The following is a 105,892-nucleotide window of genomic DNA, read 5'->3' as shown; positions in this document are numbered from 1 at the left end:
GTTCAGGAATCAAAAAACCGACCTTAGTAGATTGGTGCTTACGCTGATATTTGATATTTGTTAGTTACCAAGAGTAGCTGAATTCTTCTAAAGACTTAATATTACTGAAGTTGAGCACTTTATAATTTTTATTAACTGCTTTTCTTTGAGTTTGCGTGTTGGATACAGCTGTAAGCATTAAAAGTATATCATTTGAAGCGTTCTTAAATACAAGATCTAATATTTCTTCGCCTGTGTGTAAATCTTTATGAAATTGGTCTGCAAAGGATCTAGACATAAAAATAGTATCTGTGAAGTCAATTTCAATTATTGAATTACACTTACTTTCTTCTTTAATTACGTTGACTAACCTTGTCGCAGCTTCACGAGAATCTAATGTAGAAGGCAAAATTTCAGCGACTTTGATTTCTGATTTGATCATAGTTGTGTTCCTTTCTTACTGCAATAGAATTGTTTTCAATATAAAATCAGCTCCAATACAGTTTCTGCAACAGGCCAACACCAGACCCACGCAATAATTTACATTTAATTTCCAGATTTTAGTCACAATATCTAATAGCCATCCCTCAGGAATTAGCCCCTCAAAGAAAGGAAAAAGTCTATTTGTTACATATTTTTCTTTTCTTACTGGTAAAGAAAACGTGATCAGCCCATCAGGGTATTTAGCAACGTAATCCGCATAATATTCGAATTCATAATCCCCTTCATCAGTCTCAGTTAATTCCCCCGCGAGTATATTGTTATATAACACCAAGCCTTTTCTCATGATGCCTCCGTTTCTATTTCCCTTGTGCTGACAGGAGCAAGTACACTTCCGAACATGAGCAATACCTGATTTACGCTAGATAAGTTTAGCGTTTTCTTTCCTTGTTCAATCTTGCGGACAACCGTAAGCGCCACACCAGCACGCTCAGCAAATTCCTCCTGGGTTAATCCAGCAAGTTTTCTCTTTTCTTTCACAAATTGAGCTAAACCTTTCATTATATGCATTTACATCTGTTAATTTAAATATAGAAAAAATATACGCAAGTAGATATAAAACCGGACAGTTCATGATTTTTATATGCATATAAATATAATATATTTCAATGAGTTGACAAAATGGAAAAATAAAGCGTGCGATAACGCTTAAACGGTAAGCTGATATGAAAACACTAACGTGTCCATTTTTTCTAAAAAAATGAACATATGCGGGAAAAATGTTCACTTAGCCTTTGATTATCACCCAGAGAATTTGCAGTTACCGACAATATTCCGTAAATTGTGTAAAAATGTCGCATATGGAAGTACTTGAAAAAACATCCTCGTCTGAATTGACTGATCTCCTGGGAAATATGCTCTTGTTGGATGATTCCATTAAAAATTATTACGATCTTATTTTACTCTCCAGATCAGGTATATCTAAAGCCGCAGCAGAATCAGTAATTAGCTATACAGGAATGACGAAAAAGAATTTTGTAGAGGATATTTTGAATATCTCAATCAAAACTCTGGAAAGAAAAACCGGTGAAGACAAGCTTGATAAGAGAACATCTTCATTGGTTATAGAAGTTGCAAGAGTACTTGAACATACTTACCACGTGTTTATTGATCGTGAAAAAGTTCAAAGGTGGCTTTCAAAACCAAATAATGCCTTGCATGGCGAGAGTCCCTTATCTCTATTCTCCACTCCTACAGGAATAGGAATGGTCGAAGATGTCTTAACCAGAATTGAGGAAGGAGTGTACTCATAGATGTTTGTGTATAGAATTGTCAAATCTAAAAAGAAAACTGAAGATTTATCTGGCATGGGTGCTTTCCTCGCTGGCGGGAGATGGAATGACAAGGGAATCTACCTTCTGTACACATCAGAAAATTCATCCCTTGCCATGCTTGAAAACCTTGTCCACTTTGATGTCATGGAGACACCAGACGATTTATATATTTTAGAGATCAACATTGACAAAGAAGACCTGATCCTCGAAATTCCAGAATCAGAATACCCGCAGGATTGGCTAAAAACCGATAACTTATCTTGTAAAAGACTAGGATATAAACTAATATCAGATCACAAAATACTTGGGTTTAAAGTAAGGTCTGCAGTTAATCAATCCGAGTATAACATTTTGCTGGATCCATTATTCCCTGGCTATCACGATTTGGTAAAAATCACAAATGTCACTAAAATTTCTGTTGACACACGCCTAATCTGATAGTTGAAACAGATCATGATGTCGCAAGCTGCTATTTCTTGTTAAAACTAAACGATCCGAGATACCTGCAATTTGAAGCCCGTTTGCCATCCACGGATACAAGAAACATCCAGGCATGCACCTGCCCTTTCATGAAACTAACATATGCTGGCATCTCTATAAAACCATCAGCCCGCTTTGCCTGGGTATCGTAAAACATCTGCCTGCGACGCAGTTCATCGCTGTAAAAAACCAGGTGGACTACATCTTCATCATCAACATTCAACTTCTGATGCTGTGGGTTTGTCCATTTTACAGTGACTATATCCTCTTCACTGATATGCAGGGTGGGACGGTAAATATGATCAAGGGATCCTTTACTCAATTGTATCAGAGCATCGGCAACTTCAATATTTGGAAACTCTCCTACCAGTGCAGTATGATAGTTCTCTTTCACGGCAGCATTCATTGAGGTCATCTTCATTCTCTTTGAGGGAAAGCCGTCGCGAATCACCAAAGTGAATTTACTTAAATACCTAGATATGACTCCCAGCCTGGATCGTTGTGTTTGCTGGGACTCGCTACCTTTCTTTTTGCGTTTTTTCTTTGTGGGGCTTGATCGTCCAATTTTGAGGTGTCGCCATCTGTAAACAATGATGCCGCCCACCCCTCCACGAAATTCACCTAGTGGCCCTGGTTGATAATGTGCCATAAGCTAATATTCTAGTCTTCGTAAGCAGGTAAAATTAATTGTCCCAGGTAGACACTGTTAGAAACATTTTTTTGATTAGCCGACATGAAGGATACAAATATTTCCATTACGGTAGGTTTATCGTTTTTGGATATTTTAAACTGATATTTCCCCTCAGACCTCATGGTGGCATGGGTAAGATACTGTGCATCGAACTGCTTTGGAAAATAGGCCATAACCATCAACCAGTCATCCCTCCTTTGGCGATCTTTTGATGATGCTGTTGTATCCCAACTGAACTCTAGTCCAATGTCAATCAATTCGACTTTTAAGCCGGGAGCTTCTTTAATCGCGCCTTTACTAAAAATTAATTTACTAAAATTAATTTTGTGCTTGGGATATTCTCCTTCGATACTTTTCCTGGTGTAAGAAAGCATCAGATCATTTGGTATTTTTTTTAGCTTTTCTGCTTCAGCTTTTAATCCAAACTGAATGAATCCATTAATCGGAGAATTAAACTTGTTTGTGAAAGCGATTTTCTTTCGGTTATTTGTCTGGCCTTTTGTAGCCTTTTTTGTGATCTCACCAACAATACGTGTAATTACTACACCCTTTCTAATGTAGGTGACTGTATTCCCAACTTTCCCTATTACCCCGTTCCATGTTTTTAGGTTTGCTTTTCCCATAAAAAAAAGATTTACGTTAATAATAAATAATTGTAGAACTAATTTAAACATAAAAAGAATACGATGCAATAGCTAAATGCATTTTTTTTATACAATAAGTAGTACTAACTCGTACATTACTTGTGCTTTAGCTTATTTAAAACAGTCCTTTTGATGTATAAAAAAGAGCCTTTAAATATGATTAAAACGGGTTAACTAGGGGTTCTCTACGGGTTTGGTACGGGTTTGATATGGATTGAAGCCATATTAAACCCATAGAAAACCCATTTCAATGCCGTTTCAGGTATGTTTTAGACATATATTTAATATATCGCAATAACCCTGTAATATCGAGCATCCTCCGAGCGAGGTACTAGCCAGTACTTGTCCGTGACTAATCAAACTAAGATTAAATGGATGGGGAAATTATGGCAGAACGCCATGAATTATGATTTCACTACTAATATACGGAATGAAACTAGGATAAATAAAAAATATTTGTATTTAATTATTGGATAATTTAGTTTCAATATATTAGCTTTGTTTTCATCTTAAGTTATTTATGGGGAAACGCAGTTATACCGTCACTGAAGAACATTCAAAATTCAGACTCAGATTTGTATTTTTCAGTCATGGTCAAAAAAGCATCGTAAAGATAATTGACTATGATTATGTTGGTCAAATTAATGGCAGAGAGACTTTTAATCTTGCTCTTGGAGATTATGACGCAGATAGCGGGAAGATACACGATGACGCGAATACACTTAATGGCGATGCATATCTCGTTCTCAACACCGTTTTAAATACCATACCACTGTTTTTCAAACATTATCCTAATCACACACTAATGATTAGAGGTAGTGATAGCAGTAGTGAATTTCTTGAAAACTGTAAAAATTCATGTACTAAAAACTGTGACAGCATCGAATTGTGCAAAAATTATAACAGAAGAATAAAGATTTATAGTGGGTATGTAAGTGCTAATTATTACCAATTACAAGAAGATTTCGACTTTTTCGGTTCTCAAGATGGAATCGTCGAACCATTTGAAAGGTACAAAAGATATGATATTGTTTTTATCCAGAAAAAGAATTAATTTTATACTATGAAAAATAGAGGCTTAAATAAAGACAATCTATGGCAAATGCCAGAATCTGAATTAGCAGCTTTAGTTTTATCAGAACTCAGAGGAAGAACACTATTTCCTGAAAAACTTGCTGCTGCAAAAGAAGATCTTAAAATCATCAATCAAAAGTTAGCTGAAAAGGCTGCGAACAAGAGCTAAGGTCTCCCAAGATATTTTAATAATTATAGCAGAAAGCGCCCGCTTGTACGCTTTCTGCCGTAAGTATTATCATATCCACCCATTTAAAGAAAAATGTGTTCAACTAAACTTCATTTGACATATTTCCAATCCTAAGCTTTTTATAATCTTCTGCCTCTACCTCCAACCCAGCAATCTTATCCACACATAAAACCTCAGTCATTTCCAGGAAAGCAAAAACCTGGCTGTATAACTTTTCCGCATCGGACTGCGTTACAATAAAATCATCCATGTAACGCGCGGCAGAATAACTCCTCAGGATCAGTTCAAACAACCTCCTACCCTCTTCAGCTTCATTTAGAAAAACCCGGGAAAGTTCCGGAGAAAAGATATCACAAAGGTGAAGCAATCGTCTTAAATTATGGATATCTGCCTTGTAAGAGATATGAACACCAATTAAAGCGATACAGCATTGTTCAACCACCTGATGAAGCATGAATATGCATAGATGATACTTACTCGTTCTGAGGCACTCTTTTGCGCTTTCCTGAAAACCTGAAGCTAAGGTGAGATGATGGCTGAAATGTTTGCTTGCTTTTGCTGCAGCACGTGTAGGAACATAACCGGGCACCTGGAAAGACTTCAGCATACGGTCAGAGCAGTATAATAATTCACCACAATTGGAGACTGTGATAAAAAACCTGTTGTTCGCATTAATCTCTTCCCTGACCGCATCTTTCCCATGTACCAGGATAGTAATCATTCCATGACGGAAATGTTCATTGACATAATCCTGCACATGATGTTCAATTCTAGTTTCATTTTCTAAGATCATCAACAGGTAATACCTGCAATGTTGCTGCGCAGCACTATCAATGAAGCAGCCCTCTTTGCTGCTCGATTCAAAGATCTTTCCAAAACAGTAGATGTATAGCGGCTTAAACTTTTCAGCGAGTACTTTGATAAATGCAGAGAAATGTTCCTGAGGATGTTGATGATTTATTTGCAGTTCGGTATTCATGGTTTTAGATTTGGTCAAAGCGCGGCCATAACGAGTATTTTCATCGTTAAAGGCTATCAGAAATTAGATAATGGGAATACAATAAGAATGATCACCTGACAGGAAATCAAGCGGTCAGAAAAGGCAATAATCAATCAGGTGGCTTCAGGAAATAGAATTGCTGAACAGGAATGCTGAGGAAAGGAATTGGTATGGCGGTTATTTCTAAGTTCTTCTTCATTGGATGCTATTGATTTAAATATTCAATAGAACCATGTACAAGAACTGAAGATATAGATCCGGCGACAGTTCTCGTAGTCTAGACTTACCCGGTGGAAGCGGGGAATAGTAAACTATTCAGGACACTACAATAAGCTGCGCCGGACCTATATTTGCAAATATAGGAACCCGGTGCCCTACTTATTACCCGTGTCCTGAAATTTCCACATTTGCCTAGACTAGGTTCTTAAATAGAACACCTCAATATTTTTGAGATGTAATAATAAATTTATGTTGTTTAATAAATAATTACATATGCTTTAGTTTTACAAAACAAATGTAATCACAAAGATTTAATTAAACAATAGAGAAATTAAATTACATAAAGATCTCATGATAGAGAAGAAGTAATTACCTTCGTAAGGATGAGTTTTATTCTGAACGATGTGCAGATATTTAATTAAGATTCTTTGAAAACCCGGATATGCTCATCAGCAACACTCTCCCAATTGAATACAGTTAATGCGCGTTCCTGAGCAAGAACGGCCAGGCGCTGCATTTCAGGATAGTTCTGTTCTGCAAAATTGATCTCCTCGGTTAGCGAAGCAATATTCCCCTTTTTGAACTTACGGGCGGTCTCCAGCACAGCATATTCATTTTCTTCGATATCACTGACGATCAAAGGAACACCCAATCCCATAACGGTAAGCACCACTGGAGATAGCCCCTCTACATCAGAAGGCTGAATATAACAATATGCATTTTTGAAAAGTGTATTGGTCTCATCGCCATAAACAAATCCAGGGAAGATCACATTGCCATTAGACATATCAATCAGTTCCTGTTCATAAGGTGAAGGATTCGGAGAACCACCAATGAGCACTAATTTCTTATTGCTCAGCGAACCAGTAAAAGCTGGTAGCAAATAGTGTAATCCCTTATCTGGTATAAACCTGCCCACAAAAAGAAAATACTCTCCTTTTTTAAGATTCAGGCGGTCCAGAATATCAGTATTTTCTGGCCATGGCGCGATTTCGCTTCCAAAAGGAATAAAAGCAAACTTTTTATTGAAACGGTCTTCAAAGAGTTTCTTTGCGATCACGTTATCAAATATAACTTCGTTGGGAAAATAAGCAGTAATATATGCCGAGATCTGGAGATACAGCTTGGCGTACCATGTCCATTTATCACGTTTCCAGTCTACACCATCCTGACTGATAAAAACCTTCTTTCCAAACAGACGCAATGGCAAAGCCCAAATACTGTTGCCTCCATTTTGAATATGGACTACATCTGCTGTATTTCTGAAAATAATGTCGCAGGTAGCTTTAAAAGAATGTAAAAGCGTGTCAAATCCGCTGCGTTGGATAGTCTTGATGGTCTTAATCTGAACACCTTTGTATTCCTTTACATCTACAAAGACATCGGGATATCTTCTGTTGTAGGCAACAACGCTATGTCCCCTGGCAACCAGCCTGGGAAAAAGTTCCATAGCAAATTTGTCAGCTCCGGCAGCACCCTTTGCAGGCGGTATAGACCGGAAACCAAAAGCAGCAATACGCATGTTAAAAGATTAAGCGCTTTCCTGAATCAGGATATCATCTTTAGAAGGGAAGTTCTCTTTTACGAATTCTCCGAAATAATCAGAAATGTATTCATTGAGTGCCACTTTCCACTCGCGCATCATATTCAGGTTCCTGAGATCAAGCTTTTTATTGATCAAACGTTCCGATGGAGGACGCGGTGCGAAATAAGTGTCTTTGAAATAGTCTGAAGTTACTTCATGGAAGGTTACCTCATCCGTTAAACCAAGGATAGATACCAATTCTTCGGCAACTTCTCTCCTGCTAGTCTCTCCGTTGCATACCAGGTTGTATAATCCCCAATACTCATTTTCGAAAAGCGCTTTCACGTTTTTGGCGAAGTCAACAGTGAAGGTAGGTGTACCATCCTTATCGTTCACAATATGCAGGTTCCTGTTTCCTGCTGCAAGTTGTTTGATCAGTTTATTGATAAATTTCTTATCTTTTTTAGGACCACCTCCCATCATCCAACCGGCACGGCAGATGATAGATCTCTCCGCATTTTCACGAACATAACGTTCGCCCATGTATTTGGAGCGTGCATAATGACCAAGCGGATTAGGTTCATCCCAGTCATCATAAAAATCCTTTGTACCATCAAAAATTCCGGCAGTACTGATATATAAAATAGGTATTTGTAATTCATTGGCGATCATCACTGCATTTTCAACAGCTGTCGTATTGGTGAGATACGTTTCATCAATGTTGTTTTCGCAGAATTCCAGGTCGGTATAGGCACCGAGATGGAAAAGATAATCTGGCTTAAAAGCCGTTACATCGTCCTTGTAATGTTTAAAATCCCTGAAGTCAAGAAAACTTAACCAGTCTTCATTTACATCCTTATCTGTGCACTTGATGTCATACTCATTTTTGAAAACACGATAGAAAGCCTCACCAAGCATCCCACCAGCACCAGCGATATAAATTTTTTTCTTCATTCCGAGATTATACAATTCGAATCAATAATTATTAGATTTCAATATGAACCAACAATTTAATTTGATTAGTAGCCCCAAAAATAGCTTTTTTTTCTCCAATCAAAAATCTTTTTTGACTATTGATTTTATATAGCAAAGTATTTATATCTATTATTTCTATAATTAATTGATTAAATACAGGCATCTTTGCGGTATCAAATTAGTAAGATCACAAGCATAAAAATTATGCCATTTTATATTTTTTATTGAATCTTTGCCCTTTATGAATATTCTCGTAGCGAACTGGACATGGTATCCGAGTGGTGGCGACTGGACTTATGTGGATAATGTCACTACGCTTTACTCTGAGAAAGGTCATACCGTTATTCCATTTTCCATGAAAGATGACCGGAACTTTCCGACACCCTGGTCGCGCTTTTTTATCGAAAATATTGATTACAAAAAGGTTGATAAAACAAGTATAAGCGCTGGTTTGAAGGTGATCAAAAAAAGCATCTACAATACTGAAGCTCAGCAAAACCTTGAGCGACTGCTAGATGAAGTTCAGATAGATCTGGCCCACATTAACGTAATCCACCATTACATTACACCTATCATTCTAAAAACTTTAAAGGAACGCGGCATCCCTATTCTCTGGACGTTGCACGAATACACGCCTATTTGTCCTGAGAGTACCTTCATTAGTCATGGCAAAATCTGTGAGAAATGTAAAGGCGGATCTTTTTACCATTGTATTACCAATAAATGCAAAAAAGGTTCGCTCCCGGCAAGCATAGTAGCCGCCGCAGAAAACTATACGCACTCCTTTTTGAACTATTATCAGTACGTTGATTATTATCTTTGTCCTTCCGTTTTCCTGTACGAGAAATTTAAGTCTTTTAATTTCTTTCCGGAAAAACTGGTGCAACTCTATCATGGATATCAATACGAAGAAGTTGAGGCTATTCAAAATAAATCAGTCGCTGATAAAAAATATATCGTATTTGTAGGTCGGCTGGAGAAAATCAAAGGTGCCCATACATTGCTTAAAGCCATGAAAGACCATCCGGAAATTCATCTCAAACTGGTAGGAAATGGAACACAGGAAGAAGAACTCAAAGCTTTTGTGAGCAGCCATGAAATGGATAACATCACTTTCATGGGTAAACAAACCAAGCAAAAAACTCTGGAGATCATCAAGGGCTCCGAGTTTTTAATTTGTCCTTCAGAATGGTACGAAGTATTAGGCTTTACCGTTGTCGAGGCAATGGCGCTTAGCAAGCCTGTGATCGGGGCCGCCATCGGGGCTATACCAGAAATGGTGATCGACGGAGAAACAGGCATATTATTTGCTCAGGGCAATGCGCGCGATCTTTCTCAGAAGATCAAGGCGTTATATCATGATCAGGAAGCGATCAGCACTATGGGCAAACAAGCTAAAACACACATTCATCAATTAATAAATACAGAAAATCACTATACCGGTTTGCAAAAACTGGTGCCTTCACTATAGAATATGAAATACTTATACCGTATCGTCATCCTTTCCGGCCTTCTTTTGACCAGCTTTCTGGGTTCAGCACAGGTCGTGTATGAAAATCCAAACAACCCGGTTTACAAATACCTATCCCGACAGGCGCAAATGGGACACATTGAGTACAATGACCTTATTCAGCCTATCAGTCGACGAGATATTGTTAAATATCTGAATACTTTGCAAGGAATGTCCGACCAGCTTACCTCAAGGGAGCAAAAAGAACTCGCATTTTATCAGCAGGAATTCTCAGAATTTAATGATGATTTTAAAGACAGTACTACTTTCTTCAAAAAAGACCAGTATGACCGCTGGAGATTCCTATCTGTAAAAGACAAAGATTTCTTTTTAAGAGGTGATCCGGCGCTGACTTTCGAAACTTTTAATGGAGGCGGTAAAAGCGTATTCCGAACTGCTACAGGTCTTACTTTCTGGGGGCATGCCGGAAAACATTTTGGTTATCAGTTCTATTTTCAGGACATTACCGACAAAGGTGATGGTATAGACAGCACGAGAAGATTCACTCCTGAAACAGGTATTATCAGGACTGCGAATATTAACCCGAATGCTAAATCTGTCAATTATAGTAATTTCAGAGGTTCAATCAGCTATAGCTGGGATAATGGATCCATCAGCATTGGTCAGGATCAGATGTTATGGGGTTACGGGCAAAATGGAAGAGTTGTTTTATCTGATAAATCACCTGCTTATCCACAAATCAGATTTGATTATCAACCGTTAAAATGGTTGCGCTTCAATTATATGTATGCATTCCTGAATTCGGCTCTGATCGATTCTGCGCGTTCATATGATAAGGGGAATATTGTTTTGGGTACAGACAGGGAAATGTATATCAGCAAATATTTTGTATCACACTCCCTGACTTTCTTACCTGCCAAAGGGTTGACGCTGACTGTAGGGGAATCAATGGTGACCAGTGATAATTTCGATGCAGGATATCTGATTCCGGTGATGTTCTTCAAAGTTTACGATCAGCACCTGAGCCGGTACAAGGTTAATACGGGATCTAATGGTCAGTTTTTCTTTAACGTGAGTTCAAGGAACTTTATTCCGAAGACTCATTTGTATGGTACGCTGTTTATCGATGAGATCCGTACCGGAAGTATTTTTAACAAGGCCAAGAGCCGTAACCAGATTGGTTTCAACCTGGGAGCAACCAGAACAGATGTTATTATTCCTTACTTAACCTTAGGTGCGGAGTATACCAGAATCAATCCTTTTGTATATAACAACCTGGTGCCAGCGCAAACGTATACCAATCAGACTTATTCTTTGGGCGACTGGATCGGTCAGAATGCAGACCGTGTAACGGCATGGGCAACTTATAATCCAATGCCACGCTTAACCACTACTGTTCAGTTTGACTATATCCGCAAAGGTCGTGACGGCGATATCTTTGACCAATACTGGGCAGAGCCACAGCCACCTTTCCTGAGTGAGGGACCAGTGCAGACGCAGAAACAATTGCTGATCCAGGCTAATTACGAATTGATTCACAAATTATATCTAAAAGGTTCATACCAGCGTCAAAGCGGGGCAATTCGACCAGATTTGCAGACATCTGCGGTTCCGAATGAGTTCCGCCTGGCAGTTTCCTATGGATTTTAGTTAGGTTTATAATAATACTATATATTTGTTGCTTAAATATTGAAAGTCTCCATGCGTATCAAAATTTTATCTCTCCTAGTTTTTGTTATCCTGTTTGTAAGTTTTCATGATAGCAAAGCCCAGCAGGCCATTTCCATGAGTAATATTCAAAATATTAAGGTCAGCGAACTCACCGATGAGCAGATCACTCAGGCCTGGAAAAAAATTCAGGAAACTGGTGTTTCAGAAAAAGAGGCTTACAAGCTCATGGAGCAAAAAGGCTTGCCTGCAGGAGAAGTCGAAGAATTTAAAAATAGAGTTACGCTTCTTGGTTTGAATAAAAAAGCTGCAAAACCTGAGAGCAAAGCAGCAAAAGAAGGTACAGGAGTTTCAAGGGATACAACAGATGTAATGGCCAAGCCATTCCAGAAACCAACTCCCCCAGCAGCGGAGAAACCTGCCTTACAGGTTTACGGTATGGAATTCTTTAATCAGACTGTAGTAAAGTTTGAACCTAATTTTAATGCAGCTACCCCAAAAAGTTATGTAGTGGGCGTAGGTGACGAACTGATCTTATTAGTGACCGGAGAAAATGAAACATCGGTTACCGCAAAAGTAAGTCCCGATGGAAATGTTCAGATCCCTTATGCTGGTTTAGTATATGTGAATGGTTTTACGATCGAACAGGCTACTGCGCTGATCAGAAAATCTATGTTAAAGGTTTATCCAAGTTTAGGTAGCGGTCGCACAAAATTAGCTGTCAATCTCGGAAATACCAGGAGTATCAAGGTGACTATAGTGGGAGAAGTTAAAACGCCGGGATCTTACACTTTCTCTTCAGTTGCCACGCTTTTTAATGCGTTATATAATTCAGGTGGACCAACAATGAACGGTTCCTTAAGGAACATTGAACTGATCAGGAATAACAAAGTTTACAGAACTGTCGATTTCTATACTTTTTTGCAAAAAGGGCTGATGGATGGTAATGTGCGTTTAGAGGATCAGGATGTGATCAGGATTCCGGTTTACAAAAAACGTGTCGGTATTGATGGTGAAGTAAAAAGACCGGCTTTATATGAGTTGCGTATTAATGAGCAATTGAACGATCTTTTAACCTATGCAGGTGGCTTTACAGATATCGCTTACAGAGGCACGGCTAAAATTGAGCAGATCAATGAAACAGAACGTGAGGTAAAGGATGTTCCTTCAAGTCTGTTCAGCGATTTTACCCCAAGAAATGGTGATCTGGTACATATTGGAGCCATCACCAACAGGTTTGCCAACAGGATCATTTTGGAAGGCGCAGTGAACCGTCCAGGGGTTTATGAGCTCACCGCAGGTCTTAGTTTATCTGCGCTCCTTAAAAACGCTCAGGGATTAAAACCTGAAGCCTATATGGAACGTGGTTATATCAAAAGGACTCAACCTAATTTAGAAAAGGAATATATTTCATTCAGTCCTGCAGCGGTAATCGCCGGCAGTAATGATCTTCCGCTTTTACGTGAAGACTCTGTCATGATTCAGGACCGTGCGGAATTCCTGAGCAACCAGAACGTAACGATTAATGGAAATGTGCGCAAGCCGGCGGTATTTACCTATCGTAAGGGTATCAAATTGGCCGATGTGTTAACCATGTCGGGTGGCTTTACTGAAGTTGCTGCTACACATCATGTGGAGATTTCAAGAATTATAGAAAATAAAAATGACAGCGTTTCGAATAATGTTGTAGAGACTTTTGTAGTTAATCTTGATTCTGCGGCCAGCGCTGCTGCTAATATCGAACTGAAACCAATGGACTATATATTTGTACCTCGACTGGTCAATTACAGGGCGCTGGGCAATGTAAGTGTAATGGGTGAAGTATTATTTCCGGGCGACTATGCTACGCAGCGCCGCGATGAGACTGCACAGGATTTCTTAAAAAGAGCAGGTGGTCTTACTCCATACGGATCGCTGGAAAATGCCCAAACTTTCCGCCAGGGTGTAAGGGTTAATTTGGATCTAACCAATACCAGTACAACCTCACTGGTTAGAAAAAGCATGATCCTTTTACCGGGAGATAGTATATTTGTTCCGAGAGCAGTATCATTTGTAGAAGTTGCTGGAGCTGTAAATAATCCGCAGTTTGTAAGTTATCATGGCCGCAGCTTTAAATATTATTTGAATGCTGCAGCTGGAAAAACTGAAAACGCACGTTTAAGAGGTGCATATGTGAAGTATCCTAATGGCCTCAATAAACCGGTGACCAGCTTTTTATTCTTTAGAAACTATCCAGCTATAAAACCAGGCAGTAAGATCATTGTACCTGAAAAAGATGGTCGTTTGAGTACCTTACAGGCCGGGGTCGCACAAATTGGTGTGATTACAACTGCATTAACAGCTCTCATTACCTTAATTGCCATAATAGCGAAATAATGCTCAAAGAAGAAACCCAATATCCGTATGAACCTGAATTTTCGCTGAAACAGCTTTTGTTTGATAGAGTTGATGATTTGAGGTATGTGCTGCAATTTAAAAAATCACTGATTCTTGTTATTATTGTAGCTGCAGGTCTAGGCGCTGTCTTTGCATGGAAATGGCCAGTAACCTATACAGCAAGACTTACATTCGTTATTGATGATGCCAAGTCAGGAGGCGCAGGTGGTGGTCTTTCAAGTCTGGCAAGTCAATTTGGGTTTAATCTGGATGGGATTGGCGGAGCGAGTGGTGTACTGGCAGGCGATAACGTACAGGAGCTTTTAAAGAGCCAGAAACTAATTAAGAAGACATTGTTATCACCATATGATGAAGAGGGGAAAATTTCTCTTGCTGACCGCTATGTTAAAGCGAATAAGCTGGATAAGCAGTGGCAAAAGGTTGCACCAAACATATCTTTCCCGGTAAATTCTAAAAACTATACTAGATTACAGGATAGTTTATTGCATGACATCACAGAAAAGATCCTTGGAGGCCAGTTCGGTATCGCAAAGACAGATAAGAAACTGAGTTTTTTTGAAGTGAATACAACTATGCGGGATGAAAAGCTTGCACAATTGTTTTGTACCAGAATGATTAAACAAGGTACTGACTTTTTTATCCAGACAAAAACTGGACGGCTTCGCAATAATGTGCAACGCTTACAACACCGCGCTGATAGCATAGGTAAAATACTCAACCGCAAAACTTATGCTGCCTCATCAGCATCTCAAAATCTATTGGATCTGAACCCGGCATATGCATCAGTAAGCGCCTCTTCAGATATTAAGGAGCGTGACAAGTTAGTCTTAAGTTCAATCTTCACAGAAACAGTTAAGAATCTTGAGGCCAGCAAAACAATGCTTGCACAGGAAACTCCTACTGTACAGATCGTAGACGAACCGGAGCTGCCTTTGAAAAAGAATAAGCTGAAGTATCCAGCTACTATGCTTTTGTTTATTGTGGGTTTTACGGCACTGTATAGTCTTTACCTGATAGTATCCAGAAAACGATCAAATAACTAAAACGTTATAGAGGTTATGAGTATGGATACCTGAGCATCAATACTCATAACCTCTATAGACTTCAATAAGAAGACAGGACTACTTCCATAAAGAATTTGGGTATACACCACTTTCAATCAACTCTCCTATACTAGCTTTAACAATAGGTTTATCTTCTTTATAGGTTACACCAAACCATTGGCTATCAGTAGGAACCACTGTGAAGGTTGCATGACCCGAGTTTAACAGTGATTCAACGATCATTGGAATATAGAATTCTGATTTTGGATCCGTCTGGTGCGTTATCGCAAATTCTTTGAATAGTTTCTCAGCTAAAGTAAAGACACAAGGTTTGAATCCCCAAAAATTCATAGAAACCCTTGTATTATTTGATAGTGGATATTGTACTTCATTTTCTTCATATACAACATCATCCACTGATCGGAATACATTAGTTCTCTCAGTGATCTCTTCAAGATAGCCCTCGGCACTTACTTTACAGACTCCGCGTGATACAGAACCGAAGTCTGACAAGGTCTTTTCAATCTCATAACCTATCATTGAAAAATTGTTATCTGTAACCTCTGTTGTCAGGAAGTTAACCATTTTCTTGAAAGCATCAAATCCATAGAAGTCATCTGCGTTGATTACACAAAACGGTTCATTTATTGCGTGTCTGGCAGCCAGGATTGCATGACCCGTTCCCCAGGGCTTTGCCCTTTCTATTTCGACTTCAATATCAAATTGTTTAAGATCAAAATTTTGGAAAACATATTGTGTCTCAATTTTTCCATTTAGTTTCGGTTCAAACACAGTTTTAAAATTTTCGGCAAATTCTTCTTTGATGATAAATACAACTTTTCCAAAACCCGCCTTAATAGCATCATATATAGAATAATCGATTATTGTTTCCTGATTGGGGCCAAAGCCATCCATTTGTTTCATGCTGCCATAACGGCTAGCCATACCGGCTGCGAGAATTAATAATGTGGGTTTCATTTATGTGATTTAGATAATATTACTAAAGTTAGATTAAGGTAGACTACTTATTTTGAAATACTGGATTTTCAAGTACTGCCTTTCTATAGGCTATTTTTTTTGATATGTAGGATCTATGTTCAAGTTTCATAAACTTTTCAAACAGGTATTTAATATCGGAGTTCATCTGTTTATTGTACTGATCATAAAATTGACGGGCAGTACCAAATTGCAGTGATAGAAAGCTATCATCACCTTTAAGCGATGTTAACATTTCATTCCAAATCTGTCTATAACGATTATAGCGCTTTGTAGTGGATGTAAAACTGAGGTTACTTCCGTGTCGTCTATATTTAATGGTAGGTTCAGTGATCTCCCCTACTTGCCCAAATGTAAAAGCGGCGAGTGCTAACCAGGCATCGTGAAATTTAATATTGTCTGGTATTTCTGCAAAGAATTGACGGAGCAAAGGGTTCATAAGAATTGTGCATCCTGTCGCAAAATTGGCAAATAATAGTGTTTGCAGATTGTGTTGATAATTACTTTGCCGGCGCTCATTTTGGAAAGATGGATTAAGTATGTTCTGCTGCTCATCGACCCATATCAGATCAGTATGAACCATACATGGTAACAATGGATCCAATTTAGTTAATAGTTCCGCTGAGCGCATCAATTTATCCGCCAACCATATATCATCCTGATCGGATAGTGCTACAAAATTATCTTTTGCGGCTAAAGAGACAGCCTTTTTGTAGTTACGTATCAAGCCAAGCTGCTGCTCATTTACTACATAGCTGAATCCCTTAATGTGTTTGTATTGTTCAAGAATGGCTACAGTTCCATCTGATGAACGATCATCGCATACTATAATCTCATCAGGCTGCAATGTCTGTGATAAAATAGATTCCATCTGCTCACGGAGAAACCTCTCACCATTATAGGTGGTCATGACAACTGATATTTTCCTCATTTCTCCCCCATATTGATCTTCTGTTTAATAAATACCAGCATATCAAATATCACATGGTTTTTAAACAACAGCAACTGCATACCTAAATAACTGAGCCCACATCCCAGTATAGATGTGATCAGCATAAAAACTAATGGAAGGGAAAGATCGCGTATCAACCAAATGACCGGGATAAATACAAGAGCACTAACAAGAGCTTTGATTAATAAAGTCCATTCATATTCAAATTTAAAGTACTGCCTGATAAAATATATGTATAATACCGTCACCGCAACTTCAGCACAGACATTTGCTATAGAGGAGCCTAAATCCTGCAAGAAGGGAATCAATAGAACGTTTAGCAGCAAGCTTATCAGTACTCCACCAAGTACACAAAAAAACATCTCCCTGTTTTTACCTGCTGGTACAAGAATCATATACAAGAAAAAATGCCCAACACCAATGATGATAGGTAGAAGAGACAGCAATCGCATGCTATTAGTTGCAGCTAGAAATTCTTTGCCTGAAAACAAAGCGATAAATTCCGGCGCAAGCAACGCTAGTCCCAAACACATAGGAACAGCAAAAAACATAAGAAAACTGAATGATTGATTGATTGAATCCTGTACCTCATCCATATTTTGGTCAGCAAAACTTTTGGACACTTTCGGCATCAGAATGACAGTCATAGACGTTACAAAAGGTATAGTAATCTTACTAAGTTTGACAGCGGCCGTATATAGTCCTACAGTTCTGTCATTTGAAAGAAACCCCAAAAGTACCGTATCCATATCAGTGTACATACTTGAGGCAAGAGAAGTCCCTAAAATGAAGAATAGAGGCACCAGATGTTGTTTGAGATGCAATCCTGAAAAAATGAGCTTTACCTTTTCGCGGATTAGGAAAAAACTTAAAATGTTGTTTCCAAGAAATGAAAACATCATAATGTACAGATAGATTCTAAAATCGCCACGATCTTTGACAAAGATGTACAATAAAGCAAGTCCTATTATTTTAAAAAGTACTGCCCTTAAAGCTATAGACTGAAATTCTTCCATCCCTGTAAACAACCAGTCGATGTAAGAAAAGCCCAGGAGTACCATTGCAGAAGCAGCAAGATATATTTCAATGTTTGCGGCAAAATATGGTATTGTATAGATTACTCCAAGGTATACTAAAAAAAGACAAAGCGTAGACAATAGGTATATGGCGATTAATTCAGAAAACACCTTTGAACGACCTTCGAAATCATCTCTGTGCTTTGCAATCTGCTGCATTCCATAAACGGGTATGCCCAAGCTAGCAATAAGGGCAAAATACTGTGCAAAAGAAAAAACAAATTGAACCTGACCTATACCCTCGGGGCCGAGAACCCGTGATACATAAGGAAAACTTAAAACAGGAAATAAGAGATTGGCAAGAGTAAGTAGTAAATTATAAAAGTAGTTTTTAGCCATGATCAAAAAACAGCTGCTTTATAATTTTGCGTCTAATTCTTCGAAGATAGAGTTTTTACTTTTATATTCTTTGACTAGTTTTTTCATATGTGACACCACCTTTAGATCGTCGCTTCTTCTTGCATGATCTATCAATGCATAGATCTGCAGCTGAATTTCATCAAATGCATATTCTCGCACCTTTCCAATCATGATTTTTTCGTGATGAGTAGGCATAGTGTTCTCGTTGTCATTCAACAGCTCTTCAAACAGCTTCTCTCCTGGTCTTAAGCCAGAATACTCAATCAAGATATCTTGATTAGGGACCATCCCAGCCAATTGAATCATTTTCTTGGCTAAATCAACAATTTTGACAGATTTACCCATATCAAAAACATAGATCTCGCCCCCTTTACCCATACAGCCAGCTTCTAAAACTAGCCTGCAGGCTTCAGGGATAGTCATAAAATAGCGCGTGATCTCTGGATGAGTCACCGTAACAGGGCCACCTTTTTCAATCTGCTGTTTAAATCGTGGGATTACCGATCCATTAGACCCTAGGACATTACCAAACCGGGTGGTAATAAATTTGGTAATAGGTTTGACTTCTAATTCGTTAATGTAGCTCAATCCATTACTAAACACATGATCTCTATGATGCAGTGAATTATTTAATGACTGTACATAAATTTCTGCAATCCGTTTGGAAGCACCCATAACATTTGTAGGATTGACAGCTTTATCTGTAGAAATCATGACAAACTTCTGCACTCCATATTTTACAGCCTTATCTGCAATGGTTTTAGTACCCAAAACATTTGTTTTAATCGCTTCTGAAGGATTATCTTCCATCAAAGGTACATGTTTATAGGCTCCGGCATGATAAACGTAATGAGGCTTAAATGTGCTGAATAGATATTCCATCCTTTTCTCATCCCTTACATCACCAATGAAAGCATGAAAATTTCTGTTTTTAGTAGTCTCTGTAAGCTCCAGATAAAGTTCGTGCAATGCTGACTCAGATTGATCGCAAAGGATAATTAAGCCCACATCAAATTTAGCTAGCTGGCGTACAATCTCACTCCCGATAGACCCGGCAGCACCAGTAATTAAAATTCTTTTATCTTGTAATTGCTCCCCTATACCTTCGATGTCAATATGAATAGACTTACGGTCAAGTAAATCTTCGATATTTAATTTTTTGATCTGCGTAGTCTGCAATTTTCCATCTGTCCAGACATTTGGCGGTGGGATATTCAGAACTTTAATACCGTTTTCGAGACATACATCTACAATCTCACTTTTTCTTTCTTTTGGAATAGTGTAAGAGGCAAATATGATTTCATCCAGTTCATGTTTGGTAATATATTCAACAAGATTTTTAGCGTCAAATATTCTAATCCCGTCAATCGTTTTGCCCATTTTACGCTGATCATCATCAACGAATCCAATAATATTTTTATTCACAATGGGATCATGATCAAATGTTCTCTTTGTAGCAACGCCTGCTTCACCAGCCCCATAAATCATCACACGGACAGTATCAAGCTTTAAATTTTTAATATAGATAAAGAAGTATTTAACCAGAACCCTGTAAGTAATCAACATCAGAAAACTTGCCAATCCGTTGATTATTAATATACTATTAGCTATCAACTGAGTATACCCAGTTGCTACAAAACCCATATTAATTAGAAAAAAGGTGCTATTTGATACGATAATAGCATATAGAATCCGGAAGGTATCCTGTGCACTAGTGTAGCGAATAATTCCTGAATAGGTTCTGACATTCAGGAATACCAGAGTACTTACCACAGTAGTCACCAAAACATTCCGGCTAAACTCTACATAATCCAAATTTGATAAGTCAAAATTATATTTTATGAGGTAAGCTATCGTTAATGAGACAAAGCAGATCGTTAGATCAAGAGAAAAAATTATCCACCTGGGTACTATGTTGATTTGACTGAACAAGTTACTATATTTTAATATATGCCAAATCTAATCAAAAAACTATACCAAGTCCAAATGCTGATCTATGTATTATTAAAATATATTAAAATACCACCACTTAGAAATTACTAAACCATTAAATTCAGTTAAACAAACCTCATTAACCCATTTATGTATTTCATTATACTTAAAAAAGCTTTAAAATAATGGATCACGAGGATGTCCACAAAAAAACCGTTCAACTTAGATTTGTGACCTAAATGTTGAACGGTGTAAATTTCTTTTGTCTATTTTATTCGAAATTATTTAAGGTCTTAAAGCCACCTAATCTCAGGTATTCATCTTTTTTCATCAACTGTAAATCAGACTGTATCATATCTTTAACTAATAATGGAAGGTCGTATTTTGGTTCCCAGCCAAGTTTAGTTTTAGATTTTGTAGGATCACCTAGCAACAAATCAACTTCAGTAGGGCGGAAGTACGCAGGATCAACTTTTACAACCTCAGTTCCGACTTTAAGCTCAGCAAGATTCAATCCCAAATCTGTAGCAACTTTCTCATCTATACTGCTAATTGAACCAACTTCTTCAACACCTTCACCTGTGAAATTGATAGTTATTCCAAGTTCCGCAAAACTCATTCTTACAAAATCTCTTACGGTTGTTGTAACACCTGTGGCTATTACATAGTCTTCTGCTACGTCCTGTTGCAAAATTAACCACATCGCTTCAATATAATCTTTAGCATGACCCCAATCTCTTTGTGCTGATAAATTACCTAAGTATAAGCATTTTTGAAGTCCTAAAGCTATTTTAGACGCTGCACGGGTAATTTTACGAGTTACGAAGGTTTCACCTCGTAAAGGGCTTTCATGATTAAATAATATTCCATTACATGCAAACATATTGTAAGCTTCCCTGTAATTGACAGTGATCCAGTATCCATAAATCTTTGCAACAGCATATGGAGACCTTGGATAAAAAGGTGTAGTTTCGCTTTGAGGTACAGCTTGAACCAATCCGTAAAGTTCAGAGGTAGAAGCCTGATAAATTCTGGTTTTTTTCTCCAGCCCTAAGATACGAACTGCCTCAAGTAATCTTAATGTACCGATACCATCAGCATTTGCAGTGTATTCTGGAGTATCAAAACTCACTTTAACATGACTCATCGCAGCAAGATTGTAAATTTCATCAGGTTGCGTCTCCTGAATGATACGAATCAAATTAGTTGAATCAGTCAAATCCCCAAAATGCAGTTTAAAGTTTACCCCGTTTTCGTGCTGATCCTGATAGAGATGATCTACCCGTTCAGTATTGAACATTGATGATCTTCTTTTGAGACCGTGAACAAAATATCCTTTTTTTAATAAGAATTCTGCCAGATAGGCTCCATCCTGGCCTGTTACACCTGTAATAAGGGCGACTTTCATGTAATTTAGTTTTTTGAGTAGATAAATGATTGATTATTATTAATAAGGGTGCTTAAGCAAATTCCTGACCACAAGTGTTTACAATTGATTTTGATACTTCCTTGATTTCCTGTTCATGAGCTTTAGGATAAATAAGCAGAACTTTTCCGTCATCCACTACAATGTAGTTATCCAATCCCTTTACCACTGCAACTTTATCTTTAGGTATCTGAATCATGCAATTAGTGGTATCAGATAAATTAATGCTATGTCCTGAGAAAGCATTGTTAAATTCATCTTTTTCTACCACCTCATAAAGCGAGGCCCATGTTCCTAAATCTGACCAACCAAATTCCCCTGGAATTGTATATACATTGTCAGCTTTTTCCATGATCGCATAATCTATAGAAATATTATCTGAAAGAGGGTAATTTTCAAGGATGAAGGATTTCTCTGAATCTGTATTGTAACAACTTTTGCCTTTTTCAAATAAACCAAAAATTGCAGGAGAGTATTTAGCTAAGGCGCCCAGAATAGATTCTACACGCCATACAAATATCCCCCCATTCCAAAGATAATCTCCGCTTGCAACAAATTCCTGCGCTTTTTCAAGGTTTGGTTTCTCTAAAAAACGAAGTACCTGATGTACACCATCTTTTGGTTCTTTTTCATAATTGATATAACCATATCCAGTATCCGGTCTTGTTGGGGTTATACCCAGAGTAACCAATGCATCATTTGTGCTAACATATGATAAAGCCTGCTCAATTTTCTCAAGGAACACTTTTTCATTAAGGATCAAATGATCAGATGGGGCTACTACAATCTTTGCCAAGGGGTTTATTTGATTAATCTTGAACGAAGCATATGCAATGCATGGGGCAGTATTATTTCGACTTGGTTCAGAAATAATATTTTCAGTGGGAAGGTCAGGTAACTGTTGAGCTACCAAGCCTGAGTATTGTTCATTTGATAAAATGAAGATATTTTCCTGTGGGCATATCTTCTGAAACCTTTCGTGGGTCAACTGAAGTAGAGATTTTCCGATGCCAAGAATGTCAATAAACTGTTTTGGAAAGTTGTTCCTGCTCTTAGGCCAAAAGCGGCTGCCAACTCCTCCAGCCATAATTAAAACGTAGGTGTCCTTCATAGAAATTCTATTCATTTTTGTTTAGCGTTTATTCAAAAAGTAGATGCTTCAATACTAATATATGATATAATACAATAACAAATCATTAACTATGTTTTAATAAACATACGAAATTTACCTTGATAGTGTAAATTTTACACATATATACAAAGAACGATTGATTGTAACAATTTTGTATATTATATCTAAAATTTAAATTTTCTTCCCCTAAACGATCACATGACATTTTACAATGGCAGTTATTTTGCATAATTTAACTTAGAAAACAAGATTTTCTAATATATACATTTTCTCGTTTAATTAATACTGATAAATTATAATGACCCAAAACATCGGAACCAAGCTAAAAGCATTACGGCTAACTCATTGCCTTAGTCAAAAAGTAATTGCCGACCAACTAGGCATTTCAGTTCCCGCCTATTCAAAAATTGAAACAGGGCTAACCGACATATACTTCTCCAAATTAGAGCAAATCGCTGATATTTACAGTGTTTCGGTAATTGATTTATTAAAAATTGGCGAAAGAGATGCAAAAAATGAACAATATCCAGATATTAAAAGGCAACTTGATGAACTTACGACCAAGTACAACGAACAACAAAAAAAGATGATTCAATTGCATGAAATCATAAGAAATCAAAGAAATGAATCTGCTAAAATCTAAATGAAACTCCTAACTCCCCATGAAAGTTGAATACATCATTATGGGGAATATAGTTCTCACCTGGGGTATAATCTTTCATCCTCCATTGATAGTTTAAAGATTTAATACCCTGAAACTTGCCCGAGAAAATAAAATTTTTATAATCCCATATGCCTTGCGCTCCAATTGCGTAATCTACCCAACGTCTGCTTTGATTATTTAGGTCTCCGATTGCAAAATCGTAAAAATCTGCATTGTGTTCATAACGTTGGAAGTTTAATCCTAATTTTTTAAGGCCTCTCACCCAACTTACATCTGCGGACTGCAAATTCCCTCCTGAGCCTGATCCCGCTCCTAAGACCTGACCAAGGTGCGTATACCCTTGACTAACTTGGACGTGCTGATAAAAGCCACCTGCCGGCCTTACGAGTCGATCTGGCGACTCTGATAACTGATTAATTTCACCATTAATTTGTATGAATTCATCCTTCCTATTATTGAAGGGAACCATTTTGGTAACTCCAAAAACATATGCTCTGGAGTGATCAGGTGATCCAATGAAATCGCGATAATTATAAGAGTTGTCATTTAGGGCATATTCGAAGTATACTTCTGCATGAGCTTTTTGAAATATCCATCTAGCATACATACCTAAACGCTGATCACGATCAAATGGATCTCCCTGTGTTCCTGTAGTTTTCTTTTGTACCGGAAAGAAAAATGGAAAATAGTCTTTGAAACTATTTACATCTGATTCATACGATACAAAATTACGGGTAAAACCTAAAAATAATCCAGGAACCCATTTTGGCTGATAATTGATATTGAATCCGCTTAAATATCTGGTGTCTGGATTGTGCGGTATAAACAAATTATTTCCTGCAGATTGGCTTGTGGTTTCCAAGGGGGATAAACCAGAGTTTTCAAGCCTCCCAGCAATAATTTGAGCCTCAAAAGACCCAATAGGTGTTTTAATAGGCCTTAACGTATTTAGCGTAAGATGTTTAAAACCAGCAGCATTATTAGTGAATAACAGTGCATTTTGAATGCCTGGCCCCCACCAAATATTTTCGTTAGATAAACCAATTGACGCTGGGCCAAATGTAAGACGAATACTGCTTTGCCCCCAATTGACCTTATTGTAACTTGTATTACCAAATCTTTCGGGTACCTCGAGTAAATTATAAAAATTATAATACCCCTCCAGTTCTCTATCAGAGCGACCATTGTAATAAAATCCATCAAAAGATTTATTCTGTGCATAAACAAATTCTGGCCTCAATTGAATACTTAAAGGACCTAGTTTAACAAAAAAACCACCACTCAGCATCGTCTCATAGCCTCTTGAAGGAATCATAGCTCCATCATTCCAACCATATGGATATTTTGAGTTATATTGTTGTTGCCAAGAAAAAGGTAAGACCTGGAACTCTCCCTTGCCTTTCAGAAATCGTAAAGGACCGGAATGATTCAGATATCCATTAGTATTCAAAATACTGTCAGGATCGAAGACGTTATTAACGTTGAATGATGTTGCCGGAAACAAAGGTCTCACAGAGAACGATATGCTGGAATCCAATTCTCCAAGCAATTGTTTACGGCGATAGTATTCCTCCAATCCTACGGTACCTACTGGAAGTGATTGTGCCACTGCTTCCTTGTACAAAGTACATACAAAAATTATTACGAATATTTTAAAGTAGATCTTGATCATATATTACTTCTTAAAAACGATAAGTCAATCCAGCTTGCATTTGTACGTTAAATGCATCCTTTCCACTTATATTTACATCATCATTAGGTCCCTGGAATAGATACCATTGATAATTTAGGGAATTCACTCCCATCAACTTTGCATTGAAAATGAAATTTTTATAATTCCATTCACCATTGAATGCTAGACTAAGATCTGTCCAATGACGTCTAGAGTCTTTGTCATTTTCATAGGCATAAAAATAAAAATCGTTGTTATGCACATATCGCTCAAGCTGTATCCCCAGACGTTTAAGTCCTTTTACCCAACTAACATCCACAGTCTGCGAATTTCCACCTGGCCCTATGCCTGCTCCCAGGACTTCGCCTCTATTGGTATATCCCTGCCTCACATATTTATTGACATACCAGCTGTCAGCATTCCGGATATCCGCAGGATTAGTCTCCTGTAATTGAGTAGCTTCAATACTAATGAGCAAATTTTCATTTCTACTTTTATTAAAAGGAAGCATTTTTCTTAGACCAAAAATATATGCCCTATTGCGAGCTGCATCCAAGGCTTGATTACGCGCATTTCCGGTGCTATTATTCTTCCCATACTCAAAGTAAATTTCGGCCTGTTCTTCGGGCCATAACCATCGCATGAACACAGAACTTCTATTATCTCTTTTATTATCAAGTGCGTCATCAACACCAAGCTTATTTGATGAGGAGAAAAATGGCAGGTAATCACCAAATTTTGAGAGATCATTATGATAGAGCTGAGAACTTCGGGTCAGACCGAAGAAAAGTCCAGGTACCCATTTAGGTTGCCATGTCAAAGCCAAACCCGACAAATATCTCCAGTTATCAGGCTTTGGAACATACAAAGAACTTCCAAAGTAAAGCCACTCAGGTTGTAAGACACCATAACCTGAATTTTCAAGTTTACCGGCGATCAATTGTCCTTCAAAAGATCCGATAACAGTTTTGATAGGTTTTCTCGTATTTAATGTTAAATGTTTAAACCCCGGTGCAGAATTACTCATCAATAAGGAATTTCTCATGCCAGGCCCCCACCAGAGATTTTCAGTGGACAATCCGAAAGAAAGATCTTTATAATTCAAACGGATACTACTTTGTCCCCAATATGCTTTTCCAATTTCATTATTCCCGAACCTTGCAGGTAAGTCAACATTGTTGTAAAAATCATAATACCGGGCAACAATAATTCCGTATGTGTCAGGATGGAAGGTATCAAACTTGCCATTTACAGCCAGGTTAACTTCAGGTTTGAATTGCACACTCAACATACCATATTCCAGATATAGACCTCCACTAAGTAATGTCTGAAATCCTTTAGCAGGTATCATAGCTCCGTCATTCCAGCCATAGGGATGATGGGAATTAATTTGTGTTTGCACATTCACGGGTAGAAGACTTACAGTCAATTTGCCATCTTTTGATCTATAAACACTTTGTGTATTCAGCAGATCATATCTTTTTTCAGTACTATCTTGATAAAATACATCTTTAGCTCGAAAGCTTAGTTTTGGTAATATTGGTCGAATCATCAATGAAATTGATGAGTCCGCTTGTCCAAGAAGTTGCGCGCGGCGATAGTAATCTTCAAGCCCTACTGCGCCAACTGGGATTGTTTGCGCATTAAGTAGGCATTGAAATGAACCAACTAAAATGATTATGAGGAATATTTTTATTTTGTTCATTGATGCGTTCTTCATTATCTTATGTTAACGGCCTTAATTTGTAAATTATCAATAGACCAGCTTTCGTCACACTTAGGATCAGCCTGATATTTTTCCTTCAAAACATCTAAGCAATTCAATTCTAATTGTTTGCTAGAATGACTAATCTTTTTATGAATTTTGTATAATGTAGTGCCGTCAGATTTCTCAACCTGGCTGCAGAAACCCGGTAGGTCAGTGCGGGACGCCCCTGTTTTAGGATTATTACTTTGCGCAGGATAATCTGCGGGATAAGACTGAGGAGGGCAGAAATTTCCAGGTATGCAGTCAAAATTGGCAAAAGTTGTGTAGATATATAGTTTATCATCGATTGTCATTTGCCATATGTCTGGTCCATTGGTTTGATCATTCGCAGATTGTACCCCTTCCCAACTATCGTGAATATAGAGGTCAAAGGTGATCTCAACCACCTCGTGAGAAGGGAGGTTGTTGACTGTTAGGTTAAAGCCTTCATTATTGAAGTTACCTAAAACACTAGAACCATTAAACCTTGATATTTTACCATTCAGAATGTTTTGTAAATCTCCATTTTCAAAATCATTATTGTAAACCTCTACTTCAGTATTATTACTCTTAGCACACGAAAGTAGGAGCGAGATAACAAGGAACGCAGGTAGTAAAAATTTATTCATGAGCCGGATAATTAAAAAGGATTGTTAAAAGTATTTTTTATGACACGAATTACCCTATCCAGGTCAGCTCTCTCCAGATTTGATCCTGAGGGTAAGCATAGACCATTATTAAACAAATTTTCGGCAACTCCATCACCATAATAGGAATACTTTTCAAATACAGGCTGCAAGTGCATAGGTTTCCACAGCGGACGCGATTCAATATTCTCCGCAACCAATGCCAATCGCACATCCTCCCTAGTAATACCCATAGCAGGATCTATTACGATACAGGAAAGCCACCTATTGGAATAGAAATGTTCAGGCTCGGCTAGAAAACTTATTCCAGGAATGTCACCTAACTGCTCTAAATAATAATCGTAGTTTCCTCTACGCTGCGAAACTCTTTGAAGAAGTACTTCCATTTGTCCTCGTCCAATGCCTGCACAGATGTTACTCATCCTGTAATTGTATCCAATTTGAGTATGTTCATAATGCGGGGCGTTATCTCGCGCTTGAGTGGCCAAAAAGCGGGCTTGTTCTATAAATATTTTGTTTTCTGAAAGCAAAGCACCACCACCACTAGTAGTAATTATCTTATTTCCATTAAAAGATAAGACCCCAAATCCGCCAAAAGATCCTAAAGGCCTACCTTTGTAAGTAGAACCAAGTCCCTCGGCAGCATCTTCAACTACAGGAATATTATATTTGTTGGCTATTGCCAAAATCTCATCCATTTTAGCTGGCATTCCATATAGATGAACCGGAATTATTGCCTTAATCTTTTTACCTTGGCTTAAACGGTCTTGAATTGCCGATTCCAAATGTTTTGGACACATGTTCCAAGTATCAACTTCGCTATCAATAAATACAGGAGTGGCTCCGCAGTAGATAATTGGATTGGCGGAAGCAGAAAAAGTAAAACTTTGACAGAGTACATCGTCTCCTGTGGTAACGCCGAGGATTATTAAGGCAAGATGCAGTGCCGCTGTTCCCGAACTTAATGCTGCAGCATATCCTGATCCACAAAATGACTGCAAGTCTGCCTCAAAGCCGTCAACATTAGGGCCTAATGGAGCAATCCAATTGTTTGTAAATGCTTCTTCAACAAATCTTTGTTCTGTTCCACCCATATGCGGTGAAGAAAGCCATATCTTATTATTCATTTCTATATTTTCTAATTCTTCCTGGATTCCCAAATACAACACCATGGTCAGGAATATCTCTAACAATTACACTACCAGCGCCAATAACTACATTTTCGCCTATCGTGATCCCCTGGATCACTGCTGAACCTATTCCAATGTGTGTACCATTACCGACCTTCACATTGCCAGCTAAAGCAACATTGGGAGAAATATGTACAAAATCTCCAATTTGACAATCATGATCTATAGATGCATTTGTGTTTATGATCACGTGATTACCAATTGTACTTCCTACATTCACTGTACTATTCGCCATCGCAACAATTCCTGTTCCAAGTAAGCAAGACTTTGAGATGATTGATGCAGGATGTATAACATTCGCAAAAGAAAAAGGCATTAACCGCTTAGCAATAGCCTTTCTGGTAGTATTATCCCCAACAGCAATAATTATTTTTTCGGAAGTTTGCATTGAAGATAATTCATCAATAGTTCCCAATATAGGAATACCCAAGACACTTGCTTTTTCAATGCGATCATCCCAAAGCCCTGAAACTATTGAATTGCTCAATAGGAGCATATCCAAAATCACTTTAGCATGCCCACCAGAGCCAATAATAAACATTTTAGTTTCCTTTAAATTTCTCCATCGTACTTGATGTTGAAGAATTGATTCCTTCTCGAATAAAAACCTTTTTGATCGTCAGCAAAACAATTTTCAAATCCAATCCAAAGGTAAGATTATTTACATACTCTACATCCAAATTAAACTTTTCCGACCAAGACAAAGAATTTCTCCCATTCACCTGCGCCCATCCTGTTATGCCAGGTCTAACATCATGACGCTTCATTTGGATCTTATTATACAAGGGTAGATACTCTACCAGTAATGGTCTTGGACCAATCAGACTCATGTCTCCAATAATCACGTTAAATAGTTGTGGCAATTCATCCAAAGAAGTTGACCTGACAAACGATCCTATTTTTGTTAACCGTTCTGCATCTGGAAGCAGTAATCCATTTTCGTCTGATTTATCATTCATTGTTTTGAATTTTAAAATCTTGAAAATTTTACCATTCTTACCAGGGCGAGCTTGTACAAAAAAAGCCTTGCCATCATTTGCGATGAAAAGAAGTAAAAAGACTATTAGAATCACAGGACTTGCAAGAAATATAACGATCAGCGCTATTGAAAAATCTATAAACCTCTTTAAAAAATATTTGTACATATCAATTTGATAATCCGTTATAAAACGAAACTAATTGTGGAAAATAAAATGTTTGAGAATAAGCATTGACAACCTTGTTTCTACAATAGTCTTTATCAAATTCCTCGTAACTCACGTACATATTATTCAACGCAAGGGCCAAAGAGTTGATGTCTCTTTTTTTGATCACAATACCATTTCTTTTATCTATGACTTCAGCAGCCCCATGCACATCCGTTACAATGCAAGGCAGTCTCATAGCAGCAGCCTGCAAAATTACGTTTGGGAATCCTTCACGATAACTGGGTAATACCAGTGAATGGCTGATTGCCAGATAGGGCCTAATATCAGCTTGAAATCCAAGAGGTAAAATATTCTTATTATTAAAAATCTCGTCAACAACGCCTTGTTCCAGAGCGTCTAGTTTTTGTTCTGTTTCTCCCAATAGCAATAGTTTAAATTTATCATTATTAAGTCCAGAAAAAGCTTTAATAAGCTCGTTGACACCCTTATCACCAACTAATCGGCCTACGAAAATAAAGATAAAATGATCGGGTGATAAACCAAGTTCTTTTATTAACGCTGTGTTATTTAAAAATTGTGGTAAGTAAGGATTCCAGTACTCTTCATCAAGCCCATTGATATTGCCGTTGCCAATAATATACGAAGATTTGTTACTTAACTTATATTCAGCAATCATCATTTGTACACCTAAACTTTCTGCAACAACGTGCGTCGAAAAAAAACACGTTAATCTTTCCATTGCGATCAAAATACTTTTTTTGATCCCCTCTTCAGTCTCAAACCGAAGTCCTGTAACAGTATATATCCTGAAGGGTACTCCCGATAAATATGCTGCGACCATAGATAATAAGCTAGATTTGGGGGTGTTCGAATGAACAATATTAGGGCGTTCGAGTTTAAACAAGCGGAACAGTTTCCATAAAGAAATAATATCTTTAAACAACGAGATTTCCCGTTCCATCTTAACAACACTCACTTTAACTCCTTCTCGTTCCTTTACAATCTCTAATTTATCACCCGGAGATGAAACTGCCAGAACATCATAATATTGTGATAAGTACTTCAACTGCCCCTTCAATAATACCTCTAGGCTCAGTGGAATCGTTGTAATTCTTGCTAATTTGATCTTATTCATATATAACTACCACTTACAGATCAAGCGTGATTCGAGTTGTGTTAAGCTTATTTTGAGCCCTTACTCTCTCAGCGCCGGAATTTAAGTTTGCCTTCTTGAATTTCAAACTTTCGACGCCTATGAACGCATCACCAACCGGAACCGAATTAGAATAATTATTATAGAGAATTGGATACTTTAGTCTGTTAGCTTTTACAACTGAATATTTATTATTTTTTATCAGTAATTTATCAGCCTTTATATTGACGATTGTGTTAGAAAAATAATCATAATCTCCTGAAATTATAAAAGAATTATCCTGAATCAAACTACCACTTCTCGAACCATCTAATGCAACAAAATTCATCAGTGATCGATCACTAATAGCACTAATATCCCTGGTCCTTTTCAAAGTAGTTCCTTTTGGAAAGCCCGTATTAGATATTGTATTATTGGTAATTTTTACGGGCTTATTGTGACCAGCTATTGAAGTATTATATAGAACGATTCCCATATCAGAGCCTGAAATCGAATTTCCATTAATTAAATGCCCGCCATAATCAGCTTCCAGATGAATTCCTCTGTCATAGCCAAAAATCTGATTTTTTTCAATTATACAATCTTCAGCCATAAATTCGAGCACGATTCCACAACGTCCAAGCTGCTTTGTGGTTTTAAAATCGTTTCTTATAATATTGTTACGTAATACTGCAGATGCTACATTGGAAAGATAGATACCATCACCATAATCGTCAGCAGCTGGATTAAAGCCCCAACAATTTAGCACTTTTGAATTAGTAATACTTACTTGCTGCGCTCGGGCAGTTAGTGGTATATCAGTTTGTTGTGTCGAACTAATATAAATTCCCTGACCATAAAAATCTGATACTATAACATTATTTATAGTAATTTTCCTTTTATCAGTTATTGATAGACCAGTAAACCATTGTTTTTTATTAACATAAGGATTGTGGTCGCTATATGGGTATTTGGCAAATCCACCTTGTATTTTTAGGTTACTTATTTTTATCGTACCTAAGGCCTTAGGGTCGAAATAGCCTCTTATACTTAATGCCGAAACAGGACTTTTACAAATAATAGCTGGCAGAACTCCATTTGTAGTATTCCCTAATATTTCCAGGTTATTATTGATATAATGTGCAACTAAACCTTTAGATAAGCTGTATTTTCCTGAAGGAAATAACACTTTTGAATCATTAAGTTTAAGCGCATCATCAAAACACTTTTGGATAGCAGCATAATCATCAGTAATTCCATTACCCACTGCCCCATAATCCCGAACATTAAAGGTTTTAACTGCCCTATTTTGAGCACATGAATTGCTTAGAATAGAAACAAATAAGGTGAATATTACGATGGTTTTCTTATTAAAGATTTTCATAAATTTTGATTAATTGATCTACCATGGTTTCTATTTTAAATTTTTCTGCACGTGCAAAGCAATCCCTGGCGACCTGATTATATAGTGTTTCATTTTCTATCAGAGTCATCACTTTTTCTGATAATCCTTCCTCATCACCCTGCTGAAAAGTTAACCCCGCCCCTTCTGTAATTTCGTAAAGGCCAGGCACAGCTGAGGCTATCAATGGCTTTTCTGCAGCCATCCCCTCAACAGCAGCTAAGCCAAAACCTTCCCAAAAAGACGATTGGACAATAATATCACTTGCCTTTAGCAATTGCGGCACATCCATTCTAACCCCTAAAAACCTGACCCTTTCTTCTAATCCCAGATCATTTACCAAGGCTTTGCAAGCCACGATACTTTCACCATCACCCACCAATAATAGCTTGACATAGGAAGGCAAAATCCTCATCGCTCTGATTACAGTCTGCTGGTCTTTTTCTATACTAAAACGTGAAACCTGAATTAAAACTTTGGCGCCCTCATCCAAAAAAAAGGATTTTGGATCCAATGACTCAGCATTTCTTATCTGGTCAACATTGATGCCATTATAAACTACTACAACTTTATTTTGCAAACGAAGTGTTTCCTTCAACATTTGCATAACTTGAGGAGTAATGGCTGTAACTACATCGTATTGTTTATAGATAAATTTATCAAGGACTCTAAAAATTTTATTTTTAACTCTCCTATTATTAGTACTGTGCTCAGTAAAAATAAACTTTGCTTTGGTACGCGAAATAATTTTGGCAATAGCAACAAAGTAAAGTGATGGAAAAAGATGAACATGAACAATATCGTAACTTGCCAGGTACTTTGTTAGTTTCAGTATGTGTAAAGGATTATAGACACCACCTGTGCCCAATGAGATAACCTTGCCCTTGAAGTTCTTCTCGATCTGGATCTTAAATGGATACTCAGTACCATCTAGTAAAAGAAGGTCAACAATTATATTTTCATTACGAACTGTATATTGAGGTAGAGATTCAATGATTAATTTCTCAGCTCCTCCAGTGCCAAGACCATTAATTATATGCAGGACTTTAAGTCTCATTCCGATCAAATAGTTAGGGGTAAGTACTAAACTTTCTTTTTATCAGCTATCAAATAAATACCAGCAGCAATGGACCTAGCTAAATTTCTGGTGAATAAATTGTGCCTTGGAGATCTTATGAGTGCAGCAGTATACCTTTTAAACCTATAAAAATTGATCATTGCTTTAAAACTATCCTTAAAGGGGATCTCACTTTCAGCAAGTTCTAAATAGCAAATGCATGTGTTGATTGGACTGTCTTTTCTGATTTTGAAAATTTTTGCAGTCAACCCCTCTGGCAAGTATTCACAGAAATATAGATTTTCATTAAAATATCTCAACTTAAAATTCTTCAGTCTATTGAAAAACAGGGCTTCGGGACAAAACCTTTCATCCGGTGTATTTGGGAAAGGATACATCTTAAACACCGAAGTCCTTATTACTTCACACTTGTCACCCTTACCATTAAATTTATATCTAAAATCCAATGGACTACAATCAAGTGTGTTATAAGCGGGATCCCCGATAGCAACGCCAGAAAAGTTACATTTATTACCAGCTAAACCGGCAAATTCCGGGTCTGACTCTATTAAAAGCCATTCTCGTTTTAAAATTTCTAAGGCATCTTTACCAATGTAATCATCGCTATCCACTACAAAAAACAAATCTCCCTCGGCTTCGCTTACGCCCTTATTTATTGCGATATGCTTTCCTGAATTCCGCTGTTGAATGTATTTAATATTGAATAAATTGTTTTGGCTGATAAAACTGTTCATCACTTCAGCCGTATTATCACTGCTTCCATCATCAACGACAATCCATTCAAAATCGGTATAGGTTTGCTCCTTTAATGATTCAAAAAGCTTTGGCAATAAATGGGCTCTATTAAATGTGGCTGTGAAGATGGTAAATATCATAATCAATTAACGGCTTTTCTAGTTATCGTTTTCACCAGTAACAAGGTTACACTATTATACAGTTTAAAGCCATTTATAAAGATTATTTGTAACCTTTTCAATAACTTGCTTTTGGTGTACAGAAAATATTGTTGAAACAATATTTGTTGCGCAACTTCCAAATCGTTTTTATAACTATCATAAAATGACATGGTAGCATCTAAATGCAGTCTATCAATAACAGGAATATCACTTTTAAAAATTGAAATCACGCGATTGCTAATGCTGTAATTTATATTAGTTGTGGCCTTATTGGCATGGAACTGTCTGTATAACATTAAGGACTTGTCAAGATATTTCAACCTTCCAAAACTGATGGCACCGAGTGTGATAAAGTGATCATGCATCGCATTAATCTCTGGAATTGTATGCAATTTATTAAGTAATGCGCGATTAAACATTAAAGAACACCCTTGGATGCCAGCGTTTAAGAATAATTGTTCTTTTAAGTTATTGGGGAATGTTGAGGTAATCTTCTCGTTTATAATACCCAGATCTTCTGAATAAGCAAAGCCATTGCAAAATACAGCTAAAGGCTCATTCACAGCCCCTTCAAATTCGTTGGCAAGTAAGGCCAATTTGTTTTCAAACCAAATATCATCCTGATCACAAAATATGACCAATTCCGACTTGGCATAATTTAATAAATGCAAGAAATTATTTGCAGCTCCACCGCATTTCACCCCATCATTGATAATAGTGATACGGTTATCTTGCGACTCAAACGCTCTTAATATAGCGAGTGTGCCATCTGTAGAACCATCGTCATGAACGTGGAGATGCCAATCTTTAAAAGTTTGGGACAATAATGAAAGGAGCTGATTCTCCAGATATGCCTCACCATTGTATGTTGCTAATAATATATCAATCTGTGGCATAATGTCAATTAAAATAAGGCCTGATTAAAGTTGGCGCAATCAATTTTATACCGTAATACAGGAAAAAACAATTTACCAGAAAATGTAGCGCGACGAAATAATATCGATCTTTAAGTTTTAATAAGGAGGCTACAATGTTAGGAAATAGTATGATACTAAATTGAAAAAAAAGATAGGAAAATCTTTGGAATATAGAGGCCTGTATGAAGAGAACATTTAGTGCTGCACCCATGGATGTAAGACGGTAATATACTGGAAAATTAAATTCATTTTTTTGCATATGTTTATGATAAACAAGATACAAGCACATAATAATTAAGCCAATACCTGTTACTACCAGACCTCCCCCTCCTTCTGCATTTAAATAAATTTGCATATGTTCTGGAACTCCCCCTAAAGACAATAGAATAGGAAATGGATTTTTAAATAAACCAATCAAACCAACAAAAGGCAGGATGAAATAAAAGTATCTATTCTTGACTATCAAACAAAAAGGCAGCACCAAAAAAACTGCGAATGCTGTACTATGGAATAAAGTTGCACCTATCGCGGTTAGGAAAGAATAAAAGTACTGCTCCTTCAAAAGAAAATAAAGCGACCAAAAGACAACAGCGCAACTTAAACCATATCTTATCTGCGTAAAATCGCGATAGAAATAATAAAAACATAGATAAAAAATTAGTGCCGTAAAAGGGAAAGGGCATAATTTATAAATAATAGTGTAATTCAAAACGCCCGTTGCCAAAGCTACAACAAATAACAGAACATGTATATTCCCCCCCAAGAGACCAATGATCTTGTTTAATAGTGCGTATCCTCGCTCGGTGTTATCATCATAATTTCCTGTGACAATTTCTCCTAAACTATGGCCATTACTAATATTATATATCTCTTCGTAATTCTTGCTATCATTGTCAGTACCAATTGTTCTAACGCCTGGCAATACAATAAGGAAAGTACAAAAACCAATGTATACAATTCTCCTGATTAACTCATGTTTAGCGTAATCCAAAGCACAAAGAAGAAAGGCTAGAAAAAAGATAACATAATAAATAATCATTTATTTGGACTCTATATATTGTTTAGTAAAAATTTTTGAATATTAATATCACTTGACTTGTTTACGAGTTTTCTTACTACTTCATAGTTTGTTTGGCTTTTGTCAGCCCTTATGTTGTCCCTCTGAAAATTATTAACTTGTAAATATTCATAACCCATCTCCTTGAAATCACCTATTGAATCACTTTTAACGACTGGAATGATACCATAACACATATATTCTATCAATTTTGTAGGACAGGCCACTCTATTAACAGTAATATCATCTCTTAAGATAAATCCATAGTGAGATCTTTTGTAATAATATCCAAGTTCCGAAGGACTAACAGAATGTACAATTATATTATCCTTTTCTGAAAGATTATGTAGATTCAGCATTTCAATCATTCCTTGAGGATTTCCAGTCAGAATTGTATATCTGATCTTAGATGATAAATTGTTAGAAATGACCTCGATCATTAAAGAGATGTTCTGCCATGATTGGAGATTTCCACTATAAATCACTTCTATAAATTCGCTACTCTCAACCTCATCAGGACAATATTGATTCGTCAAGATATTTGATGGTATTATTGGGTAAGTAATCAAATTAAGTTTTAACGAAGGATACTTTAATCTAAAATGTCTGGTCATTGCATTGGTCACAGAAATCCCAAGGTAAAGATTTTTAAAAATATACCTTTCAGTGATCGAATATAACTTAGCTTTAAAATCTTGTCCGGCAAATTTATGTTCTTCAGGTACTACACCATGAATATCGAGTACAATTTTTTTTGAAGATTTCAAAAAAAATAGACATGGCAAAATGGGAAGTGCATTCTGTATAGAATGAAAATATAAAAGTTTGCTTTTCATTAACAGTCTCATTATGAAGAGAAAATGAATGAATAAATTACATTTATATTGAAGCACATCATCTTTAGCATAATAAACCTCTTTTTTCGCAAAAAACCTATGAGATACAAAAAGATATACCCTTGCTTCTTTTGCAAATTGCTCATCTATCGCAACCATTCTTTGAGACATCCCTTCCTTTATTGTGGTGGAATTCGGATACTCAGCAAGGAATACAATATTTTTTTTATTCTCCGACATTGTTAATTGCTTTTACAATTCTAGATGCAGACAAACCGTCACCATAAGGATTATGGGCAAGGCTCATCGCATCATAAACTTCTTTATCCGTCAGCAACGATTTAGCCTCTCTAACGATCGTTTCAGTATTGGTACCGACTAATTTTACAGTGCCTGCATCTACAGCTTCAGGTCTTTCAGTATTATCTCTCATCACCAAGACTGGTATGCCTAAACTTGGCGCTTCTTCCTGCACACCACCGCTATCAGTGATGATAAAGTATGACTTTCCCATCAGCCATGAGAAAGCAGGATAGCCAAGCGGATCAATTAATAAAATATTATCTATTCCATCCAAAATTTCTTTCACTGGCTTTTGTACATTTGGATTTAAATGCACCGGATAGATTATTAAAACATCTTTATCTTCAGCAATTATTTTTAATGCATTACAGATATTAATGAACCCTTCGCCAAAATTTTCACGTCTATGGCCTGTTACCAGAATAACTTTGTTTTGTGTCAATTCAAGAGATTTTAAATATTTAATCTCATCATCTTCATAGTTCTTTAGTTTATCTTGTGCTAAAAACAACGCATCAATCACCGTATTTCCTGTTATCACTATATTTTCCGCATTTGTACCTTCTTTCAGCAGATTTTCAGATGATTTACTTGTTGGAGCAAAATGCAAGTCAGTTATACGTCCTGTAATTTGCCTATTTATCTCTTCAGGGAAAGGGGAATGTTTATTAAAGGTCCTTAGTCCAGCTTCAACATGACAAACTTTTGTTTGGTTGTAAAATGCTGCCAAGGCAGTTGCCATTGAAGTTGTGGTATCACCATGAACAAATACGAAATCAGGACAAAAATCTTCTAGTATGCCTTTCATGCCAAGTAGGATATCAGCGGTTAATTGTGATAGATTCTGGCCTGGCCTCATCAAATTTAGATCATAATCTGGCACTATATCAAAAAAAGATAACACTTGATCCAACATTTCTCTGTGTTGGGCAGTGACACAAACTTTTAAATTGTATCGTTCAGGATATTTTTGAAACTCTTTTACCAATGGAGCCATTTTTATAGCTTCTGGCCTTGTACCAAATACAATGAGTATCTTTTTTTCTGGGTTAAACATAATTATATTTTTGCAATAGTGTATTTGAAACGAACACGCTTCTTTAGAACTTTTGTTATAAACAACGAATAAAGTGTATAAACGGGCCAAGTAATATTTAGCATACGGCCTGGCTGAATGATTAAAGGATAATTATAGATCCAATAATTCAGGTTATCTTTATAAATGGGTTTTAATACTTTATGGATTTCAACATCGGTGAATTTATGCCCCGATGATTTTAGTCTTTTAATCCAACCTGGAAAGCAGACCGTTAATAATTCATCTTTTATAGCTTTAAATGTCCTTTTCCTTTTTTCATCGGTCGAATATTCCTGGAATATCTGGTTGATATTACTCCCAAATACTGTACATATACTATAACCACCACTATTATTTACAGGTACTGCGACTGAAGGTTCTTGGAAGTAAAGATTATAAGGAGAGTTTAAAACCGCAGTCAGGAAAAAAGGTAACTGTATTAGAGAAGTTGCAAAGTATTTTTCGAAATAAATATCTTTGACAAACTTCTTATTGACAACATTTCCGGATATGAAAGTTATATTATGACTAATTTTTTTCAAAAAATCTTCATAATCATTAAACATTAAGACAGGAGACTTTTCATCAATGGCTAATATACCGTCACTAATTAGGCGCCAGTTCAAATATAGTATCCCAAAATCAGGATATTCTTTAATAACAGCGATTATTTTATCAATAGTTCCATTTAGAAGTTTATCATCATCTCCAAATGTCAGTACAAATTTGCCATTTGCCAGTTTAAAACATTGCGATATATTAAAATCAGCACCCTTATTTACATCATTTTTCACATAATTAATGGGTAGACCGTTTCTGATGTGTTGATTAACAACTTCCGTAGTGTTATCAGATGAGTTATTATCAGAGACTATAATTTCAATTAAGTCTGCTTTGTCACCGATTTGATTATAGATGCTTAGTAACGCTTGATCCAAAAAATTTGACCTGTTGTATGTAGGTATTGCTATCGTTAACAAAAGGTTATTCTCTAAGTATGCCATAATTCTCTTTTTTTATAAAAAATGAGTAGAGACCAGATTAAACTACCGATTATGACTAATGCGGAATACCCTATCACTATACCATTTAAACCAAATGCATGTCCTAAAATAAAGGTCGATGCAGCAGTCAAAAGACCCATAACGATTGACTGCACTAGAAAAGGTTCTTCCTTATGACACCTCAAGTAAGTAGCCAATGCAGATATTAATTGATTGACAAAAGTTGCAGTACATAAAAGGATGAGTGGGAAAAATGGTAAAAAACGATTTCCAATTTGCAGTTCAAAATATTTTAAAGTGAAGACTATTAGTAACAAAAATCCGAGCGCAGCACCACAAATCAAACTAGACTGTCTCACAACAACCGCAAAAACGCGATCAAGCTCTTTGAAGTCTTTTAACGCAATAAGATTTGAGAAGACAGGAACTTTAGTATTTATCCAGCTCATTGAAATTGACATTACACCATTTAGAGCCGCTAATGTCATTCCCATCTGACCAGCGACAATGGGCCCTTCAGTAGCGAAAAGAACAGGGTTAAAAAGTTGAAATATAAAAAATCCACTGATCCAACTCAAAGCAATTTTCCATTGTAATGGAAATATTTCGAGCCTGTAATTCACCTTATAAAAGGTTAATTTATTCCAGATATTTTTTAAGAGAACAAATTTGTAAGATACTAGCACCCATATTGGAACAATGAAAAACGTAATAATTGCTGCTAACGGACTGGAAAACAACTTTAATCCCAAACTCAAAAAAATATAGAGTAATGTAAGTTGAAATACCTGCTGTACTAGCCTCATCATCGCTACTTCCTTTACTTTACTCAATCCTTCAAAAAAAGAAAGAATCGGAGAAATCATCAATGACCCAGCAGTAGAAATGCACAAAATTATCCAAGGCGATTGCCAATTTACGTATGTATCTCCGTGATTATATGTATTGAAAAACACGTTTCCGGCAATAATGAGGATTACGACCAAAATAATAGCCATTATACCAAACCACTTTATGCAAAAATGTAATAACGACGATAACCTTGACATTGAGGCTTCGTCGCCCTGGATATCAGACTTACCATTCCAGGTAAGGTGGGCCATTTCATGTGCAACGTATTGGGTGATAATATTTGAGAGACCAAGCTCAAAAAATATTTGTATAGCAAGGATACTACCAAAGGTGTAGTAATAGCCTTGCTCTATTTTAGTGAGATGTTTGGCAATAAATATTATCGAAACAAGCCCCCCCCCTGCCTGGACACATCTAGATAGCACGGTGTAAGCGATAGCACCGTCAATGCCTAACTTTCTGGAAAGTGATTGGATGTACGATAGCATTATGAGTTTATATAGTCCCTAATTACATCGGCGATATAGTCATAGTGGCTTTCATTCAAGCCCGGCCAAACGCCTAACCAAAATGACTGATTCATAATTATATCTGTATTTGTCAAATCACCAGAAACTCTATGATTTATATTCGTGTAACCTGGCTGGCGAAGAATATTACCTCCGAATAGTAATCGGGTGCCAATTTTCTTTTCTTCTAAATGTTGTACCAACATATGTCTATCAGAAGCATCTCCTTCCCTCAATGTTAGTAAAAATCCAAACCATGAGGGCTCGCTGTTTAAAGTAGCTTCTGGAAGAATGAACACATCTTCAAATTCTTTCATTCTTTCGTATAGCGCCAAATAATTCTCACGTCTTCTTTGTACAAAGGTGTCAATCTTTTTTATCTGCGATACGCCGAAGGCCGCCTGCATATCAGTTACCTTTAAGTTGAAGCCAATATGTGAATATGTGTACTTGTGATCATATCCATATGGCAAACTTCCAAGTTGTTGTTCAAACCTACAACCACAAGTATTGTCTTTTCCTGGTTCACAATAACAATCTCTACCCCAATCTCTAAAACTTTCTGCTATTTTTGCAAGAAGTGGATTATTGATCAATACAGCTCCTCCCTCTCCCATAGTAATGTGGTGAGCTGGATAAAAAGAGAAAGTTGAGATATCACCGAAGGTGCCTGTTTTCTTTCCTTTGTAAGTAGCCCCTAAAGAATCACAGTCATCCTCAACTACCCAAAGATTATGCTTTTTAGCGACTCTCATAACTTCATCAAGATCAAAAGGGTTACCTAATGAATGTGCGATCATTATTGCTTTGGTCTTTGAACTAACTGCTGCTTCGATCAGATCTGCCTTTACGTTATGTGTGGCGATATCAACATCAATGAATACAGGTACCGCACCGAATTGAATAATAGGATTAACGGTTGTTGGAAAACCAGCAGCAACTGTAATCACCTCATCACCCGGACGTATGGCTCTGTCACCCAACTTTGGTGAGGTAAGGGCATAAAATGCCACTAAATTAGCTGAAGATCCTGAATTTACAAGAAGAGCTTTATGTGCTCCAAAGTATTGGGCAAATTCATATTCAAAGGTGTTTGCAAAACGTCCGGCAGTTAACCAACCATCCAAAGCTGCATCTACTCCAAGTAATATGTCCTCTTCATCGAGTACTTTACCAGTGACGGGTATATAATTTACACCTGCAACTATAGCTTGGGAAGTTTTTTTTCTAGCTATTTCTCTTAAACTATTCTCTAATGCTTGGTCGTTAATGTTCTGTAACATGTGTTAGTGCTAAATAATTTATGTATATGTGTTATGTGCCTTCCATCTCAATGGGCTTTGCAAATGGTTCCATTTCAGTAATAGGTCTGCCAAATGCAATTTTAGGATATGTATTTGTCTTAGGGTCTATCATTACCTGTAATAATTGAGGCCTATTTTGATTATCTTTTGTCCAAAGCCAATTTACGGCATCCTCTGTTTCTTCAGATCCTGAGATTGTTTTAGCATCAATTCCATATGCTATGGCAATCTTAGTAAAATCAGGTGCATCATAACCCCAATAAGTGGATTGATAACGCGATTCAAAATAACTGTCTTGAAATTGCCTAATCATACCGAGTGTACGATTATTTAATACAATGATTTTTATCGGAAGATTGTTACGTACTATAGTCTGCAGTTCTTGAATATTAATCTGCATACACCCATCACCAATTAGAACAACTACTGGCTTTTTTTCAAGCGCAATACATGCTCCAATTCCAGCAGGTAGTGAGAACCCCATAGCACCCATTCCGCCAGAGGTCAGAAAATGCTGTCCTCTATTTAATTCAAGCGACTGTGCAGCCCACATCTGATGGCTGCCCACATCAGCGAGGTAAGTAGAAGCTTGGACAGAAGCCTTGGACAATTGATGCATAAAAACATTAGGATTAATGCCCACAGTTTCCAATTCTGCGACATCTGGCCATGTACTTTTCAGCTGATCTATTCTACTATTCCATTCAGCAGGAAGAGGAAATGTAGAATTTAGGGCTTTATTAAAAAAAGCTTTGAAGAAATTTTTCAGGTGAGAAACTACTGGCACACAACCTTTTACTCTATTATTAATTTCTTCAGATAAACAATCAACATGATAAATTTTTCTTTGTGCGATGAAGTTGGCATCTGCACCTGTCTGTCGTATATCTAATCTACTACCTAATACAAGTAAAAGATCACACTCTCCAAAAGCAATATTAGCCCACCTATTCCCATAACTGCCTATAAATCCGACACGTTGTTCATCATCAAAACTGATAGTATCTAAGCCTAATAAGGTAGTGATGACAGGAATTTTTGTTAATTGAACAAACTTATCAAAGTCAAATTGAGAATTACCTGCCTTGATACCCCTCCCAGCAAGAATTAGTGGGCGTTTAGCGTTTCTAATATCATTAATTATATTATCTAGTTCGCTAAAATCGTAATTATCACCAGCGATTGAATGCTCATCATCCGTTGCCACTTCACTAATATCCGCACGTTGAACATCCATTGGAATATCAATTAATACCGGTCCAGGTCTTCCTTCAAGAGAGATTCGGAAACTTTCTTCGAATATGGCAGGAATATCAGCGGGATCCTTGACTTGAAAACAGCGTTTCGTAATTGGACTTGCCATTGCAATTATATCTGTTTCTTGAAAGCCAAGCTGCCTAATAGAGCTATTTCCTTTCAACTCGTGCCTGTTTACTTGCCCAGTAATAAAGATAGCTGGAGTAGAATCAAAATAACAACTACCTATGCCTGTAAGAAGATTGGTCGCTCCTGGCCCGCTTGTAGCTAAAGCCACACCGGGGATGCCAGTTACCCGTGCATATCCTTCAGCAGCAAAAGCAGCCGCCTGCTCGTGATGCATAGATATAATATTAATATCCGTCTTCTGATTTATGGAATCCAAGAGATGTGTAATCATCCCCCCAGACAGCTCAAATAAACTCTTTATACCTTTTTTCGCCAAGAATTCAGCGATATAATCAGATGCTTTCATAACAAATTAAGTCTTTAAATAATAATCTAAAGTACGCTTCAAAGCTACGTTAAAATTAGTAAATTGTAATTCTCCTATTTGAGACCTGATTTTCTGACAATCTCCTTCTATATGCATCGGCTGATTTTCTCTATATGGTAATGCGCCAAAATCCAACTTAAAGTCAGGTTTAACATATTCCTTTATAGATTCTAAAATAGATTTAATAGATCGTAACTCACTTGATGAAATATTATAAATATCAGATTGGACCTCACACATAGCGATTTTAGTGATAATAGATGCAACATCCTTAACATACATATAGGCATATTTCTGTTCTCCCCCAGTAAGCTTCATTTCAAAGCCGGTGGTCATTTGTTTAACAGTTGAGGGAATTAACCAGTTATTATTTTCTCTTTCACCAAAAACCGAAAAGATCCTCAGCCATACCCAAGATATGCCATTAATTTTACAATAAGTTTTTAGAATTTGCAAGCATGCTAGTTTCACACTTGCATAAGCAGTGGATGGATCAGGAATGTAACTTTCATCTACCTTTCCGTTGATAGTGCCGTATTCAGCTTGAGAACCCAAGAATATAATTTTATTGACACTAGACAACTTTGCAACTTCAAGCAAATCAACTAAAAACCCTATATTTTTCGCTTGCTGCTGCCAATCATCTCGATCAGAGGCCTCCACGCCAATCCACGCTGAGTGGATAATGATGTCTAAATTTAATGAAAGTAGGTACTCCTTATATGTTCCTTCATCATCAATATCTACCCAATGGATTTTATCTTGATAAGCCCGATTTCGCCAGGTATTGGACTCCTTCCGCTTTAAACCTACAATCTCTAGGCCTGCAGAAATAAGTTCTTCTGCTAAATGGGAGCCTATAAATCCCGTTATTCCAGTAATTAAAACTTTACGCATCTAAAAACTGTAAGACCTGCATCATTGTAAAATCTTTAATATTTTTTCTATTCATATGGAACTGCTGGTACCATTTCATCGTCAATTCAACAGCTGAACCAGCATTTAGTTTAGGTGACCATTTTAATTCTGAAATTGCTTTACTAATATCAAGTTTAAGTAATCCTGCTTCATGAGGTTGTTGTATATTTCTGACAAAATCAAAATCACCGCTTCCCCAATATTTGATTGCCAAGTTGACCATCTGCTCAACAGATAGCGAGTCACCTTCATTTGGACCAAAATTATAAGCCTGACTAAATTTTACCGGATCTTTGGAAAGACATGCTCCTAATACTAAATAAGCACTAACAGGTTCTAAAACATGCTGCCATGGCCTAACTGATGATGGATTTCTTATCGAGACAGGACTATTAGCAATTAGACCCTTAGCAATGTCAGGTATCAAACGATCTTCAGACCAATCACCACCACCTATCACGTTACCTGCTCTGCCTACTGCTATCGATTTTTTATGATCAGTCATCTCATTTAAATTAAAAAAAGAGTTTCTGTAAGAGTCAATGATTAATTCAGTACAGGCCTTGCTTGCGCTATATGGATCATAACCACCCAATCTGTCATTCTCTCTATAAGGATAAATCCATTCATTATTGTGATAAACTTTATCCGTCGTGATTAATACTGTATGGCATTTTTTATTAAGCTGACGTACAGCATCCAATACGTTTGCAGTCCCTATCGCATTAACTTCAAATGTCTCTGCAGGGATCTCATAGGATAACCTAACTAAAGGCTGTGCAGCTAAATGAAAAATAAAATCGGGCTCAAAATCAAGAATTTCCTTAATCAATAAGTTGCGGTCTCTAATGTCCCCAATTATCGATTTGCACAATTTATCACCTTCTAAGAGATTGTATAAATCATTAGTAGTCTTCGTTTCTAATGCAAAACCTTTAACTTCTGCGCCAAGAACTGCCAAAAGTTGGAGCATCCAACTACCTTTAAAACCGGTATGGCCGGTTAAGAAAACCTTTTTATCTTTATAAATATTTTTTAATTCTACCAAGTTCTCCATTCTGCCTGATTTTTTTCCCACATTTCATTTAGATCATGCTTATCTTTAAGCGTATCCATTGGCCGCCAAAATCCGCGATGTTTGTAAGCTTTCATTTCACCAGCCAGTGCAATATTTTGCATTGGTTCTTGTTCCCAAACTGTTGCGTCACCATCCTTAATATAATCAAAAACACCTGGTTCACAAACCATGTATCCCCCATTGATCCAAGAACCATCTCCTTTTGGTTTCTCAAGAAATGAATTAACAGAATTCTCAGGAGAAAGATCCAAAGCTCCAAACCTGCCAGAAGGTTGAACAGAAGTTACCGTACATAGCTTCCCATGACTAGCATGATATTCTACTAATTCTTTGATATTAATATTCCCTACTCCATCACCATATGTTAACATAAAAGTTTCATCTTTAACATATTTTTGAATGCGTTTGATCCTGCCGCCAGTCATTGAACTATCACCTGTATCAACTAAGGTAATTTTCCAAGGCTCTGCTTCGGATTCATGTACTTCGATAGCATTATTTTTCAAATCTATTGTCACATCAGATTTGTGCAAGAAATAATTAGCGAAATATTCTTTTACTACATATCCTTTATAACCTAAACAAACTACAAAATCATTGTATCCATAAGTGGAATAGATTTTCATGATGTGCCAAAGAATAGGCATTGCTCCAACTTCAACCATAGGTTTAGGCTTTACAACCGTTTCTTCTGATAATCGGGTACCTAGCCCTCCTGCAAGTAATACTACTTTCATAATTCTTTATTTACTTCTATATATATGCCCTCTGTGAGCGGATAACTACAACACAATAGGAATTCATCAGTTTTCAGAGTCGTTTTATGATGATCTGTACCAATTACTTTTAATTCTCCATTTTTCAGCTTTCCCTTACAACTATCACAATTACCTGTTTGGCATGAGTAAGGTAATTCTATACCTGCATCAAGTGCAGATTCTAAGATGTTTTTTCCTTTAATAACTTCCAATTTAAAACTCTCATCCCCGAATTTTAGTTGTATGAACTGTGTGGCAATGTCTACAAAATCTTCAGGATTAGTAATTAATTCAAAATCTTCAGAAAAAATTACATCACTGGAAATCTGCAAAGTGGTTAATGCTGATTTCACAGACTCTTTTAATCCCGATGGCCCACATATAAAATGCAAAGATGTGTCAATATGCTCTTTAAGTACAATATCTGTTGCATTATTCTGATTAATTCTTCCCTTGATAATTCCATCCCCTGATTGATCCAGTGTTGGCGTTGTCAAAAAATGATAGACTTTAAATTTATCTTGATATTTGCTGACCAAGTCTTGGATAGTTTCTAAAAAAATCGTGCTGTCGTTACAACGATTACCATAAACTAAATGTACCTCAATTTGTGGATAATTTACTAAAATGGCTTTCGTTAAAGATATCAGTGGAGTAATACCGCTTCCCACCCCCCATAGATACACGGCATTTGTGTTGGATTTAGGTTCAAATATAAAATCTCCCATGGGTGGCATGACAGTAATCAAATCGCCTACTTTAACTAGATCATGTATATGATTAGAAATTATTCCATTAGGAATCCTTTTTACTGTAACCTGCAATGATGGATCAATTCCAGGCGCTGATGAGAAAGAATATGGCCTAATATATCGCCTACCATTAATTTTAAAAATAAGTGATAAATATTGTCCAGCCTGATATTTGATTTTCTTTAAACCTGGTTGTTTGAAGCTGATCGTAATCGTGTCTTCAGTCTCTTTTTTTAGGTCAATAACTGTTAAAGTATATGTCTGCATTCTATTATTCCATTATACTTTTAATAATTTTCTTCACAAGGAGAATAAATACCGTGAAGGCACCAGCAAGAAAAATTCCCACTGTTACGCCTTTTACATATCCAACCTTGCTTTTCTGAAGAGGAAATCTTGGACCATCTATTACCTGGATTAAAGGCGTTTCATTGCGTAGCGCTATTTTTGACAGCTCTAGATTCTGTACAAGCTGAGAGAGTATGGCTTTGTTAGCCTCAGCATTTATCTGTGACCGTTGTCCTGGCGCCCGTAACACTTGTCTTGTGATATTCAAATTTGGTGTAGCATCTGTAATTGCTGCCGTGGCGACTATAGCCCCATGTAAAGCGTTTCTTACAGAATCTGTTTGACGCTGAAGGATTGATAAATTAAATAATGATTTCTTGGTTTTTGTCTTTATATAAAAGTCGTTTACATTTTTTACTATAGTTTCATTGAAAACCTTGGAAAATATCTCGTCCTTCGATTTCACCTCTACATCAATTATACTTAATTTCTTATCTGGTTTTGAAATTGATAGCAAATTATTTTTAATATCTAGTGCAAATACACCCAATAGGCTATCTTGTATTCTTGTGGCATTACTGTCAGCAAAATTCTTAAATTGTATGTTCTTCAGATCTGGTCTTTTATCCCAAGTCATTCTTAAATCATTCATTTGAATATATTGATCAATAAGTAACCGATCAGAGCCATTAAGTTTGAATTTTGTTAACAAGGTTGACTCAATCATCTTCCTTGATTTATAAAGTTCCAAAATATTTTCACCTTGAAAAATGCCTCCTCCACCTCCTCCAAGGTCAAGACCGACCATAGATGCCAACCCTGCATATTGACCTAAGCCGCCACCTTTACTACTTTCCTCCTCTAAAACAAAGGTAGTAGCAGCGGTATAATTGAATTTTTGTTTTGATGCATAAATGTATCCTAAGGCACCACCTATAAGTGAGGTTATAACAATAATCAGCCATTTGGAGATCAAATAATTATAAAAGATCTTAACCTTTAATATGAGATCTTTCAATGTAATCTCATCAGTTTCGATCGGTCTATGATTTTCCTTTGTTATGTTTGATGAATCTGTCATGGTTTTATCTTAAAACGCTAATTAAAACAGCGGCTACCGTAGCTAAAGCCGATGTTAGTCCCACTACACCAGCTACTCCGAGTTTTTCTCTTGGAGCGCGTTTTGGAACAAAGATCTCAGCTCCCGGCTTAACTTTAGGATAATTGTTGAAAAATAAAAATTTACGATTTGCATCTACAGAGCCATTAGCATATTGAATATAAGCGCCGCTTTTGTTAGCATTATAAGTAAAACCTCCTGCGCCATTTATATATTCTTTCATGCCTCGATTACGGTTATAGACAATATTGATAGGCCTTAATACTTCTCCAGAAACTTTGACCGTTTGTAATTGCTTAGGAACATTAATGATATCTCCATCTTCGAGCAGAAGATCATATTTCGATCTCGGTTTTTTTACTATTTTCACCAAATCAATTCCGACTAAATCACTGCCAAGGATTTCAACTTCCTGAACGAGTTGTGCTGTGTCTGTTAAATTATTATCCCCTGATGCTTGTAACCTTTTTAAGTTTGCCAGTTTTTGCATTTCCTGCTTTTGCTTGTCCTTCGCAAAACTTGTACTAGCGCTTTTACTTTTAGATTTAATGATATTTCCATCTCTGTCCACAGAGTCTTTCTCTTCTACCACCTCTGGACCTGGCCTTCTTAAGGAAGCGCCTTCCGCAAAGGATAATACAGTCAACCCACCAGCCCGCTTAATAACATCTGATATCCGTTCATCCTTATTAGTAATCGTATAGATACCCGGATAAAGTACTTCTCCCTCTATTTTAACCTGTTTCTGAATTTGAAAGCCTTCTGCACTTCGTATTGATACGATATCAAATGGTTGAAGACTGAAAGTTGAATCTTGTAATGTTAAATCTCTATTGATATTAAGATTTAAAACTTCAGCGGTTTTTGCAGTAATAGAGTTGGCATCACTATTTTTAATCCGTCTTGCAACTTCTATACGATTGGGAGTTGCACCTTCCTTAAACCCACCAGCCATTTGGATCAGGGATTGAATGTTCATACCTTCTCCGTAGTCAAATGTTCCCGGAAACCTCACTTCGCCCTTGATATCAACCTTATATTCATCACGCAAATCAAATATTGAGGAAATGGTGATTTTGTCTTCCCTTTTTAAAGGGATATCTTGTTCAGTGCCTTTCAGTACTTTATCCACATCAAAAGATAGCAAAGCCAAGCTATTATCACTATTTAATCGAGAAATATATCCTCTGTTTAGAAAGGCATCTTCTTTTAAACCATCCGCCTTTTGGATTAATTGTTTAAGTGTCAAACCACTTTCCAACTCGTATTGACCAGGACGAAATACTGCACCTTTAATTTCCACACGATTTGCAAACCTATCCAATATAGCCTCAACAATGTATTTGTCACCATTCAAGGGGCTATATTTAATAAAATTGTCAGCACTTACATCAGTAATTCTTCTTTCTTTATTGGTATTCTGCAAAACTTTAATTTTTGCAGTATAAGCTTTATTTGAGAATCCACCCGCAAAGTTGATAACATCCTCCAGAGATTCAGTATTCAATACTTCAAATAATGCTGGACGCTTAATTTCCCCAGACATTTCTACACGCGTTTGATATACGGGAATGTTTATTACGTCCTGATCCTGCAATCTAATATTACCTACTTGAAAACCTTTAAGTAGAAAATCATATACGTCAATCGTAGAAACAATTTTGTTGTTTCGGATCACCTGAATCTTTCTGAAGGACCCGTTCTCATTTGGACCACCTGAAGCGTTCAAAGCATTAAAAACTGTAGATAAAGAGGATAAAGTATAAGATCCTGGCTTCACCACTTCTCCTACTATAGTTATCTTGATACTTCTAATGTTGCCAATAGTTATTGAGACATTTGTTCTACCACTTCTTAGCCCCGTATATGTTTTTGACATTGCAGTACGAATTTTTGAAGTAGCTTGTTCAATAGATAACCCTCCGACAGATATTAATCCAATATATTGAAGACGAATGTTACCCTCTGGACTAACCTGAAGCTTGTAATTTGCTTCATTATCACCTGTAAGATCAATCAATAATTGATCATCAGGACCAATAATATAACTTTTTGGAGTTGCCAGGCGTAGATTTGGTTCAAAAGTAATATCACTATTCTTGAACAATTCAGCGCCAAAGATCTTGGGAATTAGATTTCCAAAAGCATCTTTCATCTCTCTCTTACTTTTTTCATTCAGATTGATGCGTTTATTTTTAGAAGTATCAGAACTACTTGACTGATTGAAAGTTTTTCTCTCTGAGAATTGATCTTCTTGAGTATATTCAGCATTAGCATTCTGATTTTTTGAATCCATGCTACTTCCGCCTCCACTTTGCTTGCGCAATTTCTCTACTCTTAATGAAAGTTTTTGAACTTCTTCAGGATTCATCCCCTGTGCAGCAGCCATTTGTTCCAGCTGAGCATCATTGTATCCAACTGATTCTGCACGCTGCATCAATTGACGAACCTGAGCATCAGTCAACTCATCAACCTTCACATCAGAATAGTTCGTCTGTGCACTAACATTATAACATATAAGTGCACTGAAAAAAAATAATACAACAGCAATCGTTCTTTTAAAATTCATAGGTATCTAAATGGTATTTTATTATTCGAAATAGTTCAAGGTATTAAAACCTTTCGCTTTCAAATATTCGTCTTTTTTCATTAATTGTAGATCAGACTGGATCATATCTTTTACCAGAGAAGGCAAATCATATTTTGGCTCCCAGCCCAATTGCGTTTTAGATTTTGTTGGATCTCCTAATAATAAATCGACCTCTGTCGGTCTGAAATATTTGGCATCCACCCTTACCACATCCATTCCGAAATGGAGCGAGTCTGTATTTACTCCAAGACTATTAGCTAGATCGTAATCAATGTCAATGATTACTCCTTTTTCATATTCGTTTTTACCGCTGAACTCCACTTCTATACCTAATTCTGCAAAACTCATTCTTACAAAATCACGAACTGTGGTGGTAACACCAGTTGCAATTACATAGTCCTCGGCTTTTTCCTGCTGAAGAATTAACCACATGGCTTCGATATAATCTTTAGCATGTCCCCAATCTCTCTGTGCAGAAAGATTTCCGAGATATAAACATTTTTGCAAACCCAGCGCAATCTTACAGGCAGCCCTGGTGATTTTACGGGTAACAAAAGTTTCTCCTCGTAAAGGGCTTTCATGATTAAATAAAATACCATTACATGCGAACATATTGTAAGCTTCTCTATAGTTCACTGTAATCCAATAGCCGTAAATTTTTGCTACAGCATATGGCGATCTTGGGTAGAAGGGGGTAGTTTCACTTTGTGGTACGGCTTGTACCAGACCATATAATTCGGAAGTTGATGCCTGGTAAATCCTCGTTTTCTTTTCTAATCCCAGAATACGTACCGCTTCCAACAACCTTAATGTACCAATACCATCAGCATTTGCAGTATATTCTGGCATTTCGAAACTTACCTGTACGTGGCTCATGGCTGCAAGATTATAAATCTCATCTGGCTGTATTTCCTGTATGATTCGGATTAGATTGGTAGAATCAGTAAGATCGCCGAAGTGCAGTTTAAAATTTACGCCATTTTCATGCTGATCCTGATATAAGTGATCTATTCTATCTGTGTTGAACAAAGATGACCTTCTCTTCAGACCATGAACAAAATAGCCTTTTTTTAATAGGAATTCTGATAAGTAGGCTCCATCCTGTCCCGTAACACCTGTAATTAAGGCCACTTTCATTATTACGTAAATTTTAGTTGGCGAATATAAGAATTATTTAACTGAACTATCTAGAAAACAAGCGCCCGTACTCCTACTCAAACTATTTAAAAGCTAAAAATCACTTGTGTTTAAATATATCTAAAAGTATCTTACTCAATAAGCTTAAGTAAATAAGCGCCATAACCACTTTTGACTAAGGGAGTGGCTATTTCTTTCAATCTCGCTTTATCAATAAATCCCATTCGATATGCAACTTCCTCAATACAACCAATTTTAAGACCCTGACGTTCTTCTATGGTTTGTACAAACTGACCTGCTTGCATCAGTGAATTAAAAGTTCCTGTATCTAACCAGGCGGTACCGCGGCTTAATACAGCAACTTTTAAGTTACCCTGCTCCAGATATACTTTATTTACATCAGTAATTTCATATTCTCCCCTGGGAGAAGGTTGGATATTTTTGGCAATTTCTACAACGCTGTTGTCATAAAAATACAGACCTGGTACTGCATAATTAGATTTAGGCTGCTCTGGCTTCTCTTCTATTGACACAGCATTCCTATCAGCGTCAAATTCAACAACACCGTAACGCTCCGGATCAGAAACCTGGTAGGCAAACACAACCCCGCCATTGGTTTCAGTATTATCCTGCAACAACTTAGACATGCCGTCCCCGTAGAAAATATTGTCGCCCAATACTAAAGCAACTTTATCAGTTCCAATGAAATCTGCACCTATGACAAAAGCCTGAGCCAGGCCATTTGGCTTCTCCTGAACAGCGTAAGAAAATTTGCAGCCTATCTGGCTGCCATCTCCTAATAATTTTTTGAAGTTGAGCAAGTCATGCGGAGTAGAGATGATAAGAATCTCTTTGATCCCAGCTAACATCAAAATAGACAGGGGATAATAAATCATCGGCTTATCATACACCGGCATCATCTGTTTACTCATGACCAGAGTCAATGGATGTAAGCGGGTGCCGCTGCCACCAGCTAAAATTATTCCTTTCATAATTAGCTACAATTTATTGATACAGGTTTTCAAACTTTCTCTCCAATAAGGAATTTCAATCCCCAGGGCAGTTTTGATTTTTGTCTTATCTAAGACAGAGTAATGCGGTCTTTTTGCTTTGGTCACAAATGCAGAAGAGGCTACCGGTAGTACTTTTATATCTGTTTGTGAAATCTCAAACACTGCTTTCGCAAAATCATACCACGACGCAACACCTTCGTTGCTGTAGTGATATAAGCCATATGCCTTTGGATCATTTTTGATAATGGATGTAATTAACCTTGCAAGGTCCATTGCATAAGTTGGCGTTCCGATCTGATCATAAATAATTGTGAGCTCGCTTCTGGATTGTGCTAGCTTCAGCATTGTTTTCACGAAGTTGTTTGCTTTTTCTGAATATAACCAGCTGGTGCGAATGATATAATAATTTTCCATCAGCTGCTGGATTTCCGTTTCGCCTTTGAGTTTGGATGAACCGTAAATATTAACAGGGTTGGTCAGTAAGTCTTCTGTTAATGGGATACTCGATTTTCCATCAAATACAAAGTCGGTTGAAATATGAATCAGAGTTGTATGATACTTCAGACAGGTCTCGGCAAGGCCTTTTACCGCAACTTGATTTACTAGAAAAGCAGTATTCTGATCTTCTTCGGCTTGATCTACCGCCGTGTAAGCTGCGCAATTGATGCAATATAAAGGCTGATACTGTTCAAAGACTGAGGCTGTTTGTTCTTCGTTAACACAATCCAATTCTGTTCTAGAGAGAAATACAAAATTGAATGTTGAACTTTCAGCAGATATAACATCCTGCAGACACTGCCCAAGTTGGCCAGTTCCACCAATTACAATTATATTATTATTCATTAATTCTTACGACCTAAATGTATTTGAATACCTACAGATACCGGATTGTTTAATAACTCTCCTTTCTGAAACTTATTTGAGCCTCTTGATTGCGGATCTTGCAAACCAGTGTAGTCGGTTTTACCCCATGCATAAAAGAATTCAAGATTGCTCTCTGCGAATATAGAGATTTCTTTAATTGGATTTAGCTTAAGACCTAATACGGGAGCTAATGTGAAACCTCTTTTTGTAGTACTTACATTCACATTATTTGAGGCATTGTCTGTAAGAGTCCCATCAAATTCATTTGAACGGAATCCCATATCAAAACCCAAATAGGGTTGTACGTGTCCATAAATAAAGTTTTTTTCAAAACCCGCTTTGAAGGAATAGTCTTTTAATTTTCCGTTAGCCTGCTCGCAACCCTCACAGTTATTCGAAAATTGTGTGTTTTTGTTAAAGTAGCTACCGCTCAATCTGTAGCTATAGAGGTTATCATTAAATTTTATGATATAACTGCTGAAATTGGAATTTGTATAACGATGGTTTTTGGCCTGATTTAACAATTCCGGCAATTCCAGATAATTGTAACCCCTAACACCAAAACTATATTTAGCATCACCATTTTGCTGGGCGAAGGCAGTCATACAAAGTAGTACTATTGGAATAACAAGTAGTTTTTTAAACATATTAATTTTTGTTAGAAAGATTAACTAGCAATCTATGCGCAATAAGCAAAAACTATGCCTTGCACAATAATTTCCAGGGAGTAAATATAGTGTGTTTATTTAACACATGTACTTTCAGAAAACTATATACGGTATCCCGTAAAATAATACACCAAAATTTATACCATTTATTAATTCGAAATTAAAAATAACATTTGGCGTAACATGTAAAATATTATGAAAATACACTTCTTAAATAGCAATATTAAAATTAACTTTAGCACCGTATAAATACATATTTTTTCTTTAATAAAAGAGCAAGCGATTCAATATCACACGTATGCGTGTGTTTTTATATAGAGCAGAGAATGTCAGACAAGTCAAAAATCACCAGTTTAGCACTCTTAAGAGGTATTGCCGTAGTTTCAGTTTGTTTTTGTCATTTTGCCAAGCCTATTTCAAAAGGCACAGTTGCGCCTGAACTCTTTAGATTGATTGGCGAGTATGGACAGTATGGAGTACATATCTTTTTTGTGATATCCGGATTTGTTATTCCTTTTAGTTTGTATAGGGCAAAATATGAACTTGTAGATTATTTCAGATTCCTATACAAGAGGCTCCTTCGCCTGCATCCACCATATCTGATTGCTTTGTCAATTACGCTTTCAATTGCAGCTGCATCTTACCATTACAGGCATCTTCCAAATCCTGAAACACCCCTTACTGTTTTGAAAAGTCTATTCTATGCCCATGCACCATCCGACAACCCGGTGTTCTGGACACTAAGAATTGAAGCGGAGTATTATATATTCATGGGAATATATTTTGTCTTGTTATCCAAGTTGCCAAGGCTTACAATGATCATCGGAGTACCACTCCTATTATTAAGTAGTCAAACTTTGATAACCGAGTATATCGGACTTCTGGAGTATATTGTTTTCTTTTTAATTGGAACGATTGGATATCAGATTTATACTAGTAAGAAGTCTACATATTTTGAAATGGCCTGCCTCGGATTAGTGATTCTGTTCTCATTTTTATACTATGAATTAGCAGCATCTATTGTAGCTACCGCTACTATACTTGTTATTTTATATTATAGGAAACCGGTATCTCATATACTGGAATTTCCAGGTGAAGTATCTTATTCGCTTTACCTGCTTCACTTCCCCCTTGGAATTAAAATGATTAACATGGCACAGAATCATATGAAGCCTAACCAATTCTGGATTCTTTTCTTCGTTGTTTCTTTGATCTGTTTTGCGGTTAGCTGGGTATTCTGGAATTATATAGAAAAGCCCTCAGCGAACTTCTCTAATACAGTGAAGTATGGCAAGGCCAGAACGACATTTAAAAACTACAGTCTGAAGGATTAAGTATAAAACCATTTAAGATATAGCTCAGAAGTTTATTTAAATTCCCGGAGAGATAATTTGAAACGGATAATTTCTTTAAACATGTAGAAGTAAAGAATATATTCTTCCTGTATATCGCTAAATAGGGTATCTGCCTTCCTTATTTCTTTTAAGATCAAGAACCAATATATAAATGTGATTTTGAAAAAATCTTTAAAGCTGCCCATTCATTATTCGATTTTGCTCCAGCAACGGCATTTTGTTTCTACATGATTTTAGAAGATCATACTTGTTCTCAACCATGACCTTCTCATCTGGTATCAAATAGAAAAACTCAACAACTTTTACAACTTTGAAGAGTAACGTTGATTAAAAAAGAAATCCATAATCTTAATCCTTATTTATCTTTAAGCAATGAAATGAGAAGCCATTAGCAGCGATACAACTGAATGTTGTAAAATCTTAATTTCGATGAGATTTAAGATTAATGCTCATATGAAAATCTTGTTTATAGTTCCATCTTATAAACCTGCTTTCGTGTATGGAGGAACAATTGTGGTAATCGCACGATTAGCAGAACAGCTTGCACTTGAAGGCCATGATGTCTCAGTATATACTACCACGGCAAATGGCAAAGCAGAGTTAGATGTAGTACCAGGGAAAGAAATGATTATAGACGGAGTAAGAGTTACTTACTTTAAAAGAATCACCGGCGATCATACACATGTCTCATCTGATTTATGGAGGTGTCTCTATAATAATATAAAAAGCTTTGATGTAGTACATATACATTCCTGGTGGAGCCCCCTCATTATTGGCGCATTTTGTGTTTGCAGGATCAAAAAAGTAAAACCTGTATTCTCTCCTCACGGTATGTTGAGTAAATACATCATAGAGACAAATAATCCACGAAAGAAGAAGGCGGTTCATATCATGGGGAAGAGACTGCTGAAACACGCAACTCTTCATGTAACGGCAGATACAGAATGGGAAGAATCTCTCAACATTATCCCTCACTGGCGCGGTCACGTGATTCCCAACCTGGTTGCTCTTTCTAATATCGCTTACCAACGAACGTATAATGACGTCTTTACCATCGGCTTTATTTCTCGCATTGATCCTAAAAAGGGACTGGACTTACTGATCACGGCTTTAAGCAATGTGACTTTCGACTATAAATTACAAATCGCGGGAGATGGTGATCCTGATTATATCGCCAGCCTGAAAAGATTGGCTGAGGAAAAAGGCAATGCTAGCAAGCTACACTGGGTTGGATGGAAAAATGGAGAGGACAAATTTAAGTTTCTCGCTCAGCTTGACCTGTTTGCACTTACCTCCTATAATGAAAACTTTGCTGTAGTGGCGATAGAAGCATTATCCGTGGGTACACCAGTGCTGGTTAGCGACAAAGTGGGCTTGTACAAATATGTACTGGAACGCGATATGGGCTGGATTACCGATCTGAACGTTAATAACATTACTCAGAAACTGAACACGCTGTTCAGTGATAGCACCAAACAGCGTAGAATAAATGCAGAAGCACCCTCTAAAATCAAAATTGATTTTGATGATTCAGCTTTGGCAAAAGAATATATTCAGCTTTATCAAAATAAATGAAATCTATACATTTGTTAAAATCTCAAATGTGAAAAATTATCTCTCAGCATTATCAGCCTTACTTATTGCCTTAATTGTCATTTCTTGCTCAAAAAAATCGTCTGAAACTCCTGTACCTGAATTAACGTTCTCCAATGTGCTTATTCTGGGAAATAGCATTACTTACACTGCAAGTAATCCGGATGTGGGTTGGCTTGGCAATTGGGGAATGGCAGCGAGTAAGGCAGAATTCGACTTCGTACATCTTCTAACAAAGAATTTTAAAGAAAAAAATCCCTCCTGCACAGTTACTTCAAAATATATAGGAACGTTTGAAATGAACTATTCCACCTATGACCTGGATACAGAACTTAAAATGTACAGGGATCAAAAGCCTGACCTGGTAATTCTAAGAATTGGAGAAAATGTAAAACAGCCTGTAGTAGATTCAGCAGCGCTTGAAAAGAGATATGTAGAGCTGATCAACTATTTTAAATCTAACAACCCGAACGTAAGATTCTTTGCCGCCGGATCATTTTGGGGAAATCCTGTAGTTGACAGGATAATGGCGAGGCATTCAGATTTCGTATCGCTGGGACATTTGGTTAAAGACCCAACCAATGCAGCCTGGGGACTATTTGATAATCAAGGCGTCGCTTCTCATCCTAGTGACAAAGGGATGAAAGCAATAGCGGATCTGATGTGGCCGGGAATTTTAAAGCTTAAATAGATGTAATTACGGCAAATTCGCCATAATTAGAATTATGTTTATGATGATTACTCTTTCGTTACCGGAAGACTAATCATAATCTTAGTTCCTACACCGACCTGGCTTTCTACATAGATATTGCCACCCAATTCTTCGATCTGAGTCTTTACCATAAACATACCCATACCTTTTCCGTCGGTACTGGTATCGAAGCGTTTGTATAATGAGAAAAGATGCGCTCCGTTTTTCTGCATATCGATACCTTTGCCATTGTCTTCGAAAGTCAATAACAGCTGGTCTTTGATAATGGTGCTTTTAATAATAATAACCGGTGGAGCCTCGGGACGGCGGTATTTGATGCTGTTTAAGGTGATATTATAAAAGATACTATATAAGTATCCCCGCACGGTATAAAATGACTGTGAAGCCTCAAAATCACAATGCATAGTGACCTGTTCAGCGATCATTAAGTTGTTGATACTAAAAGTGATCTCTTCTACCAGCTGGCGGAAGAATACCTCTTCTTTTTTCTTGTTCACCTGATCCCTCACCTGTAAGGTTTGGCTCAGATCTTTCAGAATCGTATCCATCGTATTGATGGAAGTCTTCAGCCCTTTTACCAATTCTGCATGTTGTTCCTCGTCGGGATCTGTCAGTAGTTCTGTAATACCCTTGATATTGGCTACCGGGGCAAGAAGGTTATGGGACACGATGTAAGTAAACTGCTCCAGGCTTTTATTGCGTTTGCTCAGCTCGGCATTCGCTTGAGCTAAAGCCATGGCAGTTGTTTTTGATGAAGTAATATCCCTGATAGACAGGATCAGTCCCCAGTTCTGATCTTCGTCGTTCGCTACAGTAACCCATTTGATACTGTACCAGAAGTCTTCACCAGCGGGATCTGTAAGGGTAGTATGATAGGATACGTTTTCGCCAGCCAGCACTCGCTGTATAATATTTGAAATTTCTGACTTCCTCACTGCCGGAAAATACTCCATTACATCAGCACCAATCTTAAACTCATTTAACCCGAATTTCTCTCTGAGCTTTTCTGCCGGGACATTATAGGAAATAACCTTTAGCTTATCATTCACTAACAGATATGCGGTCTCTGTATGATCAAACAGCGCCCGGAGGTTGGCTTTTGATTTAAGAATTTGTTTTTCACTGATTTTAAGTGCTGTGGTATCAGCGAGATTACGTTTATACAAACGTTCTTTCTCCCTGATGGCCTGCTCCATATTGGAAACTGCCCTTAACCTGGTGGCCTGATTATATAAAACGTAAAATAATCGCTGTGGTTTTTCTTTCAATACGTAGTCTACCGCCCCTGCCTTAAGCAATTCGAGCGCTTCATCTTCGCGCGCGGTACCACAGATGACGATAAATGGAACGTCTGCCTCTTGTGCCTGCAAAATACCCAATGCCTCCCGCGGGCTTACCACATCCAGATCTTCATCTGCCATGATGATATCCGGTCTGAAATCCTGTAAAAGATTGACATATTCCTCCAGGGTCTGCACTGCTAAATACTGGTATGTCGGAGCTAACTCTTCCAGTATTTCCAGCAATGGTCCTGTGTCCCGCACATGGTGCTGAAGGTACAGTATTTTCGGTCTCTTATTCATTACAACCTTAATTCGAATTTGGGGCGCTCCAAATATATGATTTTCATAGGTTAGATTATACGTACACTGCAAGGAAACAACAGTATCAGCAAGGGAAATTATTTAAGTATTAGGCTCTGTATGCCCTTAGAACAACGGTAAATGGATTTAGTTTTATAATTTGATAAGCCAAATTATATAAAAATGATACAAAAGTAGTTCCTCTGGTTGTATATTTTAGTGTTATCTGTATTTGTTGTTATAACCGCTAATTAAAATTTACATACAGGAAAACCTGTAAATCGTCATTCATTATAAATATGATCGATTAATTATTTATTTTTTGACTTGGTTATAAAAAAACATGTGTTAGCTATCGAAGAATAATTTTGTAATATTGAACCACAGATCACGACCATGAATATAATAAACAGGTATAAACTAAAGTATGCCGCCCTGATGAAAGATACCGAGGTGCCATTAATGCAATCCCGGATCAAAATATTGACCTACGGGTTGATCATCATGCTGTCGCTTACCCTTATAATTCTGTTTACCTCACTGACTAAACCCAATATCACTACCATCATCAGGTTATTTATCCTTGCGGTGACAATGGGATATGCGCTGTACCTCTTACTGGAAAAGGGTAAGTGGCAGGTTTCTGGTCATATATTTCTGTTATCGCTCTGCATTTTTATCTGGACAAACCTGCTGTTTTATGCCACCGGGATTAACCTGGTGACTTTACAGCTCTCACTGATTATTATCTCTTCGAGTTTTTATACGCTCGGAAAAAACTGGGGTATCCTCTATTCTTCGGCAAATGTGATTCCTATCGCGCTGCACATGATCAGTACGCGACTGCAAAACGGTACGGTGTCGCTCACAGCAATGCAGATTGGCAATACTTCTTTCCTGCTGGCATTTATTGTAAACTTCGGCATCCTGATCATGATGCACTATGAATTCTTTAAGTCTTTTTACCAAAGTCACTATAAGGAAAGGGAACTGAACGCACAGCTGCAACAGGCCTTGAAGGAAGCTCAGGAGGCTACCCGACTACGGTCTGACTTCCTTTCTTCGATGTCGCACGAGTTGCGTACACCGCTGCATGCTGTGATTGGGATGATCAATGTGCTGAGCATAGAGAACCCGAGAAAGGACCAGGAGGAAAACCTGGCTATCCTGCGCTTCTCTGCAGAAAACCTGCTGGCACTGATCAATGATACGCTGGACTTCAGTAAGATGAATGAGGACAAGGTGGTGCTGAACAAGGCGGATTTCAATCTGAGTATCCTCCTGCAGAATATCCACTCTTCATTTAAATCAAAAGCGGAACAGAAGGGACTGGATCTGCGACTGAAGATGGACTTTGGTGGCAAACAGGTGTATATCAATGGCGACCAGACGAGACTGACGCAGATCCTGAATAACCTGGTATCCAATGCGGTGAAATTTACGGATACAGGAGGCAGGGTTGAACTGAGTGTAACAACAACCGCACAGATAGGACAGAAAATTGTGCTTTTATTTGCAGTGAAGGATTCTGGAATAGGTATCCCCGTAAATAAACAGGAGATTATCTTTGAACCTTTCCTGCAGGCCAACAATAATATTACGAAACGTTATGGCGGAACAGGCCTTGGGCTTGCCATTGTAAAGAGGCTGATCAACCTGCATGACAGTGAGCTCAGGCTGATCAGTGAGGAAAATATTGGCTCGGTGTTCTCCTTTGAACTGAGCTATGAGCTGGCTAAACCGGAGATAGCTGAGGAAAAATCTCCTGCAATTTCTACAACGGTACGTGACATCAGCAACCTGAATATTCTGATCGCGGAAGATAATATCATCAATATTATGCTGCTCAAGAAAATTCTGGACCAGTGGGATTGTAACTATTCGCTCTCTAAAAATGGTCAGGAGGCGCTGGATATGGTGAAGACAGGGGCCTTTGATGTGGTGCTGATGGATATCCACATGCCGGTAATGGATGGTTTTGAAGCATCAAGGCATATACGCGAATTGCCGGATCCAAATATTTCAAAAATTAAGATTATTGCGCTGACGGCCTCAAGCGATGTGGACATACAGGAATCTTTTAATTTCACTTACCTCGACGATTATCTGCTGAAGCCTTTCTCCCCGCTCCTGCTCAAAGAAAAGCTGGAAGCCGTGGTATCTCACCGTTCAGGCAAATAATTGGCAGTATTGTTGACGCAAAATTTTGGAATGCTCAAACGATTTAAAACACCTCCAGGCAACAGAAGAGTACAATTATTGATTCTGCTCGTCTTTAGCGCGACAGTAATTAATATCGTTTTCTTCTTTCACCTGATGCAGCAGAATACGGAAAGCATGGAGGAAATAGCCAGGGATGAAAAAGCGGCGCTTTATACCCGCAGGATTCTGGGCACAATCAAAGATGCCGAACTGGGTCAGCGGGGATATATGCTGACAGGAAGGGAAAAATATCTGATGCCTTATAATCAATCGATTGGCATTCTCCCGCTGATACAGGACTCTCTCACGCAGCTTTTACAAAAACACTTTAGTAAAGCGGAACAGCTGAACATGGATACACTGAACCGGACACTGGCCAGCAAAGAGAATGAACTACGCAGGACAATACTCCTGAAAAAACAGCAGGAACCGGGACTGATGCTGGACCTGGTGAATACTGACCTCGGAGAAAATGATATGCGGGTGATCAGAAGGATAACGGGCCGCCTGCTGGAGAGATGCTACGCGGGCATGGCTAAGGAAAACCACAATATCGCAGAAACACTAAAAAAAAGAGAGATCAGTGTTGTCCTCTTTAGTATACTGGTGATCTCTGCGGTGGTGATCATGAGGATCAAAATCCTGAACCGCGACCGCTGGAATGCGGGTATGTTTGAAGCGATGAAGGTGCAGAACGTGAAGCTGACCAGTCAGCAGCAGGAACTGAAAAACCTGAGTGTGGACTTTTCTTCAAGAAATACAGAGCTGGAACACTTTACACATATTATATCGCACGACTTACGGGGGCCGCTGAGCAATATTAATTCTTTGATAGCTATACTGGAGGATGATGGCGCTGGCGACGGTGAAAACCCGGCATTTAAGATGCTGAAAAACTCTTCTGCAGGGCTCTTCCGTAAACTGGACGACCTGATTATTCTGCTGCGGGACAAGAAGGGCGGGATGTTGCTGAAGGAACCGGTTATACTTTCGCAGCTGCTGGCGGAAGTAAGGGTAAACTACAAAATGGAGATTGAAAGATCAGGAACGCTGATCGATGCTGATTTTGAAGAGGCAGATGAGGTGCTCTTTGTAAAGATCTATATGCAGAGTATTCTGCAGAACCTGATTAGCAATGCAATCAAATACCGTGATCCTGAGAAAACTAACCGGGTTACGCTGAAGACATTTAAGGAAGGTGATATGGTAAGGATCATGATCCGGGATAATGGCCAGGGGATTGATATGGATAAGTATGGCCGGGATATCTTCGGGCTGTTTAAAACCTTTCATACAAGCGAAGACAGTCACGGTGTGGGACTTTACCTGGTGAAAAAACAGGTGAATGAAATGGATGGCGACATCACGATACAAAGTGAAGTGGGCCACGGCACAACTTTTAATATTGTGATTCCTGCCTGAGTTAGGCTATAAGTTTCTGCGGCGAGTCTTTTGAGATCTTGGATTCGAGCAGGGAGGTTAATATTTCCAAAGGCAAGGTTGGCGAAAAGGGTGAAGTCCTGATGTAAAGCCAGTCGTCGGTTTTGCAGCTCTTGCCAATGGTATGAGAAACACCATTGCAGCTTACCTCATATAAGCCGGACCTTTGGTTCAGCTCAGTGATGTGATAAGTATAGCCCTGAATGGTAATCTCAAATCTACGCATGTTTAAGGTCGTTAATAAACCTATGTACACACATAAATCAGGCCAATTGCTCATCTTTTGCTTCGAGATCGTCGAGATAGTTCTTGATCTCCGACCAGCTGGGCTTGTGTGAAATGTTTTTATGTACTTCTATATAAGACATTAACTGATCCATTCTGTTTACCTCAAGCAGGTGAAGATAAGCGCAGAAATCAATCGGATTCTCTTCGGCCGTGCTGTTTGTTATTTCTGTAAAATCTTCCTTCAGTTTATCTATTTCGGGCTGCATAACAGTCATTTTTCTCGTGTTTTAAGTAAGTACTTAATCGATAATCATCCTTAGTAACTAAAATGATACCAAAAAAGTTTTCGGAAATCTTTGTACCTAATTCGTTTAACTTGCAGAAGTAACGAATTTTCTGGAGCTTCGGTTTCGACCCAACTATGAATAATATCATCAAAGAAATTACTCCCCTCACCCATAAGGACTGCTTTAGCATCTTCTCCAGGGAAAAGAAGAGCTTTGATTTTCCGCTGCACTTTCATGAAGAATATGAGTTGAATTTAATTATCAACGGGGCAGGTGCAAAACGTTTGATCGGGGATCATGAGGAGGAAATCTCAGATGTGGAACTGGTGCTGGTAGGCCCCAATTTGTCGCATACCTGGGAGACGTATCACTGCAAAAGTGATTCGGTAACTGAGGTGACGATCCAGTGGCATAAGGACTTGTTTGACGAGCGCTTTCTGAGAAAAACGCAGATGAAGGAGATCCGCGATATGCTGGAACGCTCGGCAAAAGGGCTGCTCTTTACTGAGGATACAACGGTATCGCTTTCGGCACAGCTGATGGCGCTGAATGACCTGAAGGGTTTTCATGGGGTGATGGAGCTGATGAATATTCTGCATGAGTTATCTCTTTCTGAAAATACAAGGGTTTTGTCTGAGGTTGCGATTAACAATAACCAGATCCTGTATCCGAACAGTCGGCGCATTGATAAGGCCTTCGATTATATGAATGCGAATTTCCAGAAGCAGATTAACCTGAAGGAACTGGCGCAGCTGGTGAGTATGACGGATGTTTCTTTCAGCAGGTTTATCAGTAAAAGGACGGGAAATACTTTTGTGGATACGCTGAATGAGATCAGACTGGGTCATGCGACGAGGCTGCTGATAGAAACAACGCTGCCCATCGCGGATATCGCAGTGAATTGTGGATTTAACAACATCTCTAACTTTAACAGGATCTTTAAGAAGAAGAAATTGAGCACGCCGAAGGAGTTTCGCGAAAACTTCTGTGGTACGAGTGTGTTTATCTGATTTCTCTTGTTGAAGGTTTTCCTTTGTGGAAGGCTCTCTTTGGCTTTCCCCCCGTTGATATCATAATGTTTCAAAAATAGTATCTTTAGATAATGCAAGTAATCAGTCCTCTTTCGCAATTACCGGTCTATGAGCTGGAACCAGATGAGTTCAGCGGCAGCAAACAGTTTAAGGTCTACCATTTTGAAGGTATGCGACCTGTCCATTCCGACCTGCTGGTGCCACACCGTAAGGATCATTTTCTGTTTGCCTTTGTCAGAAAGGGGGGTATGCGTCAGTGGCTGGATATGAAACCTCATGTTTTGAAGGACTATACGCTTTACTTTTACCATCCGGGAAGGGTGATCGTAAAGGAAGAAGCGGATCTCCTCTGGAGTTCTGCCATTGCTTTTACACCGGAATTTCTGACGATGCAGGGAAATACTTCGCTGAGTAATCTTCCTTTGATACAGAATCCGCATCAGGCGCATGAGTTGCTGCTCTCCCCGGCTGATATTGAGTTTATGGAGGATATTTTCTCAAAAATCATTGCGGAGAACCGGAAACCGGGCGAATGGCAACAACGGATGCTGGGGGCTTATGTTTCATTAATGCTGACCTACCTGAGCCGCCTGTATACAGAGCAATATCAAAGTATAGATTCTTCTGCAGATCAGCTGCTGGTGAAGAGGTTCCAGGCGAAGATTGACGAGAGTTTCCATGAGCTGCATGAAGTGGGTGACTATGCTTCGCTGCTGCATATCTCTGCCGGGCACCTGAGTGAGGTGGTGAAAACACAAAGTGGTAAACCGGCGATCAAACATATCCACGAAAGGCTGGTGATGGAAGCGCGCCGACTGCTTTTTCATACGACTAACCCGATGAAGGAGATTGCCTATGATCTGGGTTTTTCTGATGCTTCTTACTTTAACCGCTTCTTTAAAAGGGAAACGGGTGATACTCCTGCGGGCTACCGCAGCAAAATCCGCGAAATGTACCATTAACACCGTTGTATGTGTTACACCTGAGCAGCTGTTGCCCCATAGATTTGTACTGTTAAACAAAGACTATATAATTCTATGAAAACAGTATTGATTACAGGTGCAAACAAAAGCATCGGACTGGAAACAGCAAGACAATTATTACAAAAAGGATATTATGTGTACCTGGGCTGTCGGGATCTGCTGAAAGGCAAAGAAGCGGTGACTGCGCTTCATGCAGAAGGCTTAACTGCGGTTGAACCACTGGAGATAGATGTAAATGATGCTGCATCGGTTAAATCAGCGCGTGCCTTACTGGGACAAAAAACGGAGGTGCTGGATGTGCTGATCAACAATGCAGGGATCAGTGGTACGATGCAGGGTGCCATAGAAACGGATCTCTCGGTATTCAGACAGGTTTTTGAAACTAACTTTTTTGGGGTGATTGAGGTTACACAGGCTTTTATAGACCTGATGAGGGCGGCGCCTGAGCCGAGGATCGTGAACGTAACTTCTGGCCTGGGTTCATTGAACCTGCATCAGGATTCTTCCTGGAAATATTACGGTCTGAAGGTGGCGAGTTACTTTCCTTCTAAAGCAGCACTGAACGCTTTTACGATAGCTTTATCAAATGATTTGCTGGATACGCCATTTAAGGTAAATGCTGTGGATCCGGGTTATACGGCTACAGATTTTAACCACCATTCTGGTCCGGGCACTGTGCCGGATGCGGCTGCAAGGGTGGTGAAGGCGGCTGTTCTGGGAGCTGATGGTCCTACAGGGACGTTCTTTAGTGATGATAACGCACCGGAAACAGGGATTAGTGCCTGGTAGTACTTTTAGATGCTAAACTGCCTGAGGGTGGTTTAGCATCATTTTTTCTTCTTTGCGCCGCCGACATTGATGACAGCACCTAAGGTGAAGATAGAATTTCCGGCGGTCATGTATTTGCGGTTTTTAAGTCCGAAATTACTGCTGGTGGTATACTGCAGCTGCACAGCATCGCTGAGGCGCATGCGGGTGAAAAAGATGGGTTCCAGAAAGATGTTATCTTCTTTGGGCGCCACCATTCCATTGATAAAAAAGTTATCCATACTCACATGGCTGATGCGGAAAGCAGTACCATAGTTGAGGGTGTAGTTGTTGCCAAAAAGATGGAGGTTCTTGTTTTTCTTGGAGCTGTAGTTAACCTGCAGGAAGGTTTTGCTGAAATCTGTGACCTGCAGCTCTGTACTGACCAGCTCATCAGATTCGTAATTGCGGTAACTGCGGTTGGTCTTTCCTGTCCCTACCCCGGCATAGATCTCCAGGATCCTGTTATTTTCCGGTCCGAAGGTGGTGAAGTATCCCCCGCCGATCTCGATTTGTTTATGGTTGAAATCCTTGCGCCTGCGTTCACTGTTCATATAGGCTCCTCCCATGAGTACGCCAATATGGTTGGTTACGGCGTATGCTCCATTGAAATTTCCATTGCCCCGCAGCGAAACATGCGCGCCGCCGCTAAACTCGCCCTGCTGACTGAGCATAGGGGTATTGGGCACGTTGGGCACATATACCGATGAGCAGGAACTGAAACATAACAGGGCAACACAAGAGATCAATTTAAATGGTTTCAACATTTTATAAAGTTATTCAGTTTTACTAAAGTATCAAGACGCTTCTTAATGAAGCAATATCTTGATTACAAAGCAGCTTCGTTTTTTATGGTCACAAATATTCGCTAAAAACAAGGCCAAAAATCTTAAAAAATGAAAATTTTATGAAGAACTGTGTTTTTGGGCTCTTCGATACGATTTTATCTGGATTTTTATTAAACGTTATATCTACGCTTAAACAATTAAGCTGATGGGTTCGCTTGACGCGGAATACGCGGCTTATATAGGACTGATACTATTTTAGCATAGTGTAATTTTAACACTAAATAAATATGTTTCCGAAGGCCTCAGAAATGGAGCTGAAAATGACGTTTTTAGGGCTGATCTGGCGGTTACATCAAAAATTATCAATCTGAATATCAAAAGATTAAAGATATTTTGAGGATATTTTTGATATTTTACATACAGGTAATTACTATAACTTATAGATTTGGTTAGTGTTGAAAACACAATAACTATTCTAACCAAATATAACCTGTATGACTCTTTTTACAAGACCCGAAAGGGTTCTTGTAATACTGATTTACCCCTCATTCAGAATTTCTAAAATGAGATCTAATTTGAGATTTCATAAATCAATCAGTACTAATTGAAACTTTTTACGCTAAAACGAGGCATCAAATAAGCGTTGTATTTTCTCACCCAATCTACCTTTCATAGATTAAGATCTTATCTTTGTCAACAAAAGGCTTTACATATTTTGATAATCCTTCATAGCTTACCAAATCAACCTTTTTCTGCAGGATTTCCTCTAATTCTTCTTTGTAGGAGTAGAACTTCATACCTATAGGCTTGGTATGATCCAATTCTACAAGAATATCAATGTCGCTATTCTCAGCGGCTTCATCTCTGGAGTATGACCCAAAAACATAGGCTTTTTTAACCGGGCGACCAGAAAAAAAACTTTTGATATAACCGATATGCTTTTCAGATAGAATCATTTCAAAACAAATATAATCAATTCTAGACACTTAATAGAAATTGGCATAGCCTTCAATTATGAAGCATCAACCGAGTAATATTAAAATGAAACTTTAGATTTACTCGTTTGATCGAATTTTACTTCGTTATAAAATTACCAAAATGTAAAAGCACACCTGCAGGATCAAGCATAAAACATTCCTGCCCCCAGCTTTCTTTTCTGATAGGCATGAGCTTTACACCTTCATATTTTTTATCCAGCTCCAGGGCAGCCAATTGTTGATAAGTCAACTCTACATCTTTGACCTCCAGAAAAAGCATGGTATTCTCTATCCAGTCTTTCTGATAATACTTCTGCAGATAGAAATTGAACAGATCAACTGTGAACAATGATAAATCATGACTGATGACAGTCTCTGCGAACCCAAGGTCGCTGTAAAAGGCCCTGGAAATGTTAAAATCCTTTGCTCCAATAAAGGGTCTCAGGGAATTGATTTCAAGTTTCATAATTACAAGATAGCTGATTATTTACATAACTCACAAAAGCTCTGTTAGCTTTCCCACATCGTTATTCACAATGTAAGATAATCAAAAACAAGGCATTACCAGAAACAGTGTTAATAACTAAAATCACGTTACCAACACTGTGAGTAAAATTGTTAATGACTACGAAGCTACTAACCACCGCTTTTCAGCTTTTAAAACCCCAGCAATCCGCTGCTTAAAATCAAACATTAGCTGCTCCGCGAAGTACTTTGATCAGGCAGTATTTTGTGCCCCAAACTTCACATCACTTATTGTGCTGAGCACTAAAATGCTCTTTATACCGCTCCGTGCAGTGCCTTAATCAAGCAGTATTTTCTGCATCAATTTCACATCCACTTACTCAAATATGCACTAAAATGCTCCTTATACTGCTCCCCTACGGTAATCGCCATATCGCCGATATTAAGACTATTCTTCGTCACGGAACTCACCTTATCCAGCGCAACGATATAAGAACGATGCACCCGCATAAACAATTTCGGAGACAACTTCTGCTCCAGCGCTTTCAATGTGATCAAAGATAATATCGGTTTGGGTGTACTCTCCAGATAAACCTTAGCATAATCTTTCAGCCCCTCGATATACAAGATATCACGTGTAGATACCCGCACCATCTGGTACTCCACTTTCAAAAAGATAAACTCATCCTCATCGGCAGGCGGAGCAACAGCGGCCGCAGCAGCAGCAGGCTTCAGCAGTTCCGCATAGGCCATGGCTTTATTCGCTGCAATCAGGAACTCCTCATAGTTGAAAGGCTTGAGCAGATAATCCAGCGCATCAACCTTGTACCCCTCCAGCGCGAAGTTATTAAAGGCCGTGGTGAAGATCACCCTTGGTCCGGCACTCCCAGGCTGACGATCCAGTATCCGCGCCAGCTGCAATCCCGTGAGATCGGGCATCTGGATATCCAGAAAGATCAGATCAATCTGCTGATCGTGGATCATCTCCAGGGCTTTTACCCCGCTTGAAAAGCTTCCTGCAAGACGCAGAAAAGGGGTACTTTCTATAAAGCTGCAAACCAGGCCCAGAGCCAGCGGCTCATCATCAACGGCTATACAATTCAGGATCATCGATTATTATTTTTAAATGAACAACAAACTCATTACTGTCTTCGGTCTTTAGCGCCGAAAAAGTATGTTTGCCGGGATACAATAGATCCAGGCGCCTCTTGGTATTACTGAGGCCGATTCCCCCGTAGCTGTCTACAATTTCTGCACCTTCATTAAAGATCGAATTGGTGACCTTCAGTTCCAGTACATTCTCTTCCTGGCTGAGCTCTATACGGATCTCCGAGGGCTCTACCGCACTCACACCATGTTTAAAAGCATTTTCTATATACGGAAGAAATAACATGGGAGCAATATTGATATCTTTTCTCAGCAGCGGCCCCTCAAATGATACTTTTGTGGTATCATTCAGACGCAGCTTCATCAGCTCCAGGTAATCCACAATAAAGGATACTTCTTTACTTAAAGGCGTAATCCCGGCCTGGGTATCATATAATAAGTAGCGCATCATCCGCGATAATTTATGCAGTGCCTTACGGGAGTTTTCTACATCTACATGTGTAAGCGCGTAGATGTTATTAAGTGTATTGAAAAAGAAATGCGGGTTGATTTGTGCCTTCAGAAAAGATAGCTCTGAGCCTATCCTTTCCTTCTCCAATGCCTCACGCTGCTGTTTGTCGGCCTGCCACTTCTGGATCAGCGTAACACTCGTACTGATCCCCAGGATCATCAGTGTCATCATCATCAGGAAAATATCCAGCCTGTCCTTCCTTCTGAAAGGCCTTACAAATCCCGAAGCATTAAAAGCCTTATCCATCAGCGCAGGCAGCTGCAGGGCATCATCCAGCATACTAAAGAGCGGACCAACAGCGATCAGGATCGCCAGGATCACCAGGATAAAGCCCAGGTTATTGTTCTTCATCAGCAACTGCGGCACAAAGATCTTGCTGTTGACATAAAATACCGCAACCAGCATCGTGAGCACCCCGGTCTGTTTGATCCAGAACTCCAGAGGCAGCTGGATATTCCAGCTCATGGGCTGATAAAAAAGTAGGATAAATGCGAAGAGCATCCACACCAAAAGCTGGAGGAGAATATTTATATATGCCCGGCTTTTTACCGGATTGAGTTTTTCCATAATCACGTATTCGTTAAGCGTACAAGGTACTCAACCTTCGCAGAAATGTCCAAATGTTTACGTCGGCTGCTTTCAGCCTCCTGTCGGTAGATTTTCCCTGCCGGTCTATTCTGTTTTTTAAATAGGCTAAAGAACTGTTGATTTGACTATTAAACAAGGATTTTTATACTCATCATATGTCAAGATTAATCATTAAAAGTCTGCTCCTGGTTTTCCTGAGCTTTTCCTTTATCAAAGGATATAGTCAGGACAGTACAGGAAAATCCCTGCCGCCGGTCTGGGATCTTGCCGCCTGCCTCGAGTATGCGAAGACTAATAATATCACGCTGAAGAACCTGCGGCTGGACACAAAAAGTGCCGAGCAGGATAAGCTGCTGGCAAAATCAGCACTGCTGCCCGACCTCTACGGATCCGGCTCTTTGTCGTACAACCACTATAACCGCAATACCACGGGTACCACTTCAGGCATCAACTCTTCGGGATCGTATGGTGTAAGTTCTGCATGGACGCTGTACCAGGGAGGGTACTTGAAAACGGATATCAAACAGAAAGACCTATCGGTACAATCTGCCAATTACAATGTGCTGGTGAGCGAAAATGATATCACTTTACAAATTACACAGGCTTATCTGAATATCCTGATTGATAAGGAAAGTATCATTTATAACAAAGACCTGGTGAAAACATCTACCGCGCAGCTGGCACAGGCAAAACGCCGCTTTGATGCGGGTACAGTAGCGAAAAAGGTGGTCATCCAGTTTGAAGCACAGCTGGCAGCTGATAAATACAACCTGACAGCCGCGGAGAATGCAGAGCGCCAGGATAAAATCACACTCAGACAATTACTGCAACTGGGTCAGACTCCGGAATTTGACGTGGTAAAACCGGATACAGTGACATCTGATGCCGCAGTGCCCGACCTGGCGACGGTACAGAAATACGCACTGGAAAATCGCCCGGAGATCAAAGGCGCCGAACTCGCGGTGCGCATTGCGGATCTGGATCTCAGCAAAGCCAAATCGGGTTATCTGCCTACCCTCACACTGGGTGCAGGTATCGGTACAAGCTTTGCAAAAGACCCCACTTATAATGTGTTCAGACAGTTTGATAACAATTTTTATCAGCAGGCAGGGCTGACCTTATCCGTACCGATCTTTACCAAAAGACAGAACAAAACCAATGTAGCGAAAGCAAGGATCGCGATAGACCAGACAAGGAACACGCTGGAGAATGCAAAAACAACTTTATCGCTGACTACAGAGCAGGCTTTTATTACCGTACAGAACGCAAAAACGCAGTTTAATTCGGCCACTGAAAACCTGACCTATAACAAGGAGCTGTACAGGATATCAAATGAAGAACTGAGAATCGGAACAGCCAATATTTACGATTTCTATCAGCAGCGCAATCTCTATGTACAGGCGCTGCAAAGCTTTATACAAGCCAAATACAATGCTGCCCTGGCAGTGAGAATATATGAATTTTACCTGGGAGTACCAATTAAATTATAAGACATGAAGCCTAAAAAAATTATCCTGATTATTATTTCTATCGTGGTCATATTGGGCCTGATATGGTTTTTCTTCATGCGGAACAAGGAACAACCGGCGATGGTGACGACAGAAAAACCGGAAACGGGTGCAATATCTACCAGCGTAACCGCTACAGGCACGATACAGCCGGTAGATACGGTGACCGTGGGTACCCAGGTCTCGGGAACGCTGTCTGCGATGTATGCGGATTTTAACTCAACGGTTAAGAAGGGACAGCTGCTGGCTGAACTGGATCCGATCCTGCTGCAGGCAACGGTAGACCAGGCAAAAGCAAGTCTGGCGCAGGCTCAGAGTAATGAGATCTACCAGCAGGCCAACTTTAAACGTCAGGAACTGCTGTTTAAAACGGACGCGATCAGCAAGGCGGAGTACGACCTGGCTAAGAACACCTTCCAGGTAGCCAAAGCAAATGTGAACAATACGCGGGCACAGCTGCGCTCGGCAGAAAGGAACTTGTCCTTCACCAAGATCTACTCTCCTATTGACGGGGTGGTACTGGGCAGAAGTGTCAGCATCGGTCAGACGGTGGCGGCGAGTTTTAGTACGCCGACGCTGTTTACCATCGCCAAGGATATCACGAAGATGCAGGTAGAAGCTAAAGTGGATGAGGCAGATATCGGCAATGTGCTGAAAGGGCAGCGCTCAACCTTTACCGTGGATGCCTTTATCGATGATACTTTCAATGGTACGGTAAAGGAAATACGCCTGCAACCGGTGATCTCTTCCAATGTGGTGACATACACGACGATCATTGATGCGCCAAATGACGATAAGAAACTGAAACCGGGAATGACGGCGAGTATCGTGATTTACACCAAAGAGATCAAAGATGCACTGCTGATATCTGCACAGGCATTGAAGTTCCGCCCGGATTCTACCCTGGGCAAGGAATATGAAATTGTGCCGATCAAAGGTATGGGAGATAAAAAATCTAACATGAAGACGGGAGCAAGATCGGGTGCCGGCGCAAAACAAACGGTGACTGCCGCCAGCGGCGAGAAAAAGGAGATTGTAAAAGATGAACCGAGTTTCGTGTGGCTGGTACAGGGCAAAAAGCTGGTGCAGAAACGGATTAAAACCGGACTGAACGACAATACGCATGTGCAGGTACTGGAAGGGCTGACGGCCGATGATGTAATTGCATCGGGTTCTGAGCAGGTGGCCAAAGGTGCCCCGGCTGGCGCAGCATCAAGTCCTTTTATGCCGAAAAGACCGGGAGGAGGCAGACGATGAGCAACAAGATCCTGGAAATAAAAGAGGTGAAACGTGAGTTTATCATGGGCACTGAAACGGTAAGGGCGCTGAAAGGGATATCCTTTGATGTGAACGCCGGGGAGTTCGTAACGATCATGGGCAGCAGTGGCTCCGGTAAAACGACGCTGCTGAATATGCTGGGCTGCCTGGACAAACCTACGGAAGGCACGTATATGCTGGACAATGTGAATGTGAAGGAACTGAGCAAAGATGAACTGGCGAAACTGAGAAATACGAAGATTGGCTTTGTTTTCCAGGCCTATAACCTGCTGCCAAGAACTACAGCCCTGGAAAACGTGGAGCTTCCCCTATTATATAATCCCCTGATCAGCTCGCAGGAGCGCAGAGAAAGGGCCATTGCAGCATTACAGGCGGTCAAATTGGACGGACGATTTGACCACACACCAAATCAGTTGTCCGGCGGTCAGCAGCAGCGTGTTGCGATCGCCAGGGCGCTGGTGAATGAACCGGTGATGATTCTCGCGGATGAGGCTACAGGAAACCTGGATACGCGTACTTCTTACGAGATCATGGCGCTGATGCAGGACCTGAATGCAAACGGCAAAACGATTGTGTTTGTGACGCATGAGCCTGATATCGCAGGATTTAGCACCAGGACGGTGATGCTGAGGGATGGCAAGGTGCAGAAGGATACGGAGAACACCAACCGCCGCTCTGCAAAAGAGGCACTGGCATCGCTGCCGGAAACGGACGATTATTAAAAGATAATATTATGAAGATCATTAATCTAATACTTCTGGCGATTAAAGCGCTGCAACGGAACAAACTCCGGGCGCTGCTGACGATGCTGGGCATCATTATAGGGGTGGCTTCGGTGATCACGATGATGTCTATCGGCGAAGGCTCCAAACAAAGCATCAACAACTCCCTGTCGAGCATGGGCTCCAATATGATCACGATCATGCCGCAAAGTAATGAACCGGGAGGCGCAAGGATCATGGGGAGCAGCTTTAAAACGCTGACGATAAAAGATGTGGAGGCTTTGCAAAAGAACGCACCGCACATTGCGATGATATCGCCATTGGCATCCTCCTCGGGCCAGTCGATCAACGCGGCGGCCAACTGGCCGACAACCATACAGGGGGTGAGTCCGGAATACCTGGAGATCCGCAAGCTCTCTGTACAGGACGGGATTATTTTCTCTGAGCAGGATGTAAAATCTTCTGCGAAGGTCTGCCTGCTGGGAAAAACAGTGGTAGACAACCTCTTCCCCAATGGGGAGAGTCCGCTGGGAAAAGTGATCCGCTTTGGAAAGATCCCCTTACAGGTGATCGGGGTGCTGACGGCAAAGGGAACGAGCAATTTTGGACAGGACCAGGATGATATTATCATTGCCCCCTACACGACGATACAGAAAAGGGTGCTTTCTTCGATTTACTTTAACCAGATCTATGCCTCGGCAACGAAGGAAGATGATTCAGACGAGGCTGTTGATGAAGCTACAGTGGCGCTGAAAGCGACCCACAAGATCAGGGAAGGCGAAGAAAACGATTTCCAGATCCGCACACAGGCAGAGCTGATGACGATGCTGAACTCTACCAGCAGCATGATGACGGCTCTGCTGACTGCCGTAGCGAGTATCTCACTGGTGATCGGTGGGATCGGGATTATGAACATTATGTATGTTTCTGTAACCGAGAGAACGCGGGAGATTGGCTTGAGGATGTCCATTGGTGCGCGGGGTATCGATATCCTGCTGCAGTTCCTGATTGAAGCAGTGATGATCAGTGTTACAGGAGGGGTGATTGGCGTGGTACTGGGGATCTCCGCAGCGATCATTATACCCTCGATGCTGAACTGGCCGACAGTGATTTCGGAATCCTCGATTGTGATCTCCTTCCTGGTCTGTGCCGTTACAGGTATATTTTTCGGATACTATCCCGCATTGAAAGCTTCGGGACTTGACCCTATCGAAGCGCTGCGCTACGAATAAAACGCCGGAACGCGTTTAAAGATTCTCATTTCTCATATCTACGGTCCGGTTCCGCAAAGGAGCCGGGCCGTTAAAGTTTAATCATGTCTTGTACCATCCTGCACTTTAAACACATGCAGCACTGCCGGGAACAAAGCGTCTATACTCTCTTCTACGCCTTTTACTGATCCCGGAAGGGTCATAACCAGGGTATTCTTAATAAATCCCGCTACGCCCCGCGAAAGCATCGCATAAGGCATTCTGTCCTGGCCATACTTACGTACGTTCTCCATAATACCAGGAATCTCTTTGTCGAGCAATGGCGCAATCGCATCAGGTGTAACATCCCTTGGGGATAATCCCGTACCACCAGTGAAGATCAGCAGGTCGTATTGCTCTGCAACAAGATCCAGAGTTTTTTGCTGAATGAGGGCGAAATCGTCCGCAATGATATCGTAATGGTTGGTCTCCAGTTTAAACTGCTCCAGCTTACTGATGATCGCTTTACCTGAGCCATCCTGTTTTTCGCCTTTGGCGATGCTGTCTGAACAAACGACAACGGCAGTTTTTAAAGTGCTGCCCTCAGGAAGTTTATACTGGCTTTTACCTCCGGTTTTATGATCTAAACGGATGTTGGCGATCTCGATGCCTTTATCGATCGGCTTGAGCATATCATACAAGGTAAGTGCAGTGACTGACGCGCCATGCATGGCCTCTACCTCTACCCCGGTTTTGTAAATAGTATGCACCTCTACGCGGATCCTAATCTCCAAACCCTCGATCTCATGTGTGATTGCGGTGTACTCTATGGGCAGCGGATGGCAGTCGGGAATGACATCGCTGGTCTTTTTTACCGCAAACAACCCGGCAACGCGGGAAAATTCAAAGACATCGCCCTTGGGCACTTTCTTTTGCACAATGGCATCGATGGTATGCTGACCGGAAACTTTTACCGTAGCCATGGCCACAGCCTTGCGCAGGGTATCGGATTTATGAGTAATGCTGACCATTATTTATTTTCTTTCCATTGGTGAGATTCGTCTGTTAAAATTTCTTTGCCCCAGATGGGCAGTTCTGCCTTGATGCGCTCTACGAGTTCATCACAGGCTTCCATCGCAGCTTTGCGGTGTTTGGAAGACGTAAATACAAACAGGCAGATTTCTCCCGCAGCGATGAGTCCGAGGCTATGGTGCACATGCATACAGGTAAGGGGATATTTTTCGAAGATTGCTTCGCGGATCTCGTACATCTTCTCCAGTGCCAGTTCTTCATAGGCGGTGTAACTGATACCGGCTACCTGCTGGTCGCCAATCTCGTCTGCACGCACTTGTCCTAAAAATATACTGTGTGCACCAATATCTTTTTTTGTATGATGTTTACGGATGCTTTCAGCGATGGTATCAGCCGAAATTGCCCCGTTAACAAATATATTTCTCAGTTTCTTTTCTCTCATTTCTGCGTTAATTTAAGCGTAAGATACCACCTTTTAAGCTATAGAACTCCTTGCCGGGATATACTTCCTGCAATATTTCTCCTGCCAGGATACTCCTTACCCCGGAATGGCAGAAAAGGATTACTTTATCTTTGTCTATAGCGGGCACTTGTTTGCGGATCTCTGACAGCGGGATCCGGATATGGTCGAACGTAGCTTCAGGAAGCTCTCCGTCTTCGCGGACGTCGATAATTTCATAGTCCTCATCAAACAGCATCTCCCTGAATTCGCCGGGACTCAATTCTTCAATCTGTGAAGTAGTAGCCCTGATGCCACAGAACCAGTTATAGTCGGTCTGCAGGAAAGCATCCAGATCGGAAGGCAGGTTGCGCTGACTGGCCTCATCAGGACTCAGGTTAACCTTATACGTAGAATTGTTGTACAAATTGTAGATGAGCATCTGATTGATCAGGGGCTCGCCGGTACCGGAAATGAGTTTGATGGCTTCAGCGGCCTGCATAGTACCGATGATTCCGGGCAATACGCCCAATACGCCTGCTTCTGCGCAGTTGAGCACTTCTCCGGGCTGCGGGGGATTGGGAAAGATATCCCTGTAGTTGACTTTCCTGCCATCAGCATCGCTGACATTGAAAATAGCTACCTGGCCTTCGGATTCAGACAGTGCCCCATAGATCAGGGGCAGGTGCAGCAAGGCACAGGCATCGTTGACCATATAGCGGGTAGGGAAGTTATCAGAACCATCAATGATAATATCAAATTTGCTCATGATCAGCGCTGCATTCTGATTGCTCAGCTCCAGCGGATAGGCGATGATATTGATATCGGGATTAAACAGACTGAGTTTTTCTGCGGCACAATCTGCCTTTAAGCGGCCTACATCGGCCACGCTGTATAAGATCTGGCGGTGGAGGTTACTGAGCTCTACCACATCGTGATCGACAATCCCCAGGGTACCGACTCCCGCAGCAGCGAGGTATTGCAGGATCGGGCATCCCAGTCCGCCAGCACCGATGACCAGCACTTTTGCGTTGTACAGCTTCTGCTGTCCGGCAGGGCCGAAGTCTTTGAGGATCATCTGCCTTGCATAACGTTCTTTACCTTTGACCGCCATGTTAGCCTCCCGAAAATGGCGGCATTAAAGCCACAGTCATACCATCTGTTAAAGCTTTGTTGCCATGAATGATCTCCTGGTTAACAGCTACCTGATACTTGATCTGCGCCAATCCTGGATATTGGGACGACAGGCGCTGGGCAAGGGTATTCGTATCGGACACATCCTCCATATGGAGGACGCTCTGACCCAACAGTTCGGTCAGCCTTCCGAATAATAATATCTTTATGTTCATTGAGAATTTATGTTATTCAGTGGCTATCAAATTATCTTTTGAAGCCTCATTATCAATTGATATCTCCCTGATTATTCGGGGAAGATATATACTTTCACTACGCTGCCTGCAGGGAATTCTGTCTCGCCCTCCGGCAGCTCAATCATACAGTTTGCCTGTGCAAATGAACTCATTCTGAAGGATTCCTGAGCGCTCAGGGGAGTAACATTTCCGTCATTAAAATTTGCCTTCAGGAAATGTGTGAGTCCGGCCCCCTTGGTATACTCATGGGTTAAGACAGCCTCCCGGGTTTTCAGGCTTCCGGTAAACTGACCCTCTTCCAGCAGACCACTGCGGTAATCCATCATTTTCTCCAGTGCCGGCAGCACATACTGGTAGAAACAGCTGAGCACTGATGAAGGATTGCCGGGAAGACCAAATACGACATGTTTATCGGTTTTACCAAAAAACAGGGGTTTGCCGGGCTTCTGTCTGATCTTATGGAAGATCTGCCTTACGCCCGTAGCGCGGGAGGCACTGAGCACAAAATCATAATCCCCTACGCTTACGCCGCCGGTAAGCAGCACCACATCGTTCATCGACAGGGCTTCTTTGAGTACAACGGTAAGCTCATTGAGATCGTCATCAGCACTGTAAAAATTGATCTTGGTGACCTGTGCGAGTTCGAGTGCAGCGGCGAGGGAATAGGAATTGGATTCATAGACCTGCCCGAAGGCGAGTTCTTCGCCCGGGGTCTGCAGTTCTTTACCGGTAACGATAATGGCAACGGAAGGATGGAGACAGACCTCTACTTCAGTTACTCCAATGCCAGCGAGAAAGCCAAGGGCTGCGGGTGTGAGCTTACTGCCTTTTTGCATAGCCAGGGCACCTGCCTGAGCTTCTGCACCTTTCTGGCGCACATGGATGCCGGGTGAGAGCTGTTCATCAAGCACTGTAAGAACTCCATCGTTAACTTCTACTTTTTCCTGCATCACTACGGTGTCTGCCCCCTGTGGAAGAGGGGCGCCGGTGAAGATCCGTGCGGCATGCTCCGGCAGCAGGGTAAACTGCTCCTCTGCACCTGCCTGCATCTCCCCGCTGATCGTCAATGGCAGCGAACGCTCATCATACCGGATGGCGTAACCATCCATTGACGACTGCTCATAAGCTGGTATATCAATTTTTGCATAGATATCTTTTCCCAATGTGAAACCCGCAGCAAGTGCCAGCGGCATGGGATGTAAGGGCATGGGAACTATGTGTTCCTGTATCAGTGATTTTGCTTCTTTTACGGAGATCATAGTGTTAGATTTTTGATGAGACAGATTCTTTAGCTGATCAGGATCAAAAACTATCCCCCGATCGTGATCATACTTCTGTTATGGATCGTATCAGCCTCTATGGTTTCAAATAAGCCGGAGAATTGCCCGCCGAGGGCTTTAGCCTTGCTGCCGATACATTGATAAATCAGTGGCAGCACATCCTCTCCCATTCTCAAAGGGCCCAGCAGATCTGTTTCTGCTTCCGAGAAAAGACAGTTCTTCAGTTTCCCGTCGGCCGTTAAACGCATTCTGTTGCAGGTACCGCAAAAGGGTGCGCTCATGGTGCTGATTACAGCAAATGAGCCTGCATGCCCCGGCACCTGGTAATGTTTGGCCGTATCGTTTGCTCCACCCGGAAGGGCTATATATTGATAACGGGAAGATACCAGGTTCAGTATATCCTCCAGCGAAACTACCTGGTTGCTTGTCCAGCGGTTTCCTGCAAAAGGCATGAACTCAATAAAACGGACTTCTATAGGCTGATCTTTTGTCCATTCGATAAAATCGACGATTTCCATATCGTTGAGCCCTTTCATCACGACCACGTTGATCTTGACGCGGATCTGGTTTTGCAGCAATAAGTTGATGTTATCTTTTACCTGCTGAAAGATATTTCTTCTGGTAATGATCTGAAACTTATCAGCCTGCAGGGTATCCAGACTGACGTTAATAGATTTGATATTGGCTTTCAGAAATACGTCGATGAAATCATGCACACGAGCACCATTGGTGGTGAGGGAGAGATCGATATTCATTCTTCCCAGTGCTGAAATGATCTGAGCTGCATCTTTACGCACGAGTGGTTCGCCACCGGTAAGACGGATTTTATTGACGCCCTCTGCTACGAAGGTTCTGGCAAGGCTTTCAATCTCGGAAGCCTGCATCAGTTTGGAAGCCTGTGTAAACTCATACTCTTCTTCTGGCATACAGTAAAAACAGCGCAGGTTACAGTTATCTGTAAGCGAGATACGCAGGTAATTGTGTATACGGTTGTAAGAGTCTTTTATCATTTTATCGTTATTGAGAGATTAGCTTTTGATAATCCTCTTGTGTATCTATATCAATTTCCCCTTTTTCGAAGGGTACTGAAGCTACCTCAGCTTCATGTTTTTTGAGCAGCTTACGGGCACCTTCGGCTCCTTTAAGCTCCAGCAGCTCCTGAAAATGCTGCTTAGCAAAGTAAACCGGCGTGCCTAAAGTTCCCTTGTATGCACTGGCAACAATACTTTTTCCGGAATGTTTTGCCTGATCCGCCAAAGCCTGCAGCACAACTGAACTGAGGAAGGGCTGATCGCATACGGTTAAAATAACACCATCCAGATCTGTATCTCCAGTTACTGAAGTATTTTCTTCAGGATTGAAGTTCAGCAGTGCTGATAAACCAGTCCTGATGGATGAGCTCATTCCCTCTTCCCATGCGGTATTGTAAATGATATTTACTCCCAAAGGTTCAATATCCGCTGCAATAGCTTCATGTTTATCCCCTAAGATAACAACTACATTGCTATCTGCGGTATTTTTGGCTGCCTCAATGGTGTGCGACAACAAACTTTTATGCTGGTATGACAATAGCTGTTTTGGTGATCCCAGTCGCGATGAGGAACCTGCCGCAAGAATAATGATGGCTATTTTACTCATAGCTCTATAATCGTTTTATTTAAACGGTGCTGGTGTATTGGCTCCAGTTTATCCCTGAGGGACAGACCAGAGGTTTTAGTAAGTACTTTCTTGATCTCTGCAGCAACAGACAGCGCAATCTCCTCGGCAGTTTCAGCACCCAGATCGAGCCCTACAGGACCGAAGATTCTGTGCATCTGCTCCGGGTTCAGTGTTAACCCCTGCTCCTGCAGGTCATCAATCATCCGCTCCAGCTTCTTCTTTGGGCCAAGACTACCGATATAAAAAGGCTGTTCCTGCCGGATCAGATTTTTCAGCAGGGCAAGATCGTAATTGTAGTTATGTGTCATCAGGATAAAAACCGTCTGATCATCTACCGGAATTTGTGAAAGCACCTCATCCGGCTTAGCCACAAGGACCCTTCCGGCATCTGGAAAACGCTGCAGACTGGCGTGTGTGGCACGTCCATCCACGATTGTACTTTCCCAGCCCAGGATGTTTGCCATCGCTGCCAGCGGAAAAGCATCATTACCCGCACCGGCGATCACCAGCGCTACGGGAGGCCTGACAAATTCTACAAATGCAGTGAGCAGGTGTTCTCCAAAGAGGTAATCGCTGATAAATGATTGTTTGGTAAGCATGGCATGATTGGCATCAGCGAGTAGTTCAGGGCCATACCGATCAGTGGACACGTATTCTGAAACGGCAGTTTCCGGCAGTACCAGTAAACAGGTTCCGGGAACGGTAAGCTGAGGATGTGATAAAGAGAAAAGGGTGACAAGCACGCCTTCCTGCCGCTTTGAGGATAATTCCTGCAAGAGATGTATGGGATGGAGCTCCAGATCGGCATTGATCGGCTCAAACAGAATATGCACAATGCCGTTACAGCCCAGCTGTACACCAAACTTGGCATCATCTTCATCTGAAGTATCATAGGTAACCAGCTTGTTCTGCTGCTGATTGATCACGAGCAGTGCCTTGCGCAGGGCATCACCTTCAAGGCAGCCGCCGCTGATTGCACCCGTTAACATACCATCATCGGTGACCAGCATTCTGGCTCCGGGACGTCGGTAAGAGGACCCTTCTACATGAACGACAGTAGCCAGTGCCATTCTCTTTCCTTCCCCTGACGCTTTGTTATAGGCTGCAATGATATCTGATATCTCTTTCATATGATTAAACTGTACCGTTTATTGTCTTTGCTGATAACAAAGATAACATCAAATTCGCTGATATGTTTACGGACAGCCAGGCCAGGGCTGGTATGAAAGCAATAAAAAATGGTCTACATGCGGTAACGCAGCGATACCGAGCGGCCTAATGCCTGGGCAAAATCCGGTTCAATGGTAACGTCCCCGTCTTGTTGTACCCATATTTTACTGATATCTTTTGATAATGTAATAGTTGACCCATTCAGGACTATCTTTAACTCGGCAGTATCCTTATTTATCTCTGCTCCATTGATAATCTCATAGACATAGTCAGTGTCTTTATACGTAATACGCATCTTCAATCCCATATTCTTCTCCTTGGCTCAAAGGTAAATTAAAACATTTATAACTGGGAGTTTTTGTTTTTATTGCCCCAAATGTCTCATGAACGCCGATTTTTGGCAGCAAAAAAAACCAACCTGCCATATGGAGCAGGTTGGCGATAATCAATTAAAAGGCATAAACTGCTGCCAGCGAGAACTGGGAAGCAGTCTTTGCAGGGTCGAGGTTGTGTTTTACAAACTGGTTGGAGGAGGCGTTATCCATTCTGATTTCGGGGATAAAAGTGAGGCCTCCGGCTTTGAGGTTTGCCGAGAGGGTAACTGCAGTTACAGACTCACCGGGAACTACACCGGCGAAGGTGATGCCCTCAGCTTCATCTTTGGATTTAAAATATTCTCCCCGAAGGCCGAGAGAGAAGTTTTCTGTAAAAGCATTTTGCAGATAAAGTGCCGCACCGCTATATCCGCCCATGTTGTTGCTGACATTGTAGGTGGCGGCATTGAGACCGAGCTTAACGGTCTCCGTAGCCTGATAGGTGCTGGTGAGGTCATAGATGCTGCCACTGCCGCCCATCCCGGCTACTCTTCCAGTAAGCATGTTCAGGTAAGTAACGAGTCCTTCTGCAGGAGCGAGGGTAAGTTGTGCACCAAAGTGTGAAACACCGTTGACATCACGGTACACATTCCAGTCGTTAAACAAGCCGGCCATGAGTGAAACTTTTGGCGAGAACTCATAGCTGACCTTGATACCGCCATTCTGGAAAGGTCCGTTGGTAAAGAGGTACGAGGTAGAATAGTTGTAATTGCCCAACGGCGAGATCACTTCAAGCCCGATAAAGGTAGCCATGTATCCCGCAGTTGCGGACAGTTTTGGCGTGAAGGCATACTTCACAAACAGGTTCTGAATGTGAAAAGAGTTTTCAGAATCTGGTTTGTCACCCTCGGGGATTGAACCATACTGCCCTCTGGGACCAAAGGAAAGCTCACCCACGAAAGAAGCTTTACCGGTAGTCTTTTTAAGGAGCAGGTCGATCATCCCGAGTGACACGGAATTATGGTCGTTCGCAAAGCTGGTACCAATGTTTGGCTGATCAGCAAAATCGTATTTGTAATAGGTATCCACCGAGCCCGAAATTTCTACGGGGAGGTTGGGAATTACCGTTTGGGCAGAGACATAGCTAGCCAGGGCCACTGCAAATGCAGTAGAAATCAGTTTTAAAATCATAAAGGGAGAATTTTACACTTCTAAATTCACCGGGTGGTCAGCAGGTTATTTATCGTTTGGCGCCAGTGGGATGAGCGCCGTTGAGTCCTGAAACAATCAGTGTGGAGCGCCGGGATCCAGAATGAGTGAGCCCTGAGAATACTTCTCATTATGCTGACTTGCATCCAGTCCTTCCTCTTCTTCTTCCTGCGTTACACGGATAGGCTCGATCATATTTACCAGTTTGAAGATCACAAATGAAACTACAAAGCTGAATACTGCTACGATGAGCACTCCCTTTAACTGGGTGAAGAAGAAATCAGGATTACCATAAAACCAGCCATCAACACCCGCAGGGTTTACTGTCTTGGTGGCAAAAACGCCTGTAAGCAGCATACCGGTAATACCTCCTACGCCGTGGCAAGGGAATACATCAAGGGTATCATCAAGGCTGGTTTTTGATTTCCAGGCAACAGCCATATTAGAAACTACAGCAGCAAATGCGCCGATAAATATACTTTGAGGAATGGCGACAAACCCGGCACCAGGTGTAATGGCTACAAGACCAACTACGGCACCGATACAGAAACCAAGAACCGAAGGTTTTTTGCCACGGATAACATCAAAGAACATCCATGAAAGACCTGCCGCACCCGCAGCAACATTGGTAGTGGCAAAGGCTGATACTGCAAGACTACCCGCTCCCAATGCAGAACCGGCATTGAAACCAAACCAGCCAAACCATAGCAGACCTGTACCAATTAATACGTATGGAATATTTGCAGGCGGAACTTCAAGATGTTCCTGGTGAACTCTTCTTCTTTTGAGGACAAGGGCACCGGCCAGTGCAGCCATCCCTGCTGAGATATGTACTACAGTACCTCCTGCGAAATCCAGTACGCCCATTTTGAACAGGATACCTTCAGGATGCCAGGTCCAGTGCGCCAGTGGTGAATACACAAAAACGGCAAACAGAACGATAAACAGGATGTAGGAGGTGAAACGGATACGTTCTGCAACGGCTCCTACGACAAGTCCGGGAGTGATGATAGCGAACATCAGCTGGAAAAGTGCGAAGAGGGTTAATGGAACAGTTGGCGCCAGGCTCCACGACGGACCGGAATTTACATTCTGGAAGAACAGAAATGTAGTTGGATTACCAATCAGACCATTGATACTGTCCCCGAAGGCTAAACTAAAACTTACCACTACCCACAGTACACTGATGATCCCTGCGGATACAATACTTTTAATCATGGTGGAGATCACATTTTTTCTGTGTACCATACCGCCGTAGAAGAAAGCCAGACCGGGAGTCATCAAAAATACCAGGGCTGTTGCCACCAAAACCCAGGCAACGTCAGCTGCATTGTATTTTCCCTCATCAAAATTTGGTTTTAAGGGGATAAATAGTGAGGCGATGGCAACAATTGCCAGAATTGCAAATGGAATAATCTGCTTTAGCGTAATTTTTGTCATAATTAAGAGGGTTAATTTAAATAATTAACTCAATATACTGACTTTTATCAGAAAATCATGAGACTTTTGACCCATCATCACTAATATTTATGATTTTATTCAGAATATTATGGATTAATCATAAATTATATGACACTAAAACCGCTTCATTACATATATCAACACAATATTTTAATGTTTTTAGATAGAAATCATGTAATAATAAAAAAAGAAGAGAAATTTGGAGTAAACAAAGTTTGTTTTAAATGAAAACAAAAGAGCCCGGCTAAAATAGCCGGACTCGGGATACATTTATAGGAGTATTATTTGTGATTACTCCGCAGACATACCGTAAAATTGGTTGAATAATAACTTAAAGGTGCCAAGCGACTGCCCTCTGAAGGTAATTTCCGGACCAAAAGTGTATAACTTGCCCGCCCCTACTGAAGCGACAAATCCAGCAACACCATCTTTGAGGTAAGATTGTCCCCATGCCCATCCGCTGCGCAGTGGCTTATCCGTAGGGAACCACAATACAGGCGTTACGCCTTTTTTCGCAGCATCATCATCGAGTTTAAAGACAGGGCTGTTGTCAAAGTTCACATCCACATCGGCCGGCATACCCCAGGCAGCAGGCACGGCAGGATCTACACTCGCATGCAGGATACTTCCAGGGATATAGTATTTGGTACCAGGCAGTGGTTTGTTGTCTTTGTCTACAAGTGCACTGTGAACCGGCAAGCCCAGATGGTAAGCCAGGTTGGCGCTGCTGCCAATGGTGACGATATGCCCACCAGCTTCGAGGAAGGATTTGAGCTGCGGAATGGATTTCTCGGGAGTAATCTTACCCAGCATCTTGTGGAATTCTGCAGGGGTATCTTCAGCCTTAGGCATGCGGTCATAATACGAGCGCTGCTCACCGCCGATAGCAGGTATTGCACGGGTGACAAACACGATGACATCATATTTGCTGTTGAGGCCACCAGCATCAATCTCCTGAGGAAAGACCTTGGTATACTCAAAATGATTCTGCTCCATCAGCAGTCGCAACCAGCCCGAAGGCATAGAACCGCCATACTGATCCCACAGTCCTATACGCAGTGAGGTCATCCTTTTTGCATCGGCAGGCATTTCATCTGTTGCTATGGCTTTTACGCCCAATGTAGCATCTGCTTTATCCAGCACTGCTTTGGCAGCAGCGCCTGCTGGAACATACCACGTTCCCGTCTCGGCAAGTCCGCCGGCACCTTTGGGCACGCGGTACACTTCTACCCCTGCTTTGAGCAGGTCGTTGGCCACAGCAAAGGAGTTATTCAACTGAGCACTCAGCAGGTAGCCTTTGCCAGCAGCAGGAACTACCTGTTTTTGAGGAACCTGGATCTGCCCATAAGGGATCTTGACGAATGGTCCGCCAAAGTTATTCAGTACACGGTCGAACTTTATGCCCATCTGGAAAGCGAGTGTCCATCCCGCAGCATCATAAGGCCTGATCGGAGGCCCTCCCGGATAAAGGAAATCATTAGGGTGATCCTGTGGCTCAAACATATCGAGCACATGCGGACGGAATGCCTGGTCGGTCTTTACGATATACGAACCGGCAGGATAGTTAGTTCCCTCTACACTGAAAGATGTAGTTGCCTTTTGAACGCTGATTCCCGACTTAATCAGGGCATTCAGAAATTTGATGGCTGTAGGGAAATCTGGCTGATCAGCAGAGATGATATATCCCCTGGCATCACGGTTGGCAGGGTTCTTCAGCACTGCATCGTAATACTTCATAGGAATATCTGTCCCGCGGGTCATCCAGCCCATTGGGTCGCCTGCCGTACCGGCATTATCACCGGCAGTCTTCTGGTCACTTTTGTACGCCTGGGTGATGGCATCTGTACGTTTTGGCGACAGCGTCCAGTTATCCTTGCTTCCCCTGTCGATAGAGTTTTTACCCATCTTATAGATGTTGTAGAGGACCTCATCGCGCTGACGTGCGGCATAATCCAGCACAGAGTAATTGAGGGACACGGAATAATCGATCGACTGGCGGAAGTGCCATACATCCTGTGGTAAAACAGGATTAGGCGTTGCCCCGTTAGGTACAAGACGTGCAGGAACCAGCGGGATTTTCTCTGGCGTAGGATTCCCGATGATCTCAGTAAGGAGTCCAATCATGTTGTGAAACTGCGTGGTAGTACGCAAGCCGCCATTATACCAGGTGGAGAAGCTGGAACCTGTTAAACGGGTATACCCGGGTTTGTTCTCTACGTTGAGCCTGCTGTACATGGCTGCGCCGAGGGCGTCGATACCGGTAATCATCAGGGGATCAAACACAAAATTAAAAGGATCGCGGTAAGGCGGACCAGCAAGCACCGATCCCTCCGGACCTCGCTGATGATGGTTATACATAATCTGAGGGAACCACTCCAGGAAGAGTTGCCTGCTCATGTTGGTGGCCTCTTTGGTATTCATCATGTAGTAATCACGGTTGTTATCGTGACCGATATATTTCTCGTACAGCGTAGGGATCTCGGTATTCCTTTTCAGGGGATCAGCCTCTTTCATATACCAGTTGGAAACCAGCTCCATCCCGTCGGGATTGGCATGCGTGAGCAGCACGATGACGTTATCCAGGATGCGCATCGTTTCAGGATCCTTGCGGACAGTCAGCTGGTACATGGTTTCTATCAGCTGTGCTGCACCTACCACTTCTGTAGCGTGCAGACCTCCGTCGATCCATACCACGGCTTTTCCTTTTGCGGCGAGGGTTAGCGCCTGCTGGTTGGTGAGACCTTCGGCACGTGCCAGCTTCTGGGCAATATCTTTGTACATCGCCAGGTTTTTGATGTTTTCCGGCGAGGAAACTACCATCATATATTCATGACGCCCCTCTTCAGTAAGCCCGATATCTACGAGTTTTGTCCTTGGTGATGCCGCCAGCTTTTTATAGTAAGCTACTGTTTGGGTGTAGTTTGCCAGCTTATAATCGTCGCCCATGTTAAAGCCGAAATGCTGCTTTGGGGAGGGTACCGTCTGCGCAACGCCCAGCGATGCCGTGAGCAGCAACGTTGCGCTCAGCATCCAGGATACCCTGCTTGTTAAAAATGAGTTCATAGTCTATTTTTGGTTTAGGTTATTTTCTGTAATCCAGGGCAGGCTTTCTGTCGCCCAATAAAGCTTCATATTTATAGTCGGCTCCTTTTCTTTCCTTAAATTCCTTGGACGCTGCACTGAGCACATCAGGAGATTTGAACAGGTCGTATGCAGAAAGTGCAATGGTTTTTGCCGCGATCATCATCCCCTTCTGCCCGATGGTATTCCCTGCCGCAGCAACATTCTGCCAGCTGTGGCCCGAAGATCCGGGAACAAAGGTTGCCGTAGACAGTCCTGCCGTTGGGGTAGCCCAGCTGACATCACCCACATCGGAGGAAGCACCGCCCGCAGCATTGCCGGTTTCTACCTTGAAAGGCTGAATGGTTGCCGTGCTGGCCAAAGGCGGCTGTTTATCGCCCACGAGGGTAGACTGTATTTTCTCTGCAAAAGCTTTCTCCTCGGTGGTGTAGGTAAATCCACCCACGAGACGCAGGTTCTTATCCATGACGGTAGACAGGGGAACATTGGCGAGCATATTATAGGTACCGCCAATGACTTCGTATTCCATTTTTGTGCCGGTACCGAGGGCAGCTCCTTCTGCTGCATTGACCAATCTTGCCCATACATCTTTGACCACCTGGATATCAGGGTTCCTAACATAATAGTAGACTTCTGCAAAGGCAGGGACTACATTTGGCGCTTCGCCCCCGCGGGTGATCACATAGTGAATGCGGGTGTTGGAGGGAATATGCTCGCGCATCATGTTGACCATATTATCCATCGCCTCTACACCATCCAGTGCCGAGCGGCCCTTATCAGGCGCCGCCGAAGCATGTGCAGAGATGCCTTTGAACCTGAACTTGGCGCTTTTATTGGCCAACCATGGCGAGATGCCCGCAGAGTTGGCATTACCGGGATGCCAGTGCAGGGTAGCATCAACATCGCTGAATAAGCCTGCACGCACCATATACACTTTGCCGGAGCCACCTTCTTCTGCCGGGCAGCCCATCACTTTGAGGGTTCCTTTGCCGCCACTTTGTGCCATCCAGTCTTTGACGGCAATAGCCGCAGCTACAGAGGCCGTACCAAAGAGATTGTGGCCGCAGCCGTGACCGGCTTTACCGCCTGCAGATTCCTGGAATGGGTTTTCGGTTTGGGATATCCCCGGCAGGGCATCGTACTCTGCCAGGATAGCGATCACGGGTTTCCCCGAACCATAGGTAGCTACAAATGCCGTAGGAATATCTGCGACGCCTTTTTCTACTTTAAAACCGGCTTCTTCCAGCTGCCCTTCCAGCAGTGCTGAACTCTTTTCTTCCTGATAGCCCATCTCGGCAAATCCCCAGATATCTTTGGATATCTTGTTGTATACCGGGGTCTTGGCATCCAGCGCCGCGATCAGCTTCTTCTTATCGGCATTCTGGGCCATCGCTCCGAAGGAGAAACCGGCAGCCAGGGTAAGTAATGTGATTTTTCTGATCATATCTGGTTATTTTTTCTGGCTGTATAATTCGTTGAACAACATTTTGAAGGTGCTGTGCGACTGGCCCCTGAAGGTAATTTCCGGTCCGAAAGCATAGAGTTTACCTTTGCCTACCGGCGCTTCGAAAGCGGCTACACCATCTTTGAGGTACGCCTGTCCCCATGCCCATCCGCTGTGCAGAGGTGTGGTTGTGGCAAACCATGCAAGGGGTTTGATGCCTTTTGAAGCAGCACCTGCATCGAGTTTAAACACCGGACTGCGGTCGAACAGTACATCGTTCTCTTCTGCCATACCCCAGTTGGAAGGCTGTTTGGTATCAAGGCTAACCTTTAACAAACTGCCCGGGATGTAATACTTGGTACCCGGAAGTGGTTTATCCTTACCGTCTTTGCCGGCTTCTACAAGTTGATTTTTAACAGGTAAGCCTAAATGATAAGCCAGGTTGGTACTGGTACCAATGGTGACGATATTTCCACCTGCTTCCAGGAATTTCTTAAGCATAGGCACTGATTTGGCCACAGAGATCTTACCTACCCTTGGCTGGAACTCTGCAGGCACATCTTCTGCTTTAGGCATCCTGTCGAAGTAACGGCTTGCAGCTCCCGGTTTATCGGAGGCAGGAACAATTCCTGTCACCATGATAATGGCATCAAACCTTTTATTGAGGTCGCCCGCATCTACCTCATTAGGGTAGATCATGGTATACCCGTAATGGTACTGCTCCATAAGCCAGCGTACCCATCCCGCAGGGATTGAGCCTCCATACACATCTACAATTGCTATGCGTGAAGTGCTGATTTTTGTTAACCCTGATGGTTTGGCAGTAGCAGCGTTTACCATCAGTCCGTGTTCAGCGGCAGATTTACTGAGGATAGTTTTTGCAGCTGCTGAGGCAGGAACATAAAAATCTCCGGTAGTACCTGTGGTTGGACGGTAAACTTCGGCCCCGCCTTTGAGCAGGTCGTTCACGGCAATGAAGGCATTGTTTTGTTTAGGACTGATGGTATATCCTGTTTTAGCAGTGGCTACGCTCAGTTTTGGTGCCAGCTGGATTTCTCCGTAAGGGATGGTCTTGAAATCGCCCGTCACTTCGCTCATGGCACGATCAAACTTGACGCCCATCTGGAAGGCCAGTGTCCATCCCGCAGCATCATAAGGTCTGATGGGAGGCCCGCCCTCATACTGGAAATCATTAGGGTGATCCTGAGGTTCGAACATATCAATCACATGCGGACGGAAAGCCTGGGCAGCAGAAACTACATAGGATCCTCCAGGATAGGTTTTTCCTTCAGAAGTAAAGGTTGAAGTGGCTTTCTCCACACGGATACCCGAGCGGATCAGCGAATTGATAAAGCGGATGGCCGTAGGAAAATCTGACTGGTTTGCAGGAATAATATATGCCCTTGCATCGCGCAGTTCAGGGTTTTTCATCACGGCATCAAAATATTTCGCAGGGATACCGCTTTCACTGCCGAAAGAGAATTCGCCTTCGCTTTTCTCGGCACCGGCATCTTTTTTATCCTTGTTATAGGCGTCTTTAATGGCCTGCACATATTTAGGGTAGAAAGTCCAGTGATCCTGATGGCCACGGGCGATGGAGTTCTGCCCCATCTGGTAGATGTTATACAGCAACTGGCTGCGGTTACGCGAAGCATAGTCGAGCACCCCATAGTTAAGCGAAACAGAGTAATCGATGGACTGGCGGAAGTGCCATCTCTGGGGAACAACCGGGTTAGGGGTAGCACCATTCGGAATCAGACGGTCTGGCACCAGGGAGATATCCTCAGGTGTTGGTCCGCCGATGATTTCTGTGAGCAGTCCCACCATATTGTGGAAATATGGCGTAGTACGCAGGCCGCCATTCCACCAGGTAGAGAACTGTGAGCCGTTACGCTGGGTATACCCGGGTTTGTTCTCTGTATTTAAACGGTTGTTCATGGAGGCACCCACACCATCGATACTGGTAACGATCAGTGGATCAAATACGTAGTTGAAAGGATCGCGGTACGGAGGTCCCGCCAGCACAGAGCCTTCAGGACCACGCTGGTGGTGGTTGTACATGATCTGCGGAATCCACTCTACAAACAGCTGGTTGCTGATGTTCTGGCTTTCCTTCATGTTCATCATGTAGAAATCCCGGTTGTTATCATGGCCCACAAACTTCTCGTACAAACGCGGGATATCCAGCTTGCGCTTGAGCGTATCCGCATTGCGCATGTACCAGTTGCTCACCAGCTCCTGCCCATCGGGATTGGCCTGCGCCAACAGGATGATGTCGTTGTTGAGGATGGTCATGGTTTCTTCGTCGGTACGGGTAACCAGCTGGTACATGGTTTCGATCAGCTGATGCGCTCCGACTGTTTCTGTGGCATGGAGTCCCCCATCGATCCAAACGACAGCTTTACCTTTTGCAGCCAGCTTTCTGGCTTCATCCGGTGTAAGGTTCTCTGCATGGGCAAGCTTGCGCGAAATATCCTTGTACTCCGCCAGCTTTTTGATGTTCTCCGGTGAAGAAACGATGAGCATCCATTGATGGCGGCCTTCTTCCGTCATCCCTATATCTACGAGTTTGGTGCGCGGAGAGGCCGCCAGTTTTTTGTAATAGGCTTCTGCCTGGGTGTAGGTGGTCAGCTTGTAATCATCCCCGATGTTAAAACCAAAGTGCTCCTTTGGCGAAGGAATGGATTGCGCACTGGCTAAGCCTGCTGCACACAGCAAAGCCAGGGTAAACATTTTACTAAATTTGTTGTACATATTCTCCATTTTTATGTTTCTGCTTTATTTTGCCAGGCCCGCCTCAGAGAGCAGAACCAGCAGCGACTGTTGTATTCCGATGTATCCTTTATCATTCACAAACCACTCATTCAGTGAGTGTGCATTCCCCGCTTTGCCACCCTGTCCGATGGTCATTGCCGGTACTCCTTTTGCAAAAGGGATGTTAGAATCAGTAGATCCCTCCCTTAGTTTTGGTGTTCCACCAAGATAAGTGATCGTAGCCATCATGCGCTGAACTAACGGAATTGTTGCAGGGTTGTTCCCCGCAGGGCGATCGCCAATCAGTTTGATATCCACTGTCAGGTCTTTACCCATTTTCTTGATCGCATTTTCTTCTGCAAGAGCTTTGCTGACCGCCGCCTTGAACAAGGCATCCATGGCGTTGAGGCGTTCCGGGTTTTCTGAGCGCATGTCTACTTCCATCCAGGATTCGAAAGGAACAGAGTTTACAGAAGTTCCGCCACCGATGACGCCAACGCTAAAGGTTACCCTTGTGCCCGGTGTTGAAGCATAGGCATTGCCGGATTCATCCCAGTAGTGCATGGCACGGCCCAGCGCATTGTGTGGATTGCCGATACCAAAAGCCCCTGAAGAGTGCCCGCCCGGACCTTTGAAGGTTACACGGTAGCGGTGTGAACCCAGCGCACGGTGTACAATACCTTCGTTTCCTCCGCCATCAATAGCGATAAAAGAATCAATCTTTCCGGGACCTGCCGCACTGAACAGGTTCTTGACTCCTCTCAGATCTCCCTGCCCTTCTTCGCCCGTGGCACCTACAAATAATACATCCGCATCCGTCTGAATGTCTGTCTGTTTCATCACTTTGATGATGGTGAGTAATACTGAGAGTGAGCGGGTATCATCTCCAACACCCGGAGCGCACAAGGTATCCCCTCTGTATTTTACCGTTACATCGGTACCCTCCGGAAAAACGGTATCCATATGCGCCTCTAAAACAACACGTCTTTTTCCGGTACGCCCTTTACGGAAGGCCAGCACATTGCCCGCGGTATCCGTCCAGACAGAATCGATACCCGCAGCTTTGATCATTTCCGCGAATTTTGCGGCTCTTTTAGCTTCTTTGTATGGGGGCGCAGGGATCTCGGTGAGCAGCACATGGTTACTCATGGTTTCTTTTTCAAGATCCAGGATTTGCTGCATAGCCTTTTTTACCAGGGGTGCTGCAGCGATCTTCTTAATCTCTGCGCTGTACTTTTTATCAATTGGTACGGTTGCAGCTGCTTCGCTCTGCTGAGCATTGACCGCTCCTGCACATCCCGTGAGCAGTAAGGCGAAGAGTATATTTTTTTTGATGATAAACATATGGCTGATATAATAGGTTATTGATTTTTAAAGCGCACGCCGGTACGCGGATCACCAAACTCGTTTCTGGATTCATCGGCTACGTTGGAGAAGTAAGCGGCAATCCTGCGTCCGTCTGTCAGGTTAAGGACAAACTTGAAGATAAAGTAATCGTTTACCGCAACGCTGCTCAGATTGATCCCCGCCAGCGTTGCCAGCTGGGCAGCGGTGAAGGTGTAGGTTTTGGGGAAGGTGGTTACCGTTTCATAAAGTTTATCCGTAGCATTGAGGTTTCCGGGTAATGGAAACTGGGCAATATTGGGATACATCCCTCCCGGGTACGACATCACAATAGGATAGGCAGGCACACTGGACTCGGCCTTGTTAAAACTGTTGTACACTTCAATAGAGGCTACAGTAGCCTTGCCATAACCAATCCAGTCGAGCGTAAAGGAGAAACGCTGATTGGCGACATTGGGATCTCTGAGGTTGAAAAAAGAGACTTTGGCTGTCTGGCGTGTAGGCAGGGCCGACATGGCTGTATCTACTGTGACCAGCGGCAATGCGGTATACGTATAATCTTCCCATTCGTAATCAACTTTTTTACATGCACTGAGGGCCAGCAAAACACATGTTATAGATAGTATAAGATTTTTCATTTGCATATAGTTAAATATTTATTTATCCCAAAAAACCGGTGTAATCTGCTGTGCTACCTGTATAGCACTGGCATTGGCGCCAAATGAAATATTGGACGACAGCTCTGTCTGTGAATAATACAAACGCAGCGGGAAGGTGCTGAGTGGCGATAAGAGCTCTCTCAAAACCGGCAAACCTGTCCTTCTGTAATCGGTGTAAGATTCCATTCCGTTACCATATGAAGCGATATACTTTTGTGTCATGACCAGGCGGAGTTTTCCGGCAGCATCTGCAGCATCATACTGAACCAGCAGGCGGTTTACAAAACCAGTAATAGTGGCTGCAGGAATAGTCACTCCGCCATTGGCCGTAGAATAGGTGCTTACACTATTGAGGCTGGCGGTTACTCCATCAGCAAAATTGGCTCTGGCATCATCACCCGTGGACAGGGTTAAGGCCGCTTCGGCACGGATAAATTTCACCATCGCATTGGTGAGCAAAGGCATGATTCCTGCTCCGGTACCATCGGTTACAGCAACTACCTTGAGTGTAGCCGTTGCCCCTGTGTTGGTGAGGTATAGGTTTGATGCCGGAAGGTTATTGATGGCAGCGTTGTCATATAAACCACCGGCAGGGTAAATACCGAAGGTAGAACGGCGTGTCTGATCTGCCGGCGCAGCAGTACCATCACCCGGATTACGCCCGTAGTAACCATTACTGTTGGCTCCGTTATTTAACCCGGCAGTTGCGTTTTGCCTGTAGATAAAGGCCCGCAGACGCGGATCATCAGCATTGAATAACAGGTCGATCCAGGACTGACTCTGGTAGAAAGTTTTGGCACTCTGGTATTCTGCACGGTGCCATGGATGACGGTTGTTGGGATTTTGCGATGAGCCAAACCTGAAGGTGAAATCAAGTGTATTGGCACCGATCAGCGGAGCCCCGCTGCTGAGAATGGTCCTGATCGCTGTTGCCGATCTTGCAGGGTCTACCAGACGGATCTGATTATATAATTTTAATTTGAGTGAGTTACCCATGCTTAACCATGAGTTTTTAGCACCTGCATAAAACAGGTCTGAGCTGGCCGGTACAAGGGTTGTGGCCGTAATTTTATTGATATCGGCCATACCTTCATCGAGCAGCACCAGCAATTTGTCATAAATCTCGGCACCTTTCTCCAAAGGGGGGCTGGTAGTTACGGATCCTTTTTCTGCTTCTGAATAAGGAATATCACCCCACATGTCTACCATGAGACTGTAGAGGTAAACTTTTTCCAGTTTGGCAATACCTACATAGCCCCACTGCTGTTGTTCTGTTCCGGTTTTGATTACCGTCTCCAGATCATTCAGCGTCTGGGAGTAAAAACCATCCCAGGAGTTTGCATAGTCTGTACCCTGCTGCTGGAACCTGCTGATTCCGCTGGACCAAACGGTCTGTTGTATAATTGTAGATGTACCGCTGTTGAGCTGGTACATGTTTGCCGCCATGGAGATCTCCGTAGAGGGCAATAATAAGGTGAGCTGTGCAGAGGTGGGGTTGTTTGGGTCCTCATTAATATCTACAAACTTTTTGCAGGAACCACCGATCAGCAACATACCCGTTAGCAGGAAAATGTAATTTTTATTTCTCATTTCATCTCTGTTTAAATACTTTAATACCATTCATTAAAAACTGAACCTGAGGTTGACACCGAACCTTCTGGTTGTTGGAACAGAAAGGTTATCATACCCCTGTGAGTTGCCTACGCCCAGTGAACTTACTTCAGGATCAAAATTTGTGTATTTAGGGAAGTTTGGCGCATAGTACCAAAGGTTACGTCCACTCACCGAGATTGTTCCTGAGCCGAAAGGGGTCTTTTTAAGCAGGTTCTTTGGAATCTGATACGCCAGGGAGATCTCACGGAGACGGAATACTGTAGCATCAAATACAGATCCTTCATCCACACCACCCGGACCTAAACCGTTGGTAAAGAAATAATCTTCATAACTGATTGCCACATTGTTTGGAATGGTATTTCCATTGGCATCCAGCAATGGCTGTAACGTAGCGACATTGCCGAGTACGCCCGGCGCAACAATGGTAAACTCTCTGTTCTCTGTATCTCTGGTTACACCGCGCGACATCATTTGTCCGACAGTGTTGGAATAGATATCGCCTCCCTTTTTAAGATCCATCAATACTGACAGGGAGAAGTTCTTGTAGCTGAAGGTATTGTTGATACCCAGGATAAAGTCTGGATTTGGATTACCAATCGGCTGCAATGAACCAGATACCAGTGGTTTGCCGGTATTAGGGTCGATCAGGATTTGTCCATCAGGACTACGTGCATAGGCTGTACCATAGATGAGTCCGTAAGAATTGCCAACAATATGTACACTGCTCGTGCCCTGCGCGCCGCCATAGACAAACTGCTTGTAGTCGCCCAGATTGTCAATTACGTTTCTGTTGCGGGTAAACACCGTTGAGATATCCCAGTTGAATCCTTTATCGCTTCTGAAAGGGGCAATATTAAGGGCAACCTCGATCCCTTTGTTGGTAGCCTGACCCAGGTTGAGGATCTGCGTGGTAAAGCCCGATGAAGGAGCTGCTGTTACCTCAAAGATCTGTGAAGTACTCTTTTTGCTGTAATAGGTGAAATCGAGCCCGATCCTGTTGTGCAGGAACTGAAGTTCTGTACCGACCTCGAGCTCAGTGATAAACTCAGGCTTGAGGTTGGCATTGGTGAGTAAATTTGCCAGCGTTACCGAATTGTAGTTAGAACCCCCGGGATTGAATGGTGTACCTACAGCGCCTGTCCCCGTAGTGGCACCCAGTGGTGAGTTGATCAGGTAGAACGCAGCAGTCTGATAAGGCGTGGCCTCATTACCCACACGGGTATAACCACCCCTGATTTTACCAAAACTCAGGATATTATCAGGGAGCTTGAAGGCTTTGGTGAAGATGAAGGAACCGTTGGCACCACCATAGAAATAACTCTGGTTGTTGGATGGCAGTGTAGATGAAACATCATTACGGCCCACAAGGTTTAAAGAGGCATAATCCTTATAATCGAAGGTGATATCGGTGAAGAAGGCATAATAGCGTTGTTTCAATAAATTCCTGTTGTAGTTTAACTGTATTGGCGTAACGGAGCTGGTATTGGTGATCGTATTGAGATCGGCCACAATGATTCCATCTCCATAAAAGGCTTTACGGTTGGTATAACGCTGGTTGATGTTATTACCCAGGATCCAGCGCAACGAGAGATCGCTCGTCAGCTTTTTTGTTGCAGTAACGAGGAAGGTATTATCCAGCTCCTGACGGTAAATATCGTCTGTACTGATACTTCCGTTGGGATACGATGACGAACCCTTGCCACGAACATTTAATCTCCTGTCGGTGTAAGCGTTGAAACCTGCTGTATTTTGTACGTTGAGCCATGGCAGCGGATCGAAGCCCAGTACCAGGTTACCATAAAACCTGTCTACATTACTGCTGGAAACGCTGTGTTTGGTAGACCAGTACGGGTTATCAAGACCTGTGTAATCGTAAACATTGCTGCCATCGATAGGGTTCTCAAATGGGTAGCCGGTGAGGTCGTAACTGGTTGGGGTGTACATGAGGGCAGACATGATGGAGCCTGTAGCACCACCGATTGGCGGGGTCTTTTGATCTGTCACCACATAGTTCATGGAACCGCTCACATAGAATTTATTGTCGAGCTTCATGTTACCACTGACATTAAATGAGGTTCTGTTGATCTCATTGCTGGGCACTACACCTTTATTATTGGTTCTGGAGAAACCTGCGGTGAAGTTGCCTTTCTCGCTACCCGAAGAGATGGAAAGTGCGTTTTCATATACACTACCAGTCTGGAAGAAGTTCTTCACATTCTCCTTTGCGTAAGATCTGTAAGGGACCTGGATGGGCGTAACGCCATCTGCCTGATAAAACTGAGGGAAAACCGCAGAACTAAACTGGCGTGTTAACTGATGAGGAACGGTAGTTCTGGTAGGGAGTATACTTTCTACACCCGGAAAAGGAAGTCCCCAGGAAGCATAAACACCATGGCGGTAATCCTGATTGGTTCCCTGTCCGTATTTGGTCTGGTATTCTGGTAAGCCCGAAACGTTCTCAACGGCATAGGAAGTATTGTAAGTAATCTCAGTACCTTTCCTGCTCATTTTTTTGCCGGCTTTGGTAGTGATGATCACGGCCCCATTGGCAGCCCTGGATCCGTAAAGTGCCGCAGCGGCAGCTCCCTTGAGGACGGTCATGCTTTGGATATTATTGGGATCAAGGTCGAACGCACGGTTAGTTACCCCTGCAGCGCCGCCACTGTTGGTGCCCACATTTCCGAAACTGGAGTTATCAAATGGAACACCATCGACTACAAACAGGGGCTGGTTATTTCCGTTGAGGGAAGAGTTACCACGGATATTGATATTAGTTGCACCACCGGCAACACCACCTGATGACTGGATATTTACACCTGCAACCTTGCCTGTGAGAGCACGCAGCGGATCGGGTTCAGATTTTTGTGCAAGTTTATCGGCATTAACGGTACTTACAGAATATCCGAGAGAGGTTTTCTCTCTTTTGATACCTGCAGCAGTTACGACAACTTCTGTCAGTGCATTGGCACTTTCACTGAGTTCTACATTGATAGTTCTATTGGTTCCTACAGCAACTTCCTGCGTTTGAAAACTGATATAAGTAAATACCAGTACGCTTTCATTATTTGGAACGCTGATCTTAAAAGTTCCGTCAGCGCCTGTAACAGTTCCTGTTTTTGTGCCTTTAACCACGACACTAACTCCGGGAAAGGGCTTTCCATCAGCTTTTCCTACCACCTTACCGCTGACAGTATGCTGCTGGCTGGCCAGGAGGGCATCTGCTGTAAGGCTGTCAGCCATAGCGATGTCGGTTTTCTTTAACACGATATACTGACTGGCGTTTACGCTGTAATTGACATGCAGGCTGACCAGGATATCATTTAAGATATCGCCGAGTTTTTCCTGACTTGCATTTACGCTGACTTTGGTGTTTAAGGGAATGATAGTAGAACTGTAAACGAATTTAACATCGGCCTTTGCCTGGATATTTTTGAGTGCCGTTTCCAGCGGAACATCCTTTAAGCTAAGGGTAAGACGTTTATTTAATATACTCTCTGAGGAGGCAGGAATGGCGAATAACGTACCTGAGAGCAACAATAGCGAGACGATCTGTAACACCGAGATCCGCATGAGCTGAATAAAAAGAACCTTTCTGGTTTCCTTACATTTTTGCATACATTTGTTTGATTTTTTGTTAATTTCCTGATTGAATGAGACAAAAAAGTCCCTTACCCATGTCTTTTGACAGGGTGATTCTTAATGTAAATTGAGGGGGAATTCCGTGGCAGAGGTGGCTTCAACACCTCTGCCATCTGTAAAATGAGTTTGCTATTTGATCATAGGCTTTTCTGGTTTTAAGTTTTTGGTTATAGTTGATTTGGTTAAGTTTTGTCCTCAAGTGTTACCGATTGCCCGTCGATGCGGAAATCCATGTTAAAAACATCGCTCATCATGCTGATGGTATTTACCAGGGACTGATCTGTAAAATCAGCAGTGATGCGGTTGTTGCTTATTTTTTTATCCTTAAATGTAATCTCTACCTCAAACTTGTTTTCGATCCTCTGCAGCACATCTGCAACCCTGGCATCATTAAACTGCATCATATATTCTGTCCCTTTGGTGAGCTCTGCTACTTCCAGCACTGGCTCAGGCTGTTTGACAATGGTTTTCCTGTGCTCCAGGTACACTGCCTTCTGGCGGGGATGGAGAACGACCGGGGCCGACTTAGCAGAACTCAGATACACCTGCCCTGTAAGAACGTTGACCTCAATTTTATTACTGGCATGCCTGATATTAAAACTGGTGCCCAACACCCTCGTCTTTAATCCCCCACAGGAAATTTCGAAAGGATGCGCCGGATCTTTTGAAATCTCAAAGAGTGCCTCCCCTTTCAGGTCTACCATCCTTAAAGCACCTTTAAACTTTAAAGGATAGATCAGCTCACTATTTCCCTTCAGCCATACGATACTGCCATCAGACAGTATTGCTTTGGTAATTTTGCCACCGGAATTAGTTACCGAGGCATACTGGTTAATGTTAAGTATTTCGAGCAATCTGGTACGGAAGAAAAAAATCAAAGAACAGCATAGAAAAAAGGTAGCAGCCATTTTTAAAACGGGCCTGAGTTTCTGGAATCTGTTGATCTCTTTGGTCTCAGGCTGACTGATGCGTTGTTGCAATGCAGCAAACATCCTGTCTCCCCTCTCCTTTTGCTCTGTGTCCGTCAATTTCTCCGCTGCAGAATGATCACTGAGATGACGGAGCCACAATTCCACATTTTCCCTTTCCTCAGCATTCAGCTCATTATTGAGATATTTTTCAATTAATGTATCAAAATCTTTATTCTGCATTCTACCATTTCTGCCTTTATATCTGGCTTTCTACTGTAAAGTCGTTTCAGCAGATCAATACACCTACGCGATGTAAGATTATTTTAAAAATTATTAATATTTGGCAGGTAAATAGTTTTAGCAGATGGCAAAAAGCAGGATAGAAAGAGAAAAGAATTGCCCCAGGGAAGATCTGAGCTGACGCAAAGCTTTAGTCAGCTGGTTTTCTACTGTTTTATGGGAAATATTCATCAGATCAGCAATATTTTTGATAGATTGATGCTCATTTCTGCTCATTCTAAATATTTCCTGGCATTTTTCGGGCAGTTTTGAGACTTCATTTTCAATGAGTCCCTTTAAATCTGTCAGATGCATATGCTCCTCATTTGAGTTGTCGAAGTTCATTTTTTTGAATGACGCATAATTGGCAGCATAATCTCTTTTTACCTTTTCTGATCTTATATAGTTAATAGTCTGGAATTTAACCGCAGTAAAGAGATAAGATTTCAAAGAGTGGGTGATCTGCAGCTGTTCCCGTTTGGTCCACATGGAGAAGAAGGTTTCCTGGATAATTTCTTCGCAGACATCTTTGTCTCTCAGGATATTATAGGCATAATTGTATAAGTCCGACCAATACAGCTCATAAATCTGCTCAAAAGCAGGCATATTACCTTCACTTAAATAAATAAGGAGCTCAGATTCATGATATTTAAATTGATTTTTGATAATACGAGAGTTTTGTTAATGCCTTATTTTAAAATTATGCAATTTTTACTACAAAAACATAGCACAATGACACATTTATTGGTTTTTTATCATATTTAAAATACGAAACACAAAAAAGCTCTCAAAAAAGACACATTTAGGACTTATAATTATCAAATACACAATTTTTAATGATAATTATAAACCTTTGCTTCTCCTGAGCAGGGCAAACAACGCTCAGGATCAGCAATGGTATAATTTGATATTAGCTGTAAGATAGTTTTTAGGTTATACTTTACGAAATAAATTGTATTATTCTTGTATCTCGACATGAACGGGTGTTTGTAGGAGTCGTGTAAATAAAATCCTTAGATTTGTTCCTCAATATTCATTATCCAACATTTGCAGATATGACATACGAGGAAAAATTAAGCAAAATACGTTCACAAATGAAGGCCGATAATGTAGAAGCCTATATTATCCCCTCAGCAGATCCGCATATCAGCGAGTATCTGCCTAAACATTATCAATGCATACCTTTTGCTTCGGGATTTACCGGATCTGCAGGAACATTAGTGATCACACAGGATTTTGCTGGTCTGTGGACTGATTTCAGATATTTTGAACAGGCCGCAGAACAATTACATAACAGCGGCTTTGAGCTGGTTAAACAAAAAGTACAGCATGCCCCTGAATATATTCAATGGCTTAAAAATAAACTTGACAAAGGTGCCATTGTAGCGACAGATGAGAAATTACTGTCTGTGCTGCTGGGAGACCTGCTTACACAGCAATTATCATTGAAAGGCATCAGCCTGCAGCATAAAGATTATCTGAGTTCGATCTGGGATAACCGTCCGGCACTTCCTGCTGACAATGCTTTTCTGATCAGTGAAGAACACGCAGGACAATCTGTGAGCAGTAAACTGACGGCAGTTCGTGCTGAACTAAGCAACTATGGTGCGGAGTATCACCTGGTATCTTCACTGGATGATATCGCCTGGTTATTTAACATCAGGGGAAAAGATGTGAGCTTTAACCCGGTAGTGCTGAGCTTTGCGCTGATCAACCAGGATCATGCAAAGTTATTTATCCATCCAGGGAAACTTACAGAAGACGAAAAAGTAAACCTGCTGAAAAGTGGCGCAGAAGTTTTGCCTTACGAAGAAATAGAGGATGCTTTAAAACTGATCCCCGAGCAAAGTTCTGTATTTATAGATCCCAAACGCAACTGCTTTGCCTACGCCAAACTGATCCCGGCTTCAGTGCAGATCATCAAAGAAATCAATCCTTCTACCCATCTTAAAGCGGTAAAAAACGAGGTTGAACTGACAAACACGCGCGAAGCAATGCGCAAAGACGGTGTGGCTCTAACCCGCTTTTTTAAATGGCTGGAGGAGAACATTGGTAAAATAAAAATCACAGAACGCTCTGCGGCAACACGGCTGACTCAATACCGTGCTGAGCAGGAAGGCTATATCGGAGACAGTTTCAATACCATCAGTGCCTACAGGGCCCATGGAGCACTGCCGCATTATGCACCTACCGAAGAGAGTGATGCAGAGATTAAAGCGGAAAGCTTGTTCCTGGTTGATTCCGGCGGACAATATTTTTATGGTACGACAGATGTAACGCGGACAATACCGGTAGGGGAAACTACAGAACAGGAAAGAACGGATTATACGCTGGTATTAAAAGGCATGATCGAGGGCTGTAAAGTACAATTCCCGAAAGGCACCTGTGGTTATCAGATTGACGCTGTAACCAGGAAACCGCTATGGGAGCACGCCATTAACTACGGGCATGGTACAGGACATGGCGTGGGCTATCTGCTCAATGTGCATGAAGGACCGCAGGTTTTGAATCCGACGCCTACAGCCATACCGGTTGAACTGGGTATGATCACTTCTGTGGAACCTGGCATTTACCGTCCCGGAAAACATGGAATACGTATCGAGAACCTGGTGAACACCATCAGGGCAGAGTCTAATGAGTTCAATGAATTTTATGCCTTTGAGGCACTGACTATTGCTCCGATCAATACGACTATTGTAGTGAAGGAGCTACTGGAGCAATCACAGATTGACTGGCTGAATGCCTATCATGCTTTGGTACTGGAAAGACTGAGCCCTGCTTTGAATGAGGAAGAACGCCAGTGGCTGCAGAATGCTACAAAAGCGATCTAGTTAATCCGGTAAGGTCATAAAAAACCCCGGTATGAACATAGGTTCGTACCGGGGTTTTTCTTTAGCAGGTTATCTTAAGACTGAAACCAGCTATATGCTGCACCCACAAGCGCTGCATCTTCCCACATGGTGCTTTGTTTAAGCACCACTTCTTTATTTTTAAGATGTTTAAGTACAATTGGAATAAAGTAATCCCAGGTCTTTGCGATATTACCGCCAATCACAACCACAGTTGGTTGTTCCTGCTCAATAAAATCGTTTAAGAACAGAGCCAGGTTTTCACCAAACTCTTCAAAGATCTGATCTTTTATAGCCTGATCTTCTGTAGCCAGCAGGGCCATCACATCTTTGATCTCTTTTCCTGTTAATTCTTTATATCTATTGGCAAACCATCTGGTTGAAATATACTCTTCAGCGATGCTGTCTTTGAATGGAATAAAAGCACGGTCTGAATCTACAGTACTACCCTGGCAATTGCTCGCAGATCCTAAACCTGTACCTAATGTGATACCCACGGCACGCTTCTCGCCAGCAACTGCTCCAGAAGCTAATTCACCGTGCAAAAACGATTCAGCATCGTTTCTAAAAAGAATATGGCTCTCTGGGATACCTAATTTTTGAGCAAGAATTTCCAAAACATTCATCTCATACAGAGAATCATATTTCT

At 40.9% G+C, this 105,892-nt stretch carries 93 protein-coding genes (1 of these 93 running past the window's edge); 22 read left to right on the top strand and 71 right to left on the bottom strand.

The window, feature by feature from the left end:
- Positions 1-64: 64 nt before the first annotated feature.
- Genes OQY15_RS22250 through OQY15_RS22240 form a run of 3 tightly spaced genes read right to left on the bottom strand, consistent with a single transcriptional unit; the run spans position 65 to position 981 of the window.
- Positions 65-421, bottom strand: a complete 357-nt coding sequence (locus tag OQY15_RS22250; protein WP_265794358.1) for a hypothetical protein — start codon at positions 419-421, stop codon at positions 65-67.
- A gap of 15 nt (positions 422-436) precedes the next feature.
- Positions 437-766, bottom strand: a complete 330-nt coding sequence (locus OQY15_RS22245; RefSeq protein ID WP_265794357.1) for a HipA N-terminal domain-containing protein — start codon at positions 764-766, stop codon at positions 437-439.
- Entirely contained in the window at positions 763-981 is a 219-nt protein-coding gene (locus tag OQY15_RS22240; protein WP_265794352.1) for a helix-turn-helix domain-containing protein, read from the bottom strand. The genes OQY15_RS22245 and OQY15_RS22240 overlap by 4 nt, the downstream gene beginning before the upstream one ends.
- A gap of 299 nt (positions 982-1,280) precedes the next feature.
- Here OQY15_RS22240 and OQY15_RS22235 point away from each other — a divergent pair, with 299 nt between their 5' ends.
- Together OQY15_RS22235 and OQY15_RS22230 are read left to right on the top strand one after the other, a co-directional pair.
- Positions 1,281-1,733, top strand: a complete 453-nt coding sequence (locus tag OQY15_RS22235) for an antitoxin Xre/MbcA/ParS toxin-binding domain-containing protein (protein ID WP_265794351.1) — start codon at positions 1,281-1,283, stop codon at positions 1,731-1,733.
- Entirely contained in the window at positions 1,734-2,192 is a 459-nt protein-coding gene (locus OQY15_RS22230; protein WP_265794349.1) for an RES family NAD+ phosphorylase, read from the top strand.
- Between the two features lie 31 nt (positions 2,193-2,223).
- On the opposite strand, the gene OQY15_RS22225 is transcribed toward OQY15_RS22230, so the two are convergent.
- Both OQY15_RS22225 and OQY15_RS22220 read right to left on the bottom strand, forming a co-directional pair.
- The gene (locus tag OQY15_RS22225; protein ID WP_265794348.1) at positions 2,224-2,883 is read right to left on the bottom strand and encodes a DUF6266 family protein; all 660 of its coding nucleotides are present in this window, start codon (positions 2,881-2,883) and stop codon (positions 2,224-2,226) included.
- An 11-nt stretch (positions 2,884-2,894) separates the two neighbouring features.
- Entirely contained in the window at positions 2,895-3,548 is a 654-nt protein-coding gene (locus OQY15_RS22220) for a DUF6266 family protein (RefSeq protein WP_265794347.1), read from the bottom strand.
- Between the two features lie 541 nt (positions 3,549-4,089).
- On the opposite strand from OQY15_RS22220, the gene OQY15_RS22215 reads away from it, so the two are divergent.
- The gene (locus OQY15_RS22215; protein ID WP_265794346.1) at positions 4,090-4,623 is read left to right on the top strand and encodes a hypothetical protein; all 534 of its coding nucleotides are present in this window, start codon (positions 4,090-4,092) and stop codon (positions 4,621-4,623) included.
- 9 nt (positions 4,624-4,632) lie between these two features.
- On the top strand, positions 4,633-4,812 hold the full coding sequence (locus OQY15_RS22210; protein ID WP_265794345.1) for a hypothetical protein: 180 nt from the start codon (positions 4,633-4,635) through the stop codon (positions 4,810-4,812).
- A gap of 103 nt (positions 4,813-4,915) precedes the next feature.
- On the opposite strand, the gene OQY15_RS22205 is transcribed toward OQY15_RS22210, so the two are convergent.
- From OQY15_RS22205 to OQY15_RS22195, 3 genes are all read right to left on the bottom strand, one after another.
- Positions 4,916-5,812, bottom strand: a complete 897-nt coding sequence (locus OQY15_RS22205; RefSeq protein ID WP_265794344.1) for a HEPN domain-containing protein — start codon at positions 5,810-5,812, stop codon at positions 4,916-4,918.
- A gap of 658 nt (positions 5,813-6,470) precedes the next feature.
- Positions 6,471-7,574 (bottom strand): glycosyltransferase family 4 protein, encoded by a 1,104-nt coding sequence (locus OQY15_RS22200; protein ID WP_265794342.1) that lies wholly within the window; start codon positions 7,572-7,574, stop codon positions 6,471-6,473.
- 9 nt (positions 7,575-7,583) lie between these two features.
- Positions 7,584-8,531 (bottom strand): NAD(P)-dependent oxidoreductase, encoded by a 948-nt coding sequence (locus OQY15_RS22195; protein WP_265794341.1) that lies wholly within the window; start codon positions 8,529-8,531, stop codon positions 7,584-7,586.
- A 262-nt stretch (positions 8,532-8,793) separates the two neighbouring features.
- On the opposite strand from OQY15_RS22195, the gene OQY15_RS22190 reads away from it, so the two are divergent.
- Genes OQY15_RS22190 through OQY15_RS22175 form a run of 4 tightly spaced genes read left to right on the top strand, consistent with a single transcriptional unit; the run spans position 8,794 to position 15,131 of the window.
- Positions 8,794-10,023 carry a glycosyltransferase gene (locus tag OQY15_RS22190; RefSeq protein ID WP_265794340.1) on the top strand — a complete coding sequence of 410 codons (1,230 nt, stop codon included), beginning with the start codon at positions 8,794-8,796 and terminating at the stop codon, positions 10,021-10,023.
- Between the two features lie 3 nt (positions 10,024-10,026).
- On the top strand, positions 10,027-11,673 hold the full coding sequence (locus OQY15_RS22185; RefSeq protein WP_265794339.1) for a capsule assembly Wzi family protein: 1,647 nt from the start codon (positions 10,027-10,029) through the stop codon (positions 11,671-11,673).
- A gap of 51 nt (positions 11,674-11,724) precedes the next feature.
- Positions 11,725-14,067, top strand: a complete 2,343-nt coding sequence (locus OQY15_RS22180; RefSeq protein WP_265794338.1) for an SLBB domain-containing protein — start codon at positions 11,725-11,727, stop codon at positions 14,065-14,067.
- Complete coding sequence (locus OQY15_RS22175) at positions 14,067-15,131, top strand: hypothetical protein (protein ID WP_265794336.1); 1,065 nt, start codon at positions 14,067-14,069, stop codon at positions 15,129-15,131. The genes OQY15_RS22180 and OQY15_RS22175 overlap by 1 nt, the downstream gene beginning before the upstream one ends.
- A 78-nt stretch (positions 15,132-15,209) precedes the next feature.
- Here OQY15_RS22175 and OQY15_RS22170 read toward each other — a convergent pair whose 3' ends face one another.
- The 6 genes from OQY15_RS22170 to OQY15_RS22145 all read right to left on the bottom strand — a co-directional run bounded on the left by OQY15_RS22170 (position 15,210) and on the right by OQY15_RS22145 (position 22,984).
- Positions 15,210-16,109: a sugar phosphate nucleotidyltransferase gene (locus tag OQY15_RS22170; RefSeq protein ID WP_265794332.1), complete on the bottom strand. Its 900-nt coding sequence runs from the start codon at positions 16,107-16,109 to the stop codon at positions 15,210-15,212.
- Between the two features lie 43 nt (positions 16,110-16,152).
- A complete protein-coding gene (locus tag OQY15_RS22165; RefSeq protein ID WP_265794331.1) occupies positions 16,153-17,058 on the bottom strand; it encodes a glycosyltransferase family 2 protein in 906 nt (301 codons plus the stop codon).
- Positions 17,055-18,494, bottom strand: coding sequence for a flippase (locus OQY15_RS22160; protein WP_265794330.1), 1,440 nt, complete (start codon positions 18,492-18,494; stop codon positions 17,055-17,057). The genes OQY15_RS22165 and OQY15_RS22160 overlap by 4 nt, the downstream gene beginning before the upstream one ends.
- 18 nt (positions 18,495-18,512) lie before the next feature.
- Complete coding sequence (locus tag OQY15_RS22155) at positions 18,513-20,447, bottom strand: nucleoside-diphosphate sugar epimerase/dehydratase (RefSeq protein ID WP_265794329.1); 1,935 nt, start codon at positions 20,445-20,447, stop codon at positions 18,513-18,515.
- 271 nt (positions 20,448-20,718) lie between these two features.
- Entirely contained in the window at positions 20,719-21,855 is a 1,137-nt protein-coding gene (gene gmd / locus OQY15_RS22150) for a GDP-mannose 4,6-dehydratase (protein ID WP_265794327.1), read from the bottom strand.
- Positions 21,856-21,907: 52 nt separating this feature from the next.
- Complete coding sequence (locus OQY15_RS22145; RefSeq protein ID WP_265794326.1) at positions 21,908-22,984, bottom strand: mannose-1-phosphate guanylyltransferase; 1,077 nt, start codon at positions 22,982-22,984, stop codon at positions 21,908-21,910.
- A 319-nt stretch (positions 22,985-23,303) separates the two neighbouring features.
- On the opposite strand from OQY15_RS22145, the gene OQY15_RS22140 reads away from it, so the two are divergent.
- The gene (locus tag OQY15_RS22140; protein ID WP_265794325.1) at positions 23,304-23,648 is read left to right on the top strand and encodes a helix-turn-helix transcriptional regulator; all 345 of its coding nucleotides are present in this window, start codon (positions 23,304-23,306) and stop codon (positions 23,646-23,648) included.
- Here OQY15_RS22140 and OQY15_RS22135 read toward each other — a convergent pair.
- From OQY15_RS22135 to OQY15_RS22000, 28 genes are all read right to left on the bottom strand, one after another.
- Entirely contained in the window at positions 23,638-25,341 is a 1,704-nt protein-coding gene (locus OQY15_RS22135; protein WP_265794324.1) for a capsule assembly Wzi family protein, read from the bottom strand. The genes OQY15_RS22140 and OQY15_RS22135 overlap by 11 nt on opposite strands.
- Positions 25,342-25,351: 10 nt before the next feature.
- Positions 25,352-27,061 (bottom strand): capsule assembly Wzi family protein, encoded by a 1,710-nt coding sequence (locus tag OQY15_RS22130; protein WP_265794323.1) that lies wholly within the window; start codon positions 27,059-27,061, stop codon positions 25,352-25,354.
- Positions 27,061-27,717, bottom strand: a complete 657-nt coding sequence (locus OQY15_RS22125) for a hypothetical protein (RefSeq protein ID WP_265794322.1) — start codon at positions 27,715-27,717, stop codon at positions 27,061-27,063. Before OQY15_RS22125 ends, OQY15_RS22130 begins: the two co-directional genes overlap by 1 nt.
- A gap of 11 nt (positions 27,718-27,728) precedes the next feature.
- Positions 27,729-28,895: an aminotransferase class I/II-fold pyridoxal phosphate-dependent enzyme gene (locus tag OQY15_RS22120; RefSeq protein ID WP_322973412.1), complete on the bottom strand. Its 1,167-nt coding sequence runs from the start codon at positions 28,893-28,895 to the stop codon at positions 27,729-27,731.
- Positions 28,855-29,466, bottom strand: coding sequence for an acetyltransferase (locus tag OQY15_RS22115; protein WP_265794321.1), 612 nt, complete (start codon positions 29,464-29,466; stop codon positions 28,855-28,857). Before OQY15_RS22115 ends, OQY15_RS22120 begins: the two co-directional genes overlap by 41 nt.
- A 1-nt stretch (position 29,467) precedes the next feature.
- Entirely contained in the window at positions 29,468-30,070 is a 603-nt protein-coding gene (locus OQY15_RS22110; RefSeq protein WP_265794320.1) for a sugar transferase, read from the bottom strand.
- Position 30,071: 1 nt separating this feature from the next.
- Positions 30,072-31,208 carry a glycosyltransferase family 4 protein gene (locus OQY15_RS22105; RefSeq protein WP_265794318.1) on the bottom strand — a complete coding sequence of 379 codons (1,137 nt, stop codon included), beginning with the start codon at positions 31,206-31,208 and terminating at the stop codon, positions 30,072-30,074.
- Between the two features lie 13 nt (positions 31,209-31,221).
- Positions 31,222-32,589 carry a glycosyl hydrolase family 28-related protein gene (locus OQY15_RS22100; RefSeq protein WP_265794317.1) on the bottom strand — a complete coding sequence of 456 codons (1,368 nt, stop codon included), beginning with the start codon at positions 32,587-32,589 and terminating at the stop codon, positions 31,222-31,224.
- Positions 32,576-33,664, bottom strand: a complete 1,089-nt coding sequence (locus OQY15_RS22095) for a glycosyltransferase (protein WP_265794316.1) — start codon at positions 33,662-33,664, stop codon at positions 32,576-32,578. Before OQY15_RS22095 ends, OQY15_RS22100 begins: the two co-directional genes overlap by 14 nt.
- A gap of 26 nt (positions 33,665-33,690) precedes the next feature.
- A complete protein-coding gene (locus tag OQY15_RS22090; RefSeq protein WP_265794315.1) occupies positions 33,691-34,560 on the bottom strand; it encodes a glycosyltransferase family A protein in 870 nt (289 codons plus the stop codon).
- Positions 34,561-34,562: 2 nt separating this feature from the next.
- Entirely contained in the window at positions 34,563-35,477 is a 915-nt protein-coding gene (locus tag OQY15_RS22085; protein WP_265794313.1) for a glycosyltransferase, read from the bottom strand.
- A 4-nt stretch (positions 35,478-35,481) separates the two neighbouring features.
- On the bottom strand, positions 35,482-36,537 hold the full coding sequence (locus OQY15_RS22080; RefSeq protein WP_265794311.1) for an EpsG family protein: 1,056 nt from the start codon (positions 36,535-36,537) through the stop codon (positions 35,482-35,484).
- A gap of 11 nt (positions 36,538-36,548) precedes the next feature.
- On the bottom strand, positions 36,549-37,631 hold the full coding sequence (locus OQY15_RS22075) for a hypothetical protein (RefSeq protein ID WP_265794310.1): 1,083 nt from the start codon (positions 37,629-37,631) through the stop codon (positions 36,549-36,551).
- Complete coding sequence (wecB, locus tag OQY15_RS22070; protein WP_265794309.1) at positions 37,618-38,751, bottom strand: UDP-N-acetylglucosamine 2-epimerase (non-hydrolyzing); 1,134 nt, start codon at positions 38,749-38,751, stop codon at positions 37,618-37,620. The genes OQY15_RS22075 and wecB overlap by 14 nt, the downstream gene beginning before the upstream one ends.
- A gap of 2 nt (positions 38,752-38,753) precedes the next feature.
- The gene (locus tag OQY15_RS22065; protein WP_265794308.1) at positions 38,754-39,776 is read right to left on the bottom strand and encodes a glycosyltransferase family A protein; all 1,023 of its coding nucleotides are present in this window, start codon (positions 39,774-39,776) and stop codon (positions 38,754-38,756) included.
- A complete protein-coding gene (locus OQY15_RS22060; RefSeq protein ID WP_265794307.1) occupies positions 39,764-41,116 on the bottom strand; it encodes an oligosaccharide flippase family protein in 1,353 nt (450 codons plus the stop codon). Before OQY15_RS22060 ends, OQY15_RS22065 begins: the two co-directional genes overlap by 13 nt.
- Positions 41,116-42,420: a lipopolysaccharide biosynthesis protein RfbH gene (gene rfbH, locus OQY15_RS22055; protein ID WP_265794306.1), complete on the bottom strand. Its 1,305-nt coding sequence runs from the start codon at positions 42,418-42,420 to the stop codon at positions 41,116-41,118. The genes OQY15_RS22060 and rfbH overlap by 1 nt, the downstream gene beginning before the upstream one ends.
- A 31-nt stretch (positions 42,421-42,451) precedes the next feature.
- Complete coding sequence (locus OQY15_RS22050) at positions 42,452-44,173, bottom strand: thiamine pyrophosphate-binding protein (RefSeq protein ID WP_265794305.1); 1,722 nt, start codon at positions 44,171-44,173, stop codon at positions 42,452-42,454.
- Positions 44,174-44,179: 6 nt separating this feature from the next.
- Positions 44,180-45,091 (bottom strand): NAD-dependent epimerase/dehydratase family protein, encoded by a 912-nt coding sequence (locus tag OQY15_RS22045; protein ID WP_265794303.1) that lies wholly within the window; start codon positions 45,089-45,091, stop codon positions 44,180-44,182.
- Positions 45,084-46,169, bottom strand: coding sequence for a CDP-glucose 4,6-dehydratase (gene rfbG / locus OQY15_RS22040; RefSeq protein ID WP_265794302.1), 1,086 nt, complete (start codon positions 46,167-46,169; stop codon positions 45,084-45,086). The genes OQY15_RS22045 and rfbG overlap by 8 nt, the downstream gene beginning before the upstream one ends.
- Complete coding sequence (gene rfbF, locus OQY15_RS22035) at positions 46,154-46,927, bottom strand: glucose-1-phosphate cytidylyltransferase (RefSeq protein WP_265794299.1); 774 nt, start codon at positions 46,925-46,927, stop codon at positions 46,154-46,156. The genes rfbG and rfbF overlap by 16 nt, the downstream gene beginning before the upstream one ends.
- Positions 46,924-47,967, bottom strand: coding sequence for an FAD-binding oxidoreductase (locus OQY15_RS22030; protein ID WP_265794298.1), 1,044 nt, complete (start codon positions 47,965-47,967; stop codon positions 46,924-46,926). Before OQY15_RS22030 ends, rfbF begins: the two co-directional genes overlap by 4 nt.
- A 4-nt stretch (positions 47,968-47,971) precedes the next feature.
- Positions 47,972-49,069: a lipopolysaccharide biosynthesis protein gene (locus tag OQY15_RS22025; RefSeq protein ID WP_265794297.1), complete on the bottom strand. Its 1,098-nt coding sequence runs from the start codon at positions 49,067-49,069 to the stop codon at positions 47,972-47,974.
- A gap of 4 nt (positions 49,070-49,073) precedes the next feature.
- Entirely contained in the window at positions 49,074-51,677 is a 2,604-nt protein-coding gene (locus OQY15_RS22020) for an SLBB domain-containing protein (RefSeq protein ID WP_265794296.1), read from the bottom strand.
- A 21-nt stretch (positions 51,678-51,698) separates the two neighbouring features.
- A complete protein-coding gene (gmd, locus tag OQY15_RS22015) occupies positions 51,699-52,835 on the bottom strand; it encodes a GDP-mannose 4,6-dehydratase (RefSeq protein WP_265794294.1) in 1,137 nt (378 codons plus the stop codon).
- Positions 52,836-52,966: 131 nt separating this feature from the next.
- Entirely contained in the window at positions 52,967-53,827 is an 861-nt protein-coding gene (gene rfbA / locus OQY15_RS22010) for a glucose-1-phosphate thymidylyltransferase RfbA (RefSeq protein WP_265794292.1), read from the bottom strand.
- Between the two features lie 6 nt (positions 53,828-53,833).
- A complete protein-coding gene (gene rfbD / locus OQY15_RS22005) occupies positions 53,834-54,691 on the bottom strand; it encodes a dTDP-4-dehydrorhamnose reductase (RefSeq protein ID WP_265794290.1) in 858 nt (285 codons plus the stop codon).
- A complete protein-coding gene (locus OQY15_RS22000) occupies positions 54,691-55,359 on the bottom strand; it encodes a hypothetical protein (protein ID WP_265794289.1) in 669 nt (222 codons plus the stop codon). Before OQY15_RS22000 ends, rfbD begins: the two co-directional genes overlap by 1 nt.
- 347 nt (positions 55,360-55,706) lie before the next feature.
- Between OQY15_RS22000 and OQY15_RS21995 the strand changes: the two genes are divergently transcribed.
- The 3 genes from OQY15_RS21995 (at position 55,707) to OQY15_RS21985 (ending at position 59,019) form a co-directional block, all read left to right on the top strand.
- Positions 55,707-56,714, top strand: a complete 1,008-nt coding sequence (locus tag OQY15_RS21995) for an acyltransferase (protein WP_265794288.1) — start codon at positions 55,707-55,709, stop codon at positions 56,712-56,714.
- Between the two features lie 474 nt (positions 56,715-57,188).
- Entirely contained in the window at positions 57,189-58,310 is a 1,122-nt protein-coding gene (locus OQY15_RS21990; RefSeq protein ID WP_265794287.1) for a glycosyltransferase, read from the top strand.
- 28 nt (positions 58,311-58,338) lie between these two features.
- Complete coding sequence (locus OQY15_RS21985; protein WP_265794286.1) at positions 58,339-59,019, top strand: SGNH/GDSL hydrolase family protein; 681 nt, start codon at positions 58,339-58,341, stop codon at positions 59,017-59,019.
- Positions 59,020-59,066: 47 nt separating this feature from the next.
- On the opposite strand, the gene OQY15_RS21980 is transcribed toward OQY15_RS21985, so the two are convergent.
- Complete coding sequence (locus tag OQY15_RS21980) at positions 59,067-60,623, bottom strand: ATP-binding protein (RefSeq protein ID WP_265794284.1); 1,557 nt, start codon at positions 60,621-60,623, stop codon at positions 59,067-59,069.
- 396 nt (positions 60,624-61,019) lie between these two features.
- Here OQY15_RS21980 and OQY15_RS21975 point away from each other — a divergent pair, with 396 nt between their 5' ends.
- Both OQY15_RS21975 and OQY15_RS21970 read left to right on the top strand, forming a co-directional pair.
- On the top strand, positions 61,020-62,804 hold the full coding sequence (locus tag OQY15_RS21975) for an ATP-binding protein (RefSeq protein ID WP_265794283.1): 1,785 nt from the start codon (positions 61,020-61,022) through the stop codon (positions 62,802-62,804).
- A gap of 30 nt (positions 62,805-62,834) precedes the next feature.
- On the top strand, positions 62,835-64,247 hold the full coding sequence (locus OQY15_RS21970; RefSeq protein WP_265794281.1) for an ATP-binding protein: 1,413 nt from the start codon (positions 62,835-62,837) through the stop codon (positions 64,245-64,247).
- A gap of 1 nt (position 64,248) precedes the next feature.
- Here OQY15_RS21970 and OQY15_RS21965 read toward each other — a convergent pair whose 3' ends face one another.
- Both OQY15_RS21965 and OQY15_RS21960 read right to left on the bottom strand, forming a co-directional pair.
- Positions 64,249-64,491, bottom strand: a complete 243-nt coding sequence (locus OQY15_RS21965; RefSeq protein WP_265794280.1) for a hypothetical protein — start codon at positions 64,489-64,491, stop codon at positions 64,249-64,251.
- A 37-nt stretch (positions 64,492-64,528) separates the two neighbouring features.
- Positions 64,529-64,759, bottom strand: a complete 231-nt coding sequence (locus tag OQY15_RS21960) for a hypothetical protein (protein ID WP_265794279.1) — start codon at positions 64,757-64,759, stop codon at positions 64,529-64,531.
- Positions 64,760-64,914: 155 nt separating this feature from the next.
- On the opposite strand from OQY15_RS21960, the gene OQY15_RS21955 reads away from it, so the two are divergent.
- The 3 genes from OQY15_RS21955 to OQY15_RS21945 all read left to right on the top strand — a co-directional run bounded on the left by OQY15_RS21955 (position 64,915) and on the right by OQY15_RS21945 (position 67,583).
- Positions 64,915-65,790, top strand: coding sequence for an AraC family transcriptional regulator (locus tag OQY15_RS21955; protein WP_265794277.1), 876 nt, complete (start codon positions 64,915-64,917; stop codon positions 65,788-65,790).
- Positions 65,791-65,882: 92 nt separating this feature from the next.
- Positions 65,883-66,773, top strand: a complete 891-nt coding sequence (locus tag OQY15_RS21950) for a helix-turn-helix domain-containing protein (RefSeq protein ID WP_265794276.1) — start codon at positions 65,883-65,885, stop codon at positions 66,771-66,773.
- Between the two features lie 75 nt (positions 66,774-66,848).
- Complete coding sequence (locus OQY15_RS21945) at positions 66,849-67,583, top strand: SDR family NAD(P)-dependent oxidoreductase (protein ID WP_265794275.1); 735 nt, start codon at positions 66,849-66,851, stop codon at positions 67,581-67,583.
- 38 nt (positions 67,584-67,621) lie between these two features.
- Here OQY15_RS21945 and OQY15_RS21940 read toward each other — a convergent pair whose 3' ends face one another.
- The 5 genes from OQY15_RS21940 to OQY15_RS21920 all read right to left on the bottom strand — a co-directional run bounded on the left by OQY15_RS21940 (position 67,622) and on the right by OQY15_RS21920 (position 72,016).
- The gene (locus OQY15_RS21940) at positions 67,622-68,368 is read right to left on the bottom strand and encodes a hypothetical protein (RefSeq protein WP_265794274.1); all 747 of its coding nucleotides are present in this window, start codon (positions 68,366-68,368) and stop codon (positions 67,622-67,624) included.
- 683 nt (positions 68,369-69,051) lie between these two features.
- Entirely contained in the window at positions 69,052-69,345 is a 294-nt protein-coding gene (locus OQY15_RS21935; RefSeq protein WP_265794272.1) for a nucleotidyltransferase domain-containing protein, read from the bottom strand.
- A 118-nt stretch (positions 69,346-69,463) separates the two neighbouring features.
- Entirely contained in the window at positions 69,464-69,832 is a 369-nt protein-coding gene (locus OQY15_RS21930) for a glyoxalase (protein WP_265794271.1), read from the bottom strand.
- Positions 69,833-70,197: 365 nt separating this feature from the next.
- Positions 70,198-70,941 (bottom strand): LytTR family DNA-binding domain-containing protein, encoded by a 744-nt coding sequence (locus OQY15_RS21925; RefSeq protein WP_265794270.1) that lies wholly within the window; start codon positions 70,939-70,941, stop codon positions 70,198-70,200.
- Positions 70,916-72,016: a histidine kinase gene (locus tag OQY15_RS21920; protein ID WP_265794268.1), complete on the bottom strand. Its 1,101-nt coding sequence runs from the start codon at positions 72,014-72,016 to the stop codon at positions 70,916-70,918. Before OQY15_RS21920 ends, OQY15_RS21925 begins: the two co-directional genes overlap by 26 nt.
- Before the next feature lie 176 nt (positions 72,017-72,192).
- Here OQY15_RS21920 and OQY15_RS21915 point away from each other — a divergent pair, with 176 nt between their 5' ends.
- Genes OQY15_RS21915 through OQY15_RS21900 form a run of 4 tightly spaced genes read left to right on the top strand, consistent with a single transcriptional unit; the run spans position 72,193 to position 76,777 of the window.
- A complete protein-coding gene (locus tag OQY15_RS21915) occupies positions 72,193-73,527 on the top strand; it encodes a TolC family protein (protein ID WP_265794266.1) in 1,335 nt (444 codons plus the stop codon).
- Positions 73,528-73,530: 3 nt separating this feature from the next.
- Entirely contained in the window at positions 73,531-74,802 is a 1,272-nt protein-coding gene (locus OQY15_RS21910; RefSeq protein WP_265794265.1) for an efflux RND transporter periplasmic adaptor subunit, read from the top strand.
- Entirely contained in the window at positions 74,799-75,545 is a 747-nt protein-coding gene (locus OQY15_RS21905) for an ABC transporter ATP-binding protein (RefSeq protein ID WP_322973409.1), read from the top strand. The genes OQY15_RS21910 and OQY15_RS21905 overlap by 4 nt, the downstream gene beginning before the upstream one ends.
- Positions 75,546-75,556: 11 nt before the next feature.
- Positions 75,557-76,777: an ABC transporter permease gene (locus OQY15_RS21900; protein WP_265794263.1), complete on the top strand. Its 1,221-nt coding sequence runs from the start codon at positions 75,557-75,559 to the stop codon at positions 76,775-76,777.
- Positions 76,778-76,854: 77 nt separating this feature from the next.
- Here OQY15_RS21900 and moaCB read toward each other — a convergent pair whose 3' ends face one another.
- The 20 genes from moaCB to OQY15_RS21800 form a co-directional block, all read right to left on the bottom strand.
- Complete coding sequence (moaCB, locus tag OQY15_RS21895) at positions 76,855-77,766, bottom strand: bifunctional molybdenum cofactor biosynthesis protein MoaC/MoaB (protein ID WP_265794262.1); 912 nt, start codon at positions 77,764-77,766, stop codon at positions 76,855-76,857.
- Positions 77,766-78,209: a molybdenum cofactor biosynthesis protein MoaE gene (locus tag OQY15_RS21890; RefSeq protein ID WP_265794261.1), complete on the bottom strand. Its 444-nt coding sequence runs from the start codon at positions 78,207-78,209 to the stop codon at positions 77,766-77,768. Before OQY15_RS21890 ends, moaCB begins: the two co-directional genes overlap by 1 nt.
- 7 nt (positions 78,210-78,216) lie before the next feature.
- Entirely contained in the window at positions 78,217-79,320 is a 1,104-nt protein-coding gene (locus tag OQY15_RS21885) for a HesA/MoeB/ThiF family protein (RefSeq protein WP_265794260.1), read from the bottom strand.
- Position 79,321: 1 nt separating this feature from the next.
- Complete coding sequence (locus tag OQY15_RS21880) at positions 79,322-79,555, bottom strand: MoaD/ThiS family protein (protein ID WP_265794258.1); 234 nt, start codon at positions 79,553-79,555, stop codon at positions 79,322-79,324.
- A gap of 71 nt (positions 79,556-79,626) precedes the next feature.
- Positions 79,627-80,835 (bottom strand): gephyrin-like molybdotransferase Glp, encoded by a 1,209-nt coding sequence (glp, locus tag OQY15_RS21875; protein ID WP_265794257.1) that lies wholly within the window; start codon positions 80,833-80,835, stop codon positions 79,627-79,629.
- A gap of 50 nt (positions 80,836-80,885) precedes the next feature.
- Complete coding sequence (gene moaA, locus OQY15_RS21870) at positions 80,886-81,866, bottom strand: GTP 3',8-cyclase MoaA (RefSeq protein WP_265794255.1); 981 nt, start codon at positions 81,864-81,866, stop codon at positions 80,886-80,888.
- Positions 81,867-81,873: 7 nt separating this feature from the next.
- Positions 81,874-82,494 (bottom strand): nucleotidyltransferase family protein, encoded by a 621-nt coding sequence (locus OQY15_RS21865; RefSeq protein ID WP_265794254.1) that lies wholly within the window; start codon positions 82,492-82,494, stop codon positions 81,874-81,876.
- Positions 82,491-83,645, bottom strand: a complete 1,155-nt coding sequence (locus OQY15_RS21860) for an XdhC/CoxI family protein (protein WP_265794253.1) — start codon at positions 83,643-83,645, stop codon at positions 82,491-82,493. Before OQY15_RS21860 ends, OQY15_RS21865 begins: the two co-directional genes overlap by 4 nt.
- A 113-nt stretch (positions 83,646-83,758) precedes the next feature.
- Entirely contained in the window at positions 83,759-83,980 is a 222-nt protein-coding gene (locus tag OQY15_RS21855) for a hypothetical protein (RefSeq protein ID WP_265794252.1), read from the bottom strand.
- A 154-nt stretch (positions 83,981-84,134) separates the two neighbouring features.
- On the bottom strand, positions 84,135-85,190 hold the full coding sequence (locus OQY15_RS21850) for an outer membrane beta-barrel protein (RefSeq protein ID WP_265794250.1): 1,056 nt from the start codon (positions 85,188-85,190) through the stop codon (positions 84,135-84,137).
- Positions 85,191-85,286: 96 nt separating this feature from the next.
- Positions 85,287-86,648 (bottom strand): ammonium transporter, encoded by a 1,362-nt coding sequence (locus OQY15_RS21845; RefSeq protein ID WP_265794248.1) that lies wholly within the window; start codon positions 86,646-86,648, stop codon positions 85,287-85,289.
- A 312-nt stretch (positions 86,649-86,960) separates the two neighbouring features.
- A complete protein-coding gene (locus OQY15_RS21840; RefSeq protein ID WP_265794246.1) occupies positions 86,961-89,732 on the bottom strand; it encodes a M14 metallopeptidase family protein in 2,772 nt (923 codons plus the stop codon).
- Positions 89,733-89,751: 19 nt separating this feature from the next.
- Entirely contained in the window at positions 89,752-91,194 is a 1,443-nt protein-coding gene (locus tag OQY15_RS21835; protein ID WP_265794244.1) for an amidohydrolase, read from the bottom strand.
- A gap of 6 nt (positions 91,195-91,200) precedes the next feature.
- Positions 91,201-93,948, bottom strand: coding sequence for a M14 metallopeptidase family protein (locus OQY15_RS21830; RefSeq protein ID WP_265794242.1), 2,748 nt, complete (start codon positions 93,946-93,948; stop codon positions 91,201-91,203).
- Positions 93,949-93,972: 24 nt separating this feature from the next.
- Positions 93,973-95,292 (bottom strand): M20/M25/M40 family metallo-hydrolase, encoded by a 1,320-nt coding sequence (locus OQY15_RS21825; RefSeq protein ID WP_265794241.1) that lies wholly within the window; start codon positions 95,290-95,292, stop codon positions 93,973-93,975.
- Between the two features lie 17 nt (positions 95,293-95,309).
- Positions 95,310-95,930 (bottom strand): hypothetical protein, encoded by a 621-nt coding sequence (locus OQY15_RS21820; protein WP_265794240.1) that lies wholly within the window; start codon positions 95,928-95,930, stop codon positions 95,310-95,312.
- Between the two features lie 18 nt (positions 95,931-95,948).
- Positions 95,949-97,541: a SusD/RagB family nutrient-binding outer membrane lipoprotein gene (locus tag OQY15_RS21815; RefSeq protein ID WP_265794239.1), complete on the bottom strand. Its 1,593-nt coding sequence runs from the start codon at positions 97,539-97,541 to the stop codon at positions 95,949-95,951.
- A gap of 33 nt (positions 97,542-97,574) precedes the next feature.
- Complete coding sequence (locus OQY15_RS21810) at positions 97,575-101,180, bottom strand: SusC/RagA family TonB-linked outer membrane protein (protein ID WP_265794235.1); 3,606 nt, start codon at positions 101,178-101,180, stop codon at positions 97,575-97,577.
- Between the two features lie 206 nt (positions 101,181-101,386).
- Positions 101,387-102,355: a FecR domain-containing protein gene (locus tag OQY15_RS21805; protein WP_265794233.1), complete on the bottom strand. Its 969-nt coding sequence runs from the start codon at positions 102,353-102,355 to the stop codon at positions 101,387-101,389.
- 117 nt (positions 102,356-102,472) lie between these two features.
- A complete protein-coding gene (locus OQY15_RS21800; RefSeq protein WP_265794231.1) occupies positions 102,473-103,000 on the bottom strand; it encodes an RNA polymerase sigma-70 factor in 528 nt (175 codons plus the stop codon).
- A 449-nt stretch (positions 103,001-103,449) separates the two neighbouring features.
- Here OQY15_RS21800 and OQY15_RS21795 point away from each other — a divergent pair, with 449 nt between their 5' ends.
- Complete coding sequence (locus OQY15_RS21795; RefSeq protein ID WP_265794229.1) at positions 103,450-105,225, top strand: aminopeptidase P family protein; 1,776 nt, start codon at positions 103,450-103,452, stop codon at positions 105,223-105,225.
- 74 nt (positions 105,226-105,299) lie between these two features.
- Here the strand turns inward: OQY15_RS21795 and OQY15_RS21790 are convergent, their stop codons facing one another.
- Positions 105,300-105,892: the 3' portion of an ROK family protein gene (locus tag OQY15_RS21790; RefSeq protein WP_265794227.1), read on the bottom strand. Its footprint extends 280 nt past the window's final position; only the last 593 of its 873 coding nucleotides appear in the window; its start codon lies beyond the right edge, outside the window; it ends in the stop codon at positions 105,300-105,302.

The organism is Pedobacter sp. MC2016-15, from assembly GCF_026239695.1.
Classification (GTDB): Bacteria; Bacteroidota; Bacteroidia; order Sphingobacteriales; family Sphingobacteriaceae; genus Pedobacter.
The sequence above is the reverse complement of the archived record's forward strand: the minus strand, read 5'-3'. Positions and strand labels throughout refer to the sequence as shown.

What these genes read in the sequence shown, in the direction of transcription:
- OQY15_RS21995 (WP_265794288.1), top strand. Translation starts at nt 55,707, where the DNA reads ATGTCAGACAAGTCAAAAATCACCAGTTTAGCACTCTTAAGAGGTATT.
- OQY15_RS21880 (WP_265794258.1), bottom strand. Translation starts at nt 79,555, where the DNA reads ATGAACATAAAGATATTATTATTCGGAAGGCTGACCGAACTGTTGGGT.
- OQY15_RS22180 (WP_265794338.1), top strand. Translation starts at nt 11,725, where the DNA reads ATGCGTATCAAAATTTTATCTCTCCTAGTTTTTGTTATCCTGTTTGTA.
- OQY15_RS21850 (WP_265794250.1), bottom strand. Translation starts at nt 85,190, where the DNA reads ATGATTTTAAAACTGATTTCTACTGCATTTGCAGTGGCCCTGGCTAGC.
- gmd (WP_265794327.1), bottom strand. Translation starts at nt 21,855, where the DNA reads ATGAAAGTCGCCCTTATTACAGGTGTAACAGGCCAGGATGGAGCCTAT.
- OQY15_RS22165 (WP_265794331.1), bottom strand. Translation starts at nt 17,058, where the DNA reads ATGAGGAAAATATCAGTTGTCATGACCACCTATAATGGTGAGAGGTTT.
- OQY15_RS21890 (WP_265794261.1), bottom strand. Translation starts at nt 78,209, where the DNA reads ATGAGAGAAAAGAAACTGAGAAATATATTTGTTAACGGGGCAATTTCG.
- OQY15_RS22245 (WP_265794357.1), bottom strand. Translation starts at nt 766, where the DNA reads ATGAGAAAAGGCTTGGTGTTATATAACAATATACTCGCGGGGGAATTA.
- OQY15_RS21810 (WP_265794235.1), bottom strand. Translation starts at nt 101,180, where the DNA reads ATGCAAAAATGTAAGGAAACCAGAAAGGTTCTTTTTATTCAGCTCATG.
- OQY15_RS21925 (WP_265794270.1), bottom strand. Translation starts at nt 70,941, where the DNA reads ATGATCCTGAATTGTATAGCCGTTGATGATGAGCCGCTGGCTCTGGGC.
- rfbF (WP_265794299.1), bottom strand. Translation starts at nt 46,927, where the DNA reads ATGAAAGTAGTATTACTTGCAGGAGGGCTAGGTACCCGATTATCAGAA.
- OQY15_RS21865 (WP_265794254.1), bottom strand. Translation starts at nt 82,494, where the DNA reads ATGAGTAAAATAGCCATCATTATTCTTGCGGCAGGTTCCTCATCGCGA.
- OQY15_RS21975 (WP_265794283.1), top strand. Translation starts at nt 61,020, where the DNA reads ATGAATATAATAAACAGGTATAAACTAAAGTATGCCGCCCTGATGAAA.
- gmd (WP_265794294.1), bottom strand. Translation starts at nt 52,835, where the DNA reads ATGAAAGTGGCCTTAATTACAGGTGTTACGGGACAGGATGGAGCCTAC.
- OQY15_RS22200 (WP_265794342.1), bottom strand. Translation starts at nt 7,574, where the DNA reads ATGCGTATTGCTGCTTTTGGTTTCCGGTCTATACCGCCTGCAAAGGGT.
- OQY15_RS21845 (WP_265794248.1), bottom strand. Translation starts at nt 86,648, where the DNA reads ATGACAAAAATTACGCTAAAGCAGATTATTCCATTTGCAATTCTGGCA.
- OQY15_RS21940 (WP_265794274.1), bottom strand. Translation starts at nt 68,368, where the DNA reads ATGTTGAAACCATTTAAATTGATCTCTTGTGTTGCCCTGTTATGTTTC.
- rfbH (WP_265794306.1), bottom strand. Translation starts at nt 42,420, where the DNA reads ATGTTACAGAACATTAACGACCAAGCATTAGAGAATAGTTTAAGAGAA.
- OQY15_RS22090 (WP_265794315.1), bottom strand. Translation starts at nt 34,560, where the DNA reads ATGATATTTACCATCTTCACAGCCACATTTAATAGAGCCCATTTATTG.
- OQY15_RS22175 (WP_265794336.1), top strand. Translation starts at nt 14,067, where the DNA reads ATGCTCAAAGAAGAAACCCAATATCCGTATGAACCTGAATTTTCGCTG.
- OQY15_RS21915 (WP_265794266.1), top strand. Translation starts at nt 72,193, where the DNA reads ATGTCAAGATTAATCATTAAAAGTCTGCTCCTGGTTTTCCTGAGCTTT.
- OQY15_RS22145 (WP_265794326.1), bottom strand. Translation starts at nt 22,984, where the DNA reads ATGAAGGACACCTACGTTTTAATTATGGCTGGAGGAGTTGGCAGCCGC.
- OQY15_RS21935 (WP_265794272.1), bottom strand. Translation starts at nt 69,345, where the DNA reads ATGATTCTATCTGAAAAGCATATCGGTTATATCAAAAGTTTTTTTTCT.
- OQY15_RS21840 (WP_265794246.1), bottom strand. Translation starts at nt 89,732, where the DNA reads ATGAACTCATTTTTAACAAGCAGGGTATCCTGGATGCTGAGCGCAACG.
- OQY15_RS22065 (WP_265794308.1), bottom strand. Translation starts at nt 39,776, where the DNA reads ATGGCATACTTAGAGAATAACCTTTTGTTAACGATAGCAATACCTACA.
- OQY15_RS21970 (WP_265794281.1), top strand. Translation starts at nt 62,835, where the DNA reads ATGCTCAAACGATTTAAAACACCTCCAGGCAACAGAAGAGTACAATTA.
- OQY15_RS22250 (WP_265794358.1), bottom strand. Translation starts at nt 421, where the DNA reads ATGATCAAATCAGAAATCAAAGTCGCTGAAATTTTGCCTTCTACATTA.
- OQY15_RS21805 (WP_265794233.1), bottom strand. Translation starts at nt 102,355, where the DNA reads ATGCAGAATAAAGATTTTGATACATTAATTGAAAAATATCTCAATAAT.
- OQY15_RS21920 (WP_265794268.1), bottom strand. Translation starts at nt 72,016, where the DNA reads ATGGAAAAACTCAATCCGGTAAAAAGCCGGGCATATATAAATATTCTC.
- OQY15_RS22100 (WP_265794317.1), bottom strand. Translation starts at nt 32,589, where the DNA reads ATGAAAATCTTTAATAAGAAAACCATCGTAATATTCACCTTATTTGTT.
- OQY15_RS22230 (WP_265794349.1), top strand. Translation starts at nt 1,734, where the DNA reads ATGTTTGTGTATAGAATTGTCAAATCTAAAAAGAAAACTGAAGATTTA.
- OQY15_RS21820 (WP_265794240.1), bottom strand. Translation starts at nt 95,930, where the DNA reads ATGAAAAATCTTATACTATCTATAACATGTGTTTTGCTGGCCCTCAGT.
- OQY15_RS22080 (WP_265794311.1), bottom strand. Translation starts at nt 36,537, where the DNA reads ATGATTATTTATTATGTTATCTTTTTTCTAGCCTTTCTTCTTTGTGCT.
- OQY15_RS22110 (WP_265794320.1), bottom strand. Translation starts at nt 30,070, where the DNA reads ATGTACAAATATTTTTTAAAGAGGTTTATAGATTTTTCAATAGCGCTG.
- OQY15_RS21910 (WP_265794265.1), top strand. Translation starts at nt 73,531, where the DNA reads ATGAAGCCTAAAAAAATTATCCTGATTATTATTTCTATCGTGGTCATA.
- OQY15_RS21830 (WP_265794242.1), bottom strand. Translation starts at nt 93,948, where the DNA reads ATGTACAACAAATTTAGTAAAATGTTTACCCTGGCTTTGCTGTGTGCA.
- OQY15_RS22220 (WP_265794347.1), bottom strand. Translation starts at nt 3,548, where the DNA reads ATGGGAAAAGCAAACCTAAAAACATGGAACGGGGTAATAGGGAAAGTT.
- OQY15_RS22095 (WP_265794316.1), bottom strand. Translation starts at nt 33,664, where the DNA reads ATGAGACTTAAAGTCCTGCATATAATTAATGGTCTTGGCACTGGAGGA.
- OQY15_RS22160 (WP_265794330.1), bottom strand. Translation starts at nt 18,494, where the DNA reads ATGGCTAAAAACTACTTTTATAATTTACTACTTACTCTTGCCAATCTC.
- OQY15_RS22050 (WP_265794305.1), bottom strand. Translation starts at nt 44,173, where the DNA reads ATGAAAGCATCTGATTATATCGCTGAATTCTTGGCGAAAAAAGGTATA.
- OQY15_RS22185 (WP_265794339.1), top strand. Translation starts at nt 10,027, where the DNA reads ATGAAATACTTATACCGTATCGTCATCCTTTCCGGCCTTCTTTTGACC.
- OQY15_RS22000 (WP_265794289.1), bottom strand. Translation starts at nt 55,359, where the DNA reads ATGTTTAAAAAACTACTTGTTATTCCAATAGTACTACTTTGTATGACT.
- OQY15_RS21860 (WP_265794253.1), bottom strand. Translation starts at nt 83,645, where the DNA reads ATGAAAGAGATATCAGATATCATTGCAGCCTATAACAAAGCGTCAGGG.
- OQY15_RS22020 (WP_265794296.1), bottom strand. Translation starts at nt 51,677, where the DNA reads ATGAATTTTAAAAGAACGATTGCTGTTGTATTATTTTTTTTCAGTGCA.
- wecB (WP_265794309.1), bottom strand. Translation starts at nt 38,751, where the DNA reads ATGTTTAACCCAGAAAAAAAGATACTCATTGTATTTGGTACAAGGCCA.
- OQY15_RS21965 (WP_265794280.1), bottom strand. Translation starts at nt 64,491, where the DNA reads ATGCGTAGATTTGAGATTACCATTCAGGGCTATACTTATCACATCACT.
- OQY15_RS22170 (WP_265794332.1), bottom strand. Translation starts at nt 16,109, where the DNA reads ATGAAACCCACATTATTAATTCTCGCAGCCGGTATGGCTAGCCGTTAT.
- OQY15_RS22130 (WP_265794323.1), bottom strand. Translation starts at nt 27,061, where the DNA reads ATGAAGAACGCATCAATGAACAAAATAAAAATATTCCTCATAATCATT.
- OQY15_RS21800 (WP_265794231.1), bottom strand. Translation starts at nt 103,000, where the DNA reads ATGCCTGCTTTTGAGCAGATTTATGAGCTGTATTGGTCGGACTTATAC.
- OQY15_RS21825 (WP_265794241.1), bottom strand. Translation starts at nt 95,292, where the DNA reads ATGTTTATCATCAAAAAAAATATACTCTTCGCCTTACTGCTCACGGGA.
- OQY15_RS22115 (WP_265794321.1), bottom strand. Translation starts at nt 29,466, where the DNA reads ATGTTTATTATTGGCTCTGGTGGGCATGCTAAAGTGATTTTGGATATG.
- OQY15_RS22140 (WP_265794325.1), top strand. Translation starts at nt 23,304, where the DNA reads ATGACCCAAAACATCGGAACCAAGCTAAAAGCATTACGGCTAACTCAT.
- OQY15_RS22190 (WP_265794340.1), top strand. Translation starts at nt 8,794, where the DNA reads ATGAATATTCTCGTAGCGAACTGGACATGGTATCCGAGTGGTGGCGAC.
- OQY15_RS22025 (WP_265794297.1), bottom strand. Translation starts at nt 49,069, where the DNA reads ATGACAGATTCATCAAACATAACAAAGGAAAATCATAGACCGATCGAA.
- OQY15_RS22215 (WP_265794346.1), top strand. Translation starts at nt 4,090, where the DNA reads ATGGGGAAACGCAGTTATACCGTCACTGAAGAACATTCAAAATTCAGA.
- OQY15_RS22075 (WP_265794310.1), bottom strand. Translation starts at nt 37,631, where the DNA reads ATGTCGGAGAATAAAAAAAATATTGTATTCCTTGCTGAGTATCCGAAT.
- rfbG (WP_265794302.1), bottom strand. Translation starts at nt 46,169, where the DNA reads ATGGAGAACTTGGTAGAATTAAAAAATATTTATAAAGATAAAAAGGTT.
- OQY15_RS22085 (WP_265794313.1), bottom strand. Translation starts at nt 35,477, where the DNA reads ATGCCACAGATTGATATATTATTAGCAACATACAATGGTGAGGCATAT.
- OQY15_RS22125 (WP_265794322.1), bottom strand. Translation starts at nt 27,717, where the DNA reads ATGAATAAATTTTTACTACCTGCGTTCCTTGTTATCTCGCTCCTACTT.
- OQY15_RS22235 (WP_265794351.1), top strand. Translation starts at nt 1,281, where the DNA reads ATGGAAGTACTTGAAAAAACATCCTCGTCTGAATTGACTGATCTCCTG.
- moaA (WP_265794255.1), bottom strand. Translation starts at nt 81,866, where the DNA reads ATGATAAAAGACTCTTACAACCGTATACACAATTACCTGCGTATCTCG.
- OQY15_RS21930 (WP_265794271.1), bottom strand. Translation starts at nt 69,832, where the DNA reads ATGAAACTTGAAATCAATTCCCTGAGACCCTTTATTGGAGCAAAGGAT.
- OQY15_RS22105 (WP_265794318.1), bottom strand. Translation starts at nt 31,208, where the DNA reads ATGAATAAGATCAAATTAGCAAGAATTACAACGATTCCACTGAGCCTA.
- OQY15_RS22240 (WP_265794352.1), bottom strand. Translation starts at nt 981, where the DNA reads ATGAAAGGTTTAGCTCAATTTGTGAAAGAAAAGAGAAAACTTGCTGGA.
- OQY15_RS22210 (WP_265794345.1), top strand. Translation starts at nt 4,633, where the DNA reads ATGAAAAATAGAGGCTTAAATAAAGACAATCTATGGCAAATGCCAGAA.
- OQY15_RS21900 (WP_265794263.1), top strand. Translation starts at nt 75,557, where the DNA reads ATGAAGATCATTAATCTAATACTTCTGGCGATTAAAGCGCTGCAACGG.
- moaCB (WP_265794262.1), bottom strand. Translation starts at nt 77,766, where the DNA reads ATGGTCAGCATTACTCATAAATCCGATACCCTGCGCAAGGCTGTGGCC.
- OQY15_RS21835 (WP_265794244.1), bottom strand. Translation starts at nt 91,194, where the DNA reads ATGATCAGAAAAATCACATTACTTACCCTGGCTGCCGGTTTCTCCTTC.
- OQY15_RS21990 (WP_265794287.1), top strand. Translation starts at nt 57,189, where the DNA reads ATGAAAATCTTGTTTATAGTTCCATCTTATAAACCTGCTTTCGTGTAT.
- OQY15_RS21945 (WP_265794275.1), top strand. Translation starts at nt 66,849, where the DNA reads ATGAAAACAGTATTGATTACAGGTGCAAACAAAAGCATCGGACTGGAA.
- OQY15_RS22045 (WP_265794303.1), bottom strand. Translation starts at nt 45,091, where the DNA reads ATGCGTAAAGTTTTAATTACTGGAATAACGGGATTTATAGGCTCCCAT.
- OQY15_RS21905 (WP_322973409.1), top strand. Translation starts at nt 74,799, where the DNA reads ATGAGCAACAAGATCCTGGAAATAAAAGAGGTGAAACGTGAGTTTATC.
- OQY15_RS21955 (WP_265794277.1), top strand. Translation starts at nt 64,915, where the DNA reads ATGAATAATATCATCAAAGAAATTACTCCCCTCACCCATAAGGACTGC.
- OQY15_RS22030 (WP_265794298.1), bottom strand. Translation starts at nt 47,967, where the DNA reads ATGCAGACATATACTTTAACAGTTATTGACCTAAAAAAAGAGACTGAA.
- OQY15_RS21855 (WP_265794252.1), bottom strand. Translation starts at nt 83,980, where the DNA reads ATGCGTATTACGTATAAAGACACTGACTATGTCTATGAGATTATCAAT.
- glp (WP_265794257.1), bottom strand. Translation starts at nt 80,835, where the DNA reads ATGATCTCCGTAAAAGAAGCAAAATCACTGATACAGGAACACATAGTT.
- OQY15_RS21815 (WP_265794239.1), bottom strand. Translation starts at nt 97,541, where the DNA reads ATGAGAAATAAAAATTACATTTTCCTGCTAACGGGTATGTTGCTGATC.
- OQY15_RS22225 (WP_265794348.1), bottom strand. Translation starts at nt 2,883, where the DNA reads ATGGCACATTATCAACCAGGGCCACTAGGTGAATTTCGTGGAGGGGTG.
- OQY15_RS21795 (WP_265794229.1), top strand. Translation starts at nt 103,450, where the DNA reads ATGACATACGAGGAAAAATTAAGCAAAATACGTTCACAAATGAAGGCC.
- OQY15_RS22195 (WP_265794341.1), bottom strand. Translation starts at nt 8,531, where the DNA reads ATGAAGAAAAAAATTTATATCGCTGGTGCTGGTGGGATGCTTGGTGAG.
- rfbD (WP_265794290.1), bottom strand. Translation starts at nt 54,691, where the DNA reads ATGAATAATAATATAATTGTAATTGGTGGAACTGGCCAACTTGGGCAG.
- OQY15_RS22205 (WP_265794344.1), bottom strand. Translation starts at nt 5,812, where the DNA reads ATGAATACCGAACTGCAAATAAATCATCAACATCCTCAGGAACATTTC.
- OQY15_RS21980 (WP_265794284.1), bottom strand. Translation starts at nt 60,623, where the DNA reads ATGAATAAGAGACCGAAAATACTGTACCTTCAGCACCATGTGCGGGAC.
- OQY15_RS21960 (WP_265794279.1), bottom strand. Translation starts at nt 64,759, where the DNA reads ATGCAGCCCGAAATAGATAAACTGAAGGAAGATTTTACAGAAATAACA.
- OQY15_RS21950 (WP_265794276.1), top strand. Translation starts at nt 65,883, where the DNA reads ATGCAAGTAATCAGTCCTCTTTCGCAATTACCGGTCTATGAGCTGGAA.
- OQY15_RS22135 (WP_265794324.1), bottom strand. Translation starts at nt 25,341, where the DNA reads ATGATCAAGATCTACTTTAAAATATTCGTAATAATTTTTGTATGTACT.
- OQY15_RS22060 (WP_265794307.1), bottom strand. Translation starts at nt 41,116, where the DNA reads ATGCTATCGTACATCCAATCACTTTCCAGAAAGTTAGGCATTGACGGT.
- OQY15_RS21885 (WP_265794260.1), bottom strand. Translation starts at nt 79,320, where the DNA reads ATGGCGGTCAAAGGTAAAGAACGTTATGCAAGGCAGATGATCCTCAAA.
- rfbA (WP_265794292.1), bottom strand. Translation starts at nt 53,827, where the DNA reads ATGAAAGGAATAATTTTAGCTGGTGGCAGCGGCACCCGCTTACATCCA.